Origin of the sequence: Gottfriedia acidiceleris, from assembly GCF_036421055.1 — a bacterium.
Lineage (GTDB): Bacteria > Bacillota > Bacilli > Bacillales > Bacillaceae_G > Gottfriedia > Gottfriedia acidiceleris_C.
Window position 1 is genome coordinate 1 of record NZ_JAZGQS010000010.1, and the last position, 115,343, is coordinate 115,343.

Genomic DNA, 115,343 nt, shown 5'->3' on the forward strand with positions numbered 1-115,343 from the left:
AAAAGGCTGTCATATAGACAGCCTTTTTGGGTGTAAAGAAAATTTATAATAGCTTTTTAGAAAAAACCTGCCTACTTAAGCTGTTTTTTTTCGATCATTTGGCAGCATAAAAGCTACTAAACCTAATAGTGGTAAGAAGCTACATAAGTTCATTACGAAATTAAGGCTAGTTGCATCGGCAATTACTCCTAATAATACTGCTCCTAAAGCACCCATTCCAAATGCTAAACCAACTATTAAACCACTTACTAAACCAACTTTTCCAGGAACGAGTTCTTGAGCGTAAACAACAATTACACTAAATGAACTTGAACTTATGATCCCAATTAAAAATAATATTGGAATAACTGCTAACAATGAGATATGAGGCAGTAAAAGTGCTAATGGAAATGTACCAACTAATGAGAATAAAATCATATTCCGTTTTCCAAAACGATCAGCGAGGGTTCCACCTATGAAAGTACCTATTACACCTGCAATCATAAAGATAAATAAATATAATTGAGTGCTTTTAATGGATAAACCATAACTTTTAATTAAGTAAAACTGATAATAATTACCTATGCCTGCCGAGTACCACGAACGTGCAAATGTAATAAATACAAGCAGTATAATAGCAAATTTTACAGCTGATGTAATTTTGATGTTTTCAGCAGAAGGCTGACCTTTACTTTTTAATTTAAAAGGGTTTTCTTTCAGTTTTTTTCGATACCATGTAGATACGTAAATTAATACACAAATTCCAATAGCAGCTAGGATTGTAAACCATGCGGCACCTTTTTGTCCTAGTGGTACGAAAACTAGCGCTGTAAAGATTGGAGCCAGAGAGTTCCCCGTATTTCCGCCTACCTGATAGATAGCTTGCGAGAGTCCTCTTTTTGAACCAGACGCTAAAAAGGCGACTTTTGAGCCTTCTGGATGGAAGATGGCTGAACCGATACCAATTAATAAAACTGATAATAGTACTATTAACAAATTAGGTGCAAATGCTAAGCAAAGCATTCCGAGTAGACTAGATGCCATTCCAATCGGTAGGAGAAATGGTGAAGGCTTTCGATCGGAAAATATTCCAAAAACGGGTTGCATTACAGAGGAAGTCATATTTAACGCAAAGGCTATGAATCCAATTTCTGTATAAGTTAAATTCATTGTCATTTCTAAAATTGGAAATATGGCTGGTACAACTGCTTGCATAGAATCATTTAATAAATGACCTAAACTGATTGCAAATAAAATTTGATACATTGTTGACTGATTAATAACCTTTGTATTTACTGCTGGCTGCATAATATCCTCCTTTCCTATTGACTTATCTATCATAAACTAATCTTCGGAAAATTTACATAATTTTGCCTTATACACTTTTCATTAAACTTTATGCTCATCTATAATAGAAGAAATGATTTAAATTGTATTTATTGCCTTGCTAAGTAAATTATGAAACATGGTAATTAAAAATCAGTAAGGAGTGTAGAATGGACAACTATTCATCGGAGTTAATGAATTTTTTTAAAGAACATAAAAATAATAAAAATCGGCCCACAATGGAAGCGTATATGAAAAATAGATTTACCTTTTTAGGAATAAAAGCACCAGAACGAAATGCACTCATTAGACAGTTTCGAATGAGTAATGGAGAACCACCAAATTTAGCATCAATCATCGAAATATGGAGTTTAGAGGAAAGGGAATTTCAATATATTGCATTAACCTTTTTAGATCGCCAGTATAAAAAAGCAGAGCTCGAACGGATTAAATTATATGAACAACTAGTAGTCGAAAAGTCTTGGTGGGATACCGTTGATACAATTGCTGGAAGATTAATTAGTTATCATTTTTTAATCTATCCTGAATTGATTGATGAGCACGCTAATAGGTGGATCTCTTCGGATAATATGTGGCTGAATAGAGTAGCGTTATTGTTTCAAATGAAATTTAAGGAAAAAACTGATCAGAAACGTTTATTTCACTATTGTTGGCTACTCAAAGAAAGCGAAGAATTTTTCATTCAAAAAGCAATAGGTTGGGCATTGAGAGAATATTCCTATATCAATCCTAAAGAGGTTGAATTATTTATTCATCAAACGAATTTATCGCCTTTAAGCAAAAGGGAGGGATTAAAATATATCGATAAATTCAAGTACTAGATATGTCGATTTTCCGGGAAATAACCGATCTATTTTATTTTAAGAGAAAAATACTACTAATTTAAGTATGTTGAGACCTTATTATGAAAAGGGTATAATAGGAGCACTATTATTGATTTAAACCATTCCAGGCTCAGTCTGGAAATCCAAGTTTTTATTATTTGTCGATACACTTTATTGTTTCTTTAACACACTCCTCTTTTATTCGTGTAATTTAAATTTGAGTTGTGAAACCTGTACGGAAACAATTAAATGAAAAAGTCCAAAGGAGATTTAGTGTTCATGAAATCTACTTTTAATAATATTTTGAAATTATGTCTAAGTATAAGCTTAATTAGTAGCTTCTTTATTCAAAAAACTGTACACGCAGACGATATGAACCTATTTAGTGATAAGGCAATTTCAATATTGGCCGATAGTGGGGAAGTAATTTATAGTAAGAACGCAAATAAAGTTGATTTCCCAGCTAGCACAACTAAAATAATGACTGCAATGGTTATGATGGATCATTTAAAAGAGAATGATAAGATTCAAATGACAAAAAGAAGCATCCAAGAAGAAAAAAGTAATTCACAAATTCTTTTTTCTGTAGGTGAGGTTTTAGATCGAAATACAGCATTAAAAACTATGATGATTTTAAGTGCCAATGATTTAGCCTATGCTATTGGTGAACGAGTTGGTGGAAATATGGACAACTTTGTTAAAATGATGAATGAAAAAGCTAAAAAGATTGGCGCAAATCATACAAATTTCATGAATCCAAATGGACTTCACAATGTTAATCATTATACAACTGCACATGACTTAGCTTTAATTACAAAGGAAGCTTTAAAATATCCATTAATCATTAAAGCAATGGGTACAAAAGATGCTCGTATTAGTACATCTAAGCATAAGGATGTATATATTTATAATCGTGGAAAAATGTTTAAAAATCCTTATTTTTATGCGGGGAAAACAGGATACACGGATTCTGCTAGGAATACTTTAATTGAAATTGATAAAAAAGACGGCCAAATGATTATTAATATTTTATTGCGATCATCAAAACCACAGTATCTACAAGATATTAAGTTATTAGATTCCTATGCATTTTCAAGAATCCATAAAAAAACTCTTATAAAACAAAGTGATTGGCAGAGAGAATTAAAAATTAGAAATGATCTAATTCATACAAAAATACGAAACGATTTATCATTTTTGACTGCATTAGGCACAAATACAAATTACGATATTAAAATAAAACCTTTAAGTGCAATAGATAAGTCATACAAAGAAAATGGAATTTCTAAAAATCAAAAACTTGGAAGAGTTGAAGTATGGACAAAAAATGAAAAACTTTACAGTACTGAGTTATTAGCTGCTAAATCATATGATCGACCGACCATCCTTTCTATGAATACATTTATCATTGCAGGATCGGTAATTTTACTTTTGGTGTTAATATTTTTTATTACAAAACCGAAAAGGAAAAGAGAATATATGTAAATTAAAAAGGCGAATCGTATTTTTACGTTTCGCCTTTTATAATTAAAGTAAAATAAGTTTTAAAATTTGATAGAAAATTGCAGCCACAGTTGCTGAAATTGGGATTGTAATAATCCATGTTATTACCATACGTTGAGCAGTACCCCAGTTTACATCTTTAACACGTTGAGCAGAACCTACCCCCATAATAGAAGAGGAAATTACGTGAGTTGTACTTACTGGTAAATGTAAAGCAGTAAATGTGAAAATAATTGCTGCTGATGATAAGTCAGCTGCTGCACCATTAATCGGGCGAATTTTCATGATTTTTCCACCAACAGTTTTAATGATTTTCCATCCACCAACTGATGTACCAACAGCCATTGCCAAAGCACAACCGATACGTACCCATAAAGGAACATCGGCACCTGCTGGTTCAATTTTAGCGGCAATTAAAGCAATCATGATAATTCCCATTGCTTTTTGTGCATCATTTGTACCGTGAGTAAATGATTGTAAAGAAGCAGTGAAAATTTGGACTAATCTAAAGCCTTTATTAGTTTTAGATAGGTTAGAACGTCGGAAAATAGCTGCTAAAATTGTCATAACGATAAAGCCAAGCGTAATTGCAATAACAGGAGAAATTAATAAAGCTTCGATAATTTTTACAAAGCCTTCTGCCTCTAAAACGTCAAATCCTTTTGCAGAGACAGCAGCACCAGCTATTGCACCAATGATTGCATGAGAAGAACTACTTGGAATTCCAAAATACCAAGTTATTAAGTTCCAAAATATACCGCCTAATAAAGCTGCAATTACGACAACTAGCCCATTTGAACCTTCAATTGTAATTGGATCAACGATACCAGTTGTAATCGTTTTTGCAACACCTGTAAATGTAATCGCACCAATGAAATTCATTATTGCTGCTAATAAAATAGCTGTACGTGGTTTCAATGCTTTTGTTGAAACTGACGTTGCAATTGCATTTGCAGTATCATGAAATCCATTAATAAAATCAAACAAAAATGCAAAAATCACGATTAAAATCGTAAGTAAAAATAAATGCTCCATTTTATGACTCCTTACGCATTTCGCATGATAATTTGCTCAAGTGTGTTTGCTACATCCTGTGCACTATCAGCTACAGATTCTAAACCTTCATAGATTTCTTTATACTGAATAATTTTAATTGGATCTTTCTCATTCATAAATAATTGCTTAATTGATGTACGTAGTAGCTCATCACATTGAGACTCGTAATCCTTAATTTTAATTGCATGAACTCGGATCTCTAATAATTTTTTATTTGAAAGTAATTTAACTGCAAGTAAAATTTCTTCAACAGCTTTTTGAAGAATATCAACGAATTTAACCATATATTCATCAGCAGATGTGATTGAATACATTTCAAATCGTGCTGAACAATGTTCAAATCCATCTAATACATCATCCATTTTCATTGCAAGTTGTAAAATATCTTCTCGCTCAATTGGAGTAATAAAAGTTTTGTTTAATTCAACGATTAAAGAGTGAATAAACTTATCGCCTTTTGTTTCATATTCTTTCATTTCTTCTTGAAACTTCTTTAAGTCGCTTGCATTTTTTATTTTAAAATCAACGTAATACTTCGATGATACGTGCAAATTCTCAGCAATACTTAAAAGCTTTTCAAAGAATACATCCTTTTTTTGTCCAAAAAACATTATGATTCCTCCAACTAAAACATATAATTTATTATCACCTTCACATTTGTCAATTAATTTTAAAATGTCAGAAACTATGTAAAAATGTCGAAAAAAGTAAAGGTCACGTTAATAATAATAATTGGTTTTTGAAATTAATCAATTAAAAACTAATAATTAATTTACAAATTTACAATATCTTTACATTCCCTTAACAAAGTTAATATTTCGATTCCTACACTTTTTATATTAATAATAGTATTCACAGAAATATTGACTTTATGTGATATTTTAAATTAGCATTAGATTATACGTTTAAACTATTGAACTAAAAAAGGATGTGATGATTTTGGAAAGTACATATAAAGTATCTGAAATAACACAATTAGTAACTAGGCAAAAGGTATATTTTGACACTGGTTCAACTAAAACTTCAAATTTTCGAATTAAACAATTAAAAAAATTATATAAATCAATAGTAGAAAACGAAGAAGAAATAAAAATAGCCTTAAAAAAGGATTTAAATAAGTCAGATTTTGAAGCCTATATGACTGAAATTGGATTTACTTTAAAAGAAATATCGGAAGCAATCAAACAGATTGAAAAATGGATGAAGCCAAAAAAAGTTAAAACTCCGATTACGCATATTGGAACAAAAGGATATATATACAGAGAACCGTATGGAGTAACTTTAATTATATCCCCTTGGAATTATCCTTTTCAATTAACGATGGCACCATTAATTGGTGCAATAATAGGCGGAAATACTGCTATTATTAAACCATCGGAATTAACGCCAAATACATCAATCATTATTAATAAAATAATTAATGAGAATTTTGATAAAGAATATATTGCGGTAGTTGATGGTGGAATTGAAGAAAGTACCATCTTACTACAACAAAAATTTGATTTTATCTTTTTTACTGGCAGTGTTCAAGTAGGAAAAATTGTGATGGAAGCAGCAAGTAAAAATTTAACCCCATTAATACTTGAATTAGGTGGGAAAAGCCCAACAATTGTACATAGTGATTCGAATATCCATTTAGCTGCGAAAAGAATTGTTTGGGGGAAATTTACAAATGCTGGACAGACTTGTATTGCACCTGATTATATTTATGTACACAAATCAGTACAAAAGGATTTTATTGATGCATTAAAGAAAGAAATTGATCAGTTTTATAGTGATAAGCCTTTGTTAAATAATGATTATACAAAGATCATCAGTGATCGCCATTTTAATCGTTTAGTTAGCTTTTTGAATAATGGTGAAATCCTACATGGAGGAAAATTTGATCAATTAACTCATAAAATCGAACCGACTATAATTTCGGATCTAACTTGGGATTCACCAATTATGTCTGAAGAAATATTCGGTCCCATTTTACCAATTCTTACCTATGAAAATATAGATGAAGTAATCAATGAAATTAATCAACACCCTAAGCCATTAGCATTATACGTCTTTACAGAAAGTAAACAGATAGCTAATAAAGTAATTGAGAGAGTTCCATTTGGTGGCGGATGTGTAAACGATACGCTTTACCATATGGCAAATCCTCATTTACCTTTTGGTGGGGTAGGAGAAAGTGGTTCGGGAAATTATCATGGGGAGTACAGTTTTGCAGCTTTTACACATGAAAAAAGTGTGCTTATCCAAACTACTAAAATTGACTTGAAAATTAGATACCATACGACAAAAAACGCTTTACGGTTGATTCGTAAATTGTTAAAATAAAGATTAATTGTAACTTAGTTTCTTAGCTCCTTGATAAAAGGGGCTTTTTATATGTTAAAAATAAATTTATTCAATATTAAATATAGATGGGACGGGAAAATGAAAAATATAATTGAAATTGAAAAAGTCGAGAAAAATTATAGTGAAAATAATGTGATTTCTCCACTTTCATTAGAAATTTATTCTGGAGAATTCCTAACAATCTTAGGACCAAGTGGTTGTGGTAAAACAACACTATTGAGAATGATTGCTGGTTTTGAAGAACCATCGTCAGGTGTGATCAAACTAAATGGAGAAGCAATTAATAGTTTACCTCCATATAAAAGGGATATGAACTTAGTGTTCCAACACTATGCATTATTTCCTCATATGAATGTAGAAAGAAATATCCAATTCGGATTAAAAATGAAAGGTATTTCGTTACAAGAGCAAAAGGTCCGTGCTGAGGAAGCGATGAGATTAACTCAATTAACTGAATTTAGAAATCGTAAACCTAGTCAGTTATCAGGTGGACAACAGCAAAGGGTTGCAATCGCTCGTGCAATAGTGAACAATCCAAAAGTCTTATTATTAGATGAACCATTAGGAGCACTTGATTTTAAGCTTCGTAAAGATTTACAAAGGGAACTGAAAAATCTTCAACGCGAATTAGGAATTACTTTTATTTATGTAACCCATGATCAAGAAGAAGCGATGAGCATGAGTGATCGAATTGTCGTTATGAATAATGGGAAAATTGAACAAATTGGAACACCGAAAGAAATTTATCAAAATCCAGCAAGCAAATTTGTTGCTACATTTATTGGTGAAAATAATTTCTTTGATAAAGGTGTGAAAGAAATTGCAGTTAGACCAGAAAATATTAAAGTTTCTCATGCTACAAATGAGAATAATCCTTATTCAGGAATTATACGAGATGTAGAATTTGTTGGGACTCTAAATAAAATCTTTATTGATTTACATAAACATGAACAAACGATTATTGTCTATCAAATGCCAGATCAAACAAGTTTTAAAAGAAATGATAAAGTTGAGATTAGTTGGAAGTCAGAAGATGAGGTGATTATGTATTGAAAAATGAAAAGTACATAATTGCACCTACGATTATTTGGCTATTAGTTTTTTTTCTAGTACCTTTATTATTAATTTTTGGTTTTGCATTTATGAAAAATGGAATGTACGGAGAAATTGAAAAAACATTTACACTTGAAAATATTGTAAAAGTTTTTGACCCACTGTACTTAAAAGTTTTATGGACAACTTTTTGGATTGCTTTAGTAACTACAATAATAACTCTTTTAATTGGATATCCTTATGCATATACGGCTACAGTTGTAAATGAAAAATGGCAGAGGGTTTTACTATTATTAATCACAATCCCCTTTTGGATAAATTTCTTAGTCAGATCATATGCATTAATTGTTATCCTCCGTTCAAAAGGGATTATTAACACATTATTAATCCAGCTTGGGATTATAAAAGAACCTTTACAACTACTTTATAATACACCATCAGTCATAATGGGAATGGTCTATACATTATTACCATTTATGGTGTTACCAATCTTTGTTGCCATTGAACAATTGGATAACCTAAAATTGGACGCTGCTAATGATTTAGGAGCTACACCATATCAAACATTTATCTATGTAACGCTTCCATTAACGATGAAGGGGATTTTTGCAGGTAGTATTTTAGTTTTTGTTGCTTCATTTGGAATGTTTGTCGTTTCTGATGTAATGGGTGGATCAAAAGTTGCTTTAATCGGAAATGTCATTCAAAATCAATTCTTAGCAGCAAGAAACTGGCCATTTGGTTCCGCACTTTCAATATTCTTAGTCATTACTTCAATCGGTTTAATAGGTCTTTACTATTTAGCTACAAAAAATATTGGTGCTGATAAAAGTAGAGGTGAAAAATAAATGAAAAAACCTATACTTATTGGATTTTCAACAATAATCTTGATTTGTTTATACTTACCAATCTTGATATTAATCTTATTTTCATTTAATAAATCAAAGATTAATGCAAACTGGACTGGATTTACGTTTGATTGGTACATAAATTTATTCCATAACCCTCAAGTAATTGATGCCTTTATGAATAGTTTAATTATTGCAATTGTAACGACAATCTTTTCAACAATTCTTGGTACTATTTGTGCACTTGGCTTACATAAGCATAAATATAAATTTTCAAATCTTATTAGTGGGCTAGTTTACTTACCAATTGTCGTTCCAGATATTTTAATGGGCCTTTCATTACTAATACTATTTACTAATTTTCATATTGAATTAGGTAGTATCACAATTATTATTGCCCATGTCACTTTTTGTATTTCATATGTCATTATACTTTTAGCAGCTCGACTTTCAGGAATGTCATCTGATTTAGAAGATGCTGCAAGTGATCTAGGTGCTACACCATGGCAGACATTTAGATTTGTAACTCTACCAGCACTAATGCCTGGAATTATTGCTTCGGCACTTTTATGTTTTACATTGAGTATTGATGATTTTGTCATAAGCTTTTTTGTTTCAGGACCAGGTTCAACTACATTGCCAATTTATATTTATGGAATGGTTAAAAAAGGTGTAACGCCTGAAATAAATGCAATTTCGACGATTTTAATTGTTACAATTATTTTCTTAATGGTAATTTCTGAAGTTTATCGTACGAAAGGTATTAATAATCAAGAAAAATCAGAAAAAAAATCCTATATCGTTTAAAAGGGTTTCAAGTGACCTTTATTAGTCTAGTTCCAATTAAAAACGAATCTTCTGGATTAGAATTAAAATAAGGCATATTGGATTATGTGCCAATTTAAGGAGGTAGTCAGTAGGCATTATGAGTATTTTTAGAAAAACTGCTACAATAATGGTTTCTTTAGGCTTAGTAAGTTTACTTTTATCTGCTTGTTCAGTCGGAAAAAAACAATTAAATATTTATAGCTGGGCAGATAATTTTGACGAGAAGGTTTTAGAATCATTTGAAAAGAAATATGATGTTAAAATTAATTATCAAGTTTTTGCAAGTAATGAAGAGTTATATGCAAAACTTAAAGCTGGTGGTTCGAATTATGATGTAATTCAGCCTTCAGATTATATGGTTAAACTAATGATTCATCAAAATATGTTAGCTAAATTGAATAAAAGTAAGATGCCAAATTTAAATAATATTTCACCAGAATATACAAATCAGGAGTTTGATCCAAAAGGTGATTATTCAGTTGTTTATACTGGAGGATTAACGGGGATTGCCTATAATCCAAAATATGTAAAAGAAAATATAGATAGCTGGGATGATCTATGGAACCCAAAATACAAAGGTCATGTAACTTTACTCGATGACAATAGAGAAGTATTTGGAATGGGTTTAATTAAAAATGGTTATTCAAATAGCTCAACAAATGAAGATGAATTATTAAAAGCTTATAATAATTTAAAAACATTAACACCTAATTTACTAGCATTCGACACAGATACGGTAAAACAAAAGTTTATTACTGAAGATGCATGGATTGGTCAAGTATGGTCCGGAGATGCTGCTTATATTCAAAAAGAGCTTAAAGATATTAAATGGGTTGTACCAAAAGAAGGATCATCAAGATGGGCAGATACTTTAGCAATACCAAAAGATGCAAAACAAAAAGATCTAGCTGAAAAGTTTATTAACTATCTATATGATCCAAAAGTAAGTGCACAAAATTATGAGGCGATTGGCTATGCTGATCCAAATAGTAAATCAGGATCATATCATTCAGCGGAGTATAAACAAAATCCGTATATTAATGTAACAAAAAAACAAACTGATGCAACGAACTGGATTAAAGACGTCGGGGACCAAACAGAATTATATGATAAGTATTGGACAGAATTAAAAACTGGCAAATAACTTCAGACTACCCGCCAAACGCTTGCAATTAGTCTGAAAATCATTTTTATTTCACAATGAAGGTTATCTCCAAAGAGATAACCTTTTTAGTTTGAAATTAATTTGTTTAATAAAAATCGAAATTGATCTCTTTCACTATGTGTAAGATTTTCGAATAAATTTAGCCACAATTCTTGACGGAAATTAAAGTTATCTTCAATTAAACGCTTTCCTTCATCAGTTAATTCAAGCCATGTAACTCTTCGATCACGGCTATCTCTTTTTCGAGAAATTAAATGATTATTAACCAATTTATTCACAGCCGTTGTAATAGAACCTGAAGATAATCCAATTTGTCGACCAAGTTCAGAAGCAGTAAGTTTTTGATTTTTATAAATTAAATATAAAAGCAAATATTTTGGTGGAGTTAAGGAGTTTTTTAATTCCTCATCAGTTTTTTGCCAGTTTTTGCGAACTCGAATCATTAGACTTGTTAAATCATCTAGAAGAAGTTTGTCGTTTTCGGTTAACAAGGCAGACTCCCCTCCTTAATTATAATTTAATATTGAAAAATAGTAGTTATTGTACGTATAGGTTACCAATTTTCTAAATCATTTTCAAGAAAGTACGATTTTTAAGCAAGTTTTTTAAATTTGTCAAGTTTTGGCTGTATAGTATCTATAGCCTTTTGTAAATAGTATGATAAAAGACATTGGTAGGGGTGAAGTACAATGTTTAAGTATTTTAAGTTTAAAATAAATGATACTGTTCAATTTGTGAAGAACGATGGTCATTTCTATCGAGTGATCGGGTACAGGATCGAAAAAAGTATTTATTTAAATGATGAGTACAGTAGCATTATTTACGAACTCTTACGAGAATTTGATGGTCTTCAAGTTGACGCTGAAGAAGAGGAATTAGTAAGCGTATCTAACTTTGATGAATTCTACGGTTCAATGTTTGAAAAACTAGGTACATTTACAATTAAGTTTGCTAAAAAGCAAGAAGAAGTAAAGAAAACAAACATGGTTGAAGCCTCATCTGTGGACGAGCTATTAGATAAATATAATGATTACCGTAGACTGGCAATACTTTTTAAAGATTGTCTTTACGATTTAGCAGCTGAAAATGTTCTAAATGAGCTCACCGATTTTTCTGAAACAAAAAAAGATTGCATGCATTAAGCATGTAATCTTTTTTCATTCGTTTTAATTGTAACAGATTTTTTTTGAAATTTACTTTCATAGACCAATTCTGTTACTTTCGCACAGATTGCAACGGAAAGAATTGTATATCCTACTTCATTCCATGATAGGTAAGATAGTGAACAAAGAAGAATTACAGCGTCAAAAATAAAATATACTTTTCCGATCGATATTTTTGATTTTTTGCTCATTATGATTGTTATTAAATCATCTCCACCAGTTGCACCACCACTTCTTAAAATTAACCCTAAACCAAGTCCAGCCAAAATTCCACCTAAAATAGCTGGTATCCAAAGATGATTTCCAAAGTTAAATGTAATATTAGAAGATGTTTTTTCTATTATAGAATAAAAAACAGAAAACGAGATGGCTCCGATGGTAGTATTAATTAATAATTTTCTACCTAAATACAAACCTGCGATCAAGATGATTGGTATATCGAGTAGTAAAGTTGTAATTGAAGGTGAAATATTTAATGCGTTCTTTACTAATAAAGCAATACCAATAAATCCACCTTCAGCTAAATTATTTTGATAATGAAAATGATACAGTGTAGTGGCTAAAATAAATGAACCAATTAAAATCATTAAGGTCTCACCCAAACGATTGTTACTCATTGTTATTTCCTCATTTCGTAGTTAGTAGTTAAAAGTTCAGCTTATAAACTAACTACGTACATATAGAGCTCGTAGTTAGTTTTTTTGCTCTCTAACTACATAGCTATATATCATTGAAGAAATAACATAATCGCCTGTCAACCATAGTTTCGCCTACCTTCAGTTTTTTTTAGAGTTCTTTTGGTTCTCTAATTTAAAACTGCTAAGTGTAGGATAAGTCTTTACGTTGCCAAATGCTCCTTCGAGCAATCATGGTTACACGTCCTTTTTACCAGTTTTGTTAGATAAATCTAACAGGTGAAAAACAAGTTCTATGAGAACTTATTCTTAATTTTATCATATGCGAAAATATTTTAAAAAAGAAAAGAATTAACAAAAATCTACAAAAAGTTAGAAGTAATGAATGAATAAGTAGAAGAGGAACATTTAAATGTGAAAAATTTCACAAATTAGACATAGCAATCTCAATAAAAACGATATATATTATATGTGTAAACAATATTGTGAAAAATTTCACAAATATAAATGATAAATGGGACTTATTGATTCTTAAATAGGATGATTTAATCTCAAACATCACGAGGAGGAGAGCCAAATGGCTGTTCAAGAAAAAATTGTAAATGAAATTAGTAACGCTTCTAAAATGGTAAATGACTTAGTCGTAAAAGGACAAAAAGCATTAAAAGAATTTGAAAGCTTTAATCAAGAACAAATCAATGAGATTGTTCATTCGATGGTTCTATCTGGTTTGGATCAACATATGCCACTCGCAAAAATGGCAGTTGAGGAAACAGGGCGTGGGATCTATGAAGATAAAATTATTAAAAATATATTTGCTACAGAATATATATGGAATTCAATAAAAGATAATAAAACAGTTGGGATTATAAGTGAAGATCAACAAAATGGAATAATAGAAATTGCTGAACCTGTTGGGGTAATTGCAGGCGTTACTCCAACTACTAATCCTACATCGACAACTTTATTTAAAGCAATCATTGCGATTAAAACAAGGAATCCAATTATTTTCGCTTTTCATCCCTCCGCACAAAAATGTAGTAGAGAAGCAGCAAGAATCGTTCGTGATGCAGCGATAAAAGCTGGAGCACCTGAAAACTGTGTACAATGGATTGAGGTCCCTTCAATTGAAGCAACTAAGTGTTTAATGAATCATGAAGGAGTAGCACTTGTTTTAGCAACAGGTGGTGCTGGAATGGTTAAATCGGCTTATAGTACAGGAAAACCTGCTTTAGGGGTTGGACCTGGTAATGTACCTTGTTATATTGAGAAATCTGCTGAAATAAAGTGCGCAGTGAATGATCTTATTCTTTCAAAAACATTCGATAATGGAATGATTTGTGCTTCTGAACAAGCAGTTATTGTAGATAAAGAAGTTTATGAAGAAGTGAAAGCAGAGTTAAAAGCAAATAATTGTTATTATGCTACAAAAGAAGATAAAAAGAAATTAGAAAAGCTTGTCATAAATGAAGCTACATGTGCTGTAAATGGTGAGATTGTTGGTAAATCTGCTTATGAAATAGCTGTATTAGCTGGAGTAAATGTACCAGTAGATACGAAAATTCTTATCGTTGAATGTGAAAGTGTTGGTGCAAATGAACCTTTAACAAGAGAAAAACTTAGTCCAGTATTAGCTGCAATTAAAGTAAATGGAAAAGAAGAAGGGTTTAAACGTTGTGAAGAAATGCTAGAGCTAGGAGGATTAGGCCATTCGGCAGTGATTCATAGTAATAATGAAGAAATTCAAAAAGAATTTGGACTAAGAATGAAAGCATGTCGTATTATTTCAAATGCTCCTTCAGCACATGGTGGAATTGGGGATTTATCTAACGCATTTATTCCTTCTCTTACATTAGGTTGTGGATCGCACGGTAAAAACTCTGTATCCACTAATGTGACGACTGTACACTTATTAAATATAAAAAAATTAGGAAGAAGAAATATGAATATGCAATGGGTCAAACTGCCACCAAAAATTTATTTTGAAAAATATTCAACTCAGTATTTAGAAAAAATGCCAAATATTAAAAAAGTATTTATTGTAACAGATGAAGCAATGGTTAAATTAGGTTATGTTAATGTGATTAAATATTATCTAGAAAAAAGACAAGAAAATATTCAAATCGAAATCTTTTCAGATGTAGAACCGGATCCTTCAGATGTTACTGTAATGAAGGGTGCAAATAGAATGATATCATTTGAACCGGATACAATTATCGCTTTTGGTGGTGGATCAGCAATGGACGCAGCCAAGGGTATGTGGATGTTTTTTGAATACCCAGAAACTACTTTAGACGGACCTAAACAAAAATTCTTAGATATTCGAAAAAGAGCTTATAAATACCCTAAATTAGGTCGTAAAGCTCAGTTTGTAGCAATACCAACTACTTCTGGTACTGGTTCAGAGGTTACACCTTTTGCTGTCATTACTGATAAAGCTAACAATATTAAATATCCTTTAGCTGATTATGAATTAACGCCTGATGTTGCAATTATTGACCCTCAGTTCGTATCAACTGTTCCTAAAAGTATTACAGCAGATACAGGAATGGATGTATTAACTCATGCAATTGAGGCTTATGTAAGTGTCCTTGCTAATGATTATACAGACGGATTAGCATTGCAAGCTATAAAATTAGTGTTCAAATATTTACCTAGAGCTTACAAAGATGGAAACGATTTTGAAGCACGTGAAAAAATGCATAATGCTTCAGCAATAGCAGGTATGGCATTTGCAAATGCGTTCTTAGGAATTAACCACAGTTTAGCGCATAAAATTGGAGCGGAATTCCATATCCCTCATGGCAGAGCAAATGCAATCTTAATGCCGCATGTAATAAGATACAATGCAAAAAAACCAACTAAGTTTACTGCATTTCCTAAATATAAGCATTTCATTGCAGATGAACGATATGCTGAAATTGCTCGTTTCCTAGGCCTTCCAGCTTCAACTATAGAAGAAGGAGTTGAAAGTTTAATTGCAGCAGTTATCAAGTTAGGTAAAGTATTAAATATAAATATGAGCATCGAAGCACAAGGAATAACTGAAAAAGAATTTTTAGAAAAAGTTTCATATTTAGCAGATCGTGCTTTCGAAGATCAATGTACTACTGCTAATCCAAAACTACCTCTAGTAAAGGAATTAGAAGAAGTTTATCTGAATGCTTTTAAAGGATGTTAATGGATATTAATTTATTCATTAAGGAGCACCTATATTGGTGCTTCTTTTTTGACTAATTATATTTTGATATAATAGTCATATTGAAAGTGGTGATTAAAAGATGGAGTTAAAGCAACAAAATCCATGGTTTAAGGTAATAATAGGTGTTGAACATGAAAATCAAACAGTGGAGTCATATTTAAAAAATGTGTGGCAGTTTCCAAAGAAGTTGCTACATGAATTAAGGATGGCAAAAGGTTGTAGGATTAACGGAGAAATTAAACCTTGGAATACAATCCTTTTGAGTGGTGACCAAGTTGAAATGCAATTGTACATAGAAGAGGATTATGGTGTAATTCCACAGGAACAATCTATTGAGGTTTGCTACGAAGACGAACATTTACTTATTACTAATAAACCTTTTGGAATCGACACACATCCGAATGAAAAAGGACAATTAAATACATTAGCAAATGGGGTAGCATTTCATTTTAAAGAAAAAGGGTTAAAAACAAAAGTACGCCATATACACCGCCTTGATAAAGACACAACCGGTGGAGTCGTATTTGCTAAACATGCATTAAGTAGTTCAATTCTTGATTCGATGTTAAGTCAACGTAAAATAAAACGTACCTATACTGCTATAGTTGAAGGGAATGTTAAATCACCTAAAGGTACAATAAATGAAGCGATTGGAAGGGATCGACATCATCCTACCAGAAGAAGGGTTTCACCAAAAGGCGATAAAGCCATTACACATTATAAAAAAATAAGATATATATCAAAGTTGAACGTAACAATATTAGAATGTCAGTTAGATACTGGTCGAACACATCAAATCCGAGTTCATTTAAGTTTTTTAGGTCATCCATTAATTGGAGATGTATTGTATGGTGGGAAACAAAAATTATTAAATCGCCAAGGATTACACGCTAGTAATGTACAATTTACGCATCCTTTTACAAAAGAAAAATTATTGATTGATATCCCATACCCAACAGACATAAAACAAATACTTAATGAAAAGTGAGTTGAAAGAAATGTTATTAGAAGTCATTGCTACAAACGTAAAAGATGCATTAGATGCAGAAAGGTTTGGGGCAAATCGCATCGAATTAGTTACGGGAATAAAGGAGGGAGGATTGACACCAAGTTACGCGACAATTAAACAGGTTGTTCAAAGTGTTTCAATTCCAGTGCATGTAATGATTCGACCACATAGTCGTTCATTTGTATATGATCATTATGATCAAGAAGTAATTTTAAGCGATATTGATGTATGTAATGAGCTCGGAGCAGCTGGTATCGTTTTTGGAGCCTTGACAAAAGAAAATACAATTGATGAAGATCTATTAAAAAAAGTAACAGCTCGTGTAAAAGATATGAACTTTACATTTCATAGAGCAATAGATGAATTAAATGATCTACTATCAGCTATTGATACTTTAAAACAATACCCTGAGGTTACGCATGTATTAACATCTGGTGGATTCGCTAGTGCAATTGATGGGAAAGAAACAATAAAAAATATGATTGAACTCACTAATAAATCGAATATAAAAATTTTAGCAGGAAGCGGATTATCTATTGAAAATGTATTAGACTTCATCCAATTTACGAATGTAAAAGAAATACATTTTGGTTCAGGAGTTCGAAAAAATAACTCTGCAATTGAAGAAATTGATTATTCTTTGATGGAAAGTTTGAGAAGTAGGTTAGTACGTGGAACAGTCAAATAATGTTTGAATACATCAAAATTATTTTCACATAATAAAAAGTAGTCCGTAAAAACGGACTACTATTAATACAGCTTTATACAATATTCTTTATTATTTACCGATAAATTGTTGAGTCCAAGCATTTGATCTTGAATCATAACCTACACCAATTTGAGTTAAGTTAGGATTTAAGATATTTGCACGGTGACCAGCACTGTTCATCCAAGCAGTAACTACTTCTTCAGGTGTTTTTTGACCTTTAGCAATGTTTTCTGCTGCATAGTTATATGTGATTCCGAATTGTTTCATCATATCAAATGGTGATCCATAAGTCGGTGAATTGTGATCAAAGTAATTTTTGTCAGTCATATCTTGTGATTTTAAACGTGCTGTTTTAGATAATGTTGCATTAACAGTAAATGGTTTTAAACCAGCTTTTGTACGCTCAGCATTTGTTAATTCAACTACTTTTGATTCATAAGCTGATAATGATGCTGTGTTTGATGTTGTATCTGATGGTGTTGCAGGTTTAGATGGTGTTTCAGTTGACGGAGTTGTTGGTTTAGATGGTGTAGTTGGTTCCGTCGGTTTTGTTGATGGTGTTGCAGGTTTAGCCGGCGTTGATGGAACTGATGGATGTGTAGTTCCTGGGTTAGCTGGCTTTGATGCTTGTCCTAATTGTTGCTTAATAGCATCTTGAAGTTTATTCATATCAATACCATTACTATTTAATAATTTGCTTAAGTCAATTTTAATTGTACCATTTGAAGTTTCTAAGTTTGGTAGATTAAAATAATTGAATAAAGAGTTATTTAAATTATTTAAGTTGATATGTTGTGTATATGATTTAGTTGTATCCTTTGTAATAGTCGCTGCGTTTACGGCACCTACAGGAGCACCCACTAGTAGAGTAGCAGCCACAGTTGATAAAGTTACGATTTTTTTCATGTTCTTTCTCCTCCATTTGTTTGGTTATTGTCTCGCTGTACAAGTAATACTTTAGCATGAAAACGCATGACATAATTATGGGAAATAATGGGGAGGCAAATTTGAGGATTTTTTTGGCAGTGCTGTTTTAGTACAGAAACAAAAAAAATCGTTGTTTGACAACTATTTTACTAGAATAATATTAAACAAGTATCATAAATTTTTGCTTAAAATTTCCATTAAAAAAGTTTGAAGTTAAGAAAACGTCATATTTCCACGTTATAATCCAGGAATAAAAATCCAGTTTTGTTGTTATCCAGTTACGATTGTAATCATTCTGTAATAAACGTATTGAGGGTGAATAAATTGAAATTATTTATTGATGATACTAGGGCAGTTCCTACGGTTTTATGTTGGCAAGACTCTTTGATGAATGCTTAAAAGAATGTAAACATCAACAATTTCGATAAATATCTTTAGAAAATAAGCGAGGATATAGGAAATAAAATGAATTAGAACTTATAAAGAGGTTTTCTGCAAAAAGGACACTATTTAGTTTAGTGTCCTTTTTGAGTGTTGAAATATGAAATAATCAATAGTGAAAACAGACTTTAAGAACGTTTAATTATGATCTATAGTATTTTGAAAAGATATGTTCGATATTAATTGATCTACAATCGGATTACTTTATATTTTATTAGCGTTTATCGCAGACATTTTTTGATGAATAAGTTGATTGGAATGGAAGGGTGCTCGACTCCTATGGGATTAGCGGGAATGCTAAAGACCCCACAGGCTTGCCGAGGAGGAGAAAGACTGAAATGGAAATCAACATCACTCTACTCCTTTTCGGAAATTTTATGAATTAACAAGGTATTTTTTCAACAGTAAAAAAGGACACTATATAGTTAGTGTCCTTTCAACTTTTCCTTCATATAAATAGAAGCTAGATTACATAACCAGTTTACCTAATTAATACATGCTTCTCTGTCGCTGTCTTATGCACTTTATAATAATTTGTAATAACAGGAAGTATATCTTTAAAGTCCGGACATTTAATACTTGTATTTTGTAGATCAGTTAAGGTATTAATGCAATTATACTGTGCTTTACAATGAAAATAAGATAAAACTTCTTTTTCAACTTTAAGTAATCGTCTAATGAACGGAATTGAAAGGAGAGGACTAATAAATTTAATTGGAATATTGCCTACGGTAGTTTTGTTTAAATAATGGGAAAGAAAATCTTTATAAACATCTTGAACAAGGTAAGGAGAGGGATCTGTAATGTGATAAGTTTTGTTAACTCCGATTTCTGCATGACTCAAATAATAAACAGCATTAATTAAATAGTCAATAGGAATGAAATTGCAAAAAGCATTGTCTTTACCAATTTGAGGTATAGGTAAATAGCGAAGTTTTGTGAAGAAATTTAAAATGAAATATGGTCCATCAAATTTACTTGTCTCACCAGTTTCTGAATGACCAACTACAATTCCAGGTCTTATAATGGTGATTGGAAGTTGTGTTTTTAGTTTCTCCACTTCTATTTCAGCATAATACTTCGTTTCTTCATAAAAGTTTTTAAATGTTTGTCCCATTTCTAACTCATGTTCATATATTTTTCCTTCACGAGTTCCTGAGACATAGCTAGTACTAAAATAGGTATAACGCTTCAAAGATTTCAGTTTAAGTGCAAATTCATTTACGTTTATTGTTCCTTTTACATTTACTTCATATGCAATATCTTTAGGAACTGCAAGGTCGTAAATTGCAGCCAAGTGAAATAAGTCTGTAATTTCATTAATAAGTCCATTTAGGTTATTTAGGCTGAGCCCAAAGTTTTTCTTGGTGATATCACCACTTAAAAGTGCTATTTTTAAAAGAGTGTAATCTGGATACTTTTGATCTAATGTAACTAAAAAATCTCGGCATTGTTTTTCAGTATTAGGAAGAATGAGTAAATAAATTTTTTGAAATGACTTTTCATTATCAAGAATTTTGAGGAGTAAATGCTTCGAAATAAAACCAGGAAATCCAGTAATAAAGTATGTTCTTTCCATTCTAGCCACCTACTTTATGTAAATTAAATCCCTTTGTTTATTTTATTAAAGGAATATGCAATTAATGTAAAGTTCACTTCAATATAATAAAGGTATTTTGATTTCTTTAATTGGATGGAAAAACTCAAGTTTTAGTATAGCTAGTTTCTCATGAACCGGTTATAAGTAAGTATATTCATCATTTAGGTGATTTAGTTCCATACCTTCCTGAACCGCTTATGAGGAAGTATAATCCATGATTTAGCTTATCAAGTTCCTTCCCACAAAGACCATACCCAAGAATCATTCATGAGAAAAAAAAAACTTGCCCATATGGACAAGCTTTTAAAATCAATTATTTAACTTGTTTTTTCAAGTCTTCAGCAACGAACTCTACGTTTGTACCTATAACTACTTGTACGTTTTTATCGTCTAATTTAATAACGCCACGAGCACCAGCTTTTTTAAGAAGTGCTTCATTTACTTTAGAAGCATCTTTAACTTGTAAGCGTAAACGAGTTGTACAGTTATCAATATTTGTTAAGTTTTCTTTTCCACCTAGAGCTTGTAGGTATAAAGAATCACCAATTTCAGTTGTAACTTCATCAGTTTCAACATCATCGTCTTCACGACCTGGTGTTTTAATGTTAAATTTCTTAATTGCGAAGTAGAACACGATAAAGTAAATTACACCAAAGATTAAACCGATTAGGATTAACAAAATTGGTTTAGTTGCAATATTGTAGTTCAGAATGTAGTCCATAAAACCAGCTGAGAATGTAAAGCCATCTTTAATTCCTAAAGCATTTACGATACCCATTGATAAACCAGTTAAGATTGCATGGAACGTATAAAGTACTGGAGCAATGAACATGAATGCAAATTCGATTGGTTCAGTAATACCTGTTAAGAAAGATGTTAAAGCAAGACCAATAAACATGCCTGCAACAGTTTTACGTTTTTCTGGTTTTGCAGCAGCGATCATTGCAAATGCAGCAGCTGGAAGACCAAACATCATAATAGGGAAGAAACCAGTCATGAATGCACCAGCAGATTTGTCACCAGCGAAGAATCTGTTTAAGTCACCGTGAACTAATTTACCAGCAGCATCAGTAAAGTCGCCTAAGTTGAACCAGAAAATTGTATTTAATACGTGATGTAATCCAAGTGGGATTAAAATACGGTTTAAGAAACCGAATACTGCAGCTCCAATTGGACCGATATCAATGATCCAGTTACCAACTGAGTTAATTGCATCTTGAATTGTTGGCCATACATAACCAAATATTCCTGCTAATACAAGCATAGTAGCTGACGTTATAATTGGAACAAATCGTCGTCCACTAAAGAATCCTAACCATTCAGGTAATTTAATACCACTGAAACGGTTGTAAAGAAGACCAGCTACAACCCCTGTAATAATACCGCCAAGGGCAGCCATATTAATATCTTTATTTATCGTAGTTGTTCCTGCAGTTAACACAAAATAACCGATGGCACCTGCAAGACCGGCGGCTCCATTTCCATCCTTTGAAATACCGATTGCAACACCGATTGCAAAGATTAATGGAAGATTAGAGAAAATTGCATTACCAGCAGCTGCCATAAACGGAATGTTTAGAAGATCTGGTTGTCCAAAGCGCAGTAAAAGTCCTGCAGCTGGAAGGACAGCGATTGGAAGCATTAATGCTTTACCAATACGTTGTAAGAAACTAAGCATATTATTTTCCCTCCGAAAATTATTATAATGATTACGCTTTCAATATTAACTTAAAAGTTTCAACTTGTCTATACAACTAGTTAAGATAAAAATTGCTATTTTCTTCCAAAAAAATTTAAAAATAAAAAGGGAAGAATCAAATCTCCCCTATATTAAGCCATTTTATATAGTTTGTATTACTTCAATCAAAGACCTCTTAAATGACTTTCTGCTTGAGCAATTAAACGTTTTGTGATTTCGCCACCAACTGATCCGTTTGAACGTGCAGTTGTATCTGATCCTAAAGTTACACCAAATTCGTTAGCGATTTCATATTTAAATTGATCAAGTGCTTGTTCTACACCTGGAACTAATAATTTATTTGTTCTTGTCATGATTATCTCCCTTTCTGTAAGTAATAGCTTACAATTCTATTTTTTACATTTAGGGTTTTATCATGCTTGGTAAATACAGTCATATTAGGTTTATGTTAACTTTTTAACCAACGCTGAGCCTTCAACTACAAGTACATTTTCTTGATTATACACATTCGTTTGAAGCGTTAATAATTTTTTATCATCTCTTTTACGTACAACACTGACGATTACTTTAATTGTATCATTAATTTTTACTGGTGCTTTGAAAAATACTTCTTGAGATAAGTAGATGGTGTTTTTGCCAGGTAGTTTTGTTCCGAGTACTGAGGAAATAAAGCTGCAAATCAACATGCCATGTGCAATTCTTTCTTTAAAGATGCTTTCTTTTGCAAAATCATCTAATAAGTGAATTGGATTTACATCTGTTGAAATTGCAGCAAATTGTTCAATTAACTCTGCAGTAATTTTAACTTCAAGAGTAGCTTCGTCACCAACTGAAATGGAGTCAAAATGAACTTCCTGTACATTTCTTGCACTTTCGAAAACATTCATTTTGTTTCTTCCTCTCCTTGATGAAATGTCTAGCTAATCAAGAAAATTGTTTAACGATATTGATTATAGTTTTGTGAATGAGAACTCTTGTAAGTTTTTAAACCAATCTTCTTGTGTTTTTTGGAACTGTTGGTACATGTTCGTCCAAGCAGTGTAAGGCGAGTTATTTAATGGTTGTTTAAAAAATTGTTGAAAAAATTGTTGTTGTTGATTTGAAAATGTACTCATGGCTTGAAAAAATGGTTGGTATGGGTTTTGATTCATATTTGTCCATAAAGATTGAAATGGAGCAAACTGATCAAATAATTTTTTCCAAGTTTTTTCATAAGTTTCTTGATTAATTGTAGGCTTAATTTCGTTTAATAACTTAATCATTTCTTGGAACTGCTCGTAAGACTCTTGTTGTTGTACTTGAACTTGCTCATTTAAAGTTTTCCATTGTTTTGCTTGCTCTTGAAATAAAGACTCAGTCCATTGTTGAATTTGTAATTGATTGTCTAACAAATATTGAAGCATTTTTTGAAAATTCTCAGCTGCAAGTTCAGTTTGTAATTCGATTGTTTTTTCAGTCATTAGTGTTTCCTCCAAAAAAATTTATTATTGAATGCATTGCTGCAAGTTCAATCATCTTTAAAACTTTGATCAGAGTTGCTAAATGGAAAGAATGAATTTGTGTAAATCGAAAAAAATGTTTGGAGCATCTGATTATATTGAGTAAATGAATTATGACAAGTTTTTAGATATTCTTCTCCAGCATCTGTAATTGAGTAAATTCGCTTTGCCGGCCCTTCCATTCCATATTCCCAACTAGATTTAATATAACTTTCTTTTTCAAGTTGTCTTAGAATACGATAAACATTACTTGAATCAAGCGTAGTAAATCCTAAATCAAATAGTACTTGCATTAATTTATAGCCATGCATATTCCATTGCTTAAGGCTAAGAAGTAGAAAGGGAACCAAGAAGTTTTTAGGCAATGTAATCGATTCAGAGGTTTCGAGTTTATTTTTTTTACTTGTTTCCTTTTCATTTGTTGTCATAAAGTTATGTTCCCCCCTATATCGTAGTAATGGAATCATCATCCCTTAGGTGTAATTTACACTTAGTTAAATTTATTGTCAATGTATTTTAAATATAATGAATATTAAAAAACAAATTTCGACAGAAGATGTAGAAATATCACGAAAACATTGGATTGTTTTGTCGTTAGCTTGTTTTCTATACTTAAAAGTAGTGAGGGGGATTAACATGTCAGAGCAAAATTATTCAGATCCATTAAAAATGTGGAAGCAGATGTATGATGTAAATGAAAAATACTTTGGAAAAATGATGAACGAATATGTTCAGAAAGAAGAATTTTCCGAGTGGATGGGTTCTGTGATCGATTTTAATCTATTCTGTAAAAAGATGTTGAATGATCAATCAAAAACTTTCTTAGAGGCTTCAAATATTGCGTCTAAAGAAGATATTGCAAATGTAGCTAGCTTAGTGATTAATTTAGAATCGAAAGTAGATACATTAGAAGATCAATTATATTTAGATTCCCAACCTGAGTTAGATGTAGCAGCATTAAAAAAAGAGTTAGACATTGTGACAGTTAAACGAGAACTTACAAAATTGAAAGCTGAAACCAAATCAATTCATCAACAAGTTAGTGAATTAAAGACTTCAATGGAAAGCATTGAACAATTAAAGTCTTCAATGGCTAACATTGAACAACTTTTACAACAATTAACTACTAAACAACCAACAAAACAATAATTAGTTAAAAAAGGAGAAATGATAATGGATTTAGTAAATCGTGTAGCGATCGTAACAGGTGGAGCAAAAGGGATTGGAAAAGCGATAGCATTTGCTTTAGCAGAAAAAGGTGCAAAAGTTGTTATTAATTATAATAATAGCGAAGCAGACGCAAAAGCAGTTGTAGATGAACTTTTTGAGAACGGTTATGAAGCGTTAGCAGTTCAAGCTAATGTTGCTGAATTAGATCAGGCGAAAGCATTAATTGATCGTACAGTTGAGCATTTTGGACGATTAGATATTATTGTTAATAATGCTGGTATTACTAGAGATCGTAGTTTCAAAAAACTGAGTGCAGAAGATTGGCATGAAGTTATAGACGTAAACTTGAGCAGTGTTTATAACACATGTAATTCTGCTTTACCATACTTATTGGAATCTGATAATGCTCGTATCATTAATATTTCATCAGTAATAGGGCAAGCAGGCGGTTTCGGTCAAACAAACTATTCAGCTGCAAAAGCAGGAATGATTGGATTTACTAAATCATTAGCTCTTGAATTAGCAAAAACAAATGTTACAGTAAATTCTGTATGTCCTGGATTTATTGAAACTGACATGGTAAGAGAAATTCCGGAAAATGTACAAGAGCAAATTAAATCAAGAATACCAAAAAGAAGATTTGGTACAGTTGAAGAGATTGCTAAAGCTGTTATTTACTTATGTGAAGGTGGAGAGTACATTACTGGTCAACAGATTAATGTAAATGGCGGACTTTACGTTTAAGTCTTACTAAATAGATTACCTTTTTTAAGATCAAAAGGGGGGAAATGTGTGTTTAATTCAAAAATGTTAGAAGAAGCTACGGAATCGCTTCCGAGTGGATTAAAAGAATCATACAAAAGATTGAAGAAAACTGCAGATATTCTTATAAAAGAGGGAGAACCTTTAGTAGGTCAATCTCCTAAAGAAGTGATTTGGACGAAAAATAAAAGTAAATTATATCATTATATTCCAACTACAAAAAAAGTAAAAAAGACGCCAATCCTTCTAATCTACGCTCTAATTAATAAACCGTATATTCTTGATTTAACAAAGGGGAACTCTTTTGTCGAGTATCTTGTTAATGAAGGATTTGATGTTTATTTATTAGATTGGGGAACTTTTGGTCATGAAGATCGTCATTTGAAATTTGACGATATTATTCACGATTATATTGCAAAAGCGGTAAATAAGGTACTTCGTTTTTCAGGTGCAAAAGAATTATCGATGTTAGGATATTGTATGGGTGGTACTTTAACAAGTATTTACGCATCACTTTACGAAAATGCACCAATTAAAAACTTAATTTTTGTAACTAGTCCATTCGATTTTTCGGATACAGGACTATATGGTGCATTTTTAAATGAAAAATACTTTGCACTTGATAAAGCTGTTGATACATTAGGGAATATTCCTCCTGAAATGATCGATTTTGGTAACAAAATGTTAAAACCAGTTACTAATTTTGTTGGACCTTATGTAACATTATTGGATCGCTCTGATAATACAAAATTTATTAAATCGTGGCAATTAATGCAAAAATGGGTTACAGATGGTATTCCATTCCCAGGTGAAGCATATCGCCAATGGATCAGAGAATTTTACCAACAAAATAAATTATTAAACGGTGACTTAGAAATTAGAGGAAAAAAAGTAGATGTATCTAACATTAAAGCTAATGTTTTAAATATTTCTGCTACAAAAGATCATATTGCAATGCCTTGCCAAGTTGAAGCATTAAATGAGCATATTTCTAGTGTAGATAAGCAGTATGTTTCAATTCCATCTGGCCATGTATCAATCATGTTTGGACCTGTTTCATTGAAAACGACTTATCCGACAATCGGTAAGTGGTTAGCTGAAAGGTCTTAATTTTAGTAAATTTCTAGAAATCCATTCACATAAAATAGGATGTTAAAAAATCTCACTTCTAAAAAAGTGGGATTTTTTTTATTTAACTGGCAAAAACTACCTTAAATATGATCTGAAGAAAGGAGAATAGAAGACGTGAAAAGTATTAGCGGTGTATTTTATTGGCCAACGACTTACACTGATCCCAATTCCGATCTAGAAAAGATAAAGCCACTCGATGAAGATTTAGATTGTGATTTTGTAATAGTTGGCGGTGGTGAATCAGGAAGTTTATGTGCATATTTCTTAAGTCAAACGGATGCAAAGGTCATTCTATTGGATAAGCGAAAAAAAGTTGTACAGGGAAGTACGAGTGCAAATACGGGGCTCTTACAGTATACAAATGATAAATCTTTAACTTCATTTATTAATTCATATGGAAAAGAAAAAGCTGTTCGTCATTACCAATTATGTGTAGAGGCAATTAAAGGCATTGAGGATATGTCAAAAACAATTGAAATTAATCCAGATTTTATAAAAAGGAAAAGTTTATACTATGCTAGTAATTTAGATGGTAAAGAAAAGATTGATTTGGAATATAAAACATTAAAAGAGAATGGTTTTAATGTTGAACGATTTACAAAATCGCAAATTGAAGAAAAGTTTAATTTTACAAAGGAAGTTGCACTTTTCACAGGGGACGACGCTGAAGTAAATCCATATAAATGTGCACATGGCTTACTTTTATATGCTCTGAAACGAGGATTGAAGGTGTATTCGGATACAGAGGTAACTCGGATCATCGGTACAGATAAAGGGGTACAACTATTTACTAAAAATAAACAGACGATTCGAGCTAAAAAAGTTATTTTTGCTGGAGGATATGAATCGTTAGAGTTAAAAAGTGAGAAAAATGCTGTTTTAACTTCGACATTTGCGATTGCAACTCAGCCCCTAGTTGAGAAAAACAATGCATGGTATGAAAATTGTTTAATCTGGGAGACGGCAAGACCATATTTATATCTTCGTACTACAGTTGATGGGAGAATAATTGTTGGAGGACTTGACGAACCTACAATAATACCAGAAAAACGTGAATCGATGTTATTTCATAAAAAAGAACAGCTAATAAAAAATTTAATAGGTTTATTTCCACATTATAAAGATGCTAAGCCAGAATATTATTGGACAGGTACATTTGGTGGAACTCATTCAGGCTTACCAATGATTAGACAATACGATGAATACCCTAATTGCCTTTTTTTAATGGCCTATGGCGGCAATGGAACGGTTTATAGTTATATATTAGCTAAAATACTAAAAGATTTAGTTACTGTCGGGTCTCATCCAGACGCATCTATTTATATGAATAATTAAATTTTAATTAGAATGTTGATCAATTACCAATTTTATGTATAAAAAGAGTAAAGTAGTAAGAAAATTTTAATAGGTAATAAAAATATAGGAGTGTATTAAATGAGTTACCATGAAATGTTTACTGAGTTGTTTTTAGGTTATATAGCTCTTTTTATTGTCGTTAAAATTAATGGAAAAACACAAATTACGCAAATAACGCCATTTGATTTGATTTCGTCACTAGTGTTAGGAAATATACTAGGAGATGGAATATATGATAAAGAAGCAAATCTACCAAAAATTCTTTTTAGTATTTTTGTTTGGGGTGCATTAATATTTGTAACTGAAATCTTAACACAAAAGTCAATGTGGGCAAGAAAGTTCCTTGAAGGTGATGCTTCAGTTGTTATTAAACACGGAGCAATTCAATGGAAAGAATTGAAAAGAAATCGGTTGGACACGGACCAATTGATGCAATTACTAAGAGCAAAGGATACTTTTTCAGTCAGTGAAGTTGCGTATGCTATTTTAGAAAATGACGGTACGATTAGTGTCTTGAAGAAATCAAATTTCGACACGCCTACTAAACAGGATTTAAAAATTCAAATGGAAAAGGAATTTTTACCTGTGGTTATAATTAGTGATGGCAAAATAATTAAAAGGGCTCTTAACTCGTTGAAAAAAGATGAAAAGTGGGTTCATAAAAAACTTTCTGAGTCAAATTTATCACTTAAACAAGTATGCTTTGCAGAATGGGATTCAAAACAATTACATTTACATACGTATTAATATAAAAATTTGAGGATGAGATAGATGAAATATTATATTTATTACTGTTTTGGAGGTACACATTCTTCTCCTTTGGCTGCTGCTTATCATTTAAAGCAATTACCACTTGATCGTCAGCCGACAACAGAAGAGGTAAAGAATACCTACCTATTTAATAAACTAAAACCAAAAGATGGTGGAAAACTATTTTATCACGGTGAAGACGAAAATGGGGACCAAGTGTATACAGTAGCAAAAAGATATACCAAAAATGTGCCGACAGTGATCGAAGGTTTAGGTAAAATTTTATTAAATGAAGAAGATAAAATTATTTTATCAAGTACATCGCCAACAGTACCATTAGCTATGACTTTAGGTGGTTTTACTTCAAGATTTTTACATATTGATTTTATTGGGGTTCCATTACTCGTATTAGGGGCTAAGCAAACTTATCTTAATTTGATTAAATTAGTCGAAAATACAAAAAGATATCATCACATAGCAGCTGAAAAAGTCACTGACCTATCTAATAAAAACTTTAACAAAGATTAAAAAATGGACGTTTTTATACGTCCATTTTTTAATACGGCATATTTATGACATCCATAGCTTTCTTCGCATCGTTTTCGATTAACTTATTAATATTAAAAACGGTATATTGACCTTGTTTTGATAAATAGCCAAAAATTTGAGTATGCAAATTGTTCACCGATATTAGGTGCTTAATAAATAAATTATTTAAATCAGGAGTAGCTGTTTCTGTAAGTGCATGCGCATACATTTTTGTTAATACTTTAGTTGCTGATAATAAATCTTCAGCACTCATTTCGCTTGCTAATTTATCACTTGCTACATCCCTTTCTCCAATCGTAATATTACTCATAAATTTTAGTAAATCTCGTAAGTGATTTTCAAACAATGTGATCGAAGTTTTATATAATTCTTTTAATCCTGAATCTGTTATATTTTTACTATTTGTTTTAAGCTTAAATAAGTAGTAAGTAGTTGTAGCAACAATTTCATGTAATTCTAAAGTTTCATGCCATGCTAATGTTCTCATCAGAATCCCTCCTTTTTTGTACAAGCCTATTCAGTAAGGAATGGTTTTATGACAGAAAAAAGGTAGAGGTTAACATAGAAGGGAGGAAAAGGGAGGAGATTGGAAATGATTAAGCATTGATCAAGAAGATAAATCTTTTCGTTTCACTCGAAAAGATTTTGCCATTCTTATCCCAATTTATGTTTATAGAAAATGTAATTCATCAGCTGAATTTATGTGTAAAGAGTGTTTTAGAAATGATTGATTTAATAAATGAAGAAGATTTAAATTTCCAACCGATTGAGGATAAGAAATCGATTGGGGAGTTAGTCCAGCATTTATGTGAGCTTATTGGTGCGGATATGGAAATTATGAGTGGTGCTAGTCAAGAAATGATGGTTCATTACTATACCTTGGTTGAATGCAAATCACTAGTTGAAATGAAAAGTTTATTACAAAAAAACTTTCACGAATTAAAGGAATTCTATCTAAATATGAACGAAAATGATTTAGTTGCAAAAACTACTTCATATTGGGGTCTGCAATATTCTAGATTCGAATGGTTATTAGAGATTTTAGTCCATTTTACACACCACAGAGCGCAATTACATATGCTACTAGTCCAAAAAAAGGGCGATATTAATATTGCACTATTTTAAAGACAAAGAATGGGGATAGAATATATTCCTATCCCCTAAAACTTGCACTTCATCAGTCTTTCGTTTCGTGTTGTGGATGCATAAATTGTTTTGCAGGCTGTTCTCGTTTTTTTGATTCTAATAAGTCACTGTTTTCTGCACTTGCCCAGCCAATATCATTTGTTGGATGAACCCATTCATCGCCTGCCATAACGGATGGATCCACATTGTCAGACCAATTATTTAATGGAGAGTTAGGAGAGCTATATTTACTGTCTCCAATAACTATACCCTTTGAATTTACAAAAGGCTCTTCCATTTTAATGTCTGTCCCTTTAAAAGATGGAAAATTTGAAATATGGGGTAAAGTATCGTTCATTACCGGTGAATCAATTTCAGTTTTCTCATTTTTTCTCTTCATTCTATATCACCTCTACTTACAAATTATTATTTGCTATTTAGTAAATTCAATACAAAGTCTAAATATTAGCAGTAATTTTATACCAAAAAAACGATAAGCTCATTTGTTTAAGGAGATTTCAGAAGTTCATTGAAATAAAAACTGATTAATAATGTTTTTATACGCTAAGTAAAGGATATTAAATGATCTTACTAATGTAGATTTATTTTGATGAAAATAGTTTTTCAAGAGTATGAAAAAGGACAATATCCAAAAAGAATATTGTCCTCTTTTACTTATGCTTCAATTGTAAAAAATGAAGGCGATAATGTTTTAGGTGAGAAATAAACCAGCATCGCAAAATTACCTGATCTATATTCTCCAGTTAGTAAGAAATGTTCGATATCAAATGAAAGTGATTCAATCATTGTATGCTTATAAATTTCTTTTTCATTTAATTGAAGTGAAATAAAATGTGAACCTAAATATTCAGGATTTTCAATAATACGCTTATAAATATCCTTTGCAAACTCATGGTTTGTTACTTCATCCCACCAAGGTTTACGCGGTTTATATTTATGATTTAAGTAATAATCAATTTTCATAATATCCTTAACGATTGTATCGTTTTTAATTTGATATTGAGTTAAAAACTCATTTAGACGCTTAAATAAATCTTCAAGCTGGTGGCCGATTCTTGACCAACCTCTTTCTTCCCAATATGAACCAAATAATTGGAAGAAATCAAACGGACTTTCAAACTCATTTTTAATTAAATATTCAATCGTATTATTTGTTCGATGGTCATTCCAATATTTTTCGAGCACGTCCTCAACCTGTTTAATTTTAACAATGTCATCGAATGATAGTACATTATTACCTAATACTTCGTATGGAGCATAATCCATATAAACATAATCATGTTCATGCGCTCTTAATCGTACTCCAGTGCCTCTTAGCATTTTTAAAAAGCCTAGCTGCAGCTCTTCCGGTCTTAAAGCAAAAACGTCATTGAAAGTTTGTCGAAATGAATTGTAATCCTCTTCAGGTAAACCAGCAATTAGATCTAAATGTTGATCTATTTTTTCGCCATCTCGTACAAGTGTGACAGTTCTGCAAAGCTTTTCAAAGTTTTGTCTTCTCATCACTAATTCGTTTGTAGCATCATTTGTAGATTGAACACCTATTTCAAATCGGAATAAGCCTTTAGGAGCATTTTGATTTAAAAATTCGATGACTTCTGGTCGCATAATATCACCAGTAATTTCAAACTGGAAAACCGTTCCTTCAACATGTTCGTCAATTAAAAATTGGAACATATCCATTGCATAACTACGACTTATGTTAAAAGTTCTGTCTACGAATTTAAAAATTTTGGCTCCGTTTGCCATTAGGTAACGAATATCATCTTTAATAACCTCTCGATTAAAATATCTTACCCCAACTTCAATGGAAGATAAACAAAACTGGCAATTAAATGGGCAACCACGGCTTGTTTCGATATATTGAATTCTTTTACTTAAAAATGGTAAATCTTCTTTAAAGCGATAAGGGGAAGGAATAGTTGTTAAATCTAATTTTTCGGTTTGTGGTTTAATGATATTTTTACCTTCATCACGATAACCAATGCCATTTATGGAAGTGAAATCATTCCCATTTTCAATAGCTTTAATTAATTTCTTAACGGTAATTTCTCCTTCACCAATCGTAATGATGTCAATTTCTTTTACGCGATCTAACCAATAATTCACATCATAGCTTACTTCTGGTCCGCCAACAAAAATAATAACTGAAGGGTCAATTTTTTTGTACATACGGATCACTTCAATTGTTTGTTCGATGTTCCAAATGTAGCAGCTAAAGCCAAGTATTTTTGGCTTGCGTTTATATAAGTCTGTGATGATGTTAAGACTTGGGTCTTTAATTGTATATTCTGCAAGCTCTATATCATATTCAGGCTGAGCATACGCTTTAATGTATCGAATACCCAAATTTGTATGGATATATTTTGCATTTAATGTTGCTAAAACAATGTTCATTTATATACCTCGTTCTAAATTATTATCGATTTATTTTATCATAAAAAAATGAGATTACTAAATTTTCAAAAGCGAAATAGAAAATGAATGATGAAAAGAAGCGATCCAAATTTCAACTTACTTATATTTTGGAGGATTTTTATTTCTACCTTCTCCAAAATACTTCCTCATAAAATGATTTCGTCTAACCGAAAGTAGCCAGATTTTATAGTAGGTTTTCTTCACATTCTTAAAAAAAAGACATATGATTTACTAAATACAAAAAAGTTTCCCTAGGGAAAGAAAGGATAAAAAAATGAGTAAGAAAGTATTATTTTTCACGTATTTGTGTAATAAAATAGGAGTTCTGTCAAATCAGGATGTAAAAAAAGTCTTAAATCATTAATTACTATCAAAAATGGATAAAAGTTGTAGAAAATTGATGATTGTTCATTCACTTAGAACTATTGACAATGAAGACCGACACATGACATAATTTTATTAAATAGTATGAATAGTTTGAATTTTTAACGGTGTCCAAATAGATAGTTTAAATAAGTGGAGGTGTAAATATGAGTTTGTTTTTAGAACAATGGAAAAAGCTTGCGAATATTAAATGTGATTTGGCTAAAAGAGATTGGTTTTATGGTACTAGTGGAAACTTGTCTATGAAAATTTCAGACGATCCATTATTATTTCTTGTAACTGCGGATGAGAAGGATAAGAGAGCACGCTGTGATGAAGAATTTATAGTAGTTAATAATCTTGGTGAACCAGTATTTGATACGGTATTAAAGCCATCACTTGAAACATTAGTTCATGCAAATATTTACGAAAAAACATCTGCTAGTTGTGTGCTCCATGTACATACTGTAGATAATAATGTGATTTCTGAATTATTTGGTGATGAGGGGCAGGTAGAACTTGAAAATAATGAAATGATTCATATATTAACAAGTTCTTATTTTGAAAATAAAATAACAGTTCCAATCATTGAGAATGCACAAGACATGGAAACTTTTAAACGTGCATACACTCCATTTTTAACAAATGATTTTGGGGCTGTTTTAGTAAGAAATCACGGAATCACTGTTTGGGGAAGAAGCCCACTAGAAACGAAGAAGTGGTTAGAAGGCATAGAATTTTTAATTAGTTATAAAGTAAAACTAATGATGATTCAAGGTTATAAAATAAAAGCAGGCAACTAAATAAAAGCGAAAAAAGCTGAATTAGTAGTGGTAAATAAATTCCATTACAATTCAGCTTTTTTAATTTATAATAAAATTATACTATTTTTTAAAGTAATCATTTCTAGTAGGTTTTGCTGAATAAAAATTTTTTAGACTATACAGTATAGCAATACTTTTTGCTATAGCAACAATTTAATAAACTTTAGACAAATGTTTAATTTGACTTATATCAAAATTAACCATACTAAGCAGGATTTAATAAAAAGTCGTCTAATTTATAAGTAAGAACGATAGAAAAATTGCCAATTCATAAAATAAATAAACCTACTAAGTAATTTTGCTTAGTAGGTTTCATATTGTATCTATTTTAAATAATTTAGATAGAATGAATAATAGAAATGAATTCGATTATGAATGAAAAGGTTAGTTAAAATACATCCTGTAGAAGGGAATCAGTCTAATGAATGAATATCAACTCAGCCGTTTATTATTATCTATTTCATTAAAAAGGGAAGAAATGGTATTTTTTGCGGAAACTAAAGGGCTAAACGAACATTTGACCTTAAAGGCCAGCCAAGAATTGGACGAGTTAATTATTTCATACCAAAAAAAATTGCTATCGGAATTAAATAAGTCATTTTCATTGAAATAATCTTAAGATTCATTAATAAGTATAAAATAATAAGATAGAATGAAGTATGTAAAAGAAATTGAAGGGGTAGTATTATTATGGAAGAGACAAATAGAAAAGATATCGAGCTTTCTCTAAAGCTATTTATTGTATTATCGCGAGCTCATAGAAAGATAAATGATTCTGCAAACAAATCAATTGCTAGTTTTAATTTAAATCCAACTGAATTTGCAGTGCTAGAGCTCTTGTATCATAAAGGAAATCAACCACTTCAACATATTGGCGAAAAAATATTAATTGCAAGTGGCAGTATTACTTATGTAGTAGATAAACTTGAGAAAAAAGGTCTAGTTTATCGAAATCCTTGTAGTGCAGATCGTCGAGTAATTTATGCAGAAATAACTGAAAGTGGAAATAAACTAATGGAAGAAATCTTTCCTATCCACGAAGAATTTTTACATGAGCAGATGAGTGATCTATCTAATGAAGAAAAAAATTTCTTAATTCACTTATTGAAGAAAATTGGATACCATGGGTCTAACTAAAAAAGCTCTCATTTGATGGAGCTTTTTTTATTTTGAAATTTAAATTTTTTTATTAAATACAACTATTTATGCTTGAAAAAACTAGTATCTCTGCAACTTTAGTTTAGACTGTAAGTGGATAATTTTTAAATTTTCAGAAATTTATTTAGATTTAGGTTTTTTTACAGGGAGATTTTTTATATAATAGCAATATCACAAAAAATGGAGGGATTAACATGGGTTTTCAAGATTACCAGTATTCTAGACCAAGTATTAAGAACTTTGGGGAACAATTTAAACGTTCACTCCAAAATTTTTATGATGCTTCAACGGTCTACGAACAAGAATTAGCAATGAATGAAATCAATGATTTAAGAAATGAATTTTCAACAATGGAAAATTTATGTGCAGTTCGCCATTCAGTTGATACAAACGATAAGTTTTATGAGGATGAGCAAGCGTTTTTTGATGAGAATACTCCAATTGTTCAATCATATGGGCAACAATATTATAAAGCCTTAATTGGTTCTCCATTTAGAGAGCAACTTGAAGAAAAATATGGCCAACAATTATTTGCTTTAGCCGAATGTGAAGTGAAAATTTTAAGTGAAGAAGTAATTCCAGATTTACAGGAAGAAAATAAATTAACGACTGAATACGCTAAATTAGTAGCGGCTGCTAAACTTCCGTTTTATGGTGAAGTGAAAACGTTAGCACAAATTTCAGCGCATTTCGAGGATAAAGATCGAGAGGTTAGAAAGACAGCTTACGATACATACTTTGGTTACTTCTCGGAAAATCAAGATAAATTTGATGAGATTTATGATAAATTAGTAAAAATAAGAACTCGTATTGCAAAAAAACTTGGTTTCTCTAACTTTATTGAACTAGGATATGCTCGTATGATGAGAACAGATTACGATGCAAATGACGTTAAGAAGTTTAGGGAGCAAGTTCTTGAAACAATTGTTCCAATCGCTACCGAATTAAGGGAACGACAAGCTAATCGAATTGGTGTAGAACAACTTTATTACTATGACGATAAGTTTGAATTTTTAACTGGTAATGCAACACCTAAAGGTAATCCAGAGTGGATTATTGAGAATGGTAAAAAAATGTATGATGAATTATCGAAAGAAACAAGTGAATTTTTCAATTTTATGTTAAAAGAAAATTTACTAGACTTAGTTGCTAAGGAAGGAAAACAAGGTGGGGGATATTGTACTTATATTCCAAACTATAAAGCTCCTTTTATTTTCTCGAATTTCAACGGAACATCTGGTGACATTGATGTACTAACACATGAAGCTGGTCATGCATTCCAAGTTTATGAAAGTCGTAAATTTGAAACACCTGAATATAACTGGCCAACTTTTGAGGCGTGTGAGATTCATTCAATGAGTATGGAATTTTTCACATGGCCTTGGCAAGAAGAATTCTTCAAGGAAGATACACAAAAATACTATTTTACACATTTAAGTAGTGCAATTACTTTTATTAGTTATGGTGTGGCAGTAGATGAATTCCAACATGAAATCTACGCAAATCCTGATTTAACACCTGAGGAACGTCACGGACTTTGGAAGAGAATAGAAGAAAAATATTTACCTCATCGAGCAAATGCTGGAAATAGTTATTTAGAAAAGGGCGGATTATGGCAAAGACAGGGGCATATTTACCAATCACCATTCTATTATATTGACTACACATTAGCTCAAATTTGCGCATTACAATTTTGGAATAAAATGCATAAAGACCGAGATTCAGCATGGGCAGATTATGTTGGCCTTTGCCAATTAGGAGGAAGTAAATCATTTTTAGGCTTAGTTAAAGAGGCTAAACTTGAATCTCCATTTAAGGATGGCTGTATTGAAGAAACACTAGAACCTGTTAGAAAATGGCTTGCAGGAGTTAATGATCAAAATTTATAAGGAATTACTCCGACTTTTAAAAGTCGGAGTTTTTTTATTGGTTAGAAAAGATGAGGAAATAATTCATTGGCGATTGAATTCAAAAATGACACCAAAAGAGAAAGGGATATTACCTTTCTCTTTTTTATTTATCAAATTTAATTATTAACTACTTTAGCGGTTTTCTCAGAATTAGTATGCTTCTTTGTTCTTTTCGTAAAGAACAGTTCATATAAAACTGGAATAAATACTAGCGTTAATAAGGTCGATGATGTTAAACCACCAATTACTGTTATAGCTAATCCCTTCGAAATAAGTGTACCACTAGACTTTGTTAAGGCTAAAGGTAGTAAAGCAGCTATTGTGGCAAATGCGGTCATTAATATAGGTCTTAGACGTGTTTTACCTCCTTCGATAATGGCTTGACGAAGAGGTAATCTTTTTTTGTCTATATTTTGTCCAATTCGATCAACTAGTACGATTGCATTTGTTGTAACGATCCCAATTAACATTAGTAAACCAATCATTACACTAATTGAAAGCGGTTCGCTTGCTAGGAATAGTGCAACGAATGAACCGATTGGTACAAAAACTAATGCAGATAAAATAATAAATGGAATTCGTGCTTTTCCAAAAGTAACTAACATCGTTAAATAAACTAATCCGATTGCAACTCCCATTGCAACACCTAAGTCTTTAAAGGTTTGAGTAGTATCATCACTACCGCCGCCACCTTTTAAAGTTACATCAGATGGTAAGTCTACATCTTTTTTTACACCATTGATTACTTCATTTGTTACTTTTGCAATGTCTTTTCCTTTTATTTGAGCTGAAACCTTCGCAAAAACTTTGCCATCTAATTTTTGAATTGCAGAATATGTTTCAACTGCCTTTACTTCGGCTACATCTGATAATTTAATAGGTCCTAATTTACCAAGCAGTTTAATATTTTTTATATCTTCTACGGATTGAAGTTCTTTATTATAAGTTAATTGCACATTTTGGTCTTTACCATCAATTTTTAATGTTCCCATATTGACTGGATTTGTTTGGTCTGCAACTAAACCTAGGATCATGCCAGCGGAGAGACCATTTTCAGAAACTTTTTTCTCATCAACTGAAACAATAACTTGTTTTTGTTTTTCAGAGAAATTATTCGTTACATATTTTAGGTGATTATTCTTTTTCATATAATCTTCAACTTTTTTTGCACTTTCTTGAAGTGCAACTAAGTTATTAGAATATAAATTAATGTCAACATTATTATTTGATGGTGGACCACCAGAAGAGTTTTCTTGTAATCCAACTTTAGCACCTTGAACTTCTGAAGCTGCTACTTTTTCCATTTTACTTTTTGTATCTTTAATAAATTGATCAACATCTGCACTTTGCTTTAAATTAATAAAATAGCTAACTTTATTCTCAGTTTTTAGGCCAGTCATAAAGTCACGGCTACCAACACCAGTAGAAACTTCTTTCACTTGCTTTAAATTTAAGAACATTTTTTCCATTTTTAATGAAACTTCATTTGTTTTTTCTAATGATGTTGAGGATGGCAGTTCTAATGAAGCAATGATTGATTGTGAAGATTCATTTGGAATAAATGTGAAACCAAGTCTACCCACTAAAGAGAAAGAACCTGCAAGTAATACAATAGCTAAAACAATGATTATCCATTTGCGATTTAATGATTTTTCAATCACATTTCCGTACCAAACTTGAATTTTATCTTCTTTTTCTTCTGGTGGCACTTTTTTAAATGCATAGCGACCTAAAATTGGTACGATTGTAATCGAAACTAATAATGAAGCAAGTAAAGAAAAAACAATTGTTACAGCAAAAGGTAGGAAAATTTTACTAGTAAATCCACCTACAACACCTAATGGTAAGAAAACTACGATTGTAGTAATAGTAGAAGAAGTAACTGCTTTTAATATTTCTTTTGTTGAAGATAAAATTAAATTATTTGAAATGCCTTCTTTTGATTTTCGTATTCTTCGGAAAATATTTTCAATTACAACGATACTATCGTCCACTACACGGCCTACTGCAACGGCCATACCGCCTAGGGTCATAATATTTAACGTTATATCTAATTTAAGTAAGAAAATCGATGTAATTAATAATGATAAAGGGATTGATATAATAGCAATAAATGTAGCTCTGAAATTACGTAAGAAAATTAATACTGCTAATGAGGCGAATAATGCACCTAACAAACCTTCTTTAATTAAAGATTCAACTGATGACTTTACGCCTTCAGCAGAACTATAACCAACTTTATATGAAATTTTATTTTTGTACTTATCTAGTACATTTATTACTTTGTCAGCTACTTCAACTGTATTTGCATCTTGTTTCTTCGTTATTGCCATTGAAATAGCATCGTTTTCGTTATAACGAATTAATTCATCTTTAGAGTCTACTGATTCAATTTTAGCGATATCACCTAATAAAACTTTCGGAGTTTGAGCATTTTGATTTGCTGCAGTAGAAGGATAAGCTGCAGGTTGTAATTCTAAATCTTTTAGTTTTTGAAGTGTATCTAATTTTTCTTCGACTCGAATTGGAATTTTAATATCGCCATCAGTTATTTTTCCTGCCGGGAAGGATAGGAATTTTGCATTAATTTGATCTTTAATACTTGTTAATGAAAGTCCTAAATTTGAAATTTTTTGTTTATCAACTTCGATTGATAAGGAAGTAGATTCTCCTCCACCGATTGAAACGCTGTTTACACCTTCAATTTTATTTAAAGCTGGTACAATTTCGTCATTTAAAGTTGTTTCAATATTTGAACCATCTTTCGAAAACATAGAGATGTAATAAATAGGGAATGATCCGAACGAAAACCGGTCTACTTTTGATGTTACATTTTCAGGTAAGCCAGCATCCTTTAATGTTGTATTTATTTGTTGTTCAACCTTATCCATATCCGTATTAAATGGAAATTCTAAATTAATAACAGAAACGCTTTCGAAAGAAGAACTTGAAAGTGTCTTAATTCCTTCGATTGATTTAAATGAATTTTCAAGTTTTGTTGTAATCTGCTCATTTATATCATCTGGCGCTGTACCAGGATATACAACTTGAACAGAGATTGCTGGAAATTCGATATTTGGAAGCTCTTCAACTTTTAATTTTGAATAAGAATATAATCCTCCAAATATTAATAAAAACGAAATAATAAAGATTGCTACAGAGTTTTTTAAACTAAACTTAGTTAAAAAGTTCATTAATTACCTTCCTTTCTATAGATAGTGATCAAGTGATAAATATGTGTCGTCCGAATTTTCAATTTATTAATGGCGCTTTTTCTCTCAGAAGAAGAAAGCTCATTTCAACTATTGGATGCTCGTTTTTAAAATGTAAGAGAAAGATCTTAAATTTTTATACGATATTCTTGCTCATTCCTTTTAAAAATAATTAACATAGATTTTCATTTTTTGTGAAATGATAAGATGGCAAGAAAATGATTATTTTTAGGAGGTATGAAAATGACAAAATCAAAAAAAGAAAAGGAACGATTTTGGAATGAAAGAAAGTCGAACCAACAGCCACATGATAAAGTAAAATCGTTTAAAGAGTTGGACAAAGAAACAAAATAGACATCTCCTTTACTTAAAAGTGATTGGTACCAGATTATTTCGTAAATATCACTTATCACATTTTCATTTGTAATCATAAAAAAAAGTCCCGTGATATACACGGGACCTGAGACCGATTTGGTATAAAATTCTAATAAAATTTTAATAGAATCGAAATATATGTAGTTGAACCTTTTAAAATATGAATATAAGCAGAATCTATTATTTTTAAACTATTCAGCTGTTCTTACTATTTTATAATTCTTATGGTTTACGACTGTTAGCGGTTCCAGTTCTAAATCTCTAAAGTTATCCATTATGGATATGTCAACAATGACAGAATTTTTATTAACTTTTTGTACTCTACCTTTCAACCCCTGTTTAAACTCGATGATACTTCCTGCTTCTGCAATTTTCATGAGCGTATCTCCTAACAAAGTTTTGACTTGACACCTTCTATAATGCATGAAAACGGTTTAAAGGTAAAGAGAAAATTTAAATTTTTTTACAATTTTGTCTTTTTTCATAAGATATTATGTTTAAAAACCTTTTGAAAGGCAAAAATGGTTGTAGCACTTTCAGGAGGTTAGTTTGTTGAAAGAATGGTTTGATGAGTTAGAAGTAGAAATTTCAAATGAAATTAAAAATTTGATTAGTAGTAATACTCTTATAGGTGATCCGATTTTATTTTTTGAAAACATTATTTTAGTACCATTTTTTGAAATGATTTTAGCACTAGGCGAAGCTCATTCATCATACGAATTTTCGAGTATTGGAACAGGAGTGGAAGTAATTCCTAAAGCATTTTTAGTTTTAAAAGATGGAAAGAGTGAAGTAATTTTAGTAAATAATAAAAATATGAATTTAGTTGTTACAGAAAAAATTCTTGATGTAACGATTTAGTTTCCATTAAGTACATTCTTTGTTATGTTAGGATTGAGTTTATTTCTTGTAGCCATCAAAAAATGATCAATATAATAAAGGGTGATTATATGGAACAAAATGAATTTATCAATTTGATTGATCAGCTAGTTAAAGGCGAGATCTCAGAAATTAGCGTTACAAAAGATAATTTTTTAACATTTAGGCAAATAATCGTTAATCGCGAGGACTTTAAGCACTTTCGAGGAATCGCTCAGCATGGAGGCCATGTAATTTATACTTACTTGGAAGAAGCTAGAAGTTAACGATTATTATTAAAATTTAAAGTCAAAATGATATTATTTTAATCGTGTACTCATTAAAAGTTTGCGAAAAAAAAAAGTTTTTTTAGCTTTTTTTCTTATTTCGCAAGGTGTTAATGAGTACTTTTTTTGTGAAAATGTTATGACCTCATTTGACAAAAAAATCGTTTTACACTTTATTGCACTCTTCTCCATAATTTGTTAAATTTCATATATTGTTTTATTTCGAGACATATTGTCGAAATGTTTATTTTCTGATTTCAGTACCTATATATTGTGTTTGTTCTAAAAAGGTAATACAATATGTAGGTATATAATATAAGTATTTTCAATATTCTTACATATTAACGAGGGTGATAATATGGTGATAGTTTACAGTTCAATGACTGGCAATGTTAAGCGATTTGTCAATAAAGTTAGAATGCCGTCAATCCAAATAAAAGATGGACTAAAAATTGAAGTACCGTATATTCTCGTAACCTATACTACAGGTTTTGGTAACGTACCTGAAAACGTAAGTACTTTTTTGGAGAGTAATTCGAAGTATTTAAAAGCAGTTAGTGCAAGTGGTAATAAAAACTGGGGAGATTCTTTTGCAGCAAGTGCAGATAAAATAGCATCAGACTATCAAGTTCCAGTGTTATCAAAGTTTGAACTGTCAGGGACAAGTCGAGATGTACAATATTTTATTGAGGGAGTGGAAAAGCTTGAGACATATTGAGCTGAATAATGAATTGACGATTAAAAAAGATGGTTTTTTTGATCTCGCAAAAGATAAAGAAGCGCTTCTATGTTTCTTAAAAGAAGTTGAAGATAAAAAGATTCAGTTTTCTTCTTTAAAAGAACGCTTAAACTATATGATTCAAGAAAACTACTATTATAATGTTGAGATGGATTACTCCTTTGATGAAATAGAAAAATTATATGGGTTAGTATACAATGCAGGATTCACTTTTCAATCATATATGGCCGCATCAAAATTCTTTAAAGATTACGCATTAAAAACAAATGATGGAAAGCATTACTTAGAAGGATATGAAGATCGAATTGCGATCGTTTCGCTATATCTGGGAAGAGGCAATATTGAAAAAGCATTGAAATTAGCCAAAATGATGATTCAACAGAACTATCAGCCAGCTACTCCAACATTCTTAAATGCTGGAAGAAGTAGAAGAGGCGAATTGGTGTCATGTTTTTTACTAGAAATGGATGATAGTTTAAATTCAATAGGATTTCAAATTAATACGGCAATGCAACTGTCAAAAATCGGCGGTGGTGTTGCACTAAATCTATCAAAACTTAGAGCACGTGGAGAGCAAATTAAGGAAATTGATAACGCTGCAAGTGGTGTTGTTCCTGTTATGAAGCTATTAGAAGATTCATTTTCATATGCTAACCAGCTTGGACAACGTAAAGGTGCTGGTGCATCCTATTTAAATATTTTCCACTGGGACGTAGTTGAATTTCTTGATACAAAAAAAATCAATGCCGATGAGAAAAGTAGAATTCAATCACTTTCAATTGGATTAATTGTTCCAAATAAATTCTTTGAATTAGCAGAAAAAAATGAACCATTCTATGTATTTGCACCGTATACAGTTTATAAAGAATATGGGATTCATTTAGATGATTTTGATCTAGATGAAAGATATGATGAATTATTAAATAATGAGCGAGTTAAAAAGAAAAAACTAGATTTAAGTGCACGTGATCTTTTAGTAAAAATTGCTGCGATTCAGTTAGAATCTGGTTATCCATATTTAATGTATAAAAGTAATGCGAATCAGCAGCATGCATTAAAGGATATTGGCGAAATTAAAATGTCTAATTTGTGTACAGAAATTTTTCAACTACAAGAAACATCAGTCATCAATAACTATGGTGAAAAAGATCAGATCCAACGTGATGTCAATTGTAATTTAGGATCATTAAATATCGTAAACGTAATGGAAAATAAAGCAATCAGAGAATCTGTACATGTTGGAATTGAGGCATTAACAGCAGTAACAGATATGACGGAAATAGAGAATGCACCTACTGTTAAAAAGGCAAATGAAGAACTTCATTCGGTTGGTCTAGGTGCAATGAATTTGCATGGATTTTTAGCGAAAAATGGAATTTCATATGAAAGTGCTGAGGCTAAAGATTTTGCGAATACGTTCTTTATGATGGTAAATTTTTATTCTATAGAAAAAAGTATGCTAATCGCAAAAGAAACTGGTAAAACGTTTAAGGAATTTGAAAAGAGTGAATATGCTAAAGGTACTTATTTTGAAAAGTATACTTCAAAATCGTTTGAACCTAAAACAGATAAAGTGAAGGAATTATTCAATGGGATCTATATTCCGAATGAATTTGACTGGGTTACATTAAGTAAGCAAGTACAAGCGTATGGATTATATAATAGTTATCGTTTAGCAATCGCGCCTACTCAATCGATTAGCTATATTCAAAATGCTACTTCATCGGTTATGCCAATTGTAAATGTTATTGAATCTAGAACATACGCAAATTCAACAACTTACTATCCGATGCCATATTTATCAAAAAATAGCTTCTGGTATTATAAATCAGCTTATGATATTAACCAATTTAAGTTAATTGACTTAATCGCTGAAATTCAGCAGCATGTCGATCAAGGTATTAGTACTATCTTATATGTAAACAGTGATATCTCAACGCGTGAGCTTGCTAGATACTATATTTATGCTAATAAAAAAGGATTAAAGAGTTTATATTACACACGTACACGTAAATTAAGTGTTGAAGAATGTATTAGTTGCTCAGTATAAAAAGTAGTATTGGATTTTATTATAAAAAGAGTTGCATAATCTATTTGAATCATAATTAAATTACTTATTGATCTAAAATGAAAAGCTCGAATATAGAATGCATTATGCATATTGTTCTATATCATCGAGCTTTCTTTATGATTAGGGGGAAGTATGAATGAAAGCTGTTAACTGGAATAAAAAAGAAGATGATTTTAGTTTAGTATTTTGGAAGCAAAATCTATCGCAGTTTTGGACTGAAGAGGAAATTGTCGTTTCATCTGATAAAAATACTTGGAACACATTATCAAAAGAGGAACAATCAGCATTTAAAAAAGTTTTAGGTGGTCTAACTCTATTAGATACTAAGCAAGGCGGAGAAGGAATGCCTTTAATCTTAGTTCATCTTAAAAATTTACAAGCAAAAAGTGTACTTGCATTTATGGGTGCGATGGAAGAAGTACATGCAAAAAGCTATTCACATATTTTTACAACCCTAGCTACAGAAGATGAAATTGAAGACTTGTTTAAATGGGTAGACGAGCATCCAATTTTAACGAAAAAATCGGAATTAATTTCTTCTTATTATTTAAATCTATTAAAGCGTGATGTTTCGGATGAAGAGTTATATATGGCAATGGTTGCAAGTGTATTTTTAGAAAGTTACTTATTTTATAGTGGATTTTTCTTTCCGTTATATTTAGCTGGTCAAGGTAAAATGACGGCTAGTGGTGAAATTATTAATCTAATTTTACGAGATGAAAGTATTCACGGTGTATTTGTAGGGATTTTAGCGCAACAAATTTATGACCAATTTACTGATGAACAAAAAACTCGACTTTACAATGAAACAATGGAATTATTAGTTCAATTATATGAAATTGAGTTACAATATACAGAAGAAATTTATTCATCAATCGGCTTAGTAGATGAAGTTAATAAGTTTATTCGATATAATGCAAATAAAGCCTTAATGAATTTAGGTTTTGATTATTATTTTGATGAAGAAGATATTAATCCAATTGTTTTAAATGGTTTAAAAACAGATACTAAAAATCATGATTTCTTCTCTGTTAAAGGTAATGGGTATGTAAAAGCAGTTACAGTGGAAAAATTAACAGATGAGGATTTTGTTTTTGAATTTTAAATGTAAGGAAGTATGAAAATGAAAGCACTTGTTTTTAGAGAATTCGGTCAATCAGACGTATTAAAATACGAAGAAATAGCAACACCTAAAATTTCAAAAGATGAAGTATTAGTTGAAATGAAGGCTGTTGGTGTTAATTTTGCAGATATTTATCGTCGTAAAGGAAATTATCATTTAGCAGGGGAACCTCCATATATTTTAGGGTATGAAGGCGCTGGAATTATTACCGAAGTCGGTTCGGATGTAATGGACTACAAAGTAGGAGATCGCGTAGCGTTTGCAGATGTTCCTTTTTCGAATGCGGAGTATGTTGCTGCAAAGGAATCTCATATTGTACCGATTCCAGATGAAATTAATTTTGAAATTGCTGCGTCTATTATGCTACAAGGGTTAACTGCACATTATTTAATTAATGATAGTTATAAAATAAAAGCAGGTGATGTTGCACTTGTTCATGCAGTAGCAGGTGGTGTTGGCCAATTATTGACTCAAATGATTCTTTTAAAAGGTGGAGAGGTAATCGGATTAACTTCATCACAAGAAAAAAGGGAAAAAGCTTTATCAATCGGTGCGAAACAAGTATTTTTATATACTGATAATTGGGTTTCACAAATAAAAGAGTTTACAAAAGAAAAAAATGGTGTAGATGTTGTTTATGAATCAGTAGGATCGACAATAATGGATAGCTTTGAAGCAACAAAAGTTCACGGTACAGTTGTATTTTATGGAATGGCTGGAGGGGATCCAGTTCATATTGATCCAAGAATGTTAATGGATACTTCAAAAACACTAACTGGTGGAGACTTGTGGAATGTACTAATTTCGAAAGAAGAGAGACTACGTAGAAGTAATGAGCTATTTAATTGGATTGTAACTAAAAAATTAATCGTACAACAACCTACTGTGTTTCCTTTAAAAGATGGTAAGCTTGCTCATGATCTATTAGAAAGTAGAAAATCAACTGGAAAAATCATATTATCTGTTTAATAAAAAGACCAAAACTTTGATGTTTTGGTCTTTGTTTATTGACATAATAGATTTTCACAAGCGTTTGTCAAAGGCTTATAACTATTTAATTGGTAGTGTAATTGTAAAAGTAGTACCATTATTATCGCTCATTACGCATATAGTCCCGTTATGATTTTGGATCAGTTTTTTAGTTAAAGATAAACCTAGTCCAGTGCCATCGTCTTTAGTTGAGAAGAACGGATCAAATATATATGGTAAATCTGAAGCTGGAATTCCTGATCCATCATCTTTTAATGTAATATAAATAAAATCTTTATCAATATAAGTTGAAATGATAATTGTAAGCAGACCTTCTTTTTTTGCATCTAATGCATTATGAAATAAATTTAAAATAACTTGTACAAGTTGGTTTTTATCAAAGAAAATATGTGCTCCTGATAATTCCTCAGATAGGGAGTATTCAATATTAACATTATTTAATACAGTCTCGCTATATAATAGTTGTTTTATGTGATTCGATAAAAAATCATTAATATTAATAGGCTCTGGTTTATAGTTCGCATTCTTTGTAATAGATAAAAAGTCAGTAATGATTCCATTTGCTCTATCTAATTCTGGAATCAATAAATCATTAAATAATTGCTTATATTGAGGTGGAGCTTCTTCTTGCAAGAATTGTAAATAACCTCTAACAGTTGTAAGTGGATTGCGGACTTCATGGGCTATACCTGCAGCAATTCTACCTGACATTGCTAACTTTTCAGAATCCCTTGCCTCGTTTAAATTATGAAAAACACCAATTACTCTTGATATTTCTCCATTTATATCCCGGATGATACGGGTATTGATAATGCCATAGTTAATATTTAAAATTTCCTTATTGTAAAATTCTTCACCCGAATAAAGTGTTTGTAGTAAAAAAATGTCTTTATCGTCTATTTTTAATAAATTTCTAATATGTTTTCCGATTAATTCGTATTTAGTAATTTTAAAATCAATCGCAACCTGTTGGTTATATAGCGTAATGATCCCATCTTTATCGATAAATACTATGTGATGAGGTAAAGCATCGTAGATCGATTGTAATGTTCGTCGACTATTAGATAAAAAGTTAAAGAATTTAGTATGTAATGGACGTGTTTCATTATTTGTATTCCATAAACTTGTATTACTAGTTAAATGATTTGAATTGGATAATTCACGAGTTTCATTTGAAAAGATAGATCCGGAAGTTATTGTATTTAAAATTGTTTCATACGATTTTACTTTTTCTTCAAGCTCGGTTATTTTATTTTTTAGTTCTTGTACTGTCTCGTTAATCATTTACACTATACTCCGATTTCTACTAAAATAAGATGATACTGTAGTCATTATATCAAACTAATTCGTTTATTATAATGAAAATTAGAAATAATTAATTAGTATGAAACAACTAATGGGAGAGAAGTATGGAAATAAAAATTGGCGTTACAGGGTGGGGCGATCATGATAGTTTATACCCTGATCGGATTCACTCTTCAAAAAAATTGAGACAATATTGTATGCATTTTCCAATTGTTGAAATTGATTCTTCCTATTATAGTATTATGCCACAATCAAACTATCAAAAATGGGTTAATCAAACAACAGCTGACTTTTCATTTATCGTTAAAGCGTATGGAGGAATTACTGGCCATTCAAGGCAAAATTATTCTAAAGAAGAACAAATCTTACTGTTAACACCATTTTTGGAATCAATCCAGCCCTTAATTGAAGCGAATAAATTAAAAGGAATATTATTTCAGTTTCCACCATGGTTTAATTGCAAAAAAGAAAATGTAGAATTACTAAGAATTTTGAAAAGTAAACTGAAAGGGCTTCCTGCAATTTTAGAATTTCGTAATCAGACATGGTTTTATCCGAGTTATTATGAGCAAACGTTAAAGTTTATGGAGGATGAAGGATGGATTCATTCAATTTGTGATGAGCCACAAGCTGGGAATGGTAGCATACCAATCGTATTACACCCTACAAATCCAAATTTAACTTTAATTCGTTTTCATGGTCGAAATATATATGGATGGAATCATAATGGACAAGATAATTGGCGCGAGGTACGTTATTTATACCGATATAATGAAGAGGAATTATACGAATGGGTAGAAAGAATTGAACAGCTAGCTAAAAACTCAAAAGAAATTTGTATCCTTTTTAATAATAATTCTGGTGGAGATGCAGCGGATAATGCTAAACAATTAATGAAGCTGCTAGGTATTGAATTTGGACCATCTTCTACCGAGCAGCTTGAATTATTTTAATTTGATTTTCGTAAAAGAGTAATGCAGCAAATCGTAATAAGTAGGAATGCAACAAATGCCAGCATAGGAATTGTAATGAATCCAAACCAATTTAAATAGTCTCCAGTACAAGGGACTGGACCACACTGTGTTGCTGTTTCCTTCAGTGCAGGAACTTTTTGAATTAAAATATGATAGATTGAGATACACATACCTATAAATGATAAAGGTAAAACATAAATAATATCTTTTATTTTATTTTTATAAAAAGCGATACCTATTATAAAAACGATTGGGTACATAAAAATTCGCTGATACCAGCATAATGAACAAGGTGTCCAATGATTAATTACTGAAAAGGATAAACTACCTAGTGTTGCAATAATACTTACAATCCAGGTGAAAAATAAAATTGATTGCTGTTTCTTCATTCCTTACCATCCTTAATTTGATTTTCGATATTGCTATTGTACCTTTGATTGAATGTAAAGTGGTATAAAAACGACGTTTGTTCACTAATTTTTCATATTAAAATGGCGGAATTTGAATAATTCTATATTGTTACGTAAGTTGTATGAAGTGGATTTCATTCAATAGGGTTAAATACAACTTACTGCTAGATTAACAAAACTTAACTTTATCAATGAATTTTATCTGTGATTTTAAAATTTCCTGATTATATTTCAACACACCTAAAAAACCTGAGACCATAATCCCAGGTTTTTTAATCTATTTAGCGATTGCTGCGTCTAGAGCGATGACAATCATGTCATTAAAAGTAGTTTGTCTTTCTTGTGCAGATGTTTCTTCACCAGTGAAGATATGGTCACTTACAGTTAAAACAGTAAGCGCGTCTACATTATGTTTTGCTGCGATTGTGTACAATGCAGTAGTTTCCATTTCTACAGCAAGAACTCCGTAATTAGCTAATTTTTGATACATGTCCATACTATCTCGATAGAAAAGATCTGAAGTTAAAATATTTCCTACTTTAACATTTAACCCTTTATTCACTGCACCATCATACGCTTTCTTTAACAAATCAAAGCTAGCACATGGAGAATAATCGAAACCAGGGAATGTTTGACGATTCATATTTGAATCTGTACAAGTCGTCATCGCAATAATGACATCTCGAATTTTTACATCTTTTTGAAGTCCACCACATGTACCAACGCGAATTAAAGTTTTTACCCCATAACTATTAATCAGTTCATTTACATATATACTAATTGAAGGTACTCCCATTCCAGTACCTTGAACGGAAATTCTTTGGCCTTTATATGTACCAGTAAAGCCTAGCATTCCGCGTACATCATTATAACAAACTACATCTTCTAAAAATGTTTCTGCGATATATTTAGCTCTTAATGGGTCACCAGGTAATAAAATTTTATCAGCGATTGCACCTTGTTCCGCACCAATATGTATACTCATTTAATGTTCCTCCTTAAAACTATGTGTAAAAGCCCATCCATTATCAGTATGTTAGTTTCTACATTTAAATAAAAAACATTCTTTTGTATGCTACACAAAGGAAAAAGTAAGATCGACGTAGTACATATTAAATATAGAAACACTTATAGTCAAAATTAACCAATACAGATAATTTATGGCGAATTTTAATTATTGCACAGGTGATAAAATAATGAAAGAGTTTACAATTAGAATTTCAGCTTTCTTGACATAACTAAAAATTTATTAATTTTAACTATTTAAGGGAGAATGATCTATGAAATTTCGTTTTATTGCAGCTCTATGTATAGCTATATTAATCATACTATTAATAAGTAATCGCCTAATTAATCATAGTATATTATCAAGTGGTAGTCAGGTTAGCCAACTAAAGGTTCAAAAGGTAAAATGGAATCTAACAACTAAAAAAAATGTACAAGAAGTAACCGTATCCACTAGAACTTTGAATGTGTTACAACGTGAAAAAATCAGAATATTTATTACGACAAATCAATTAAAATCTTATAAAGTCATTGAACCAGTATATAATGGAAATAATCAATTTACATTTAAGTATTCTTTTAAGAAAGATATACCTTATTATGTTAGTATATTTTTAAATAATCAAACGCTTGATACAAAGATTTTCCAAAAACAAAAGGACAAAAAAGAAGAAGTATTTCCGACAGCAATTTTAACGAAAAAGACTGATGAATATAGAGTTTCTCTACTATATACTTCAATTCTTCCAAAAACGAAGAGTAAAATCACATTTGATTTTGATCAATTTAAAAAACGTTCCAAATTTACAGATCAGCAATTTTATATTATGAATGATGAAGGAACATATTTTAAACTAATTAGTAATCCTAATAATCATTCAAAAGTAAACTTTGAACTTGATTTACCTGAAGCAGGTATGTATAAAATATTTTATGAATTTAAATTAAATGACGATCAAAAATCATTTAATTTTATTTTAGACGTAAAAGATAAAGAAAGCTAAGGAGTAGGAAATGCATAATTTATTAATGAATTCGAAAGTATTAGTTTTTGATTTAGATGGTACTTTGTATGATGGTACTGATCACTACGATTACTATGCTAAATTACTAGCCAATGAAATAAGTCCAGAAAAGCGTGATTCTTTTTTAAAAGATTATAAAAAAATAAAAGAATATGATCATGCATTAACAATCGGAAAAATTTATGACTCAGAAAATGATTTAATTATCTCGTTAGATCCAATTACATTGAAACCAATACAAGTATTTACTTGGGAAGGTCAGCTACTTTCTAAAGATGAACTTCCAGAGAATTATCTTGAAAATATTAATTATGAATTACCATATATCCCAGTAGGTGATGGTTGGTGGATTCCATTAGTAGCAAGTTATCACTACGGTGCAAGAGACGTATATCACTGTTATGATAAAACAAAAGAGTATATGGCAACAAAAGAGTTTAGTATTCCTTATATAAAAGGATTAAAAGAGGCACTAGAAAAAGTTAAGGATTCTAAAAAATTAGTATTGTTAACAAACTCTGATCGAGAAGATGTAACTAGATTACTGAAGTTACTTAATTTGAGTGAATTATTTCATCTAGAAATTACGGACGGTAAAAAGCCCGTAGAAACAGAAAAACATTTTAAAAATATCATGAATAAGTTTAATGTTTTACCACATGAAATTTTGTCAATCGGTGATAATTTCATTAATGAAATTTCTCCTGCATTAAAACTAGGTATGCACGGGGTTTATATTACAAATCAAACAACTATACAAGTTAGTAACTCATTATTAGTCGTAAAAAAACTAGAGGAAGTATTTGAGTAACTTAAAAAAACTGTAAGCAAAAAATGGCTTACAGTTTTTTGTTGTGCAGTGGCATGATGTTTCAACACTGATTTGAATTATAATCCTATTTTCAAGTATACTCTTTTTTCCAACTTATTTTTAAGGGCATCATACATACTTTTGAAATGGCTATGAGAAAATATTGTTAGGAGGAAGTGTGAATGAACAAAAATCATCGAAAACGATACTCTCTCATATTTTCTATCTTTATTTTTTTTACTGCTTTTTTTAGTTATAAAATAAATAGTGAAGCAAGAACTACAAATTACGGCTATATTACTCACCCGTTATTAATTTATTTTTTTGATGTAGGTCAAGGAGATAGCATGGTTATGATTTTACCAAATGGTAAAACTGTCCTTATTGATGGAGGAGACGTTGAACATGGAGGGGTCGTTATAAAAAAACTTAGACGGCTACATATTCATGAGATTGATCTATTAGTCAGTACACATCCAGATATCGATCATATTGGTGGGTTATTAAAAGTAATGAATAGTGTTAAAATAACAAAAATCCTAGATAGTGGGAAAAAATATAATTCACATTCTTATTACTTATATAAGAATGAAGCGTATCAGAAGAATATTCCAATTAGTATTGCAAAGTTAAATGAAAAAGTAATGCTTGACCCTAACGTAGATATTACTGTTTTAAATAGCGGGAAAAAAACGTATACAAATAATAACAGTTCAATTGTATTGAAGGTTAAATATAATGACATTTCAATATTATTAACTGGAGATATTGAAAGAAAAACGGAACAAAGATTAATTAAAAATGAGGATATCAATGCTCAAGTACTAAAAATTCCACATCATGGATCATCAACATCAACTTCAGAAGCGTTTTTATTTGCTGTAAATCCTACAGTCGCAATCCTTTCATATGATAAATTTAATTTATTTGGTCACCCACATCGTTCAGTAATGAAGCGGTTAAATCACCTAGGCATTAAGCAATATACAACAGACCAATTCGGGGATATCGAATTATCAACAAATGGTCATAATTTATATATCGAAAAAGAAGAAGTATTGGTAGATCCATGAAGGTCAAAAACCAATACTTCTACTTTTTTGTGGTAACGAGGTATTTGTGACGTTATTGTTAATTGATAAAGTAGTATAGACAACTAGGAGTATATATCATAAAATAGTTATGAAGAAATCAAGGTACTTATATACATGAATGTGAATGATGAATAAGTAAACACTATTTTCTATATTAGAGTATTGGTAAAGACTTCTTAAGCAAAGGAAAGAGGAGAGTAAATGAAATCAATTATTAATGTGAAAATATACACAGGTACAGAAGTAATTGAAAATGGTTATATTCGTTACGATGAAAAAATTTCTTCAGTTGGTCATATGAATAGTTATGAAAATGATGGTGAGGAAATAATTGATGGAAAAGGAACCGTTATAATTCCTGGTATGATTGATGTCCATATTCACGGAGCATATGATGTCGATGCAATGGATGCTGATCCAAACTCAATGATAACGATGAGTAAAGAAATGATGAAGGAAGGGGTAACAACTTTCTTCCCGACTACAATGACACAATCAAAAGAAAATATTAAAAATGCTTTAAAGTCTTTAAACGAGGCTAAAAAACTAGGTGCTCATTTTGAATTTATTCATTTAGAAGGACCGTTTGTTAATAAAAATAAAGCTGGTGCACAACCATTAGAATACATTATTAACCCTGACGTTGAACTTTTCAAAGAATGGCAAGAAGCTTCTGGTAGATTAATCAAATTAGTTACTTATGCACCTGAGGTTGAAGGTGCAAAAGAGTTAGAAAAAGAGCTTGAACGCACAAATGTAGTTGGCACAGTAGGGCATTCTGATGCGATCCGTTCAGATTTTGAAGGTAGGAACATATTGCACGCTACCCATTTGTACAACCAAATGAGACCAATGCATCATCGTGAAGCAGGAACTGTTGGACATGTATTACTTGATGACCGAGTAATGGTAGAAATAATACCTGATGGAATTCACATTCATCCAGATATGGTAAAACTAGCATATCGTCTAAAAGGTGCTAAAAAAATTAGTGTAATTACTGATGCAATGAGAGCAAAAGGGTTAGAGGATGGCAAATATGAATTAGGTGGACAACCAGTATTTGTAAAAAATAAAAGTGCAAGATTAGAAGACGGAACGCTTGCGGGTAGTATTTTAAAAATGGATGATGCATTCAGAAACATTATGGCGTTTACTGGTTGTAGTCCTGAAGAGGCAGTACAAATGACATCAATAAACCAAGCTGAAGAATTTGGTCTTAAACATAAAGGTGCTTTAGAACCAGGTAAAGACGCTGATTTTGTGCAAATGACTCCTGATTTCTTCGTAATTAATACAACTAGACAAGGTAAAAATATGAATGAGGTGACTTTATGAACGTGATCGTAGTAAAAAACGCAGAAGAAATTTCAAAAGTAGCATATGAAAAAATGGTAAAGGCATTTGAAGGGAAAGCGGAATTCACATTAGGATTAGCTACAGGTGGATCTCCACTAGGAATTTATGAACTTTTCCGTATCCATAAACCAGATGTGTCTAATGTCATTACCGTAAATCTAGATGAATATGTAGGACTTGCTGAAGATGATCAAACAAGCTATCACACTTATATGGCAGAACAACTTTTTAACCATTTAAAATTTAAAGAAAACCATTTACCAAATGGAAATACTAAAAATTTAGAAGAAGCTTGTAAAAATTATGAAGAGTTACTACAAAAACATCCTGTAGATTTACAACTTTTAGGAATTGGTGAGAATGGTCATATTGCATTTAATGAGCCTGGTACACCATTCGATACACCTACTCATATTGTAGAACTTACAGAATCAACTCGTAACGCAAATAAAATTTATTTTGAGAACGAAGAAGATGTTCCAACTCATGCAGTAACAATGGGAATTGGTTCAATTATGAGAGCAAAAGAAATCATTTTAGTAGCTTCAGGCATCAAAAAGGCTGAAGCAGTTAAGGAAATGTTAAAAGGAAAATTAGATATAAACTGTCCTGCTACTGCACTCCAAAATCACAACAATGTAACAATAATTGCTGATGAAGAAGCATACTCACTTTGTAATAAATAATGTTAAAACTTGATAAAAATTCACCGTTACCGATTTATTTTCAAATACAAGAGATTTTAAAGCTTAAAATTAACTCAGGAGAATGGAAACCTGGTGAGCGAATTCCCTCTGAGCAAACATTGAGTGAGATGTTAAATGTAAGCAGGATGACAATAAGACAAGCGTTAAATAATCTTGTAAAGGAATCATTAATAAGTCGGAAACGTGGAATTGGTACGTTTGTATCAGTGAAAGATGGAATTGAAGTTGAGGAATCACTTAAATCATTAAGGAGTTTTTCTGAGGATATTACATCTATCGGATTGACCCCTACTAATAAGCTACTAGGCTTTTCAACAATCGAAGCTGATGAATATTTAGCAGAAGTTTTATCAATTGAAAGTGGTTCTGAAATTTTTAAAATTGAAAGATGTCGTTTAGCAAATGATCATCCCATTGCAATTGAAACAACATACCTACCAAAAAAATTAGTAAATCGAATTGATGAAAAAGTATTAAATCATTCCTTATATGAATACTTTGAAGTTACGTTAGGTTATTCAATTAGAAAAGCCACAAAATGGATTAAAGCATCTCTAATGACAGAAAAAGATTCATTAATTCTTGAGGTAGCGGAGGATTCTCCTGCATTAGAATTACACCAAGTAACGTTTATTGATGAGGGAATACCACTTGAATATGTAAGTTGTATTTACCGAGCTGATCGTTATCGCTTTACAATTGATATTGATCGTTAAAAAGAGTGCTTTTTTAAGCACTCTTTTTTAAATAGATAGGAAAAAGTGCAAATAAAAAGGCCGAAACTGCAATTAAAATGGGAGTATCTGAAAATAAAAAAGTCATATCTACAATTAAATTTTGAAATCTATAATGAATGGGCACTAATCAAGAAGATATAGGGTAACAGAAGGAATAATAGAAGAAATTTCGGTAAATTGATTGATATACAACACATAAACAGTTCATGTTTAAGTTAAAAAGGAGAAACCGAAATATACTAAATCAAAGCAAAAATCTAAAATTATCTAACTAAATAGGACTTGTATACATAAGAAAAAGGGTGCTCCTAGAGCACCCTTTCCTCTTACTTTATTTGTAAAACAATTTTAACTGCTTCGGCTACTGAAGGAACGATATACGAAGCATATTTTTTAACTTCATCGTCAGCATTTTCCATTGCAAAGCTATTAGGAGTTAATTCAAACATTGAAATATCATTGTATGCATCACCAATACAAGCAATTTCATCAGGTTGAATTCCTAATTTTTCGATTAATATCTGAATGGCTGAACCTTTACTTACATTAACTGGAACGATATCTAAACAATTTTTAGCAGAAATAAATGAAGTTACAAATTCAGGTAGTTCTTTTTGTAGTTCCTTTTGTAGCTCTAGTAAGTCTTCATCTTCACCTAAAACTACATATTTTTTTGGTGTAATCGATTTACCTAAATCGGTTTTTAGTGTTTTTAATTCAACTGCATTCATGCTAGAATTTTTTTCAATTTCTCTAACTAAATCAGTTTTCTCTTCAATATAGTATGTTGAATTATCAGCTACATAGATTAAAAATTTATCTTGCGAAATCATTTCGTAAACTTTATCGATTACACTTGGATGGAATGTTGCATCTAACAATGCTTCGCCATCATTTGAATAAATATAAGTTCCATTCATACTAATACGGTGAAAATTACCTTCTAAGCTTTCCATAATTTTTACGATCTCATAATCTAACCGTCCAGAAGCAAAACATAATACAACACCGCGATCTAAAAGCTTTTTTAATGCTTCGACATCATGTTCAAATAGTTTACCTTGGTGAAACATCGTCCCATCCAGGTCACTAACAAATAACTTAATCATTTTTCTTAACTCCTACTCAATTTATATTTATACTTTTATATTCTATCCTACAATAATAGATTATCAAAAAAATATGATTAAATTATGAAACTTAAGCTGTGTTTTAACTTTTTCAGAAAAATTATGTTATGATATAAAAGCGATTTTTTTAATCTTGGGGGTGATAAAAAAAATGTCAGAGATGTCAGCATGCTATACAATCAAAAAAGTTCTTAATAATAATGTTTTAATAGCAAAAAATCCCGATCATACTGAAGTAGTTTTGCTAGGTAAAGGCATCGGTTTTAATAAAACTAGAGGAGATTTAATTTCCGAAGGTGTAGTCGAAAAAATGTTTATCTTAAAAGATGAACAAAAACAAAAACAATATAAATCATTAATCAACTTTATGGATGAAAAATTAATGGGGACGCTGCAGCAGGCCATTTATTTAATTTCTGAAAGAACAGGATGTACTTTAAATGAGCAAATTCATATAGGGTTAACAGACCATTTAATATTTGCAATCAAACGTATTAGAGAAGGCTATAATGTTGATAATCCTTTCTTACAAGAAACGAAAGCAATGTATCCAGAGTATTTTAAAATTGCACAAGAAGTTATTGATTTGATAAATAAAGAAATAGATATAAATTTACCGATTGAAGAAGTGGGGTTTGTAACTCTTCATATCGTTAGTAATTTATCGATGGAAGTTGTTTCAGATGTAAATAAGTTCTCTCAGATCATTAAAGATTTAGTAATCTATATAGAAGAATATTTACAAATTGAAATTGATAAAGATAGTATTCATTATTCAAGATTAGTCCGTCATTTGAGGTTTTTAATTGACCGTATATTTCATGGTAATTCATCTGAGGAGTCACCAGCTTTGGGCATAATCTTAAAAAAAGAATACCCAGTATGCTATGATTTAGCATGGAAAATTTTAAAGTCAATCCAAGCTTCATTAAATAAAAAAGCAAGTGAAGCTGAAGTAATCTACTTAACTTTACACTTAGAAAGACTTGTTCAGAGTAAAATTAATAAATAATTTTAAAAGCCTAAATAGAATTTGGCGCTTTTTTAACATAGTAAATAAATAATTTTAAAAAATAGGTAATTTGTCTTGAAATTTTTAAATTCTATAGATATAATGAAAGCGAAATCATAAAAACATAATTGAATAGTGTACACATTAAACGTGTTACTGATTCGATCAGGCATGAGTTGAAAAAATGTGAATTATTATACTTGGGTAGGGGAAACTATATCCAGGATTAAATAATCTCATTTTTTCTGCTCATGCCTTTTTTGTTTGGATAAAAGGAGGAAGACAATGTTTAAGAAAATCTTTGGAGTTTTACAAAAAGTTGGTAAAGCGCTTATGCTCCCAGTTGCAATTTTACCAGCTGCTGGATTGTTACTTGCATTCGGTAATGCATTTCAAAATCCGCAAACATTAAAATACTTACCGTTTCTTGATGCACACTGGTTCCAACTAGTAGCAAAAGTTATGGAACAATCAGGTGACATCATTTTTAGTAATCTGTCATTATTATTTGCAGTAGGTGTTGCTGTTGGTTTAGCAGGGGGAGAAGGTGTTGCTGGTTTAGCAGCTATCGTTGGATTCCTGATTATGAATAAAACAATGAGTGTGTTCAAAGATGTTGGACAATATGTTGTTTTAGATAAAACATTAAATATTGCTAAATTTGATGATCCATCATTTGCATATGTATTAGGAATTCCTACATTACAAACGGGTGTTTTTGGTGGGATTATCGTAGGTATTTTAGCTGCCTGGGCTTACAATAAATATTATGAAATAGATTTGCCATCATACTTAGGTTTCTTTGCAGGTAAGCGATTTGTACCAATTGCTACAGCAGCGTTTTCAGTATTACTTGGTATTTTAATGTGCTTTATTTGGCCGCCAATTCAGCACGGTTTAAATACATTTTCACATAATATGATTGATGCGAACTTAACATTATCAGCATTCATCTTTGGTGTGATTGAACGTTCATTAATTCCATTTGGTTTACATCATATTTTCTACGCACCTTTCTGGTTTGAGTTTGGTTCATATACTGATAAAACAGGTATGGTTGTACACGGGGATCAAAAAATCTTCTTTGCTCAATTAAAAGACGGAGTAAAATTAACTGCTGGTACATTCATGGTAGGTAAATTCCCATTCATGATGTTTGGTTTACCAGCTGCTGCATTAGCTATGTATCATGAAGCAAAACCTGAAAATAAAAAAATCGCTGGTGGTATTTTAGCATCAGCAGCATTAACTTCATTCTTAACTGGTATTACAGAGCCAATTGAATTCTCATTCTTATTTGTTGCTCCAGTATTATTTGGAATTCATGCAATTTTTGCTGGTTTATCATTTATGATTATGCAATTATTAAATGTTAAAATTGGTATGACTTTCTCAGGGGGTCTAATTGACTTCTTATTATTTGGTGTTTTACCGAATAGAACTGGCTGGTGGTGGGTAATCATCGTCGGTTTAGTATTAGCAGTGATTTACTACTTCGGTTTCCGATTTGCAATTAGAAAATGGGATTTAAAAACTCCAGGACGTGAAGACGCAATCGCTGAAGATACTACAAGTAATACTCCAGCTAATGAATTACCATATGAAATTTTACAAGCATTAGGTGGAAAAAGTAATATTTCTTCATTAGATGCATGTATTACACGATTACGAGTACAAGTTAATTCAAAAGATGAAGTAAACAAAGATCGTTTAAAAGCATTAGGTGCAGCTGGAGTTCTTGAAGTTGGAAATAATATTCAAGCAATTTTTGGACCTAAATCAGACACATTAAAATCACAAATTAAAGACATAATGACTGGAAAAACACCAGTTGCTAGTCAAGAAGCACATAAAGAAACAGCTTCAGCAGTAGATACTACTATTGAAGAAGCGATTATTAATCCAATTGAAGGGGAAATTATCCCAATTACAGAAGTACCTGATCAGGTATTTTCTGGAAAAATGATGGGTGATGGATTTGCGATTATTCCATCAGAAGGTACAGTTGTTTCTCCAGTAGATGGCGAAATCGTAAATGTATTCCCAACAAAACATGCGATTGGTATTTTATCAAATGGTGGAAAAGAAATTTTAATCCATATTGGTATTGATACTGTAAAACTAAATGGTGAAGGCTTTGAAGTACTGGTATCGCAAGGTGAGAAAGTAACAAAAGGTCAACAATTAGTTAAAATTGATTTACACTTTATTCGTGAAAATGCACCTTCTACAATTACACCTGTTGTATTTACAAACTTACCTGAAGGACAACAAATTGTAATTGAAAAACCAGGTAAGCAATCAAAAGGTGAAGTAGGCATCATTAAGATTAAATAAAATCTAATTAAATAGACGAAAAATGTTTAATTTTAAAAGGGGTAGTATAGTTGACACTATGCACCCCTTTTAATAGAATATTTATAGTAGGCCAAACGTCTATACCAAAAATGTAGATTTAATCACAAAGGAGATAAATTATTATGGAAAAAACTTTTAAAGTAACAGCTGATTCTGGAATCCACGCTCGTCCAGCAACATTGTTAGTAAATGTAGCAGGTAAATTTAATTCTGATATCAATCTTGAATATAATGGTAAAACAGTTAACTTAAAATCAATTATGGGTGTAATGTCTTTAGGAATTCAACAAGGAACTGAGATTAAAATTAGCGCTAACGGTGAAGATGCAGAACAAGCAATTGCTGCAATTGATGATACAATGAAAAAAGAAGGTTTAGGCGAATAATGTCTTTACATATTAAAGGTATTGCCGCTTCTAGTGGAATTGCAATTGCAAAAGCATTTCGATTAGAAAACCCTGAATTAAACATTGTTAAAAAACAAATTTCAGATATTGATGCTGAAATTGCAAAACTTGACAATGCAATTCAAGTTTCTAACACTGAATTAGAAAAAATTCGTGATCACGCGAATGCTGAACTCGGTGAAGATAAAGCAGCAATCTTTTCTGCGCACATCTTAGTTTTAAATGATCCAGAGCTAGTTAACCCAGTTAAAGATAAAATTAAGTCTGAAAGTGTGAACGCTGATTTTGCTATGAATGAAGTTGCTTCAATGTTCGTTCAAATGTTTGAAAGCATGGATAATGAATATATGAAGGAACGTGCTGCAGATATCCGCGATGTTACAAAACGTGTAATGGCACATCTTTTAGGCGTTACAATTTCTAACCCTGCTAATATTACAGAAGAAGTAATTATTATTGCAGAAGATTTAACACCATCTGATACAGCACAACTAAACCGTAAATACGCTTTAGGTTTTACAACTGATATTGGAGGCCGTACATCTCACTCAGCTATTATGGCTCGTTCTCTTGAGATACCTGCAGTTGTAGGGACAAAAGAAGTAACTAGTAAAATCGAAAATGGCGTAATGGTCATTGTTGATGGATTAGATGGTCACGTAATCGTTAATCCTTCTAATGAAGAATTAGAAGAGTATAAAGCTAAAAAAGAAAAATTCGAACTTCAAAAAGTTGAATGGGCTAAACTGAAAAATGAGCCAACTGTAACAAAAGATGGACATCATGTTGAATTAGTAGCTAACATTGGTACTCCAAATGATGTAGAGGGTGTTATTAATAATGGTGGTGAAGGTGTTGGCCTTTACCGTACTGAGTTCCTATATATGGGACGTGATAACTTCCCATCAGAAGAAGAGCAGTTTGAATCATACAAATCAGTTCTTGAAAGTATGGGTGAAAAACCGGTAGTAGTAAGAACACTAGATATCGGTGGAGATAAAGAATTATCTTATTTACACTTACCAAAAGAAATGAACCCATTCTTAGGTTACAGAGCGATTCGTTTATGTTTAGATCAAAAGGAAATTTTCCGTACACAATTACGTGCATTACTTCGTGCTAGTGTATATGGTAACTTAAAAATTATGTTCCCGATGATTGCAACTTTAGATGAGTTCAGAGCTGCCAAGGCTGTTTTATTAGAAGAAAAAGAACAGTTATTAAATGAAAATGTTCAAGTATCAGATAATATTGAAATTGGTATGATGGTAGAAATCCCTGCTTCTGCTGTTCTAGCAGATGTATTCGCTAAGGAAGTTGATTTCTTTAGTATCGGGACAAACGATTTAATTCAATATACAATGGCTGCGGATCGAATGAATGAACAGGTTTCATATTTATATCAACCATACAACCCATCTATTTTAAGATTAGTTAAAATGGTAATCGATGCTGCAAACAAAGAAGGTAAATGGGCTGGCATGTGTGGAGAAATGGCTGGAGATGCATTAGCTATTCCTTTACTTGTTGGATTAGGCTTACATGAATTCTCTATGAGTGCTACTTCAATCTTACCTGCTCGTAGTCAAATGGCTAAACTTTCTAAAGCTGAAATGGAGATATTAGCTGAAAAAGCTTTATCTATGTCTACAGCTGAAGAAGTTGTTAACTTAGTTAATAGCATCTAAAATAAAACAACAGGGAAACCTGTTGTTTTATTTTTAAGATTTTTTTAGATTATATAGATCGACGAAAAACTAAATCGATAATTTCCTACTGTTGACAAATTCGCTTCTTTAATTTAGTGTATGTTTAAATTATTAAACGAATAAGATTTATTTCGGATTATAAAAGTAGGTGGCAGATTTGAGTAAAGAAGCAATTGATGTATTTAGAGAATGCATTCCCTTGTTCCAAGCGTTAAGCGATCCTTACAGACAGGATATCATTTTAATGTTATCAGATGGCGAAGCGCTAACTGTTAATGAAATTACGGAAAAAACATCATTATCTAGACCCGCTATATCACATCATTTAAAAATATTGCGTGATAATCAATTAGTACAAATTGAGCAAAAAGGCACTCATAGATATTATTCCTTGGCAATTGATTCTTCTCTAGAATTACTTAAGAAATTAATCATTACTGTTGAAGAACATTGTTAATGAATCGTAATGGCATAAAAGGGACTCCGACTTTTGTCAGAATCCCTTTTACTTTTCATTTATGATTAAATCCAAATAGACATTTCTTTTGTAGAAAAACGAGTTGTATGATGTCCTGGTACTTTTTCTTTACCAATGGCAATCAACATTGTTGGAATATAGCGATCATCAGTTAAAAAAGCTTCTTTAAACGCTTGTTCGTTAAATCCGCCGATTGCACAAGTGTTCCAACCTTTTGCAGAAGCAGCCATTATTAATTGCATACCAGCAAGAGAAGAATTCAAGATACCTTGTTCACGATTACGTTGCTCTGTAGAATAAGCATTTTCAACGTTTGCTTTTAATTTGTCTTTTGCTTCTTGAGTCATAAAACCAGCTTCCACAGCAGGTCCGAAAACTAAGTCAACATTTTTGGCTGATTGTGTATCGGCTAATACAGCAATTACACATGAAGCATCTTTAATCTGACCTTGGTTATATGCAATAGGTAATAATTTACCTTGCGCGTTTTCACCATGGAATACAACGAATTTCCAATGTTGTAAATTCCAAGCAGATGGTGCAGTCATTGCAGCATCAAGAAGTTCAGTAATTTCGCTACTACTGATTTCAGTAGAAGAGTCGAATACTCGAGTAGAGTTACGTTCTTTAATCATTTCAAAAAATTGTTCGTTTTTCATATGAAAATACCTCCAAAAATTAGGTGCATTAGATACATTTTTATGTACTTTTTTAATATAGATAGTTCCATTATTAGAGTCAACAAATTAGTGTTGAAATAACCTAAATTTAATTTGAAATAAGTTTTATTTTTCTTATTTTTTTATAAGAAGAGCTCAGGCTTTTTTATTAATATTTTTTATGTTAGTTTATTTATGGATATTAAAAGAGGAGTGTGTAATATGGAAGCAATTAATTTAAAAGATTTACAAGTTGGATTTATCGGAATTGGCGTTATGGGTAAAAGTATGGCAAAGCATTTAATCAATGCAGGTGCAAAATTACATATTTATAATCGTACAAAAGAAAAAGCAAATGAGTTAATTGATTTAGGAGCAACTTGGTATGATACCCCTAAAGAATTAGCACCAAATTGTCAGGTTATTTGTACGATGGTTGGCTATCCAAGCGACTTAGAGGAAGTATATTTTGGCGATAATGGGATCATCCAATCAGCTTCAAAAGGAACAACCTTTATCGATTTTACAACTTCGACACCAACTTTAGCTAAAAAAATTGATGAGCTAACAAAATCAGTAGGTATGTCATCATTAGATGCACCTGTGTCAGGTGGAGATTTAGGTGCAAGAGAAGCTAGATTAGCAATTATGGTTGGTGGAGAAGAAGAAACTTTTTATAAAATGTCTGCATTATTTGATGTTTTAGGAAAAAATATTGCGTATCATGGAAATGCTGGTAGTGGACAACATGTAAAAATGTGTAATCAGATTGCTATAGCTTCAGGTATGTTAGGAGTTTGTGAGGCCCTAGCATATGCTTCATCAGCAGGATTAGACGGTGAAAAAGTGTTAGGAAGTATTTCTACGGGTGCAGCTGGTAGTTGGTCATTATCTAATTTAGCACCGCGTGTTTTAAAAGGTGATTTCGAGCCAGGGTTCTATATTAAACATTTTATAAAAGATATGGGAATCGCAATTGAAGAAGCCGAAAAGATGGAATTAAATCTACCAGGACTTTTACTTGCAAAAAAATGCTACGATGAACTATCTAAAAATGGTTTAGATGAGAAAGGTACACAAGCACTTTATACTTTATACGATCCGTCTCACCACATTCAATAATAAAATGAATAGAGGTTAACAAGTGCAAAATTTTCAACTTGCAAAGTTTTATCAACGATTAAGTGCGTTTATATTCGATACGTTTATCGTTTCAGTAGCTTATGGCATCATTATCGCTATTATTACGATGAATCCAGAGAAGATATTAAGTCGATTTAATTCTACATCAGGAAATTCAACGCTTGATTTAATCGTTATTTTAATAATCATGATCATATTATTTGTAGTTATACCACAATTTAATAAAGGGATGACTTTTGGTCAAAGAATTTTAGCTATTAAGATGATAAAAGATAACTATGAAGAAACGACAATCATACTTTTTTTCATACGTTTTATCTTTATTGCCGGAATATCAGTTCTATTTTTAGGTGTACCACTAATCGTTAATGTCTATTTAATGTTATTTAGAAAAGACCATAAAACAATTCAGGACTTGTTATTTAAAACAAGAGTAATACAAGCTAGATAAAAAAGGCAGGGGAGGATTAAGAAATCCACCCCTGCTTTTTTATTTTAATTTCTAAGGCTAGTTACAAACTCTTCTAATCGATCGCATGCAATCTCTAGTTCTTTCATTGAATAAGCATAAGATAAACGAATAGATGAATCCCCATATTCAGAAAAAGCTTCTCCAGGAATAACCGCTAGATTATGTTTTTCTACTAGATTTAGTGCGAACTCCATGGAGGGCATATTGAATTCTTTAATTGATGGGAATAAATAAAATGCACCTTCAGGCTTAATACAAGGTAGGCCCATCTTTTCTAATCGATCAATCATATAATTACGTCTTATTTTATATTCCTTTGCCATTTCAATTGGAGAATCAATGCAATCAGTTAATGCTGAAATTGCTGCATATTGTGAAATTGATGTAGCGCATGATACGTTATACTGATGCACTTTTAAAATTTCCTGAGCTAGATAAGCAGGCGCATAGATAAAACCAATTCTCCAACCTGTCATAGAATGTGATTTACTAAGACCGTTTATGACAATTGTCTTTTCTCTCATTCCAGGATAACTTGCAATAGAAGTATGAGCCGTATCATATGTCAGTTCACTATATATTTCATCTGATAAAATGAATATATCTTTCTGAGATAAGTAGTTAGCTAAATTCTCAAGTTCCTCTTCCGTTAATGTGACGCCTGTTGGGTTATTTGGATAAGGTAAAACAATACAACGAGTTTTTTCAGTGATTTGTTCTTCAATTAATTCAGGTGTAATTTTAAACCCACTATTGGATGTATCTACATAAACTGGTTTTGCACCACATGTTTGAATAATTGGTGCATAGCCAGGGTAGATTGGTGCAGGTAGAATAACTTCACAGTCATCGTTAAGGATTGTTCTGAATGTAACATCGAGTGCTTGACTAGCCCCTACTGTAACGATTACTTCGTTTGCTGGATCATATGATAAAGAATATTTTCTCTTTAAAAAATTAGAAGCAGCATTTCTAAGTGCAGGCAGTCCTGCATTAGGAGTATAGACCGTTTGATTTTGATTAATTGCATCAATAGCAGCTTCTTTAATAGGTGCTGGAGTAGGAAAATCAGGTTGACCCAATGTTAATGCAATGACATTGTCATATTTTTCAATTTTTTGGGCAAATTTTCTAATACCGGAGATTTGAATTTCTTTTACACTTTCGTTTATATATCTTTTCATTTTAAATTCCTCTGCTTATTATTTTTATATTAAAATTAAACCTTTTAATCGTACTATTCAATGAAATTTTCTTCATTTTACCATATAATAAAAAAAGTATTTAGTAGTGAAATAATTTGATTGCCTAAAGAAGGTGAGTAAAACTTGTTACAAGTAATAGGAATAACTAAAAATAAAGAAATCGAACGCAATATAACAATTGCAGATGCAAAATCAACTAATTACTTATGGTATTGGGTAGATATTAATGAACCGACTGAAGATGAGATTCAACTTTTATCAACCGAATTTAACTTTCATCCTTTAGCAATTGAAGATTGTCTGGAATATGTACAACGACCTAAACTTGACTACTATGAAGGATATCATTTTTTAATATTGCACGAATTAAATAAAGTAGACCTTGAGGAGACGGAAATAGATATTTTTGTAAGTGATCATTATGTTATCACATTTCATATCCATAAAAGTCCGACTGTACAACTAGTTTTAGATAATATAATGTCAGATCGTCGTGCTTCGAAGAGTCCACTTCATTTAACTCATCGCATTATTGATGAGCTCGTTGATAGTTATTTTCCACTAATATATCGTTTGGAGGATGAGCTATCAGAACTAGAAATTGATCCATTAAAGAAACAAGTAAATAATGCTGTAGAAAGATTATATGATATTAAATCGGATTTATCGAAATTAAGAAGGACGATTTTACCAACTCGTGATTTATTATATCGAATCCTTAATTCCAATCGATTTAAAGATATATCTGAACATCGAATTTATTTTGAAGATATACACGATCATTTAATGAAGCTTTCGGATATGATTGAGACGAATCGAGATTTAGCTTCCGATATTCGAGAAAGTTATTTTTCATTAAGCTCAGAAAAAATGAATAATATAATGAAAACATTAACAATCATATCATCTTTCTTTTTACCACTAACGTTTATCGTTGGTTTATATGGAATGAATTTTCATTATATGCCCGAATTAACATGGAAATATGGATACTTATTTATTTTAATTTTAATGGGATTTGTTACGATTCTAATGTACATATTTTTTAAAAGAAAAGGTTGGTTTTAAGTCGTTAAGCACTTAAGCTTGACGACTTTTCTTATATTTTAGAATACTTTGTAATAATGTGTCTTTCTATGTAGAAATGTTTTTTTCGAATTTTTTGTATTAATAATTAGAAGTTTAAATAACTATGTTATAATTTGTTGAAAGAAGGGGTGGGGGACACTTTAATGCTGCAATTAAAAGATTTATTAATTCAATTTGCAATCATAATCATTCCGGTCTTTTTATACGAAATGTTCTGGCTTAGTCGATACCACAATACAAGCCCAAAACAAAATAGAATATTAGTTGGATTGCTAACTTTTTTTAATATTTTTATTTGCTTGCTTTACCCAATTCACATTAGTGAAAGCATGGCTATTACTTTTAGTATTTTATTAATCTATTCATCTATTTTATATGGTGGAAGATTAATTGGAACGATTATTATTTTAACGAAAGCAGTTTTTGTGTATTTGCTATATGGTTTAGCATCTTTGAAATCCTTTCCATTTGAATTGATTTCGTGTATATTACCATTTATTGTTTCACCACATTGGGTTAGTTTTTCTAAACGAAAGAAATTTGCTTTAAGTATTTTAATGCCAATCTTATTTTCGTTCAGTATGGTCTGTTTGCTTTATTATGAAGCAACGGTAAATGGTATAAAAGAGTACCAATCAGATCAAACAATTATTTCAGCGTGCATATTTTTTACTGTTCTAACCATTACAATGCTGTTTCATGTTTATTTAAGAGAGTTTTTATTTGAAAATGCTGAAATTCGTGTTCAAATGCAGAAATCAGAGAAATTAAATATGGTGAGTGAACTTGCGGCGAGTGTAGCTCATGAAGTTAGAAATCCATTAACAGTTGTAAGGGGTTTCATTCAGTTAATTGAGAATCAAGAAAGTGGAACGAATAGAGAATATATGAAACTTGTATTAGCTGAACTAGACCGCGCAGAAAATATTATTTCGGATTATTTAAACTTAGCTAGACCTCAAATTGAAGAAAAGAAAATAATCAATATGACTGAACAACTAAATGAAGTAACAACATTAATGTCAAGTTACGCCTCTCTGCAGGGTGCTTTCTTACAAGTAAATGTAAATGAGGATATGTATACTGTTGGAGATCGAGCTAAGCTTAAACAAGCAATCATTAATGTTCTAAAAAATGGTGTTGAAGCTATAAAAGACACGAAGGGCTATATTAAAATTGAAGCAAATATAGAGAAAGTAAGAGATAGAGAATACATACGAATTGTAGTGAAAGATAATGGAGTAGGTATGTCAAAAGCACAATTGGATCGGTTAGGACAACCTTTTTATTCATTAAAAGAAAAAGGAACAGGTCTAGGACTTATGGTTACTTTTAGTATTATCGAAGCCCATAAGGGAACAATTGAGTATTTAAGTGAAGAAGGCAAAGGTACTGAAGTTCATATTGTATTACCAGCATATCTTCAAGAACAGAGTGAAGAGGTATAATGTAAGAATAAAGAGAAGGGAAAATTCCCTTCTCTTTTCAAACTAAAAATCTATAAATTTCATGAGATAGTAAGAATGCTAAATAATAAACAAATTATTTTACTGACTTAGGTTTAAAAAAGAGTGACTTAATTGCATTTTTCCAATCTCTTTCTTTTGAAGCGGCTACCATCTTCTTTGTTTCCTGTAATTCTCTAATCATCCTCATTAATTGAGCATCTCGACCAGATTCTTTTGTTTTGATTTCTTCAAACATTTGCTCTAATTTTTCATCTTTTTCTTCAATTACAGTTGCTAACCCTTGAAGCTCTTCACTTTTTTCTTCAACTGAATATAATATTTTTTCTAACTTTTGATCCTTCTCCAAGTTCTGTTTGATTAATGTCTGATTTTGAGTTAGGATTTGTTCATTTTGATAGGCTAGATTCGTAATTTGGGACATAAACTCTTCAAACATAATTTGATTAGAATTTGAAGGTACAAAAGTAGTAACATTCTCTTTCGTAACAATAGGTTCCGTTACTTTGTTTGATTCATTTAACTTTGAAAGAACTACTTCATCAGGTAGTTTTTTATTTTCCTCAAGTACTTGTTCAACAGTCATTTCTTCAAAACGATATTCTTGGACTACTTCATCCTCGTATTTTTGATCTGTCTGCATTGATAATGCACTAGAGACTGTCAGATGCTCTTCTTTTTGTACAGATTGGTCGATGACGACTTCTTTAATTATTTCTAATTGTGATACGGAGTCTACAAATATCTCATTATTTTGTGAATAAGATTGCTCTATTACGCATTCATCAATTGTTTCTAGCCTGGAAAGTGATTCTTCTAAATGCTTTATATCTTGTGAAGTTATTTGACTGATCTCTACTACTTGGATTTGTTCAATTTGGGATACAGACGCTTCTACAGGTGCTTCTTCTTGTAAAAATGAATGATGGATTAATTCCGAATCAATTGTTTCAATATGGGAATTTCCTTCTTCAACAATCTCATTCTTATATACTTCAATTAATTCCATGTCATTCTCAATATTTTTATGTATGTTATTTTCTAGAGGAATATTCGAGGTATTATTTGTAACAATTTCATTATTTTTTTCTATTATTTCATTCTCAATTGCAGTTGTTTCAATTACATGAACGTCAGTTTGATTTTGAAGAGACTGGTAATTTAAAGCGTATTCAACTGATTGTAAAAGATTTTCATTTTTTTGGTACTCTTTCATAATCATTTGAAATAATTCAAAATCGTTTTGATTATAGATCCTAGTATCTTGGTTCTTTGTAAAATGATATTCTTTCTTTTCTAATTCCTTACTAATCTCTCTTACGCGAGATTTACCTATTTTTAATTTCTTTGAAATGTCTTTACTTGTAAAAATTACTGACATTTGGAATCCTCCTGAATAATATGTGTTTTTAGAACATTCAATACAAAGTTAAATTTTTCCTACCTAATCTACTTAAAATAATTCTACAATGTATAACAAAGTCCATATGATTACTAAAATTTAAATCAATATATGAGGAAAAATAGTGAAAAATAGAAAATATTACCTAAAATTTAGCATAAATTCGACTAAAAAAAAGGGAGTGACTTAATGTTTAATCACTCTCAAACCAAATCTTTAAATTTGTAATCTAATCTATCAAAAAGTAGACATAAAGTAATCTATTATTCCGAATTTGTTTGCTTATTTGTTTTTTCTAAGCCTGCTTCTTGAAGTGCAGCCTTTTGAGCTTGTCCTTTTTTACCTAAATAATTATGCTTAGCACCGAAGTATAAAATGTAAAGGAATGAAATTATATTAATTACAGCTTCAATTTGTTCATTATTTAGGAATTTAAACCCAAAAGAATTTAGTAACAATTGAAGTGCAAATAAGAACCCAGCAACATAACGAATAATATCTTGTAAGTTATTATTACCGAACATATCAATCACCCCCTATTCATATAGTATGCTTGTCTCAAGTATTAGGTGAGACAAATCTACTAGAATATGAGAGGGATATAATGAAATTCCGTCTATTTAAATAAAAAAGGGAAGTATTGAAAAACCTTTAATTTAAGGTTTTATAATCTTCCCATTTAATCTATATTAACGTTATTTTAGTAAGAATTGTTTCTACTTATTTCTCTTGCTTACCTTTATTTTTACGAATTGGTTCACTCGGAAAAGTAAATGTAGAGTTATTTAGAAATGAAGAAGCTCTTAAAAATTGCCCTGGGGTATTTCTTCGGTAGTTATTAGATCCGTTTTTGAAATGGTTTTCAGATCTAACGTTTTGAATACCTAAGAAATGATGAAGTATTTTTTTTGCATAGCTTAATGACATGGATACTTTTGGGTTACGATGAGTATTTTCTAATATTCCTAAATGCGGTAGAAGTTTAAAGTCTTCTTTTAAAGGTGGTATATGAAAGAAAAAATCTCCACAAGCAATCAACACATCAGATTGTTGTTTACTTGACTTGGGATTATTTGAAAAATGCAATCCAACTTTCTTAGCAATTCCTTTATCAATAAGCTTTAATATAGCTTGTCTTTTTAGTGAATATAGTTCACTTGGTTCAAGTGCTGTTTTAGCATGTTTATTTACAACAAATATTGCCTGAAAAATTTCTTCATTTGTAAAATTTAGTTTATTCAGGCTAGGTTCTTTCGATTTCATGCTTCTTGGTTACCTCCGAAAAATAATAGATATGAGTATATTATATCTTTAGTTTAAATTTTTTCAAATCAAATCTGGAGAAGTGGTTATAGAATAAAAAGCTAATCGAAATAATATTCATTAATGCGACTAGCTTTTTTATTTAATTAGTATGGATAAGGTCCTATGTTACCTGGCGAATTTAATCCAGCATTACTCGGTAAATAAGCGCCAGGATTTACAGGTGGGTAAGGTTGTTGGTATCCAGGGTACCCACCACCGAAGCCACCACCGTACGGAGGATATGGTGGATAAGGTCCATATGGCGGATAATAAGGTGGTCTAAACGCTAGTGCACCTAATGCGAATCCGCCCGCTAATCCCGCTAATCCTCCAATTATTGGCAAAAATGGAAAAAAAGGAACAAAGCGTTGTTCGTTATGATCAAAATAGTATGATGGAGTATGATCTTCTCTATAGTAGTGATATAAATTAGGGTGATATTGATAATTCATGTATTAACCTCCTCTCTTGTCTTCAATATTAGTGTATGGAGTACTAAAATAATTGAGCAAGTACCCATAAAAATAGGTAACCAACCTAATATGGGTGAGAACTGTGACGGATTATAATTCTTAAACAATTTTACTTTTTAATTTGGCCTGTAATTTCAATTGATACGATTTCAGGTGGAGTAAATAGTCGTACTGGTAGCTTAGTTGTTCCAATTCCATTTGAAACGACTAAATGACTATTAAACTTATTTGATAGGGTGTAAACACCTCGGTTGTATTTCTTTGCATATGGAGGCATTATAAAGGACTTGTATAAAGGTAAATAGATTTGTCCGCCATGGCTATGTCCAGACAGCTGAAGATTTATCGGATAGTTTTTTGTCAAATCAGCAATGTCAGGTTCATGTGCAAGAACAACTGTATAACTATTTTTTTGAATTCGTTCTAAAATGTCTTTATATTGTTTGTTTCCTAACATATAGTCATCAAGACCGATAAATGAAACTTTTTGTTTTTGAACGTAATAAGTTTTTTCTTCGTTTTTTAATAAAATAAAATTGCTTTCGGTTAACAGATCTTCGTATTGTTCAGTAAAATAACCACCATGATCATGATTACCGTATATTGCAAGTTTTCCTATTTTTGGATTCAGTTTTTTTAAGAGCAAAATAACATCATGCTTATAGGAAAACTTTCTTATATCACTAACCAAATCCCCAGTAAATAGAATAAAATCAGGCTTCATTTGGTTTATATTATTTACGACCTTTTTAAATCGTTCGATATCTTTTTTATTATTAAAATGAGTATCAGAGATTTGTATTAATTTAATAGTAGTACTAGAATTTAATTGATTGTCTGAAAAACTTAAATGCTTGGTTCGAATTGATGTTGGCTCAACATAGACTGAATAATAGATTGTACAAATTAATAGTAAAAAAAATGATGTAAGTTTTATTTTCAATTGTCCCCCCGACCTTTTTAAAGAAATAAATACTGCATACTATATTAAATAGTTTAATTGTTAAAAATATTCTCAAAATAACAAAATGTTGTTAAACTATAGAATACAAAGGGAGTGATACGAGTGAAGGATAAGGTTGTGATCGTTACTGGTGGCTCTAGTGGTATGGGGAAAGCAATGGCTATGCGTTTTGCAAAGGATGGTGCAAGGGTGGTCATTGCCGGAAGAGATTTAGAAAAATTAATTAATGCAAAAGAAGAAATTGAACAATTTAATGGTCAAGTGTTACCAATCGCTATGGATGTACGGGATCCTGAATTAATTAAAAATATGGTAAAGGAAGTTGATCAAGCATTTGGAACGATAGACTTCTTAGTAAATAATGCGGCCGGTAATTTTATTTGTGCTGCAGAGGATTTGTCTGTAAACGGTTGGAACACGGTTATAAATATAGTTTTAAATGGAACCTTTTATTGTAGTTCTGAAGTAGGCAGGTATATGATACAACATAAAATTAAAGGTGCGATTACAAATATAATTGCTACATATGCTTGGGATGCGGGTCCCGGAGTTATTCACTCTGCATCAGCCAAAGCTGGCGTTCTTGCTATGACAAGAACATTAGCCGTTGAGTGGGGGAGGAAATATGGAATTAGAGTCAATGCGATTGCTCCTGGACCTATTGAGCGTACAGGTGGAGCAGCTAAACTATGGATTTCTGAGGAATTAGAAAACCGTACAATACAAAGTGTACCACTAGGCAGGTTAGGTACTCCAGAAGAAATAGCGGGACTTTGTGCATATTTATTTTCAAATGAGGCTGGTTATATTAATGGTTCTTGTTTTACAATGGATGGAGGACAGTCCTTACATCAATACCCATTTTAGAAGGAGGTTCAAAATGGATCCTTTAGACGTAATAAGTAACTTAGATAAAGTCGTACCATATTTTCAACCAATATATGGAGCCGATACACAAAATTGTGTAGGAGTAGAGGTTGTTGGTAGACTAAAACTTGAAAATTTACACAGCCTTGAATTCTTCTTTGCAAATGATTTGGTGCCAGATGACTACTTATTAGAGGTTGACAATCATATCTTAATTCAAGCTCTAGATGAAGTTGTACAATCTAAATTTGATGGTGGTATTTTTATTAATCGTCACCCTTCAGCGCTTCTATCAGATGACCCTGAAAATCTTTTATCGATTTTACAATCATATGAAGAAAAGGGCATCCAGCTTAATAAAATTGTCATTATTCTCCAGCATCAACTTTTTTATGGTTTTGAGAAAGAACTAAAAAATTTGATTACATATTATCAAACTTATGGTATTAAATTTGCGATTAATAGCGTAAATGAGAAGTTAATTAACTTAGAAAAACTTCGGTTTTTGTCTCCTGATATCATTAAAATCGATTTTAAAATGGTTCAACAACTTCATACATCATCATTTCAAGATTTATTAAATTCCGTAATTTATGTGGCAAGAAAAGTAGGAGCATCGATGTACTACGATGGAATAATCGACTCAATTCAATTAAGAAATGCATGGAAGAATGGTGGAAGATTCTATCAAGGCGCATACTTGTTTATACCACAGCCATCAATTAGTCAATTAAATCATGAATGTGAGCCACTAAAGAATGATATCCTAAAATATATTCGAGGCGAAAAGAACAAATTAATTGCGCTTAGAGATATGACTAATTTAATACAGCAAAAAGTCGAATCGACAATTAATAAATTTAAATTAGGAGAGGATTTAAATTCATTTTTAATTAATATATCAAGTGAATTAAATTCCTTTTGTTTTAGAATGTATATTTGTGATGAGGATGGCTTTCAACAATCTGCTAACTTGTTTAAAGTTAATGGTGAAAAGTGGGAGCTTCAAGAAAAGTATAAAGGTCGAAACTGGAGCTGGAGACCGTATTTTTTAGAAACCGTTTTGAAAATGCAATCAAATGATCAGGGACAATTATCAGATATGTATAGAGATATTGAAACAGGTGAAAAGATTCGAACGTTTTCTTATCCAATGAATAATGGAAGCTATTTATATATTGACTTAAGTTATGATTTTTTATTTAAACATAATGAGTTACTTTTTTAATGACGCTCTTATAACATTAATTCAAAAAATGACTGTCGCTTTGAAAAAGGCAGTCATTTTTTTTATGATGAAAAAGTTGTCAATTTAATAAGTAATGTACTTAGATTTCCTCTACAGGTTGCTCGCTTTCCTTATGGCATGAGCTGAGCAACTCCGTACTTGAGTGGTCTTATCCTTCATTTGATTAGATGCTAAAAAAGGTGGTAAATAATTTATTTAAAACAAGAAAAGACAAGTACAATTGGTATTCTTTGTCTTCTTAAAAACTCTTCTTCGCTTTTAAAATGTATTTGTTTTGGAGTTCCTTCATGTAATTGATCGATCTGGAATCCGGTTTTTCTTAAAAGATTAAAATATTGTTCGATTGTCCGATGGTATTTGACTACTACTTTATTTATCCACGGTTCTTTTCTTTCGCCAGTTCGAAAATAATCGTCTACAATCCAATTTTCGCGTCGATCTCCAGCGAGTTTGCTTATAAAGAAGGCAGTAGTTAATGGATGTTGTACACTAAATACAAAATGGCCGTTTTCTTTTAAGCTGTTAAATATTTTTTGAAATACTAGCTCGATATTTGAAATATAGTGTAGTGCAAATCTAGAAGTGATAAGTTCAAATGAATTCGTAGGAAATTGATAATCCTCAATTGAAGTATGATAGACGGTACCTATTGTATCTTTTAAATTGGTCAATGCTACTTTAATCATGTGGTCTGATCCCTCAATACCTGTATAGCTTTTAGCTCCAAGTAGTAATAGTTCATTACCGAAGGATGCGTCTCCACAACCTAAATCTAATATGTTTTTTCGATTAACATTCCCAATTAGTTCATGGATGATTGGTCCCTCGATTGCCATGTTAGGGCTATCATCTCTATTCTTTCGTCGAATATATTCTGAAAAAAAATCATCTTGATTGTAAACAGTTGATCCACGATACTCCATACTAACACTCCTTAACCGTTCAAAATTATAAAAAATTGAAAAGTTGACACAAATTATTCAATTTTAACATTAAATTTGATTTAGAAAAAGGGAGAAATTACCCTGAAAAATTCTGATTACGAACATAGAGCGTTAGTTGATCAAAATCAAAAATCGACGAATTCATATATAATAGCCTATTTAAATTAAGAGTAGTGTTTTTCTCTGTCAACTAATGTAAAAAAGATAAGAACGATTCGTATAGTAAATTTCAATATAATAATGATACGATTAGTAAAAGTTCAGCCCAAGGAGGATTTTATTTGAGAGGACTTATTTCGAAAGTTCTTTTTGCATCGTCCGTTATGTTTTTTGTTTTTCATTTTATAGGAGTAGGGTAATGAGAAACTATTTTAGGACAAGTCCTTGAAACAATCTTTAAAAACAAATGTAGTATTGATTGATAAAAAACACCTAAATGAATGTTCATTTAGGTGTTTTTAATTTGAAAAGGGAGTTAATGGATATTCGACTATCGTTTTTGTAATGCGGCTTCAATTTGCTCCATCTGAACGCCTCTAATTACCTCATCATCAATTATTAAAGTAGGGGTTGAGAACGAATCTAACTCAAACATCATTCTTTTTTTAGCACTTTCATCTTGTGATACGTTATATTCAATATAAGAAGCATTCATTTCCTTTAAATAATTTTTCAAAAATTCACAAGGAGGGCATCCATCTTGTGTGAATAATTCAATCTTCATAAAACGACATCCTTTTTATTTTTTCTTAAAGCATTTGAATAAAACTATTATGACATAGAAAAAGATAGGATAGAAAGAAATTTGTTTTTTTGTGAAACGACTATTTTTCTTGAATTTATCTTGAAATACAAGTATTCTTATAAATGGACACTTACATAGCTGAAATCTATCAGAAGTTTTTTGGATAGAAATTGTAAGAAAGTAAAACCTATATTTAGGGAATGACACATGGTAGAAAGGAGTTCTAATATGTCTTTATTATTAGGAATTTTAGAACGCTTAGAAAGTTTAAAACAACAAGCTACGAACGGTGAGGTTGCTCAAAGATATTTTGAAGTTAACGGTGAAAGAAAGTGTAGCGTAAAGTATTCTGAGAAAAATGAAACATTTGAATTAGAAGTATTTCAACAAGGTGAAAAACCACAAACGTTCCCATTCGATAATATCGATATGGTTGCAATTGAAATATACGAAATTATTTCATAAAAAAGGAAAAAACAAGCTTAGCTTGTTTTTTCTTTTTTTTTTTAATATTTTATTACAAAATAGTAAGGTCGTGCTAATCCCAATTCTTAATGAATACATTATTATTATGTATTGTTATGAAAAGGGAGGTCATATACGTGAATAAAGATCAGTATCGATTTTACAATGTAAGTGAAAGAAATATGAGTTTTGATCATGTAGTTGATCGGCTATATCACTTTGTAAAAAGTGATCCTAATAAACAATATCGACTTTCCATTGGAACAGATTCTCAAGTTCACAGTAATGGAACAAAGTTTATTACAGCGCTTCACCTGCATAGGGTAGGTAATGGAGCATGGGGATGTTTACATACTTGTTGGCATCACAAGAAAATCCGAAATTTAAAAGAGAAAATATTTCTAGAAACTATGTATAGTCAGGAAATAGCTTTTTTATTATCACCCTTTCATTTAGAAAAAATTTTTAGCCCTCTTCATGAAAATGCTAATTCGAATAATTTTAGTTTTGAGATTCATCTTGATATTGGTACGATGGGGTTAACGAAAGAGTTTATACAAGAAATGACATCTAAAGTAAGTGCAATGGGCATCATTCCTAAGATAAAACCTGATTCTTATACAGCATTTAGTTATGCAAATAAATTTACAAAATAAGAAGTTTAAACTAAATAAACATTGATTAAAATGAGAATTAGGAGGGATGATGGATGCTAAGTGAACAAAATTTCACAGAAGAAGAATTATCTTTATTGGTCGATACAGTGATGAAACAAAATTATGCAATTGAACTCATTTCATCACAGATAACTGATATAGAAAATGGTTTAATGGATGCAGGCGAGGATCAATACGAAAGATTAATTCATTTATATCAAAAATTAAGGGATTTAGGGTTATGAAGACAAATATAGATGAACGTTTAGATAATAAATTATTTATCTAAACGTTTTTTTGTTTTTTGATTAGTTATAGTTAAATAAGTAAATTTTTAAGAAAAGTTAAATTGGAAAGGGGTTTCAAATCTGATAATATAGGAATGGGGACAAGGTCCTTAATCGAATAAAATAATGGATAGAATTTTTTCTATACAGTTGATAAGCAAAGTTGTATGTGTATCTATTTGATGATTATTTATGATTAGATAATTTCTACCATTTTTAAATACTTTTGCTTTTCTATTGGGGGACGATGTTTTTGATTAGTATTGATGGTTCACAATTTTTTGAACATAAAGTAGAAGAAGTCATTATTTCAAGTGAAAAAGTAGCTCATGTGCAAATTGGTAATAGTTTGGAGCATGCTTTATTAGTACTTACAAAGTCTGGATATTCATCAATTCCAGTGTTAAATCCAAAGTTTCAGTTGCTAGGTTTAATTAGTACATCTATGATATTAGATGGAATACTTGGATTAGAAAGAATTGAATTTGAACGTTTAAGTAATATGAAAGTTGAAGAAGTAATGGGTACTGAAATACCTTTGTTAAAAACGACTGATACACTCGCTAAAGGGCTTGAATCTGTAGTTGATCATCCTTTTGTATGTGTGGTTGATGCGAATAATACTTTTGAAGGTATATTAACTCGTAGAGCGATCTTAAAACAATTGAATAAAAATGTGAGAAGATATAATAAGCATTAACCACTAAAAAAGTAAGTCATCATCAAATTGACTTACTTTTTTAGTGTTGAAGAGTCTGATCATCTAAGGTATAAAGGCAAGGGGGGATTATGTGCAAATTGATGATATACGTTTAATAATTACTTTGTCTGAAGAGAGGAATATGAGGAAGGCAGCAGAGAGGTTGTTTGTTTCTCAACCAGCTTTAAGTCAAAGGCTACAAAATTTAGAAAAGCAGATTGGTAGTGAATTGTTTATTCGTTCTCAAAAAGGATTGATTATTACTGCCTCTGGTGAAATCATATTAAATTACGCGAAAAAGATGGAAGAAACGTATCAAACAATGTTAGAACAGTTACAAATTTTAAAATCCGATATATCTGGTACTTTAAAGATTGCCGTTTCATCTGTTGTTGCGCAATACTGGTTACCACCAGTTTTGAAAAAATATGTATCAAGTTATCCAGAAGTACAAGTTTCACTTTTTACCGGTTGGAGTAGTGAAATTACAAATCGATTATATGAAAATGAAGTTCATCTAGCAATTGTACGAGGAAATCAAAATTGGTTTGGAGAAAAGGAATTACTTTTTTCTGATGAATTATTATTAGTTGATACCAAAAAACATAGTCTTGAGGAATATAAAACGATACAAAGACCATTTATTCAGTTTAAGAGTAATTCAAATTATTATCAACTCATTCAATCATGGTGGTATGAGCATTTTAATTCATTACCAAAACATGAAATTGTAGTCGATCAAATAGAAACATGTAAGCAATTTGTATTGAATGGACTAGGCTTTGCGATTTTACCTTCCTCTGTATTACATGATGTTAGTGATGAAAATATTATAAAAACACCTTTAATGACAAAAGAACAATCAGGATTATATCGCGATACATACTTACTTTATAATCGAGACGCGATGAAATTAAAACAAGTAGAAGGATTTATCGAATCAATTCGAAAAAAAAATAAAGATTAATCGACAAAATGTTGCTAGTTGCTTATTAGATTTGATAGAGTATTCTTATTGATAATAATAAAGGGGGCAATTCATTATGAAATTAATGGACGCAAATGAAATAATTGCATTTATTGCAAATAGCACAAAAAAAACACCTGTAAAGGTTTATGTAAAAGGTCAATTAGAGAAGCTTACTATTTCTGAGTCAGTTCAATCATTTATTTCACAAAATTCTGGCGTTTTATTTGGTGAGTGGGATGATGTTAAAGTAATCCTAGAAGAGCAAAAAGAATACATAGAAGACTATGTAGTAGAATCAGATCGTCGTAATTCAGCGATTCCTCTTTTAGATGCTAAAGGGATTAAAGCTCGTATCGAGCCAGGTGCTTTCATTCGTGATCAAGTTACGATTGGTGACAATGCAGTTATTATGATGGGTGCTGTTATTAACATTGGTGCTGTAATTGGTGAAGGTACAATGATTGATATGAACGCAGTACTTGGTGGGCGTGCTACAACAGGTAAAAACTGTCACGTTGGTGCTGGTGCCGTTTTAGCTGGCGTAATCGAGCCACCATCAGCAAACCCAGTTATTCTTGAAGATAATGTACTAATTGGTGCTAATGCAGTAGTTTTAGAAGGTATTAAAGTAGGTGAAGGGGCAGTAGTAGCTGCAGGTGCAATTGTTACTGAAGACGTTGCTCCATACACTGTGGTTGCAGGTGTTCCTGCTAGAAAAATTAAAGATATCGATGATAAAACAATTTCAAAAACTGAAATCATTCAGGCTTTACGACAACTAAATCAATAATAACAAGAAGAGAGCGTAGAATTTATTTTTCTACGCTTACTTTATAGACATTTACTAAAATATGAGTTCAGACTGATTACAAGCATTTGACTTTCTAAGCGTGAAGTCTGATAAGGAGTGAAGTTACCATTTAGACGGTAATTTAGCACCCCACAGGCTTTGCCAATCAACGAAGAAAGCCGTTTGGTGAGCAGTCTGAAAGCTTAGAATTCATATTTCTACGCTTTTTTTGGAGGAGTTAAAATGGATTCATTTATTAAAATTAGACGGGATTTACATTTAATCCCAGAACTTGGATTTCAAGAATTCAAAACACAAGCTTATTTATTAGAATATTTATCTAGTTTAGATCAAGAAAGAATGGTAATTGATACATGGAGAACAGGTATTTTCGTTCGGGTAAAAGGGTTAAATGCTACTAGAACGATTGGTTACCGTACAGACATTGATGGATTACCAATGAAGGAAAATACAGGTTTAGAGTTTTCTTCAATTCATGAAGGAAATATGCATGCCTGTGGTCATGATGTACATATGAGTATTGCTCTTGGTGTTCTTACTAACCTTGTTAATGAGCCAATAAATGACGATGTCGTATTTATTTTTCAACCTGCAGAAGAAGGTCCTGGAGGAGCGGAACCTTTACTTAAAAGTGAAGAATTTAAACCTTTTAAACCGGATGTAATTTATGGTTTGCATATAGCGCCTGAATATCCTGTTGGTACAATTGCAACGAAACCTGGTATGTTATTTGCTCATACATCAGAGCTCTTTATTGATTTTCATGGCTTAAGCGGACATGCAGCTTTCCCTCATTTAACGAATGATATGATCGTTGCATCAAGTCATTTTATCACTCAAGTACAATCGGTTGTATCAAGAAATGTTAATCCATTAGACAGTGCTGTCATTACGATTGGTAAAATAACTGGTGGAACAGTTCAAAACGTTATTGCAGATCATGTTCGAATAGAAGGTACGATGCGAGCATTAAGTGAAGAAGCGATGCTAAAATTAAAAAATAGAATTGAAAGTCTTGTGAATGGATTTCAAGAGAGTTTTCAGTGTAAAATAGAAGTAGATTTTGGAAGTAATTACTATGGAGTAATAAACGATGAATCGTTGACGAATGAATTCTTTCATTTTGCGAAACAATATGACGGTATTGAAGCCATCCTATGCAATGTTGCAATGACAGGTGAAGATTTTGGTTATATGACAAAAGAAATTCCAGGCCTAATGTTTTGGATTGGCGTAAATTCAGAATTCGGACTCCATAACCAAAAATTAAACCCAGATGAAAATGTAATTCCTTTAATGATTCGATTTATTTCGGATTTTATGAAACAAAATCAATGAAAATGATTTTCAGTTAATAATAATTATAAATTAATATTGACTTTAAATAAGTAGTTTACTATAATATCATTTGTATGATAAATAGTTACATAAATATTGGAGGTAAAAACGATGGCAGAACGTTTAGTAGGAAAACAAGCACCACGCTTTGAAATGGAAGCAGTTTTAGCAAATAAAGAATTTGGTAAAGTAAGCTTAGAAGAAAACATGAAAAACGATAAATGGACGGTATTATACTTCTATCCAATGGACTTCACTTTTGTATGTCCAACTGAAATCGTAGCTATCTCTGATCGTTACGACGAGTTTGAAGATCTTGATGCAGAAGTTATCGGTGTTTCTACAGATACAATTCACACTCACTTAGCATGGATCAACACTGATCGTAAAGATAATGGATTAGGACAATTAAAATATGCATTAGCTGCAGATACAAACCACGCTATTTCTCGTGACTATGGCGTATTAATTGAAGAAGAAGGTATTGCATTACGTGGATTATTCATCATCAGCCCAGAAGGTGAATTAATGTACCAAGTAGTACACCACAACAACATCGGCCGTGAAGTTGATGAAGTTTTACGTGTACTTCAAGCTTTACAAACTGGTGGACTTTGCCCAGCTAACTGGAAACCAGGTCAAGCAACTCTATAATTCACAGTCAATTAAAAATTAATGTCAAAGGTCTAACTTATAGTTAGGCCTTTTTAAACACAATAACGAAAAGTGAAAGGCGGTTGTTCAGACCCGACAAGCATAAGGTAATGACCTCGAGGGTCTAACGCCTGGAACTAGACTAAACGAAAAGTGAAAGACTTTTTGCTTTTAGCCTAAAATTAGAAAAACACTAAAAGTAAAAAAGCACCCTTAGAACTAATGAAACAAGTAGGAGGACTATAAAATGAGACTACGCTCACCAATGCCTGAATTAGATGGTGCAACAACAGTATTAAATGAAGAAATTCAAAGAGAAAACCTAATCGGGGACAAACCAACATTAATTCATTTTTGGTCTGTTAGTTGCCATTTATGTAAAGTAGCAATGCCAAATATTAATGCTTTTAGAGATGAGTATAAAGATCGATTAAATGTGGTAAGTGTTCATATGCCTAGATCTGAAGATGATTTAGATATTGATAAAATTAAAGAAGTTGCAACAGAACACGGAATTACACAAACAATTTTAGTTGATAACCAACATACAATTACAGATGCTTTTGAAAATAAATATGTACCATCATATTACGTATTTGATAAAACGGGTGTATTACGCCACTTCCAAGCTGGAGAAGGCGGAATGCCAATGTTAGAAAAACGTGTTAATCGAGTACTAGATGAAGCGGCAAAAGTAGAATAGTTTTTTGATTCAATCATCACTTAGGGAGACTTTTTTTAAAGTCTCTTTTTTGTGTGTAGACAAAACCCAAAACGTGAGATTGGAGATTGTTAAAATATATTTTAGAATAGTACGGACATTTATTTAAAATTTATCCATAAGGTTCTGACCCTTGTAGAACAATTTATAGTTTTTCCGTTAAGCAGTAGTTCTCTTCGGAATGATGATTGGTGCCAAGATTAGTTTTTCATATTTGAGTAGTTCATTGGAACGAAAGGGTGCTCGATTTCTGTGGGATATGGGAGGAGGCTTAAGAGTCTTTGTCCCGCGAAAAGTGAGCACCGTGTAGTGGAATTCAATATCACAATTCAGATTTAGTTGACAACTTCTTTTTACCACAATCGTAGACTTTTTTTGCGGCCTTTTTTCTATTCATTTAAATCTTACCTTGAAACTAGTAGAAAGCGTATTTTATAGGTATAATTAAAGAAAACTAATCTTTAGTTTCAGGAATTATTCTGTAGGAGGAAAAAAGTTTGGAGATTCAAACAATCGCAATCTTTATCTTATGGTTGTTTTTATATGCCTACATGATTATTGCTTCAATTGATTTTGGTGCAGGATTTTATGCGTTTTATGCGATTACAACTAAAGAAGAACCAAAATTAATTGGCTTAATAAATCGACATCTGTCATCTATTTGGGAACTTGCTACATTATTTTTCATTTTCTTTTTTGTAGGAGTTGTTGGTATTTTTCCTAGGGTAGCATATTATTATGGTGTTCCCCTATTAGTTCCGGGTAGTGTAGCAATGATTTTTTTAGCAATTAGGGGATCGTTTTATACTTTTCAGCAATATGCAGAAAATAGAAGTAAGTTCTTTTTAATTTTGTATGGTGCAACAAGTCTATTAATACCTGTTACATTATCTACAGTTTTAACAATTTCTGAAGGTGGATTTATTATTGAGAATGGAACAGATATTCGATTTTATCCATTTAAATTAATTACGAATTTTTATTCTTTATCTGTTATGCTATTGGCGGTATGTTCAGTCCTATTTATTAGTGCAATGTTTTTAATTTATTCTGCAAAATTAATAAATGATTCGGAATCGGAAACTAAATTAAGGAAATATGTACTAGTCTGGTCATTGCCAACAATTATTTCGAGTATCATCGTATTTTTATCAATGAAGTTACATAATAAAGTTCATTTTGATCGAATGCATAATGTATGGGAATTCTTTTTGATCTCTTTGATTTGCTTTTGTATTGCAATTTATTTTGTTATGAAAAGAAAAAGATATGGTTTAGCTTTTATATTAGTATTATTGCAATATTTCTTCGCATTTTTTGGGTATGGAATCAGTCATCTGCCATTTATTTTATATCCTTATTTAAGAATCGAAACAAGTTTTGCTAAGAGTAGTTTAGCAATTGTACTAATTATTCTGTTTGTTGTATTTTTTATCTTATTTACTGTGTATTTTATATTTTTAGTTCTTAATAAACCTTTTTTTATGAAAGTGTTTTTAAAAAGTAACGAAAAAAATGACTTTCAAGATTAATAAAAAAGGGCTATTTCAAAAGTAGTTTGACTTTTGAAATAGCCCTTTTATCATGTACTAATGATTATACTTCCATAATAATTGGGAGAATCATTGGTTTACGTTTTGTTTTTTCGTATAAGAAAGGTGATAAAGTATCAGTAATTTCATTTTTTATCTCAGACCATTGAGAAGTTTTACGTTCCATAATTTTGTTTAAATGAGTAGAAATCATTGCTTGTGCTTCATTTATTAAATCGCCACTTTCTCTCATATAAACGAAACCGCGTGAAATGATATCTGGTCCTGCCGAGATTTTAAATTCCTTCATATCGATGCTTACGACAACGATTACAAGACCTTCTTCAGATAAAATTCTACGGTCTCTTAAAACGATATTACCAATATCACCGATACCGCTTCCATCAATATAAACATTACCAGAAGGCACTTTACCTGCGACCATTGCCTCATCTGCACGAAGAGCTAAAACCTCACCATTATCCATGATAAAGCAATTTTCTTCAGGAACGCCACAGTCCATAGCAAGCTTAGCATGCATTCGCTGCATTCTATATTCACCGTGAATTGGCATAAAATACTTAGGTTTCATCAGTCTAAGCATTAATTTTTGCTCTTCTTGACCACCATGACCACTAGTATGAATATCATTTAATGATCCATGAATTACTTCAGCACCAGCACGGTATAGTAAATTAATTGTACGATTTACGCTCATTGTATTACCTGGAATTGGTGAAGAAGAAAATACTACAGTATCTCCAGGAATAATTTGAATTTGACGATGTGTACCATTTGCTATACGTGATAATGCAGCCATAGGCTCACCCTGACTACCTGTACATAAAATGACTAATTGATTAGCTGGAATACGATTAATTTGAGATGCATCAATAAATGTATCCTTAGGACATTTAATATAACCTAAATCATGGCCGATCTCGATATTCGCTTCCATACTTCTACCAAAGACAGCAATTTTACGTCCAGTTGCAATAGCTGCTTCAACTACTTGCTGAAGTCGATGAATGTTTGATGCGAAAGTTGCAAAAATAATTCGACCGTCTACTTTACGGAAGATTTCATTGATCGTATCTCCAACTTTTCTCTCAGACATTGTAAAATGAGATACTTCACTATTTGTACTGTCAGAAAGTAGACATAAAACGCCTTCCTTACCAATCTCAGCCATTTTTGTTAAATTAGCTGTTTCTCCAACTGGTGTAAAGTCGAATTTAAAGTCACCTGTATGAACAACTTGTCCTTGAGGAGTTTTCACAACAATTCCGTAACAATCTGGAATACTGTGAGTAGTACGATAAAAAGTTACGCTAGTTTTTCTAAATTTAATGATGTCGTCTTCTTTTATTTCAATTAATTTAGCTTTTCTTAAAAGACCGTGCTCTTCTAGTTTATTTTTAATTAAGCCTAGAGCAAGTTTTCCACCATAAATTGGAATGTTTAGTTCTCTTAATAAATATGGAATACCACCAATGTGGTCTTCATGTCCGTGAGTGATAAATAAACCTTTAATCTTTTCCTCATTTCGAACTAAGTAGGAATAATCAGGTATAACATAGTCGATCCCTAGTAGCTCATCTTCAGGGAATTTGATTCCGGCATCTATTAATATAATTTCATCTTGATATTGTACTGCGTATGTATTTTTACCAATTTCCCCTAAGCCACCTAGTGCGAATACGGCAGCTTGATCATTTTTAAGAAATTTCATAAATTACGCTAGCTCCAAAATTTTAAAGCTTTCACTTTGTTTTTCGAATTCAAGATGAGCACCGGTTAAAGCTTGAACAAGCTCAATATTATAATTGAAAGGTAATAATTTCGCACGAACTTCTCTTTCACTATCTGCTTCTACATAAACTGTTTTAGTTTTTTCTCTTACAGGTACCTCTAATGGTAATTCCTGATAGTATACTTTAAAAATCATTTAAATCTCTCCTTGTCAAATCACTATCTTCTCAATATTATAAGTGATTTTCTATATATTTTCATTCTTTTTATTGAAGATTACCTAAAATACGGTCATTTTAAAAAAAAAATTGAAATTATTGAGATATATTTCTTCTTTTTCAAAAATTGGTTTAGCCGCTTTTTTAATTTTTTTTTAAGTTTACGTAACATTAGTTTTACCTCCTAGACATGAAATTAAACTTATATGTAGAGAACACGGACTTAGTATATTTAAGTGTAGTATTGAACGAAAAAACATTTTCATTCAATATAATCCAAAAAGCAGTTAAAATAGAGGGTATCTTAAAGTTAAGGGGAGAAGTATGTGAAGAAGTTATATGGAGCTTTGTTTTTATTAAGTATTATTTGGAGTACATCTTTTATATTTATTAAGCTCCTTTTAGACGATATAGGACCAGAAGCAATTGTATTTTATCGCTGTTTCTTTGGTGCTATGACATTATTAATTATTATGTTAATAAAAAAGGTAAAGATTGATTATAAAAATTTACCGAAAATGAGTTTAATTATTGTCATCTCATTATTTAATCATGCTATACCGTGGCTTTTTCTTTCTTTTAGTGAGACGCATCTGCAAAGTAATGAAGCGGCAGTATTAAATGCTTTTACGCCAATTGCAACACTCATTATTGGATATTTTTTCTTTTCTCAAAGAATTCATAAGAAACAATGGATTGGACTTATGATTGGGATCATTGGACTTATGATTATGATGAATCTTAATCCATCTACAATTTTCTCCGATAATATAATTTATTCAATACTAATGCTATTTGTTACTTTTTGTTATGGGCTTGGATCGCATTTAACTAAAAAGTATCTACAAAAAATTGATGTAATGATTGTTTCATTTTTAACCTTAGGTATTTCTAGTGTTTTCGGCTTTTTTTATATGCTCGTTTTAGGTAAAGGCACATTAAAACCCTTTGTTAATCTTGAAGTTTTTAGTGGTGTGTTTGGACTAGGCGTTATATGTTCGGGGTTGGCATATTTATTATTTTATTATATGGTTAAAGAGGGAAGTGCAGAATTTGCAACTATGGTTACTTATATAGTACCTGTATTTGCATCTATTTGGGGATTTTTCTTTTTAAATGAGCCTTTATCTTTAAAAATGATTTTAGGACTGTTAATCGTACTTCTAGGAGTTTTTATTACGAATAGTAAACAGAAGTCAAAAATGAATAACTCAAATGCAAATGCAGTGTCTTAGTGAGGGGAGAATAATATGACTAAACCAATCGTTTTTTTTGATATTGATGGAACGATTTTAAATCATGATAAAGTAATTCCGGAGAGTACAAAGAAAGCAATTTCGGAACTTCAAAATAAAGATATTCACGTAGCGATTGCAACTGGTCGTGCGCCATTCATGTTTAAAGATATTCGTGAAGAGTTAAATATAAATAGTTTTATCAGTTTAAATGGACAATATGCTGAATTTGAAGGTGAAGCTATTCACAAACATGCCCTACATCCCGAACAACTTCATCAATTTACTCAAAAAGCAAAGGAACTAGATATTCCGCTAATTTATTTAAATAACGAGACAATGAAAGCGTCAATTGATTCACATCCTCATATAAAAGAAGCGATGTCATCGATTAAAATGCAACACCCTGAAGTTCAGCATGATTTTTATCAAAATCGTGAAATTTACCAAGTATTACTGTTCTGTGAAGAGCATCAGGAGCCGTTTTTAACTGATGGATTTAATGATTTTAATTTTATTCGCTGGCACGAGTATTCGTCAGACGTCTTACCAGTTGGAGGTTCTAAAGCGAATGGAATACTTCAAATGGTAAACCATCTTGGATTTGATATGCAAAATGTAATCGCATTTGGTGACGGATTAAATGATTTGGAAATGATTGAAAAAGTTGGTATGGGTATCGCCATGGGTAATGCTGTAGATCCACTTAAAAAATTAGCTAACCATATTACAACGAATGTTGATGAAGATGGAATTTTAAACGGTTTAAAATGGGCAGGACTACTTTAAGTCTGAAAGAGCGATTGGGTTTCCAATCGCTTTTTTTTATTTTCTCTCTAAAGGTAAAGCACCTTCTGGAGGTGAAAAAGGATTTGTTTTATTAATACGATCATAAAACATTACTCCATTTAGATGGTCAATTTCATGCTGGAAGCAAATTGCTGGTAAACCTTTTAATCGGATTTTTACATCTCCTAATCTCGTGTCAAAACCAGTGACTGTTATTCTCGCATATCGTGGAACATATCCAGGAACATCACGATCAACAGATAAGCAGCCTTCACCTCCGGATAAATATACTATCTCAACAGAATGACTTATAATTTTAGGATTTAATAATGCATAACTATATAAATTACCTTGTAAGTCAGTAACATGAACACCTATGGCTCTTTTAAGAATTCCAATTTGTGGTGCAGCTAATCCAATACCTGATCGTAGACCGTATTCGGCAGCTATTTCTGGAGTCTGACTATTTATAACATACTCTAATAATGAATTAGCTAAATTAATATCCTCTGCTGATGGAGGTAAGCTTACTTCACTCGAGACTTCCCTTAATCTAGGGTCGCCTTCTCGAATTATATCTTTCATTGTAATCAAATGAATTTCACTCCTGTCTAATATTTCTTAATCATAAGTATGTACTATTCACTAGTATTATTAATTTAGTCTAACAAATCTTTTTTAAATTGTCAGTCACAAGCAGGTAGATTGGAAAAAGGAGCGATAAATTATCGCTCCTTAAAGTTTGTGGTTATACATTAATAATAGAGGCTTAACTTGTGTGAATTATAAAACGAAAGCTGCACCAACGATAATTAATAAAATGAATAGAACAACGATTAATGCGAAACCGCCGTAACCGCATCCGCATCCACCGTAACCATAACCAGGGTATCCACCTTTTCCACCGTATCCGTAACCGTACATATAATAACCTCCCTTTAAACTGTTTCCGCATCTAGCGGATACTACAAATTATGAAAAACTACATAAAGTGTGTGGGTATGTGACCAGATTATTTTTTAGGACGTATAAAAAGTGTGAAATGATGCAACATGGAAATAATAATGAAAAAAAATTGGGTGAAATTATGTATAAAAAATTCAATCCTTTATTTCTTGTAATAGTCATTCTCTTTATCATATGTTCGGGTTGCACTTCTCAAGGAAAACAAAAGAATTTAGTCATAAATCAACTAGCGGAAATTGCAAATATGGAACAGAAATTTCAAAAAGCTGGAGAACGTATTCAAAAACTGGAAATAAAAGAATTGGAGTATTATGAAAAAATTTATTTATATAAAATCAGCGAAGTAAATAAAAGACAAGATTCGGCTAAACAAGCAATTAATTTATTAAATGAACGGAAAGAACGAGTTAACGAAGAGTCAAAATTAATTCACGATATAGACATAAAAATTAAAGAACTTCAAACAATAAATATTGAAACGAAGGATGCACAGTTTCGAAATGAAGTTAATAACTTTATAAAAACATGGAGAGAAAGAACTGCGTTATACGATAAATTGAATGCAAAATATAGAGATGCAATGGAAACGGATCTTTCAATTTATAACTTATTATCGCAGAAAAAAGTTGATTTAAAAAATGTAAAGAGTGAGACAAAGGATACAAATCACATTTATAAAGATGTCATTAAATATAATGATCAATTAAATCTTTATACTCAAAAATTAAATAATTTACAAAAAGACATATATGAAAAATATGGTAAATAATAGATTGGGACTAGAATTTTTAAATAAAAATCGTTGTAGTACAGTTTAAAATTTATGATAAAAAAAATCCGTTATTAGCTATTTGGGTATAATTTAAAGGAGTTTCTGTTATTGTATAACAGATTGCTGTTTCAAAGGTAGTACAGGGTGAAAATTCTGTGATAAATTTTCCGAAAAATCATGAATAAAATAATACAACAAAATATTTGACGAGTTTATGAACGTGTTATAAACTGTACTAGTGTTCAATGTTGTACTAGTGTAATACACGAATAATATAAGTACAGATTTTAATTATAAGTTTAAGTTACTTGTAATTACTCTTAAGAAAATACACATGATGGATAAAAAAATAAATCCTCCATAATTAAAGAAGGGTGTGGGTTTTAGTGGCAACTACTACGAAAAAAGTAGCTGGAAAGGAAACAACAGAAATGAAGAATACACAAACTGTTTCTGAATTAATGGATCAAATGCTTCAATTTGGTGATTCAGTTGGAACTCTTCAAATTTTAAATGAAGAGGGCGAAATCGTAAACGAATCAGCGATGCCTGAATTATCAGATGAGCAATTAAAAGAATTAATGAGACGTATGGTATGGACTCGTGTTCTTGATCAACGTTCAATTTCATTAAACAGACAAGGTCGTTTAGGTTTCTATGCTCCTACTGCAGGACAAGAAGCTTCTCAATTAGCAAGTCAATTTGCACTTGAAAAAGAGGACTTTATCTTACCTGGTTACCGTGATGTACCTCAAATGATCTGGCACGGTTTACCATTATATAAAGCATTTTTATGGTCTCGTGGACATTTAGTAGGAAGCCAAATTCCTGAAGATGTTAATGCAATCTTCCCACAAATTATTATTGGTGCTCAAATTATTCAAGCTGCAGGTGTTGCACTTGGTATGAAATTGAAAGGCCAAAAATCTGTTGCCATTACATATACAGGTGACGGTGGAGCTTCTCAAGGTGATTTCTATGAAGGTATGAACTTTGCTGGTGCTTATAATGCTCCTGCGATTTTCGTTGTTCAAAATAACAGATACGCAATCTCAACTCCAGTTTCTAAGCAATCTAAAGCTAGAACAATTGCTCAAAAAGCAATTGCAGTAGGTATTGCTGGTATTCAAGTTGATGGAATGGATCCATTAGCAGTATATGCTGCTACATCAGAAGCTCGTAAACGTGCAGTTAACGGTGAAGGTCCAACATTAATTGAAACATTAACATTCCGTTATGGACCACATACAATGGCTGGTGATGATCCAACTCGTTACCGTACAAAAGATACTGAAAATGAGTGGGAAGCAAAAGATCCAATCGTTCGTTTCCGTAAGTTCTTAGAGAAAAAAGGTCTTTGGACTGAAGAAGAAGAAAATGCAATTATCGAAGAAGCAAAAGAAGCAATTAAAGATGCTATCAAACTTGCTGACCAAGAGCCAAAACAAAAAGTTACTGATTTAATGTCTAATATGTTCGAAACAATGACAAGTAATATAGAAGAGCAATATGCAATTTACAAAGAGAAGGAGTCGAAGTAAGTCATGGCGCAAATGACAATGATTCAAGCTATCACAGATGCATTACGCGTTGAAATGAAAAACGATCCAACTGTAGTAGTGTTCGGGGAAGACGTTGGAGTAAACGGTGGTGTATTCCGTGCAACTGAAGGTTTACAAGCAGAATTCGGTGAAGCGCGTGTATTCGATACACCACTTGCTGAATCAGGAATCGGCGGATTAGCAATCGGTCTTGGAATTGAAGGCTTCCGTCCAGTACCAGAAATCCAATTCTTCGGATTCTTATTCGAAATTATGGACTCAATCGCTGGTCAAGCAGCACGTATGCGTTACCGTACAAGCGGTCGTTTTACTTCACCAATTACTTTCCGTTCACCGTTTGGTGGTGGGGTTCATACTCCAGAAATGCACGCGGATAGTTTAGAAGGATTAATGGCTCAAACTCCTGGTTTAAAAGTAGTTATTCCATCTACACCTAAAGATGCTAAAGGTCTTTTAATTTCATCAATTCGTGATAATGACCCTGTTATCTATTTAGAGCACATGAAATTATACCGTTCATTCCGTGAAGATGTACCTGAAGGTGAGTACACAATCGAATTAGGTAAAGCAGATGTTAAACGTGAAGGTAAAGATGTATCTGTATTTGCTTACGGTGCAATGGTTCACGCTGCATTAAAAGCTGCTGAAGAATTAGAAAAAGATGGCGTATCAGTAGAAGTTGTTGACTTACGTACTGTTCACCCATTAGATATCGAAGCAATCGTTGCGTCTGTTGAGAAAACTGGACGTGCAGTAGTTGTACAAGAAGCACAAAAACAAGCTGGTATTGCTGCGAATGTAGTTGCTGAGATTAATGATCGTTGTATCCTTTCATTAGAAGCACCAGTTGTTCGTATTACAGCAGCTGATACTGTTTATCCATTCTCAGAAGCGGAAACAGTTTGGTTACCAAACCATAAAGATGTAGTTGAAGGTATTCAAAAAGTTTTAAACTTCTAATTTAGTTTATAACAAAAAATAGTGGAAGGTATTTGATGAAATCATCAATACCTTTCTTACATTATTGATAAAATATTTTAAAAAATTAATTTAACTTTGTTCGGAGGTAGAAATCTGTGTCAAACTCAGTGGCAAGTCTATTTGAATTTAGATTACCAGATATCGGTGAAGGTATTCACGAAGGTGAAATTGTAAAATGGTTTATTAAAGCAGGCGACGAAGTGAATGAAGATGATATCATTTGTGAAGTTCAGAACGATAAATCAGTAGTAGAAATTCCATCACCTGTAAAAGGGAAAGTATTAGAAGTATTAGTTGCTGAAGGTACAGTTGCAGTTGTAGGTGACGTATTAGTACGTTTAGATGCACCTGGTTATGAAAACATTAGCTTCAAAGGACAACATGCTGAAGAAGCTCCAACTACTACTCCAGTACCAGAAGCTGCTGAAGCAGTTCAAGCAAAAGTACAAGAATCTTATGAGCAAAGTGAACCAAAAACAGATGCTGCACCACTATCACCTGTTGCTGCAATTGAACCAAAAGCTCATGTAATCGCAATGCCATCTGTACGTAAATATGCTCGCGAGAAAAACGTAGATTTACGTATTGTACCAGGTTCAGGTAAAAATGGCCGTGTAACAAAACAAGACGTAGATGCTTTCTTATTAGGTGGAGTAGCACCAGCTGCTGCAGCACAAACAGAAGTTGCTGTTGAAGTAGTAACAGAAGCGCCAACACAAGAAGCTCCTAAAGCTATGCCAATTCCAGAAGGAGCATATCCTGAAACTCGTGAAAAAATGAGTGGAATTCGTAAAGCAATCGCTAAAGCAATGGTTAACTCTAAACATACTGCTCCTCACGTAACATTAATGGATGAAGTAGATGTAACGAAACTAGTTGCTAGCCGTAAAAAATATAAAGAAGTTGCAGCTGCACAAGGTATCAAATTAACGTTCTTACCTTATGTTGTTAAAGCATTAACTTCTGCATTACGTAAATTCCCAGCTTTAAATACATCAATCGATGATGCTACTAGCGAAATCGTACACAAACATTACTATAACATTGGTATTGCTGCAGATACTGATAAAGGTTTATTAGTACCAGTTGTTAAAGATGCTGATCGTAAAGCAATCTTCTCAATTTCTGCTGAAATTAATGAATTAGCTACTAAAGCTCGTGATGGTAAGTTAGCTCCTGCAGAAATGAAAGGTGCTACATGCACAATTACTAATATCGGTTCAGCTGGTGGACAATGGTTTACTCCAGTAATTAACCACCCTGAAGTAGCAATCTTAGGTATTGGTCGTATTGCTGAAAAACCAGTAGTATTAAATGGAGAAATCGTTGTTGCTCCAGTATTAGCGTTATCATTAAGCTTTGACCACCGTATTATCGATGGTGCAACTGCTCAAAACGCATTAAACCATATTAAACGATTATTAAATGATCCAGAATTATTATTAATGGAGGCGTAAGATAAATGGTAGTAGGAGATTTTGCAATTGAACTAGATACGGTCGTTATCGGTGCCGGTCCTGGTGGTTATGTTGCAGCAATTCGTGCAGCACAACTTGGACAAAAAGTTGCTGTTATTGAAAAAGGTAATCTTGGTGGGGTATGTTTAAACGTAGGTTGTATTCCTTCAAAAGCATTAATTACTGCAGGTCACCGTTATGAAACAGCTAAGCATTCTGACGACATCGGTATTACAGCAGAAAATGTAAAAGTTGATTTTACAAAAGTTCAAGCTTGGAAAAGCAGCGTAGTTGATAAATTAACTGGCGGTGTAGCTGGCTTATTAAAAGGAAACAAAGTTGAAGTTATTAAAGGTGAAGCTTACTTTAATGATGCTAACACTCTTCGTGTAATAACTGAAGAATCAGCTCAAACTTATACTTTTAACAATGCAATCATCGCAACAGGTTCAACTCCAATCGAAATCCCAGGTTTCAAATGGAGCAAACGTGTAATCGATTCAACAGGTGCATTAAACTTACCTGAAATTCCAAAAAAATTAGTTGTTATTGGTGGCGGCTATATTGGTATGGAATTAGGTACTGCTTATGCTAACTTTGGTACACACGTAACAATTCTTGAAGCTGGTGACGAAATCTTAAATGGTTTTGAAAAATCTATGAGTTCAATTGTTAAACGTGGATTAAAGAAAAAAGGTAATGTAGATATCGTAACAAAAGCGTTCGGTAAAGGCGTAGAAGAAACTGCAGATGGCGTGACAGTTAAATTCGAAGCTAATGGCGAAATGAAAGAAATCGAAGCTGATTACGTATTAGTAACAGTTGGACGTTTCCCGAACTCTCGTGACATGGGCTTAGAAAATGTCGGTGTTGAAATTAACGAACGTGGTGTTATTACTACTGATAAACAAGCTCGTACAACAATTAAGAATATTTACGCAATTGGTGATGTAATTGCTGGACCTCCATTAGCACACAAAGCTTCTTATGAAGGTAAAATTGCTGCTGAGGCGATCAGTGGTATGTCAAGCCAAATCGAATACTTAGCAATCCCTGCTGTAGTATTTACTGATCCAGAATTAGCAACTGTTGGTTATACTAAAAAACAAGCAGATGAAGAAGGATTAGCTGTTAATGTAGCAAAATTCCCATTCGGTGGAAATGGTCGTGCATTATCTCTAAATTCAACTGATGGATTCGTACAATTAGTTTCTCGTAAAGAAGATGGAGTACTAGTTGGTGCTCAAGTTGCAGGTGTAAATGCTTCAGATATAATTTCTGAGCTTGGTCTTGCAATTGAAGCTTGCATGAGCGTTGAAGATATTGCTCAAACAATTCACGCTCACCCAACATTAGGTGAAATCTCAATGGAAGCAGCAGAATTAGCGATGGGTCATCCAATCCACGTTCTAAAATAATGCTTTTTAAAAAAATAGAAGACCTTCATTAAATTGAAGGTCTTTTTGTGCGACGGGCAGTCGCATAGGGTGCTGACCTAGTCAGCGCCCTTCAATTATTTTATTTAAGAGTAAGACCCCGCAAGAAAGCGAGGATCATGTAGTGGAACTAAAACAAGATCATACTTATATAATTGACTACATTTTTTAAAATAGATAACTACTGTTGAGATTGATTTAAAACGCTTCATTTAAAGCCTTAAGTAGTTATTTAAACATTGATACATTAATCACTCTAAAATCGCAAAATAACGAATAAAACGACGGTCTAAAACCTCCTATTTGCTAGGAGGTTTTTTTGCATGATTAGGGCATGTCTCGCATAACGTTTAAAAAACAAACTTTCTAGTATTTGATGAGTGATTGGTGGGAGTATTGATGCGAAAACAATTAATAGTATTAATAATACATCAACTATTTTGGGTAGGATTTTCTTTTGTTTTATTCTTATCGAAAAGGGATCAAATCTATTCAAAAGTCATATTGTTTCTTGTATTCTTTTACCAGCTTTATTTAATTGCAAAATACGTTGGAAACACAAGAAAAGCAAGTATTATTATTACTTGCTTTTATGCTTCGATATTTTTCTTTTGTCAGGCGATTGTAAGTTTATTTTGAATTATCGTTTGTAAAAATACATGATTCGATTGTTAAATAATTCAAGTTTTGCTTCAATTTTTTGAGCTAAATATCTACATAGCTCATTTGCTTTTCCTTTATCACCATAAGTTGAGTTTGGTAACAGTGTAATCACGATATTTTTATCATCTTGAATTGAAACAACAAAATGTTTATAACGAGAATCATTGCTCTGTAAATAAAGTGCATCTTGGTCATCTAACTTTTTATTTGAAATAGTGTAAGGAAAGGAAACCCTTTCATAATTCCAGTCTAATTGTTGACCGATCTTAGTCGAAGATTGTATGTAATCATTTATTAAATTATTTATTAATTCTAAATTTGCTTCTTGGTATTTGGATTTATCTACTAATTGAATGGTAGCTTGTTGAACCATTTTTAAATCTTCCCCCTAAGATGTTTTTATGAAAAACATCACTTTTAATCTTTTTTATCATAACATTATTTTAAATTTTTAGACAAGTATTCGGTATGAATTTAATTTTTTCTTCATATGTATTAACTTACAATACTAAACCGGAGGAGTGGGTGAAATAATGTTTGAGAAATTATATGATGATCACGAAAATGTAAGAGTCCGATTTGTTGGCTTCGTTACGAACGATACAAGATATGATATTGGTATTGTATATACGAACATGTTCTTTGGAAAGCCACTCGTTATCTGTATGCAGTCAAGACAATGCATTGTATTAGATCGACAAGATGTTTCGTTTCCAAATCAGTTAAAATTTTTATGTAAACTAAAAAGTGAGGAAGAGGCAATGGAGCTCGCAGAATATTTAGCTGATTGGTTACCGTCACCAAGTATAGAAGAAAGCTATGAATAAAAAATAAATGTGTTATACTAATTAAATTGTGTTCACTTTATAAAACCCCTTGAATAATCTGATATTAGAAAATTTAAGTTATACTTATTTACCACTTGCGTAAATAAGTATAACACATTATAATGAAATTAGTTAATTGATACAACATTATGAAAGGGGTTACAAAGATGGGAACGTTCGTATGTAAATGTTGTGATAAAACAGTAGGTCATTTCGAGGATGAAAAAGTAACAACTCTTTACGTTAAAAACTGTGAAGAATGTGAACCAACTGATAATGAAGTTTGCTAATTATAATTAATTAAAACATAAAGTCTAATAGTATATTAATAGACATCTATAAATAAGAAATTCCACAAGGGATCGTTTTTCCTTGTGGTTTTTTATGTTTTTAAATAACAAAAAAAGGGAGTTTCAATTAAGAATCTCCCAAATTTCTTTTTACGCAATTTGAGTTTGATCTCCAATTCTTGCAGTTATAACGTCTGATGAAGCTTCTGTCGTTGTAACTGGAATTAATTTTGAATTATCTTTTAAATATTGAGCCATTTCGTTCGAGTCAATTCTAGTATTTAAATTTGTTAAAAAGGCAGAAATCATCGCAAAAGGATATCTATGCATATTTAAATGGTAAATAATCTCATGTAATGAACGTATTCCGATACCATGACCGTAATAATAATTACTTCCCATGGAAACAGTGTTTTCTCCTTGCCATTCTGGAGTCATTGGGTCAACTTCAGGATTTTTTATATAAACAACGTCACCAGGAGCTGGACGATCAACTTCAGCCGTTAAAATAGCTAATTTAGGGTCGTAATTCCAAGTGTATAAATATATGCCTTTATCAAATAGTTGATCAAAAATTTCATAGCCGAAAAGATCTAACAGGGCTTTATAAAATATCATAATGATTGCAGTTGCACATTCTGTTGCGTAAAATTGTCCGTTCCGAAAAATATCATAAATTCCCATGGAAGTTCTTATGCCTGGCCTAAGTCTAAATCCGCCCATTGGTGTGCGAATCCAAAACATAGGATTACAATATGCTCGTCTAAAAACCCTAAATTGCATGCCACTTGTTAATAAATCTTTGGAAGCCTGAAGTATATAAGTTCTAATTGTCAAATCAAAAGATAATTCACGGTCAGATTTATAAATATGAGACTTTTTACTGTTTGTTAAACTAGACAATATTTCTTGATAAAGTTTATTATTTGAATCTTCGCTTTTTTTTAATGAAGCATGAACAATTTTATTATTCACGACTATCAATGAGTCCACATCCTAACGTAAAAACAATTTTTTTCGTGCGATACCAATATAATTACCTTACCTATCATATGCCTATATAATTTAGATGTGATTTAGAATACAAAAAAACTAGGATTCATTTCCTAGTTTCTTCGTGAAAGCTATCGTTTTTTTAATACTTTTAAAGTTAATAAATCTTCGTCTTCTGGGCCTTGAACAGGTAATCCTGCTTCAATATTCTTTTTAATATAAACTAGATTTTCAAGTGTAATTTCTTCTCCAGGTAAAAAGATTGGAATTCCAGGTGGATAAACCATTACAAATTCAGCAATAATTCTACCGACAGAATCCTCAAGTGGAACAGATTCTGTTTCAGAGTAAAATGCATCCCTAGGAGAGACAGCTAAATTTGGAATCGTTGGAATCTCAACGTTTAAATTTGTATTGCGCTCTGAGATTTCAAATTCTGTTACTAATACTTCAAGTGCATGAATTAACTGCTGGATGTCTTCTTCACTATCACCTGGTGTTAAAATGCAAAGAACATTATATAAATCAGACATTTCAACTTCAATATTAAATCGCTCTCTTAACCAAACTTCAACATCATGGCCCGTTATACCTAATTTTTTTACGCTGATTAATATTTTAGTAGGATCAAAGTTGAATGTAGCTTCTTTACCAACTAAATCATAACCAGGGCAATATAAACCATTGATTGAATTAATTTTATTTCGTGCATTATTTGCAAGTCTAATCGTGTTTGTAAGTAATTCTTCACCAACAGATGCTAATCTCTTTCTTGCAACATCTAGTGAAGCAAGTAATAAATAAGATGTTGAAGTAGTTGTTAGCATACTTAGTACAGATTGTACTCTGTGGACATTCACAATGCCTTCTCTTACATTTAAAATGGAACTTTGAGTCATAGAGCCACCTAGCTTATGTACGCTCGTAGCAGCCATGTCAGCCCCTGCTTGCATCGCAGAGATCGGTAATTCGTTATGGAAATGAATATGTACACCATGTGCTTCGTCAACTAATACAGCTAAGCCATGTGAATGTGCTAATTCAACAATGCTTTTTAAATCTGCTACAAATCCAAAGTATGTAGGATTAATAACTAATACTGCTTTTGCATCAGGATTAGTTAAAATAGCCTCTTTTACTGCATTTGTCGTAATACCGTGTGATATACCTAATTCACTATCAATTTCAGGATGAACAAAAATTGGTGTAGCGCCTGAGAAAATGATAGCAGATAAAACAGATTTGTGAACATTTCTTGGAACAATAATTTTATCACCAGGTCCACAAACACTCATTACCATTGTCATAATCGCTCCACTTGTGCCTTGAACTGAAAAAAATGTGTGGTCAGCACCAAAAGCTTTTGCTGCAAGATCTTGTGCTTGTTTTATTTTACCTTTTGGATGATGTAGATCATCTAAAGGAGCAATGTTGATTAAATCGATCGATAATGCATTATCACCAATAAACTCTCTAAATGTAGGATCCATTCCATTTCCTTTTTTATGTCCTGGAATATGGAATTGAATAGGGTTCTTCTTTGCATGTTCTAATAAAGAAGAAAATAACGGCGTTTCAATTTGTTTCATTTAACATACACCCCATTTAATGAATAATAGTGTTTTTCGGAAGTGATATGTTTGTAAACAATTCAACTGTTTACTCTCATTAAGTTATAAACTGTCTTACCTTCATTTGAAAAACAAAAAGATTATATCATTCTATGAATTTTCTGTATAGAAAAATATTATTTAAGTATGAAATTTTATTCATCTAAATGTAATTATATCAATTTTTAAAATAAGAATGGAATTTAAAAAATGTGTTAAAATGGAGTTAATTAGAAATAGTAGGAGTGAAGTAAAATGGATTACCAATACCCAATTTCATATGATTGGACAACAGATGAGACGATTGAGGTAATACAGTTCTACACATCAGTAGAAAAAGCGTATGAAAAGGGAATAGATCGTGAAGTGTTAATGGCTACATACAAAAAGTTTAAATCAATTGTACCTAGTATTGCTGAAGAAAAAAAACTTTGTAATGAGTTAGAGGAGATATCTGGCTATTCAGCATACAGAGTCATGCAAAAAGCTAAAAATGGTTCTCCAGGTGATAAAATAAAAATGTAGTAATAAATCTGTTCATTGTTAAAAATTAAATAATAAGAAAAATTCTTAAGTAAAAAAGAAAGCCCTTTAAAGGATGATAAGCTACCTTCAATGGGCTTTTCTTATAGAGATCTTGTATAAATAAATCAATTTCATATTTCGTCCTGTCGAAAAATGTGTAAAGAATGGGCATAGACTTTTGTTTTTGACATATGTATAATTAAACAACACTTATATTAATTCAGTTTATACTAATTTTGTATAAAGGAATTAAAGTATTATATGTTTCTATAATACGTTGGATCAGTTCTTCCTTTGTAAGTGTAATTGCTTCATCTTTTACAATTGTAATTCCACATAGGTATTCTGCTTTTTTTACATCATGGAATCTTTGAATACCTTTATTGAATTCATCTTTACTCATTTTACTTTTTTGTATCACATCAGGCTTCATATGATCGTAAGATAACACAAAATCTTTTGGAATCATTTTGTAAAGTTTATTTTTATTCTTTTCAAAATTTATGGCAATCGATTGCTTGTTTGGACTTTCATAAATAATTCCAAAGTAAACAAACAGATGGGTACCCCACAGTCCAAATTGGAAATGAGGAAGCATCTTGTATCCACGATTATTTGTTGCAAAAGCAATCCAAGTATCTTTTGGAGCATTCACTGTACGACGAGCATGCTTAGCAATATGGCCAAAAAAGATTTGATTAGTTTGTACATTTAAAAAAGGTACTATTTCTTCTTCAATTTCTTTAAATTTTGGTTGAATTTCATTTTGTATAGCACTCATTCTAGTTTCTAATGTTGAGTCAGTTGTAAATATTTCAAAATCACTTTCTTTAAAAAAAGTTTGAGTCATTTTTGAACCCCCTAGTTACATTATCTAATTAGTATACCATGTTTGTCCAAAACAAATGGGTAATATGTTTCTTCATAAAATAGTTACATTATAAGCTTAAATAACATATATTAGTAGCAAGATAAAAATCAGAAAATTTTGTTAATTAACTTTTACAATTTGTTTTGCCAACTTATATTCTATGGAGGGATAATGATGAGACAAGTGATTAATGCGTTAAAAAGAACTGATGCAGAAAAGAGAATTCCTGTACTTAGATTAGAATTAGATTACGAACTAGCTACACTATTTGATGCTATGACAGTCAATGATAATGAAGCAATGATTGAATCAAAGAAGAAATTAGAATTATTAAGATTAGAATTAATTCGTCTAGAAGCTTAGCGAGTTTATTTACCGAACCTTTAAATAGGTTCGTTTTTCTGTGCGCCAAATCTTCCGCCAAACGCCCAATGGTCTATCGTATGCCCACCCTCCAAAAAAGTTCCTCATCTTAAATAAAAATCATTTCATTAGGTTTTTTTAGGTTAAAATTGGTAAACTGATAAACAGGACCATAATAATAAAGTTTTTAGCACGTAGAGTTTGGAGTGTTTAATGATGAATGTAGACTGGAAAGAAATTGAACAATTCGCAAGGAATTTGCTTCAAGAGGCAGCTGAAAATATTAAAAGCTCTTTATACGACTCCATAACAATCAATACTAAATCAAACGAAAATGACTTAGTAACCAATAAAGATGAAGAAATTGAAAAATTCTTTTATGAAAAAATAAAAAGGAAATTTCCAAATCATTACTTACTAGGTGAAGAAGGTAAAGGCGATGATTTGGATCAAGTAAATGGGGTTGTATGGATTCTTGATCCAATCGATGGGACGATGAATTTTGTTCACCAAAAGCGTAATTTTATGATTTCTTTAGGTATTTATGAAAATGGAATCGGTAAAATGGGTTTTATAATGGATGTAATACATAATGAACTATATTTTGCTAAAAAAGGTGGAGGAGCTTATTTAAATGATCTCGAATTAACACCTTTGAAAAATGTAGTATTAGAAGAGGCTATTGTAGCTGTAAATGCTATTTGGTTAACTAAAAATCGATACTTAAACCATGAAAAATTAAGTAATCTTGTTCGAAAAGTTAGAGGAAGTAGATCATACGGTTCAGCAGCGATGGAAATGGTCTATGTGGCAATGGGAAGGCTCGATGCGTATATCACCCCAAGATTATCACCTTGGGACTTTGCCGCGGGTAAAATTATTGTTGAAGAACTAGGCGGAATATGTACAACGCTCAAAAATGAAAGCCTTTCAATTCTAAAAAAAAGCTCAGTGCTAGTAAGTAACGCTTCAATTCATAACGAATTACTCACTGATTATATCGAATTTATACAAAAATAATAAAAAGAAGGTAAGTTTGATTTAAAACTTGCCTTCTTTTTTAGTGTGTAGACAGTGTTCAAAAAAGAAAAAGGTTTATAACTTACCTTCTCTTTTTAATTTTGCACGTAATGAAAAACCATAACCAACTAATGATATTGAAATAATTAGTGAAATGACAGCGCCAATAGTACTTAGTTCTGCTAGCATTATACCAACTAGAATTAAGAAGATTACGGATAAAAGTGCTACACAGAAAAGTCTAAATTTTATGCTAGACATGGTGAATCCTCCTGTTCATAATTCTTATTTTACTCTTTGTCGAATCGGATGTAAATTTGAAAAAAGTAAATCTTTACTAAATATTTATTAATAATTTATATTTTTGATTAAACATTTTCTTGATATATTTCCGTGTGCATGTGCTATAATGTTTTAGTTAATAATGAAAATAGATGTGTACACATTTTAGGAGTGAATATATTTTGAAAAAAAGAGAAGATTTACGCAATATAGCAATTATTGCGCACGTTGACCATGGTAAAACAACGTTAGTTGATGAGTTATTAAAACAATCAGGTACATTCCGTTCAAACGAAAACGTTAATGAACGTGCAATGGACTCTAATGATATAGAACGTGAACGTGGAATTACAATTTTAGCTAAAAATACTGCAATCCAATATGAAGGTAAACGTATTAACATCATGGATACTCCTGGTCACGCCGATTTTGGTGGAGAAGTAGAACGTATCATGAAAATGGTTGATGGTGTTCTTTTAGTTGTAGATGCATATGAAGGTTGTATGCCACAAACTCGTTTCGTATTGAAAAAAGCTTTAGAACAACATTTAACACCAATCGTAGTAGTAAATAAAATCGACCGTGACTTCGCACGTCCTGATGAAGTAGTTGACGAAGTAATCGATTTATTTATCGAATTAGGTGCAGATGAAGATCAATTAGAATTCCCTGTAGTATTCGCATCAGCGATTAATGGTACTTCTAGCTTAGAATCGGATCCTGCTAAACAAGAACCAAATATGAATGCTTTATTCGATACAATTATTGAGCACATTCCATCTCCAATCGATAATAGTGAAGAGCCTTTACAATTCCAAGTAACATTATTAGATTACAATGACTATGTTGGACGTATCGGTATCGGACGTATTTTCCGTGGAACAATGCAAGTTGGTCAATCAGTTGCTTTAATGAAACTTGATGGATCAGTTAAACAATTCCGTATTACTAAAATGTTTGGATTCATTGGATTAAAACGTATTGAAATCCAAGAAGCAAAAGCTGGTGACTTAGTAGCGGTATCTGGTATGGAAGATATCAACGTTGGTGAAACAGTATGTCCTGCTGAACACCAAGAAGCACTTCCAATCTTACGTATTGATGAGCCAACTCTTCAAATGACATTCTTAGTTAATAATTCACCTTTTGCAGGTCGTGAAGGTAAATTTGTAACTTCTCGTAAAATCGAAGAAAGATTATTACAAGAACTTCAAACAGACGTAAGTTTACGTGTAGAAAATACTGATTCTCCTGATGTATGGATCGTTAGTGGACGTGGAGAGCTTCACTTATCAATCCTAATTGAAAACATGCGTCGTGAAGGGTATGAGCTTCAAGTTTCAAAACCAGAAGTTATCATTCGTGTGATTGACGGTGTTAGATGTGAGCCAGTTGAGCATGTACAAATTGACGTTCCTGAAGAATATACTGGTTCAATCATGGAATCAATGGGTGCTCGAAAAGGTGAAATGAGAGATATGGTCAATAATGGTAACGGTCAAGTTCGTTTAACATTTATGGTACCAGCTCGTGGATTAATTGGTTATACTACAGAGTTCTTAACTTTAACTCGTGGGTATGGAATCATTAACCATTCATTTGATAGCTACCAACCAGCAATTCAAGGTCAAGTTGGTGGACGTCGTCAAGGTGTATTAGTATCAATGGAAACTGGTAAAGCTTCAACATACGGAATTATGGGTCTAGAAGACCGTGGCGTAATTTTCGTTGAGCCAGGAACAGATGTATATGATGGTATGATCGTAGGTGAACACAACCGTGATAATGATTTATCAGTAAACGTTGTAAAAGTTAAACACGCTACTAACATCCGTTCAGCGAATAAAGATCAAACTACAACAATGAAAAAACCACGTATTATGACGCTTGAAGAATCTTTAGAATACCTAAATGATGATGAGTACTGTGAAGTTACGCCAACATCAATTCGTTTACGTAAAAAGCTTCTTGATAAAAATGAGCGTGAGCGTGCAGCGAAAAAGAAAAAATTCGCAGAACAAGAATAATTAAATTTTAAAATAATTATGATATAATAAAACCGACTAGAAAATAGTCGGTTTCATTTTTGTAGACAAATTAAAAAAAAATTAATATTATAGTCGAATTTCAAACGAATAGAACTATCTAGTTTTATTATTTAATAGGGGGATATGGATTTGGAAAAAGCTCCAAAGGGATTTGAATTTGTCATAACACAGTTAATAAATCTAACTCATGATGTTCATCTTTCAATGTGGATTTTATACGGTTTAATTGTTGTATTATGTATTGTGGTATATCATTTAGGTTTCGCCAAAAAATTGAGCATCCTTAAAAGTTTAATTATTTATGTTTTGCTTATGATTGGATGTAGTTTCCTTACTTTCTTAGCTTTAAGAATACCAATCGTGGAAGCATTACTTGCAAGTGTTTTCGTGTTAGGTGTATATAAGATTCGTTTACATCAATCAAAAAAGAATAATGCTACTACATAAAGTAACACTTTTTAGAAAGTTGGTATTTAGATGAAATCTGTTCAGGATGCTTTATATAATTGGTTAACGATAAAAGTTATATATGAAGGTAGACCTTCGGATGAAGCTGCTAAAGAAACGTATGAGATGTTTGATTCAATTTTAAAAGAGGATCATCAAGTATCTAACGTAAAAATAGAAAAAATGGAAGATTTTTATTTAATTACATTCACACAATCAGAAAAAGAACGTACTACGCGCTTTCCAATTGAAATGATTGATTGCTTTTTAGAACAAGTAAAAGTTAATCCAGAGAAGTATTAAAAACCTAGAAATTAATCTAGGTTTTTTTATGTTTAAATTTTCGTGGATTTATAAATAAAAGAAGCCCTATTGGCTTCTTTTTTCATAATTACCACTCGTCATTGTCCTTTACCGGTTTTAAGAAACGGAAATTTCCTGTTGCAATTCTTTGTTCTGTTTTTATTTTAATTCGATCGTAACATTCAGAGCACGTATATGTATGGATAGGACGATTTCGTAATTTTTTTGCAATAGGTGATTCATCGCTAATCGATTCGCTTTTATCACAAATCATGCATTTAACTCTCATTTGAAATTTCTCTCCTTGTATATGAAACTTAAGTTAACATAATTATAACAGGTTTTAGAATATATTTTTAGAAAACAGCGGTTTTAGCAGGAAGTTTTCAATAAACTTTGAATTATATTAGTATACTCTTTATTTGAAGGAGATGAAATAGTGATGGCAAACAGTATTGAGAAAACATTATCACCAAGCTTATTTGAAGATTGTAATAAAGAAAAAATTGTTTTTTTAAGTACTTTTAACCCCGAAAAGAAAGCGCCAGTATCGAATGCAATATCTTGGCTTGCTGCTTTAGACGATAAGACGATTCGTTTTGCTGTAGATCAAAGATCAGCAATTATATCAAATATCGAAGAGGTTGATGGGGTATCATTAAGCATATTCTCAAATGAAACAGTTTATAGTATCTCAGGAAATGCAAAAATTTTAACGAAGCAAATGCCTGGGATTCCATTAAAATTAGCGTGTATAGAAGTTGAAGTTAATGAAGTAAAAAATATATTGTTTTATGGGTCGAAAATAACAGTCGAACCAGAGTATGCAAAAACTTATGATGAGAGAGCTGCAAAAAAGTTAGATGTAGCAGTTTTAAGTGGTCTTAGATCCATCTGAGGTTTAAACATTAAAAAATATTCTAAAGTAGAGAGATTTTCATATAATATATTAACGGTTCGTCCATTCTTCGACTAGTAACCAAATGTAAGACCAATCAATTTAGAATTAAAACTAATTATTCTAATCTGAGTTATTTTTAGTCAGGAGGTTAAGGATTGAGTAAAATATATGTTCTCGACACCAATGTACTACTGCAAGACCCACTAGCAATCTTTTCATTTGAAGATAATGAAGTAGTTGTACCAGCTGTTGTATTAGAGGAAGTAGACTCAAAGAAGAGATATATGGATGAAGTTGGTCGTAATGCTAGGTATGTATCCAAACTAATTGATAGCTTTCGAGAACTAGGGAAATTACATGAAAGTATTCCTCTTGAAAATGGTGGTTCATTTAGAATTGAATTAAATCATCGCTCATTTCAACAATTGCAAGAAATCTTTGTTGAAAAAACAAACGATAATCGCATTTTAGCTGTTGCAAAAAACTTATCACTTGAAGAAGAAGCAAAAGAAAGCGGAAAAACAGTGATTTTAGTTAGTAAGGATACATTAGTACGTGTAAAAGCGGATGCATTAAATTTATTAGCTGAAGATTATTTAAGTGATCGAGTAGTGGAAGTTGATCATATTTATACCGGTTATCTAGAGTATTACATAAATACAGATTTGTTAAACAAGTTTTACGAGAAAACTGAACTTCCTGTTTCAGATATAGCAAACCATCCATTTTATCCTAATCAATTCATCGTATTAAAGGATGCTCTAGGTGGTAAGAGCTCAGCTCTTGGAGTTGTTGATAAAACGGGTACAAAAATTAAGAAATTTGTTTTCTCAAATGAACATATTTGGGGCATAAGGCCAAGAAATGCACAACAGTCCATGGCGTTAGAATTACTACTACGAGATGATATACCATTAGTTACATTGATTGGAAAAGCAGGAACAGGAAAAACTTTACTAGCTTTAGCAGCAGGTTTAATGCAAAGTGAAGACTTGCAAAGCTATAAAAAGTTATTAGTTGCTAGACCGATTGTTCCAGTTGGCAAGGATCTTGGTTATTTACCAGGTGAAAAGGATGAAAAACTTCGTCCATGGATGCAACCAATCTATGATAATCTAGAATACTTATTCAATACGAAAAAACCTGGTGAACTTGATGCGATATTAGCCGGAATGGGCTCAATTGAAGTAGAAGCTTTAACTTATATTAGAGGTAGAAGTATCCCAGAGCAATTTATTATTATAGATGAGGCACAAAATCTAACTAGGCATGAAGTAAAAACAATTTTAACTCGTGTTGGAGATAAAAGTAAAATTGTTTTAATGGGGGATCCAGAACAAATTGATCATCCATATTTAGATGAATACAACAATGGATTAACATATGTCGTTGAAAAATTTAAAGATCAAAAAATAAGTGGACATGTAAAACTTATAAAAGGCGAACGTTCATCAATTGCCCAACTTGCAGCGGATATATTGTAATAATTAAATGCTTACAAAAGCAACATCTTACCAAAATCTATCAGTAAGATGTTGCTTTTGTTTTAAATTATAAAATAATTTTCTTAATTGAAGTAATTGGTGCTTCTTTATTTGAGCCATCAACAAAATATAAATGTACTGGCCCATCTTCAAGGATTCTTTTGCCATTATATGAAAATGCTAAATAACTTTCATATACAGTTTCAAAAGGTAATTTTATTAATTCACCTTCTGTTTCAATCGTAACGTCTGAATTACGATTTTTCGGTTTACTATTATCTATGAAATAAGAAAATGGCATTGCATACGATTCCTTAAGCCACTCTTTCTTTTGAGTAGCGTATAAAGGGCTATTATCAACCTTCGCACCTTCAACAATCTCACGATCCCAATGCTTTGAAACACTTTTGGTATATTGCTCTAGCTCATCAATCTTTTTCAAATCACCAGCTAACAAACTCTCTAATTTAACCTTTCTTTCATCAAAAATCCAAACACTTGGATCAATCGTTAACGGAAACTCCACGTTACCTGTTAATTGAAAAACATCACTCATATACTAAAACCCCTTCTATGTACTAAGTCTGACTATAGTGTACGACTATTTTAAGTAAAAAGACAAACAATTGAACAAATAAAGCGCTTATTTTCCATTTAAGTTTTATCTGTTTTTTAAATGAACGGTATTTTTGTAGAAATTAGATTATAATATAGATCTACATCCTAACATAAGAAAAATCTAATAAATAAACTGTTGCAAAAATATAATTTTCTATAATACATATTTGTAAAACTTTTGATTTAAGTTGATTTTTCTTAAAAAGAACTATAATATTAAATAGATAGCTTGTACGGAAGCGGAGGGAGAAAATTGAGGTCTGATGCTGTAACAGATTACAAAGATAAAGCATTTGAATTATTAAAAAAAGATGCTGAAAAAATATTAAAATTAATAAATGTGCAACTTGATCATTTAACGATGCCACAATGCCCTCTATATGAAGAGGTTTTAGATACTCAAATGTTTGGATTATCAAGGGAGATTGATTTTGCTTCTCGTTTAGGTTTAATTGAAGCAGAACAAGGTAGAGAACTTCTTTCTGAACTTGAGCGTCAACTATCTGCTCTACATGAAGCGTTTACAGATCAAAAGAATAAATAAATATTTGCAACAAAAGTTCAAACAATAAATGTTTGAGCTTTTTTTTGTGAATTTTTTTATTTGTTATAAGTAATAAATCTATTAATCTATGTTACAATATTTTTATTTAAAAAGGGAATTTAGCAAAATAGTTGAATACATAAAGTATAATTAATCAAAGCAGGGATGATTAAGTAATGTTAAAAAAATATTTGAAAAATATTGATTATATGATTTTTGTTCCATTATTAGTGTTGTGTTTATTTGGATTAATTATGGTGTATAGTGCAAGTTCGCCATTACCATCCATTCGTTATCAAAGTGAACATTGGCCAAGTGACTATTTCTTTCATAAGCAATTAGTTGCTTTTGAAGTAGGGATGTTTGCATTTGTTTTTTTAATGTTTTTACCTGCAACTTTTTTTCGAAAAAGAATTGCCTTGATCTTAAATGTAGCTGTAAGTGTAGGATTACTAATTGCAGTTCTACTATTTGGTGAAGTAAGAAATAATGCAAAAAGCTGGGTATTCGGAATTCAACCAGCAGAGTTAATCAAATTGGGTTCAATTGTTCTTTTAGCAGGATGGTACTCCAAAAGACAAAAGCGAATTACGAAAAACTGGAAAATGCTATTTGCCCCATGGAGCATAGTAGCTATTTATATTATCCTATTGAGATTACAACCGGATACAGGTACGGCTTTATTAATAATAGGTACTTGTGCTGTCGTTTCGTTTTGTAGTGGTTTTATTGTTAAGAGATTAATCCTCCTATTCGTTGGTGGGATTGTATTACTCTATCCGTTAATTAGTATTTGTATCAGTTTAGGAATCGGGTTAACAGATGTACAAGTTAATCGTTTTTTAGCTTTCCGAAATCCTTTTGACTATGCGCAAGGAATCGGATTCCAAATCGTAAATTCACTAATTGCCTTTGCAAATGGTGGGCTTACAGGAGTTGGATTAGGAAAAAGTATTCAAAAACTAGGTTACTTACCTGAGCCTCATACCGACTTTATTCTAGCTATTATCGGTGAAGAAACAGGTTTAATAGGAGTAATTGTAGTTATTTTATGTATATTCCTAATTGTTTGGCGTGGTTTGTTAATAGCACATCAATCAAAGGATTCTTTTGATTCATTATTAGCTACAGGGATTAGTGCAATCATCGTCATTCAATCATTTGTAAATATTGGAGGAGTTACTTCGTTAATTCCACTTACTGGTGTTCCGTTACCCTTTGTTAGTTACGGAGGAACTTCGTTAATCGTTATGCTTTCTATGGTTGGTATTTTAATGAATATTTCGATACGAAATAAAATTCATAAAGAAACTTTATAAAATCTTCAAAAATGCATTTTGTTAAAAGTTTATTCTTAGTTTATTGATAATTATCTTTCATAAATACAGGAGGCTTACAAAAATGACTTACACGAAACAGATTAAAAAAGTTCTTGTTGCTAACCGAGGTGAAATTGCAATTCGAGTATTTCGAGCATGCACTGAGTTAGGCATTAGAACAGTGGGTATTTATTCTAAAGAAGATGAAGGGTCATATCACCGTTATAAAGCTGACGAAGCATACATAGTTGGAAAAGGTAAAAAGCCAATTGATGCTTATCTAGATATTGAAGGTATTATTGAAATTGCAAAGAAAAACAATGTAGATGCAATCCATCCTGGATATGGATTCTTATCAGAAAATATTAAATTTGCTCAAAGATGTGAAGAAGAGGGCATTATTTTTATCGGACCATATTCAAGACATTTAGATATTTTTGGAGATAAAATTAAAGCAAAGCAGCAAGCGCTTCAAGCTAATTTGCCAATCATTCCAGGGAGCAATGGTCCAGTACACTCATTGGATGATGTGAAGGAATTTGGTGAAACTTATGGATTCCCGATTATTATTAAAGCTGCTCTAGGTGGTGGCGGTCGTGGAATGAGGATTGTCCGTACGAATGCAGGATTGAAAGATGCATACGAGCGTGCTAAATCTGAAGCAAAAGCTGCTTTTGGTAATGATGAAGTTTATGTTGAGAAGTTTATTGAAAATCCAAAGCATATTGAAGTTCAAATACTAGGGGATAACCAAGGGAATATCATTCATTTATTTGAACGCGATTGTTCAATTCAAAGAAGACATCAAAAATTAGTTGAAGTTGCACCATGTACTTCGATTAGTGAAGATTTAAGAAATAGAATTTGTGATGCAGCCGTTCAACTGATGAAAGAAGTAGAATATGTAAATGCTGGTACAGTTGAATTTTTAGTTTCTGGAAATGATTTTTATTTTATTGAGGTAAACCCTCGCGTACAAGTTGAACATACGATTACAGAAATGATTACAGGAATTGATATTGTTCAAACACAGATTTTAATTGCACAAGGTAATAGTTTACATAGTGATAAAGTAGGAATTCCATTACAAGATGAGATTCCAAGAATCGGTTTTGCAATTCAAGCACGTGTTACTACTGAGGACCCACTTAATAACTTTATGCCTGATACAGGAAAAATAATGGCATACCGTTCAGGTGGAGGTTTTGGTGTAAGGTTAGACACAGGAAACAGCTTCCAAGGTGCGGTGATTACACCTTACTATGATTCATTATTAGTTAAAGTAACGACACATGCATTAACATTCGAAGGCGCAATTGCGAAGTTAAATCGGAATTTAAAAGAGTTCCGTATTCGTGGTATTAAAACAAATATTCCTTTTTTAGAAAATGTTACGACACATCCAGATTTCTTGTCTGGTGAGTATAATACTTCTTTTGTAGATTCTTCTCCCGAATTATTTGTTTTTGCAAAAAGAAGAGACCGTGGAACAAAATTATTAAATTATATCGGTAATGTGACAGTGAATGGATTTCCAGGTATTTCAGTTAAAGAAAAACCAGCATATGATGATATTATCATTCCAAATGTTAGTCATATTAAAAATGCTGATAGTGGAACGAAACAATTACTAGATAAATTAGGTGCTGATGAATTTTCCAAATGGATAAAAAATCAACCAAATGTTTTATTTACCGATACAACATTTAGGGATGCTCACCAATCACTGCTTGCAACGAGAATTCGTTCAAAAGACCTAATTACAGTAGCAGAACAAACGTCAAAATTATTACCTAACTTATTCTCTATGGAAATGTGGGGCGGAGCGACTTTCGATGTAGCTTACCGTTTCTTAAATGAAGATCCATGGGAAAGATTATTAAGTTTAAGAGAAAAAGTTCCAAATGTATTATTCCAAATGCTTTTACGTGGATCAAATGCAGTTGGATATAAAAATTATCCTGATAATCTTGTTAAAAAGTTTATTGAAGCATCAGCTCAAGCAGGAATCGATGTATTTAGAATATTTGATAGTCTAAATTGGGTTAAAGGGATGGAAATCGCAATTGATGCTGTAAGAGATAGTGGGAAGCTTGCCGAGGCATCGATTTGTTACACAGGAGATATATTAGACCCAACTAGAACAAAATATAATCTGGCGTATTATAAAGAGCTTGCAAAGGATTTAGAATCGGCTGGTGCACATATATTAGCTATTAAAGATATGGCTGGTTTATTAAAGCCTCAGGCTGCGTATACGTTAATTAGTGAATTGAAGGATACTGTAGATTTACCAATCCATTTACATACTCATGATACGAGTGGAAATGGTTTATACACATATGTAAAAGCAATAGAAGCAGGCGTAGATGTTGTAGACATCGCAATTGGAAGTATGTCTGGATTAACTTCTCAGCCAAGTGCAAATAGTTTATATTATGCCTTAAAAGGTTCAAATAACGAAACAAACTTAAATATTAATGGCTTAGAGCAGTTATCAACATACTGGGAAGGCGTTCGTAAGTATTATAGTAGTTTTGAAAGTGGCATGGTCTCACCACATACTGAGGTTTATCAACATGAGATGCCAGGTGGTCAGTATTCTAACTTAAAACAACAAGCTAATGGTGTTGGTTTAGGAGACCGATTTGAAGAAGTTAAGGATATGTATGGTAGGGTAAATCAACTATTTGGAGATGTCGTTAAAGTAACACCATCTTCTAAAGTTGTTGGAGATATGGCATTGTTTATGGTTCAAAATAATTTGGACGAAGATTCTGTATATGAAAAAGGAGAAAGTATCGATTTCCCTGATTCAGTAATAGAGTTTTTTGAAGGAAAATTAGGACAACCTCATGGCGGATTTCCAAAGAGTTTACAGCGTATCATCTTAAAAGGCAGACAGCCATTAACTGAAAGAGCTGGTGAGTCATTAAAGCTAATCGATTTTAAAGATGTTGAGGAGTATTTATTCAAGACATTAAATCGTCAGGTTACTAATTTTGATATATTAGCTTATTGCTTATATCCAAAAGTGTTTATGGACTATCAAAAAAATGTAGAAAGCTATGGCGACTTATCTGTTCTGGATACACCTACTTTCTTCCATGGAATGAAATTAGATGAAGAGATTAAAGTAGATATTGAACGTGGAAAAACATTAATTGTTAAACTTGTTTCGATTGGTCAAGCTCAGCCAGATGGTACAAGAGTAATCTACTTTGAACTAAATGGTCAGCCTCGAGAAATAGTTGTTAAAGATTACTCGATCAAATCAACTGTCGTTCAAAAAAGAAAAGGGGACACGAGTAATCCAAACCATATTAACGCTACAATGCCAGGTACTGTTTTAAATGTACTTGTTAAAAAGGGTGATGTAGTTGAAAAAGGTCAAACTTTAG

The 115,343-nt window shown here is 31.6% G+C and carries 118 protein-coding genes and 1 pseudogene (1 of these 119 running past the window's edge); 78 read left to right on the forward strand and 41 right to left on the reverse strand.

The window, feature by feature from the left end; genetic code table 11:
- Positions 1-75 precede the first annotated feature (75 nt).
- Positions 76-1,287, reverse strand: a complete 1,212-nt coding sequence (locus RAH41_RS15610; RefSeq protein WP_331223752.1) for an MFS transporter — start codon at positions 1,285-1,287, stop codon at positions 76-78.
- 188 nt (positions 1,288-1,475) lie between these two features.
- On the opposite strand from RAH41_RS15610, the gene RAH41_RS15615 reads away from it, so the two are divergent.
- Positions 1,476-2,147 (forward strand): DNA alkylation repair protein, encoded by a 672-nt coding sequence (locus RAH41_RS15615; RefSeq protein WP_331223754.1) that lies wholly within the window; start codon positions 1,476-1,478, stop codon positions 2,145-2,147.
- Positions 2,148-2,429: 282 nt separating this feature from the next.
- Positions 2,430-3,635, forward strand: coding sequence for a D-alanyl-D-alanine carboxypeptidase family protein (locus tag RAH41_RS15620; protein ID WP_331223756.1), 1,206 nt, complete (start codon positions 2,430-2,432; stop codon positions 3,633-3,635).
- A gap of 42 nt (positions 3,636-3,677) precedes the next feature.
- Here the strand turns inward: RAH41_RS15620 and RAH41_RS15625 are convergent, their stop codons facing one another.
- Together RAH41_RS15625 and RAH41_RS15630 are read right to left on the reverse strand one after the other, a co-directional pair.
- On the reverse strand, positions 3,678-4,688 hold the full coding sequence (locus RAH41_RS15625; RefSeq protein WP_331223757.1) for an inorganic phosphate transporter: 1,011 nt from the start codon (positions 4,686-4,688) through the stop codon (positions 3,678-3,680).
- An 11-nt stretch (positions 4,689-4,699) separates the two neighbouring features.
- Positions 4,700-5,320 (reverse strand): DUF47 domain-containing protein, encoded by a 621-nt coding sequence (locus tag RAH41_RS15630; protein ID WP_056474035.1) that lies wholly within the window; start codon positions 5,318-5,320, stop codon positions 4,700-4,702.
- Between the two features lie 328 nt (positions 5,321-5,648).
- Here RAH41_RS15630 and RAH41_RS15635 point away from each other — a divergent pair, with 328 nt between their 5' ends.
- The 5 genes from RAH41_RS15635 to RAH41_RS15655 all read left to right on the forward strand — a co-directional run bounded on the left by RAH41_RS15635 (position 5,649) and on the right by RAH41_RS15655 (position 10,931).
- On the forward strand, positions 5,649-7,037 hold the full coding sequence (locus RAH41_RS15635) for an aldehyde dehydrogenase (protein WP_331223760.1): 1,389 nt from the start codon (positions 5,649-5,651) through the stop codon (positions 7,035-7,037).
- A gap of 99 nt (positions 7,038-7,136) precedes the next feature.
- Positions 7,137-8,111, forward strand: coding sequence for an ABC transporter ATP-binding protein (locus RAH41_RS15640; protein WP_331224037.1), 975 nt, complete (start codon positions 7,137-7,139; stop codon positions 8,109-8,111).
- Positions 8,108-8,959, forward strand: coding sequence for an ABC transporter permease (locus RAH41_RS15645; RefSeq protein ID WP_331223762.1), 852 nt, complete (start codon positions 8,108-8,110; stop codon positions 8,957-8,959). Before RAH41_RS15640 ends, RAH41_RS15645 begins: the two co-directional genes overlap by 4 nt.
- Complete coding sequence (locus tag RAH41_RS15650) at positions 8,960-9,766, forward strand: ABC transporter permease (protein WP_331223763.1); 807 nt, start codon at positions 8,960-8,962, stop codon at positions 9,764-9,766. It begins immediately after the preceding gene.
- A 118-nt stretch (positions 9,767-9,884) separates the two neighbouring features.
- The gene (locus RAH41_RS15655; RefSeq protein ID WP_331223764.1) at positions 9,885-10,931 is read left to right on the forward strand and encodes a spermidine/putrescine ABC transporter substrate-binding protein; all 1,047 of its coding nucleotides are present in this window, start codon (positions 9,885-9,887) and stop codon (positions 10,929-10,931) included.
- A gap of 86 nt (positions 10,932-11,017) precedes the next feature.
- Here RAH41_RS15655 and RAH41_RS15660 read toward each other — a convergent pair whose 3' ends face one another.
- Complete coding sequence (locus tag RAH41_RS15660; RefSeq protein ID WP_331223765.1) at positions 11,018-11,443, reverse strand: MarR family winged helix-turn-helix transcriptional regulator; 426 nt, start codon at positions 11,441-11,443, stop codon at positions 11,018-11,020.
- Positions 11,444-11,641: 198 nt separating this feature from the next.
- Between RAH41_RS15660 and RAH41_RS22660 the strand changes: the two are divergent.
- Positions 11,642-11,840: pseudogene (locus RAH41_RS22660) on the forward strand (histidinol dehydrogenase); the annotation flags it as partial.
- Positions 11,841-12,090: 250 nt separating this feature from the next.
- On the opposite strand, the gene RAH41_RS15670 reads toward RAH41_RS22660, so the two are convergent.
- Positions 12,091-12,702 carry a YitT family protein gene (locus tag RAH41_RS15670; RefSeq protein ID WP_419471618.1) on the reverse strand — a complete coding sequence of 204 codons (612 nt, stop codon included), beginning with the start codon at positions 12,700-12,702 and terminating at the stop codon, positions 12,091-12,093.
- 625 nt (positions 12,703-13,327) lie between these two features.
- On the opposite strand from RAH41_RS15670, the gene adhE reads away from it, so the two are divergent.
- From adhE to RAH41_RS15685, 3 genes are all read left to right on the forward strand, one after another.
- Positions 13,328-15,931 (forward strand): bifunctional acetaldehyde-CoA/alcohol dehydrogenase, encoded by a 2,604-nt coding sequence (gene adhE, locus RAH41_RS15675; protein WP_331223770.1) that lies wholly within the window; start codon positions 13,328-13,330, stop codon positions 15,929-15,931.
- Positions 15,932-16,031: 100 nt separating this feature from the next.
- Positions 16,032-16,940, forward strand: a complete 909-nt coding sequence (locus tag RAH41_RS15680) for an RluA family pseudouridine synthase (RefSeq protein WP_331223772.1) — start codon at positions 16,032-16,034, stop codon at positions 16,938-16,940.
- Positions 16,941-16,950: 10 nt separating this feature from the next.
- Positions 16,951-17,649, forward strand: a complete 699-nt coding sequence (locus tag RAH41_RS15685) for a copper homeostasis protein CutC (protein WP_331223774.1) — start codon at positions 16,951-16,953, stop codon at positions 17,647-17,649.
- Positions 17,650-17,739: 90 nt separating this feature from the next.
- Here RAH41_RS15685 and RAH41_RS15690 read toward each other — a convergent pair whose 3' ends face one another.
- The 7 genes from RAH41_RS15690 to phaQ all read right to left on the reverse strand — a co-directional run bounded on the left by RAH41_RS15690 (position 17,740) and on the right by phaQ (position 24,264).
- Entirely contained in the window at positions 17,740-18,576 is an 837-nt protein-coding gene (locus RAH41_RS15690; protein ID WP_331223776.1) for a CAP domain-containing protein, read from the reverse strand.
- A gap of 943 nt (positions 18,577-19,519) precedes the next feature.
- The gene (locus RAH41_RS15695; protein ID WP_331223778.1) at positions 19,520-20,617 is read right to left on the reverse strand and encodes an SDR family oxidoreductase; all 1,098 of its coding nucleotides are present in this window, start codon (positions 20,615-20,617) and stop codon (positions 19,520-19,522) included.
- 334 nt (positions 20,618-20,951) lie between these two features.
- The gene (gene nagE, locus RAH41_RS15700) at positions 20,952-22,316 is read right to left on the reverse strand and encodes an N-acetylglucosamine-specific PTS transporter subunit IIBC (RefSeq protein WP_331223780.1); all 1,365 of its coding nucleotides are present in this window, start codon (positions 22,314-22,316) and stop codon (positions 20,952-20,954) included.
- 185 nt (positions 22,317-22,501) lie between these two features.
- A complete protein-coding gene (locus tag RAH41_RS15705; RefSeq protein ID WP_069035487.1) occupies positions 22,502-22,690 on the reverse strand; it encodes an alpha/beta-type small acid-soluble spore protein in 189 nt (62 codons plus the stop codon).
- Positions 22,691-22,780: 90 nt separating this feature from the next.
- Positions 22,781-23,224, reverse strand: coding sequence for a MaoC family dehydratase (locus RAH41_RS15710; RefSeq protein WP_069035488.1), 444 nt, complete (start codon positions 23,222-23,224; stop codon positions 22,781-22,783).
- A gap of 63 nt (positions 23,225-23,287) precedes the next feature.
- On the reverse strand, positions 23,288-23,797 hold the full coding sequence (locus RAH41_RS15715) for a hypothetical protein (RefSeq protein WP_331223785.1): 510 nt from the start codon (positions 23,795-23,797) through the stop codon (positions 23,288-23,290).
- Positions 23,798-23,844: 47 nt separating this feature from the next.
- Complete coding sequence (phaQ, locus tag RAH41_RS15720; RefSeq protein WP_331223786.1) at positions 23,845-24,264, reverse strand: poly-beta-hydroxybutyrate-responsive repressor; 420 nt, start codon at positions 24,262-24,264, stop codon at positions 23,845-23,847.
- 208 nt (positions 24,265-24,472) lie between these two features.
- Here phaQ and RAH41_RS15725 point away from each other — a divergent pair, with 208 nt between their 5' ends.
- The 6 genes from RAH41_RS15725 (at position 24,473) to RAH41_RS15750 (ending at position 29,533) form a co-directional block, all read left to right on the forward strand.
- Positions 24,473-24,985 (forward strand): polyhydroxyalkanoic acid synthase subunit PhaR, encoded by a 513-nt coding sequence (locus RAH41_RS15725; protein ID WP_331223788.1) that lies wholly within the window; start codon positions 24,473-24,475, stop codon positions 24,983-24,985.
- A 21-nt stretch (positions 24,986-25,006) separates the two neighbouring features.
- Positions 25,007-25,750, forward strand: a complete 744-nt coding sequence (locus RAH41_RS15730) for a 3-oxoacyl-ACP reductase (protein WP_331224039.1) — start codon at positions 25,007-25,009, stop codon at positions 25,748-25,750.
- 63 nt (positions 25,751-25,813) lie between these two features.
- Positions 25,814-26,878 carry a class III poly(R)-hydroxyalkanoic acid synthase subunit PhaC gene (phaC, locus tag RAH41_RS15735; RefSeq protein WP_331224040.1) on the forward strand — a complete coding sequence of 355 codons (1,065 nt, stop codon included), beginning with the start codon at positions 25,814-25,816 and terminating at the stop codon, positions 26,876-26,878.
- Between the two features lie 135 nt (positions 26,879-27,013).
- Entirely contained in the window at positions 27,014-28,234 is a 1,221-nt protein-coding gene (locus RAH41_RS15740) for an FAD-dependent oxidoreductase (RefSeq protein ID WP_331223789.1), read from the forward strand.
- Between the two features lie 99 nt (positions 28,235-28,333).
- Positions 28,334-29,002 carry a DUF421 domain-containing protein gene (locus tag RAH41_RS15745; RefSeq protein ID WP_331223790.1) on the forward strand — a complete coding sequence of 223 codons (669 nt, stop codon included), beginning with the start codon at positions 28,334-28,336 and terminating at the stop codon, positions 29,000-29,002.
- A 24-nt stretch (positions 29,003-29,026) separates the two neighbouring features.
- Positions 29,027-29,533: a DUF3189 family protein gene (locus RAH41_RS15750; protein WP_331223792.1), complete on the forward strand. Its 507-nt coding sequence runs from the start codon at positions 29,027-29,029 to the stop codon at positions 29,531-29,533.
- 28 nt (positions 29,534-29,561) lie between these two features.
- On the opposite strand, the gene RAH41_RS15755 is transcribed toward RAH41_RS15750, so the two are convergent.
- Positions 29,562-30,041 carry a spore coat protein gene (locus RAH41_RS15755; protein WP_331223794.1) on the reverse strand — a complete coding sequence of 160 codons (480 nt, stop codon included), beginning with the start codon at positions 30,039-30,041 and terminating at the stop codon, positions 29,562-29,564.
- Between the two features lie 236 nt (positions 30,042-30,277).
- Between RAH41_RS15755 and RAH41_RS15760 the strand changes: the two genes are divergently transcribed.
- The gene (locus tag RAH41_RS15760) at positions 30,278-30,679 is read left to right on the forward strand and encodes a DinB family protein (protein WP_331223796.1); all 402 of its coding nucleotides are present in this window, start codon (positions 30,278-30,280) and stop codon (positions 30,677-30,679) included.
- 52 nt (positions 30,680-30,731) lie between these two features.
- Here RAH41_RS15760 and RAH41_RS15765 read toward each other — a convergent pair whose 3' ends face one another.
- Positions 30,732-31,079, reverse strand: a complete 348-nt coding sequence (locus tag RAH41_RS15765) for a DUF3905 domain-containing protein (protein ID WP_331223798.1) — start codon at positions 31,077-31,079, stop codon at positions 30,732-30,734.
- A gap of 275 nt (positions 31,080-31,354) precedes the next feature.
- Positions 31,355-33,097: a B12-binding domain-containing radical SAM protein gene (locus RAH41_RS15770; protein ID WP_331223799.1), complete on the reverse strand. Its 1,743-nt coding sequence runs from the start codon at positions 33,095-33,097 to the stop codon at positions 31,355-31,357.
- A 551-nt stretch (positions 33,098-33,648) separates the two neighbouring features.
- On the opposite strand from RAH41_RS15770, the gene mtnB reads away from it, so the two are divergent.
- The 4 genes from mtnB to RAH41_RS15790 all read left to right on the forward strand — a co-directional run bounded on the left by mtnB (position 33,649) and on the right by RAH41_RS15790 (position 37,352).
- Entirely contained in the window at positions 33,649-34,284 is a 636-nt protein-coding gene (gene mtnB, locus RAH41_RS15775; RefSeq protein ID WP_331223800.1) for a methylthioribulose 1-phosphate dehydratase, read from the forward strand.
- Between the two features lie 442 nt (positions 34,285-34,726).
- Positions 34,727-34,918 carry an aspartyl-phosphate phosphatase Spo0E family protein gene (locus RAH41_RS15780; protein ID WP_025671755.1) on the forward strand — a complete coding sequence of 64 codons (192 nt, stop codon included), beginning with the start codon at positions 34,727-34,729 and terminating at the stop codon, positions 34,916-34,918.
- Positions 34,919-34,995: 77 nt separating this feature from the next.
- Positions 34,996-35,442 (forward strand): MarR family transcriptional regulator, encoded by a 447-nt coding sequence (locus tag RAH41_RS15785; protein WP_331223803.1) that lies wholly within the window; start codon positions 34,996-34,998, stop codon positions 35,440-35,442.
- 215 nt (positions 35,443-35,657) lie between these two features.
- On the forward strand, positions 35,658-37,352 hold the full coding sequence (locus RAH41_RS15790; RefSeq protein WP_331223805.1) for a M3 family oligoendopeptidase: 1,695 nt from the start codon (positions 35,658-35,660) through the stop codon (positions 37,350-37,352).
- 137 nt (positions 37,353-37,489) lie between these two features.
- Here RAH41_RS15790 and RAH41_RS15795 read toward each other — a convergent pair whose 3' ends face one another.
- A complete protein-coding gene (locus RAH41_RS15795) occupies positions 37,490-40,567 on the reverse strand; it encodes an efflux RND transporter permease subunit (RefSeq protein ID WP_331223806.1) in 3,078 nt (1,025 codons plus the stop codon).
- A gap of 261 nt (positions 40,568-40,828) precedes the next feature.
- On the opposite strand from RAH41_RS15795, the gene RAH41_RS15800 reads away from it, so the two are divergent.
- Positions 40,829-40,939: a DUF6254 family protein gene (locus RAH41_RS15800; RefSeq protein ID WP_220270703.1), complete on the forward strand. Its 111-nt coding sequence runs from the start codon at positions 40,829-40,831 to the stop codon at positions 40,937-40,939.
- Between the two features lie 212 nt (positions 40,940-41,151).
- Here RAH41_RS15800 and RAH41_RS15805 read toward each other — a convergent pair whose 3' ends face one another.
- Positions 41,152-41,337, reverse strand: coding sequence for a YkvS family protein (locus RAH41_RS15805; RefSeq protein ID WP_331223809.1), 186 nt, complete (start codon positions 41,335-41,337; stop codon positions 41,152-41,154).
- Positions 41,338-41,512: 175 nt separating this feature from the next.
- Here RAH41_RS15805 and RAH41_RS15810 point away from each other — a divergent pair, with 175 nt between their 5' ends.
- From RAH41_RS15810 to RAH41_RS15835, 6 genes are all read left to right on the forward strand, one after another.
- Positions 41,513-41,821, forward strand: coding sequence for a spore germination protein GerW family protein (locus RAH41_RS15810; RefSeq protein ID WP_331223811.1), 309 nt, complete (start codon positions 41,513-41,515; stop codon positions 41,819-41,821).
- 89 nt (positions 41,822-41,910) lie between these two features.
- On the forward strand, positions 41,911-42,105 hold the full coding sequence (locus RAH41_RS15815; RefSeq protein WP_331223813.1) for a hypothetical protein: 195 nt from the start codon (positions 41,911-41,913) through the stop codon (positions 42,103-42,105).
- A gap of 358 nt (positions 42,106-42,463) precedes the next feature.
- Positions 42,464-42,823: a class Ib ribonucleoside-diphosphate reductase assembly flavoprotein NrdI gene (nrdI, locus tag RAH41_RS15820; protein ID WP_025671746.1), complete on the forward strand. Its 360-nt coding sequence runs from the start codon at positions 42,464-42,466 to the stop codon at positions 42,821-42,823.
- On the forward strand, positions 42,810-44,894 hold the full coding sequence (nrdE, locus tag RAH41_RS15825) for a class 1b ribonucleoside-diphosphate reductase subunit alpha (protein WP_331223814.1): 2,085 nt from the start codon (positions 42,810-42,812) through the stop codon (positions 44,892-44,894). The genes nrdI and nrdE overlap by 14 nt, the downstream gene beginning before the upstream one ends.
- A 157-nt stretch (positions 44,895-45,051) precedes the next feature.
- On the forward strand, positions 45,052-46,020 hold the full coding sequence (gene nrdF / locus RAH41_RS15830) for a class 1b ribonucleoside-diphosphate reductase subunit beta (RefSeq protein ID WP_331223815.1): 969 nt from the start codon (positions 45,052-45,054) through the stop codon (positions 46,018-46,020).
- An 18-nt stretch (positions 46,021-46,038) separates the two neighbouring features.
- A complete protein-coding gene (locus RAH41_RS15835) occupies positions 46,039-47,007 on the forward strand; it encodes a quinone oxidoreductase (protein ID WP_331223816.1) in 969 nt (322 codons plus the stop codon).
- Positions 47,008-47,088: 81 nt separating this feature from the next.
- On the opposite strand, the gene RAH41_RS15840 is transcribed toward RAH41_RS15835, so the two are convergent.
- Positions 47,089-48,312, reverse strand: a complete 1,224-nt coding sequence (locus tag RAH41_RS15840) for a two-component system sensor histidine kinase NtrB (protein ID WP_331223817.1) — start codon at positions 48,310-48,312, stop codon at positions 47,089-47,091.
- Positions 48,313-48,437: 125 nt separating this feature from the next.
- On the opposite strand from RAH41_RS15840, the gene RAH41_RS15845 reads away from it, so the two are divergent.
- On the forward strand, positions 48,438-49,286 hold the full coding sequence (locus tag RAH41_RS15845; protein WP_331223818.1) for a DUF72 domain-containing protein: 849 nt from the start codon (positions 48,438-48,440) through the stop codon (positions 49,284-49,286).
- On the opposite strand, the gene RAH41_RS15850 is transcribed toward RAH41_RS15845, so the two are convergent.
- Both RAH41_RS15850 and deoD read right to left on the reverse strand, forming a co-directional pair.
- Positions 49,283-49,696, reverse strand: coding sequence for a disulfide oxidoreductase (locus RAH41_RS15850; protein ID WP_331223819.1), 414 nt, complete (start codon positions 49,694-49,696; stop codon positions 49,283-49,285). The two genes, RAH41_RS15845 and RAH41_RS15850, sit on opposite strands and share 4 nt — an antisense overlap.
- A gap of 298 nt (positions 49,697-49,994) precedes the next feature.
- Positions 49,995-50,702, reverse strand: a complete 708-nt coding sequence (gene deoD, locus RAH41_RS15855; RefSeq protein ID WP_331223821.1) for a purine-nucleoside phosphorylase — start codon at positions 50,700-50,702, stop codon at positions 49,995-49,997.
- 295 nt (positions 50,703-50,997) lie between these two features.
- On the opposite strand from deoD, the gene RAH41_RS15860 reads away from it, so the two are divergent.
- The 6 genes from RAH41_RS15860 (at position 50,998) to RAH41_RS15885 (ending at position 56,434) form a co-directional block, all read left to right on the forward strand.
- Entirely contained in the window at positions 50,998-51,726 is a 729-nt protein-coding gene (locus tag RAH41_RS15860; RefSeq protein ID WP_331223823.1) for a hypothetical protein, read from the forward strand.
- A gap of 10 nt (positions 51,727-51,736) precedes the next feature.
- Positions 51,737-52,558, forward strand: a complete 822-nt coding sequence (locus RAH41_RS15865) for an HAD family hydrolase (protein ID WP_331223825.1) — start codon at positions 51,737-51,739, stop codon at positions 52,556-52,558.
- A 182-nt stretch (positions 52,559-52,740) separates the two neighbouring features.
- Entirely contained in the window at positions 52,741-53,631 is an 891-nt protein-coding gene (locus RAH41_RS15870; RefSeq protein ID WP_331223827.1) for a ComEC/Rec2 family competence protein, read from the forward strand.
- Between the two features lie 222 nt (positions 53,632-53,853).
- Positions 53,854-54,990, forward strand: a complete 1,137-nt coding sequence (nagA, locus tag RAH41_RS15875) for an N-acetylglucosamine-6-phosphate deacetylase (RefSeq protein WP_331223829.1) — start codon at positions 53,854-53,856, stop codon at positions 54,988-54,990.
- Positions 54,987-55,697, forward strand: coding sequence for a glucosamine-6-phosphate deaminase (gene nagB / locus RAH41_RS15880; protein ID WP_331223831.1), 711 nt, complete (start codon positions 54,987-54,989; stop codon positions 55,695-55,697). The genes nagA and nagB overlap by 4 nt, the downstream gene beginning before the upstream one ends.
- On the forward strand, positions 55,697-56,434 hold the full coding sequence (locus RAH41_RS15885; RefSeq protein ID WP_331223833.1) for a GntR family transcriptional regulator: 738 nt from the start codon (positions 55,697-55,699) through the stop codon (positions 56,432-56,434). The genes nagB and RAH41_RS15885 overlap by 1 nt, the downstream gene beginning before the upstream one ends.
- 347 nt (positions 56,435-56,781) lie before the next feature.
- Here RAH41_RS15885 and RAH41_RS15890 read toward each other — a convergent pair whose 3' ends face one another.
- Positions 56,782-57,564, reverse strand: a complete 783-nt coding sequence (locus tag RAH41_RS15890) for a Cof-type HAD-IIB family hydrolase (RefSeq protein ID WP_331223836.1) — start codon at positions 57,562-57,564, stop codon at positions 56,782-56,784.
- Between the two features lie 181 nt (positions 57,565-57,745).
- Here RAH41_RS15890 and glcT point away from each other — a divergent pair, with 181 nt between their 5' ends.
- The 5 genes from glcT to RAH41_RS15915 all read left to right on the forward strand — a co-directional run bounded on the left by glcT (position 57,746) and on the right by RAH41_RS15915 (position 63,528).
- Positions 57,746-58,597 (forward strand): glucose PTS transporter transcription antiterminator GlcT, encoded by an 852-nt coding sequence (gene glcT / locus RAH41_RS15895; RefSeq protein WP_419471619.1) that lies wholly within the window; start codon positions 57,746-57,748, stop codon positions 58,595-58,597.
- Positions 58,598-58,882: 285 nt separating this feature from the next.
- Entirely contained in the window at positions 58,883-60,934 is a 2,052-nt protein-coding gene (gene ptsG, locus RAH41_RS15900) for a glucose-specific PTS transporter subunit IIBC (RefSeq protein WP_331223839.1), read from the forward strand.
- Positions 60,935-61,077: 143 nt separating this feature from the next.
- On the forward strand, positions 61,078-61,341 hold the full coding sequence (locus RAH41_RS15905) for a phosphocarrier protein HPr (protein WP_025568635.1): 264 nt from the start codon (positions 61,078-61,080) through the stop codon (positions 61,339-61,341).
- Complete coding sequence (gene ptsP / locus RAH41_RS15910; protein ID WP_331223842.1) at positions 61,341-63,050, forward strand: phosphoenolpyruvate--protein phosphotransferase; 1,710 nt, start codon at positions 61,341-61,343, stop codon at positions 63,048-63,050. The genes RAH41_RS15905 and ptsP overlap by 1 nt, the downstream gene beginning before the upstream one ends.
- Before the next feature lie 178 nt (positions 63,051-63,228).
- Positions 63,229-63,528, forward strand: a complete 300-nt coding sequence (locus tag RAH41_RS15915; RefSeq protein ID WP_331224041.1) for a metalloregulator ArsR/SmtB family transcription factor — start codon at positions 63,229-63,231, stop codon at positions 63,526-63,528.
- A gap of 65 nt (positions 63,529-63,593) precedes the next feature.
- Here RAH41_RS15915 and RAH41_RS15920 read toward each other — a convergent pair whose 3' ends face one another.
- Positions 63,594-64,208, reverse strand: a complete 615-nt coding sequence (locus tag RAH41_RS15920; RefSeq protein ID WP_331223844.1) for a nitroreductase family protein — start codon at positions 64,206-64,208, stop codon at positions 63,594-63,596.
- Positions 64,209-64,439: 231 nt separating this feature from the next.
- Here RAH41_RS15920 and RAH41_RS15925 point away from each other — a divergent pair, with 231 nt between their 5' ends.
- Both RAH41_RS15925 and RAH41_RS15930 read left to right on the forward strand, forming a co-directional pair.
- Entirely contained in the window at positions 64,440-65,330 is an 891-nt protein-coding gene (locus tag RAH41_RS15925) for an NAD(P)-dependent oxidoreductase (protein ID WP_331224043.1), read from the forward strand.
- 22 nt (positions 65,331-65,352) lie between these two features.
- Entirely contained in the window at positions 65,353-65,802 is a 450-nt protein-coding gene (locus RAH41_RS15930; protein WP_331223846.1) for an RDD family protein, read from the forward strand.
- 44 nt (positions 65,803-65,846) lie between these two features.
- Here the strand turns inward: RAH41_RS15930 and RAH41_RS15935 are convergent, their stop codons facing one another.
- Positions 65,847-67,007 carry an aminotransferase A gene (locus tag RAH41_RS15935; protein WP_331223848.1) on the reverse strand — a complete coding sequence of 387 codons (1,161 nt, stop codon included), beginning with the start codon at positions 67,005-67,007 and terminating at the stop codon, positions 65,847-65,849.
- Positions 67,008-67,151: 144 nt separating this feature from the next.
- On the opposite strand from RAH41_RS15935, the gene corA reads away from it, so the two are divergent.
- Together corA and RAH41_RS15945 are read left to right on the forward strand one after the other, a co-directional pair.
- Positions 67,152-68,096: a magnesium/cobalt transporter CorA gene (gene corA, locus RAH41_RS15940; RefSeq protein WP_331223850.1), complete on the forward strand. Its 945-nt coding sequence runs from the start codon at positions 67,152-67,154 to the stop codon at positions 68,094-68,096.
- A 164-nt stretch (positions 68,097-68,260) separates the two neighbouring features.
- Positions 68,261-69,565: a HAMP domain-containing sensor histidine kinase gene (locus RAH41_RS15945; protein WP_331223851.1), complete on the forward strand. Its 1,305-nt coding sequence runs from the start codon at positions 68,261-68,263 to the stop codon at positions 69,563-69,565.
- 94 nt (positions 69,566-69,659) lie between these two features.
- Here RAH41_RS15945 and RAH41_RS15950 read toward each other — a convergent pair whose 3' ends face one another.
- From RAH41_RS15950 to RAH41_RS15970, 5 genes are all read right to left on the reverse strand, one after another.
- Entirely contained in the window at positions 69,660-70,964 is a 1,305-nt protein-coding gene (locus tag RAH41_RS15950; protein ID WP_331223853.1) for a DUF3967 domain-containing protein, read from the reverse strand.
- A gap of 284 nt (positions 70,965-71,248) precedes the next feature.
- A complete protein-coding gene (locus RAH41_RS15955) occupies positions 71,249-71,509 on the reverse strand; it encodes a phage holin (RefSeq protein ID WP_331223855.1) in 261 nt (86 codons plus the stop codon).
- Positions 71,510-71,705: 196 nt separating this feature from the next.
- Positions 71,706-72,248, reverse strand: coding sequence for a YkyB family protein (locus tag RAH41_RS15960; RefSeq protein WP_331223857.1), 543 nt, complete (start codon positions 72,246-72,248; stop codon positions 71,706-71,708).
- Positions 72,249-72,394: 146 nt separating this feature from the next.
- Positions 72,395-72,742 (reverse strand): hypothetical protein, encoded by a 348-nt coding sequence (locus tag RAH41_RS15965; protein WP_331224058.1) that lies wholly within the window; start codon positions 72,740-72,742, stop codon positions 72,395-72,397.
- A 130-nt stretch (positions 72,743-72,872) separates the two neighbouring features.
- Positions 72,873-73,706 carry a metallophosphoesterase gene (locus RAH41_RS15970; RefSeq protein WP_331223858.1) on the reverse strand — a complete coding sequence of 278 codons (834 nt, stop codon included), beginning with the start codon at positions 73,704-73,706 and terminating at the stop codon, positions 72,873-72,875.
- Positions 73,707-73,829: 123 nt separating this feature from the next.
- On the opposite strand from RAH41_RS15970, the gene fadH reads away from it, so the two are divergent.
- Both fadH and RAH41_RS15980 read left to right on the forward strand, forming a co-directional pair.
- Positions 73,830-74,594 (forward strand): 2,4-dienoyl-CoA reductase, encoded by a 765-nt coding sequence (fadH, locus tag RAH41_RS15975; protein WP_331223859.1) that lies wholly within the window; start codon positions 73,830-73,832, stop codon positions 74,592-74,594.
- A gap of 13 nt (positions 74,595-74,607) precedes the next feature.
- Positions 74,608-75,822, forward strand: a complete 1,215-nt coding sequence (locus tag RAH41_RS15980; RefSeq protein WP_331223860.1) for an EAL-associated domain-containing protein — start codon at positions 74,608-74,610, stop codon at positions 75,820-75,822.
- A 212-nt stretch (positions 75,823-76,034) separates the two neighbouring features.
- Here the strand turns inward: RAH41_RS15980 and RAH41_RS15985 are convergent, their stop codons facing one another.
- Positions 76,035-76,766: a methyltransferase domain-containing protein gene (locus RAH41_RS15985; RefSeq protein WP_331223861.1), complete on the reverse strand. Its 732-nt coding sequence runs from the start codon at positions 76,764-76,766 to the stop codon at positions 76,035-76,037.
- Between the two features lie 511 nt (positions 76,767-77,277).
- Complete coding sequence (locus RAH41_RS15990) at positions 77,278-77,511, reverse strand: glutaredoxin domain-containing protein (protein WP_331223863.1); 234 nt, start codon at positions 77,509-77,511, stop codon at positions 77,278-77,280.
- A gap of 249 nt (positions 77,512-77,760) precedes the next feature.
- Here RAH41_RS15990 and RAH41_RS15995 point away from each other — a divergent pair, with 249 nt between their 5' ends.
- From RAH41_RS15995 to RAH41_RS16040, 10 genes are all read left to right on the forward strand, one after another.
- Positions 77,761-77,997 carry a YkuJ family protein gene (locus RAH41_RS15995; protein ID WP_056474223.1) on the forward strand — a complete coding sequence of 79 codons (237 nt, stop codon included), beginning with the start codon at positions 77,761-77,763 and terminating at the stop codon, positions 77,995-77,997.
- 182 nt (positions 77,998-78,179) lie between these two features.
- On the forward strand, positions 78,180-78,653 hold the full coding sequence (locus RAH41_RS16000) for a ribonuclease H-like YkuK family protein (protein ID WP_387324921.1): 474 nt from the start codon (positions 78,180-78,182) through the stop codon (positions 78,651-78,653).
- 53 nt (positions 78,654-78,706) lie between these two features.
- Complete coding sequence (gene abbA / locus RAH41_RS16005) at positions 78,707-78,898, forward strand: antirepressor AbbA (RefSeq protein ID WP_331223866.1); 192 nt, start codon at positions 78,707-78,709, stop codon at positions 78,896-78,898.
- Between the two features lie 295 nt (positions 78,899-79,193).
- Positions 79,194-79,640 (forward strand): cyclic-di-AMP-binding protein CbpB, encoded by a 447-nt coding sequence (cbpB, locus tag RAH41_RS16010; protein WP_069035530.1) that lies wholly within the window; start codon positions 79,194-79,196, stop codon positions 79,638-79,640.
- 91 nt (positions 79,641-79,731) lie between these two features.
- Entirely contained in the window at positions 79,732-80,607 is an 876-nt protein-coding gene (locus RAH41_RS16015) for a LysR family transcriptional regulator (protein WP_331223869.1), read from the forward strand.
- Between the two features lie 76 nt (positions 80,608-80,683).
- A complete protein-coding gene (dapD, locus tag RAH41_RS16020) occupies positions 80,684-81,400 on the forward strand; it encodes a 2,3,4,5-tetrahydropyridine-2,6-dicarboxylate N-acetyltransferase (protein ID WP_331223871.1) in 717 nt (238 codons plus the stop codon).
- A gap of 243 nt (positions 81,401-81,643) precedes the next feature.
- Positions 81,644-82,759 carry an N-acetyldiaminopimelate deacetylase gene (locus tag RAH41_RS16025; RefSeq protein ID WP_331223873.1) on the forward strand — a complete coding sequence of 372 codons (1,116 nt, stop codon included), beginning with the start codon at positions 81,644-81,646 and terminating at the stop codon, positions 82,757-82,759.
- A 111-nt stretch (positions 82,760-82,870) separates the two neighbouring features.
- Positions 82,871-83,413 (forward strand): peroxiredoxin, encoded by a 543-nt coding sequence (locus RAH41_RS16030; protein WP_098846969.1) that lies wholly within the window; start codon positions 82,871-82,873, stop codon positions 83,411-83,413.
- A 247-nt stretch (positions 83,414-83,660) separates the two neighbouring features.
- Positions 83,661-84,116, forward strand: a complete 456-nt coding sequence (locus RAH41_RS16035) for a TlpA disulfide reductase family protein (RefSeq protein ID WP_331223877.1) — start codon at positions 83,661-83,663, stop codon at positions 84,114-84,116.
- 515 nt (positions 84,117-84,631) lie between these two features.
- Entirely contained in the window at positions 84,632-85,666 is a 1,035-nt protein-coding gene (locus RAH41_RS16040) for a cytochrome d ubiquinol oxidase subunit II (RefSeq protein WP_331223879.1), read from the forward strand.
- A 64-nt stretch (positions 85,667-85,730) separates the two neighbouring features.
- Here RAH41_RS16040 and rnjA read toward each other — a convergent pair whose 3' ends face one another.
- Together rnjA and RAH41_RS16050 are read right to left on the reverse strand one after the other, a co-directional pair.
- Positions 85,731-87,398: a ribonuclease J1 gene (gene rnjA / locus RAH41_RS16045; protein WP_331223881.1), complete on the reverse strand. Its 1,668-nt coding sequence runs from the start codon at positions 87,396-87,398 to the stop codon at positions 85,731-85,733.
- Between the two features lie 3 nt (positions 87,399-87,401).
- Positions 87,402-87,614 carry a DNA-dependent RNA polymerase subunit epsilon gene (locus RAH41_RS16050; RefSeq protein ID WP_056468578.1) on the reverse strand — a complete coding sequence of 71 codons (213 nt, stop codon included), beginning with the start codon at positions 87,612-87,614 and terminating at the stop codon, positions 87,402-87,404.
- 348 nt (positions 87,615-87,962) lie between these two features.
- Here RAH41_RS16050 and RAH41_RS16055 point away from each other — a divergent pair, with 348 nt between their 5' ends.
- Both RAH41_RS16055 and RAH41_RS16060 read left to right on the forward strand, forming a co-directional pair.
- Positions 87,963-88,871, forward strand: a complete 909-nt coding sequence (locus tag RAH41_RS16055) for a DMT family transporter (RefSeq protein WP_331223886.1) — start codon at positions 87,963-87,965, stop codon at positions 88,869-88,871.
- A 15-nt stretch (positions 88,872-88,886) separates the two neighbouring features.
- A complete protein-coding gene (locus RAH41_RS16060) occupies positions 88,887-89,660 on the forward strand; it encodes a Cof-type HAD-IIB family hydrolase (RefSeq protein ID WP_331223887.1) in 774 nt (257 codons plus the stop codon).
- Positions 89,661-89,696: 36 nt separating this feature from the next.
- Here RAH41_RS16060 and def read toward each other — a convergent pair whose 3' ends face one another.
- Both def and RAH41_RS16070 read right to left on the reverse strand, forming a co-directional pair.
- Entirely contained in the window at positions 89,697-90,254 is a 558-nt protein-coding gene (gene def, locus RAH41_RS16065; protein WP_331223889.1) for a peptide deformylase, read from the reverse strand.
- A gap of 189 nt (positions 90,255-90,443) precedes the next feature.
- The gene (locus RAH41_RS16070; RefSeq protein WP_248266500.1) at positions 90,444-90,584 is read right to left on the reverse strand and encodes a YjcZ family sporulation protein; all 141 of its coding nucleotides are present in this window, start codon (positions 90,582-90,584) and stop codon (positions 90,444-90,446) included.
- Positions 90,585-90,747: 163 nt separating this feature from the next.
- Here RAH41_RS16070 and RAH41_RS16075 point away from each other — a divergent pair, with 163 nt between their 5' ends.
- The 6 genes from RAH41_RS16075 to RAH41_RS16100 all read left to right on the forward strand — a co-directional run bounded on the left by RAH41_RS16075 (position 90,748) and on the right by RAH41_RS16100 (position 97,473).
- Positions 90,748-91,395: a YkyA family protein gene (locus tag RAH41_RS16075; protein WP_331223894.1), complete on the forward strand. Its 648-nt coding sequence runs from the start codon at positions 90,748-90,750 to the stop codon at positions 91,393-91,395.
- A 464-nt stretch (positions 91,396-91,859) separates the two neighbouring features.
- Entirely contained in the window at positions 91,860-92,939 is a 1,080-nt protein-coding gene (gene pdhA, locus RAH41_RS16080) for a pyruvate dehydrogenase (acetyl-transferring) E1 component subunit alpha (RefSeq protein WP_331224045.1), read from the forward strand.
- 3 nt (positions 92,940-92,942) lie between these two features.
- The gene (locus tag RAH41_RS16085) at positions 92,943-93,920 is read left to right on the forward strand and encodes an alpha-ketoacid dehydrogenase subunit beta (RefSeq protein WP_129689262.1); all 978 of its coding nucleotides are present in this window, start codon (positions 92,943-92,945) and stop codon (positions 93,918-93,920) included.
- Between the two features lie 128 nt (positions 93,921-94,048).
- A complete protein-coding gene (locus RAH41_RS16090) occupies positions 94,049-95,398 on the forward strand; it encodes a dihydrolipoamide acetyltransferase family protein (protein WP_419471620.1) in 1,350 nt (449 codons plus the stop codon).
- A gap of 5 nt (positions 95,399-95,403) precedes the next feature.
- Positions 95,404-96,816: a dihydrolipoyl dehydrogenase gene (gene lpdA / locus RAH41_RS16095; RefSeq protein ID WP_331223899.1), complete on the forward strand. Its 1,413-nt coding sequence runs from the start codon at positions 95,404-95,406 to the stop codon at positions 96,814-96,816.
- 417 nt (positions 96,817-97,233) lie between these two features.
- A complete protein-coding gene (locus RAH41_RS16100) occupies positions 97,234-97,473 on the forward strand; it encodes a hypothetical protein (protein ID WP_331223900.1) in 240 nt (79 codons plus the stop codon).
- A gap of 1 nt (position 97,474) precedes the next feature.
- Here the strand turns inward: RAH41_RS16100 and RAH41_RS16105 are convergent, their stop codons facing one another.
- Complete coding sequence (locus RAH41_RS16105; protein ID WP_331223901.1) at positions 97,475-97,870, reverse strand: DUF1885 family protein; 396 nt, start codon at positions 97,868-97,870, stop codon at positions 97,475-97,477.
- 160 nt (positions 97,871-98,030) lie between these two features.
- On the opposite strand from RAH41_RS16105, the gene RAH41_RS16110 reads away from it, so the two are divergent.
- Both RAH41_RS16110 and RAH41_RS16115 read left to right on the forward strand, forming a co-directional pair.
- The gene (locus RAH41_RS16110; protein WP_097975693.1) at positions 98,031-98,324 is read left to right on the forward strand and encodes a DUF3055 domain-containing protein; all 294 of its coding nucleotides are present in this window, start codon (positions 98,031-98,033) and stop codon (positions 98,322-98,324) included.
- A 167-nt stretch (positions 98,325-98,491) separates the two neighbouring features.
- On the forward strand, positions 98,492-98,614 hold the full coding sequence (locus RAH41_RS16115) for a GapA-binding peptide SR1P (protein ID WP_331223905.1): 123 nt from the start codon (positions 98,492-98,494) through the stop codon (positions 98,612-98,614).
- Between the two features lie 150 nt (positions 98,615-98,764).
- Here RAH41_RS16115 and RAH41_RS16120 read toward each other — a convergent pair whose 3' ends face one another.
- The gene (locus RAH41_RS16120) at positions 98,765-99,589 is read right to left on the reverse strand and encodes a protein-glutamine gamma-glutamyltransferase (RefSeq protein WP_331224046.1); all 825 of its coding nucleotides are present in this window, start codon (positions 99,587-99,589) and stop codon (positions 98,765-98,767) included.
- A 149-nt stretch (positions 99,590-99,738) separates the two neighbouring features.
- Positions 99,739-101,196 carry an aminotransferase class I/II-fold pyridoxal phosphate-dependent enzyme gene (locus RAH41_RS16125; protein ID WP_331223907.1) on the reverse strand — a complete coding sequence of 486 codons (1,458 nt, stop codon included), beginning with the start codon at positions 101,194-101,196 and terminating at the stop codon, positions 99,739-99,741.
- A gap of 276 nt (positions 101,197-101,472) precedes the next feature.
- Between RAH41_RS16125 and RAH41_RS16130 the strand changes: the two genes are divergently transcribed.
- On the forward strand, positions 101,473-101,742 hold the full coding sequence (locus tag RAH41_RS16130) for a UPF0223 family protein (protein ID WP_331223909.1): 270 nt from the start codon (positions 101,473-101,475) through the stop codon (positions 101,740-101,742).
- A gap of 220 nt (positions 101,743-101,962) precedes the next feature.
- On the opposite strand, the gene RAH41_RS16135 is transcribed toward RAH41_RS16130, so the two are convergent.
- A complete protein-coding gene (locus RAH41_RS16135) occupies positions 101,963-102,592 on the reverse strand; it encodes a DUF1054 domain-containing protein (protein WP_331223910.1) in 630 nt (209 codons plus the stop codon).
- 195 nt (positions 102,593-102,787) lie between these two features.
- Here RAH41_RS16135 and RAH41_RS16140 point away from each other — a divergent pair, with 195 nt between their 5' ends.
- Positions 102,788-102,976, forward strand: coding sequence for a hypothetical protein (locus RAH41_RS16140; protein WP_056468536.1), 189 nt, complete (start codon positions 102,788-102,790; stop codon positions 102,974-102,976).
- A 216-nt stretch (positions 102,977-103,192) separates the two neighbouring features.
- Positions 103,193-103,996 (forward strand): inositol monophosphatase family protein, encoded by an 804-nt coding sequence (locus tag RAH41_RS16145; protein WP_331224049.1) that lies wholly within the window; start codon positions 103,193-103,195, stop codon positions 103,994-103,996.
- Between the two features lie 75 nt (positions 103,997-104,071).
- Here RAH41_RS16145 and RAH41_RS16150 read toward each other — a convergent pair whose 3' ends face one another.
- Positions 104,072-104,257, reverse strand: a complete 186-nt coding sequence (locus RAH41_RS16150) for a DUF5325 family protein (RefSeq protein ID WP_331223911.1) — start codon at positions 104,255-104,257, stop codon at positions 104,072-104,074.
- 200 nt (positions 104,258-104,457) lie between these two features.
- On the opposite strand from RAH41_RS16150, the gene typA reads away from it, so the two are divergent.
- From typA to RAH41_RS16165, 3 genes are all read left to right on the forward strand, one after another.
- On the forward strand, positions 104,458-106,305 hold the full coding sequence (typA, locus tag RAH41_RS16155) for a translational GTPase TypA (protein ID WP_331224051.1): 1,848 nt from the start codon (positions 104,458-104,460) through the stop codon (positions 106,303-106,305).
- Between the two features lie 150 nt (positions 106,306-106,455).
- Positions 106,456-106,773 (forward strand): YlaH-like family protein, encoded by a 318-nt coding sequence (locus tag RAH41_RS16160; RefSeq protein ID WP_331223913.1) that lies wholly within the window; start codon positions 106,456-106,458, stop codon positions 106,771-106,773.
- Between the two features lie 30 nt (positions 106,774-106,803).
- The gene (locus tag RAH41_RS16165; protein WP_331223915.1) at positions 106,804-107,076 is read left to right on the forward strand and encodes a hypothetical protein; all 273 of its coding nucleotides are present in this window, start codon (positions 106,804-106,806) and stop codon (positions 107,074-107,076) included.
- A gap of 88 nt (positions 107,077-107,164) precedes the next feature.
- On the opposite strand, the gene RAH41_RS16170 is transcribed toward RAH41_RS16165, so the two are convergent.
- Entirely contained in the window at positions 107,165-107,365 is a 201-nt protein-coding gene (locus RAH41_RS16170; RefSeq protein ID WP_056468526.1) for a YlaI family protein, read from the reverse strand.
- Positions 107,366-107,518: 153 nt separating this feature from the next.
- Here RAH41_RS16170 and RAH41_RS16175 point away from each other — a divergent pair, with 153 nt between their 5' ends.
- Both RAH41_RS16175 and RAH41_RS16180 read left to right on the forward strand, forming a co-directional pair.
- On the forward strand, positions 107,519-107,974 hold the full coding sequence (locus RAH41_RS16175) for a pyridoxamine 5'-phosphate oxidase family protein (protein WP_331223917.1): 456 nt from the start codon (positions 107,519-107,521) through the stop codon (positions 107,972-107,974).
- A gap of 158 nt (positions 107,975-108,132) precedes the next feature.
- Positions 108,133-109,461: a PhoH family protein gene (locus RAH41_RS16180; RefSeq protein WP_056468520.1), complete on the forward strand. Its 1,329-nt coding sequence runs from the start codon at positions 108,133-108,135 to the stop codon at positions 109,459-109,461.
- A 67-nt stretch (positions 109,462-109,528) separates the two neighbouring features.
- On the opposite strand, the gene RAH41_RS16185 is transcribed toward RAH41_RS16180, so the two are convergent.
- Positions 109,529-110,017 (reverse strand): peptidyl-prolyl cis-trans isomerase, encoded by a 489-nt coding sequence (locus RAH41_RS16185; protein ID WP_331223919.1) that lies wholly within the window; start codon positions 110,015-110,017, stop codon positions 109,529-109,531.
- A 315-nt stretch (positions 110,018-110,332) separates the two neighbouring features.
- Here RAH41_RS16185 and RAH41_RS16190 point away from each other — a divergent pair, with 315 nt between their 5' ends.
- From RAH41_RS16190 to pyc, 3 genes are all read left to right on the forward strand, one after another.
- Positions 110,333-110,623 carry a YlaN family protein gene (locus RAH41_RS16190; RefSeq protein WP_069035558.1) on the forward strand — a complete coding sequence of 97 codons (291 nt, stop codon included), beginning with the start codon at positions 110,333-110,335 and terminating at the stop codon, positions 110,621-110,623.
- A 176-nt stretch (positions 110,624-110,799) separates the two neighbouring features.
- Complete coding sequence (locus RAH41_RS16195) at positions 110,800-111,942, forward strand: FtsW/RodA/SpoVE family cell cycle protein (protein ID WP_331223920.1); 1,143 nt, start codon at positions 110,800-110,802, stop codon at positions 111,940-111,942.
- Positions 111,943-112,024: 82 nt separating this feature from the next.
- Positions 112,025-115,343: the 5' portion of a pyruvate carboxylase gene (gene pyc / locus RAH41_RS16200; RefSeq protein WP_331223922.1), read on the forward strand. Its footprint extends 131 nt past the window's final position; only the first 3,319 of its 3,450 coding nucleotides appear in the window; the start codon lies at positions 112,025-112,027; its stop codon lies off the right edge, out of view.

Excerpts from the sequence above, each read along its gene's own strand:
- RAH41_RS15610 (WP_331223752.1), bottom strand. The coding sequence starts at position 1,287 with ATGCAGCCAGCAGTAAATACAAAGGTTATTAATCAGTCAACAATGTAT.
- RAH41_RS15615 (WP_331223754.1), top strand. The coding sequence starts at position 1,476 with ATGGACAACTATTCATCGGAGTTAATGAATTTTTTTAAAGAACATAAA.
- RAH41_RS15620 (WP_331223756.1), top strand. The coding sequence starts at position 2,430 with ATGAAATCTACTTTTAATAATATTTTGAAATTATGTCTAAGTATAAGC.
- RAH41_RS15625 (WP_331223757.1), bottom strand. The coding sequence starts at position 4,688 with ATGGAGCATTTATTTTTACTTACGATTTTAATCGTGATTTTTGCATTT.
- RAH41_RS15630 (WP_056474035.1), bottom strand. The coding sequence starts at position 5,320 with ATGTTTTTTGGACAAAAAAAGGATGTATTCTTTGAAAAGCTTTTAAGT.
- RAH41_RS15640 (WP_331224037.1), top strand. The coding sequence starts at position 7,137 with ATGAAAAATATAATTGAAATTGAAAAAGTCGAGAAAAATTATAGTGAA.
- RAH41_RS15650 (WP_331223763.1), top strand. The coding sequence starts at position 8,960 with ATGAAAAAACCTATACTTATTGGATTTTCAACAATAATCTTGATTTGT.
- RAH41_RS15655 (WP_331223764.1), top strand. The coding sequence starts at position 9,885 with ATGAGTATTTTTAGAAAAACTGCTACAATAATGGTTTCTTTAGGCTTA.
- RAH41_RS15670 (WP_419471618.1), bottom strand. The coding sequence starts at position 12,702 with ATGATTTTAATTGGTTCATTTATTTTAGCCACTACACTGTATCATTTT.
- adhE (WP_331223770.1), top strand. The coding sequence starts at position 13,328 with ATGGCTGTTCAAGAAAAAATTGTAAATGAAATTAGTAACGCTTCTAAA.
- RAH41_RS15680 (WP_331223772.1), top strand. The coding sequence starts at position 16,032 with ATGGAGTTAAAGCAACAAAATCCATGGTTTAAGGTAATAATAGGTGTT.
- RAH41_RS15685 (WP_331223774.1), top strand. The coding sequence starts at position 16,951 with ATGTTATTAGAAGTCATTGCTACAAACGTAAAAGATGCATTAGATGCA.
- RAH41_RS15690 (WP_331223776.1), bottom strand. The coding sequence starts at position 18,576 with ATGAAAAAAATCGTAACTTTATCAACTGTGGCTGCTACTCTACTAGTG.
- RAH41_RS15695 (WP_331223778.1), bottom strand. The coding sequence starts at position 20,617 with ATGGAAAGAACATACTTTATTACTGGATTTCCTGGTTTTATTTCGAAG.
- nagE (WP_331223780.1), bottom strand. The coding sequence starts at position 22,316 with ATGCTTAGTTTCTTACAACGTATTGGTAAAGCATTAATGCTTCCAATC.
- RAH41_RS15705 (WP_069035487.1), bottom strand. The coding sequence starts at position 22,690 with ATGACAAGAACAAATAAATTATTAGTTCCAGGTGTAGAACAAGCACTT.
- RAH41_RS15710 (WP_069035488.1), bottom strand. The coding sequence starts at position 23,224 with ATGAATGTTTTCGAAAGTGCAAGAAATGTACAGGAAGTTCATTTTGAC.
- RAH41_RS15715 (WP_331223785.1), bottom strand. The coding sequence starts at position 23,797 with ATGACTGAAAAAACAATCGAATTACAAACTGAACTTGCAGCTGAGAAT.
- phaQ (WP_331223786.1), bottom strand. The coding sequence starts at position 24,264 with ATGACAACAAATGAAAAGGAAACAAGTAAAAAAAATAAACTCGAAACC.
- RAH41_RS15725 (WP_331223788.1), top strand. The coding sequence starts at position 24,473 with ATGTCAGAGCAAAATTATTCAGATCCATTAAAAATGTGGAAGCAGATG.
- phaC (WP_331224040.1), top strand. The coding sequence starts at position 25,814 with ATGTTAGAAGAAGCTACGGAATCGCTTCCGAGTGGATTAAAAGAATCA.
- RAH41_RS15745 (WP_331223790.1), top strand. The coding sequence starts at position 28,334 with ATGAGTTACCATGAAATGTTTACTGAGTTGTTTTTAGGTTATATAGCT.
- RAH41_RS15750 (WP_331223792.1), top strand. The coding sequence starts at position 29,027 with ATGAAATATTATATTTATTACTGTTTTGGAGGTACACATTCTTCTCCT.
- RAH41_RS15755 (WP_331223794.1), bottom strand. The coding sequence starts at position 30,041 with ATGAGAACATTAGCATGGCATGAAACTTTAGAATTACATGAAATTGTT.
- RAH41_RS15760 (WP_331223796.1), top strand. The coding sequence starts at position 30,278 with ATGATTGATTTAATAAATGAAGAAGATTTAAATTTCCAACCGATTGAG.
- RAH41_RS15765 (WP_331223798.1), bottom strand. The coding sequence starts at position 31,079 with ATGAAGAGAAAAAATGAGAAAACTGAAATTGATTCACCGGTAATGAAC.
- RAH41_RS15770 (WP_331223799.1), bottom strand. The coding sequence starts at position 33,097 with ATGAACATTGTTTTAGCAACATTAAATGCAAAATATATCCATACAAAT.
- mtnB (WP_331223800.1), top strand. The coding sequence starts at position 33,649 with ATGAGTTTGTTTTTAGAACAATGGAAAAAGCTTGCGAATATTAAATGT.
- RAH41_RS15780 (WP_025671755.1), top strand. The coding sequence starts at position 34,727 with ATGAATGAATATCAACTCAGCCGTTTATTATTATCTATTTCATTAAAA.
- RAH41_RS15785 (WP_331223803.1), top strand. The coding sequence starts at position 34,996 with ATGGAAGAGACAAATAGAAAAGATATCGAGCTTTCTCTAAAGCTATTT.
- RAH41_RS15790 (WP_331223805.1), top strand. The coding sequence starts at position 35,658 with ATGGGTTTTCAAGATTACCAGTATTCTAGACCAAGTATTAAGAACTTT.
- RAH41_RS15795 (WP_331223806.1), bottom strand. The coding sequence starts at position 40,567 with ATGAACTTTTTAACTAAGTTTAGTTTAAAAAACTCTGTAGCAATCTTT.
- RAH41_RS15800 (WP_220270703.1), top strand. The coding sequence starts at position 40,829 with ATGACAAAATCAAAAAAAGAAAAGGAACGATTTTGGAATGAAAGAAAG.
- RAH41_RS15805 (WP_331223809.1), bottom strand. The coding sequence starts at position 41,337 with ATGAAAATTGCAGAAGCAGGAAGTATCATCGAGTTTAAACAGGGGTTG.
- RAH41_RS15815 (WP_331223813.1), top strand. The coding sequence starts at position 41,911 with ATGGAACAAAATGAATTTATCAATTTGATTGATCAGCTAGTTAAAGGC.
- nrdI (WP_025671746.1), top strand. The coding sequence starts at position 42,464 with ATGGTGATAGTTTACAGTTCAATGACTGGCAATGTTAAGCGATTTGTC.
- nrdF (WP_331223815.1), top strand. The coding sequence starts at position 45,052 with ATGAAAGCTGTTAACTGGAATAAAAAAGAAGATGATTTTAGTTTAGTA.
- RAH41_RS15835 (WP_331223816.1), top strand. The coding sequence starts at position 46,039 with ATGAAAGCACTTGTTTTTAGAGAATTCGGTCAATCAGACGTATTAAAA.
- RAH41_RS15840 (WP_331223817.1), bottom strand. The coding sequence starts at position 48,312 with ATGATTAACGAGACAGTACAAGAACTAAAAAATAAAATAACCGAGCTT.
- RAH41_RS15845 (WP_331223818.1), top strand. The coding sequence starts at position 48,438 with ATGGAAATAAAAATTGGCGTTACAGGGTGGGGCGATCATGATAGTTTA.
- RAH41_RS15850 (WP_331223819.1), bottom strand. The coding sequence starts at position 49,696 with ATGAAGAAACAGCAATCAATTTTATTTTTCACCTGGATTGTAAGTATT.
- deoD (WP_331223821.1), bottom strand. The coding sequence starts at position 50,702 with ATGAGTATACATATTGGTGCGGAACAAGGTGCAATCGCTGATAAAATT.
- RAH41_RS15860 (WP_331223823.1), top strand. The coding sequence starts at position 50,998 with ATGAAATTTCGTTTTATTGCAGCTCTATGTATAGCTATATTAATCATA.
- RAH41_RS15865 (WP_331223825.1), top strand. The coding sequence starts at position 51,737 with ATGCATAATTTATTAATGAATTCGAAAGTATTAGTTTTTGATTTAGAT.
- RAH41_RS15870 (WP_331223827.1), top strand. The coding sequence starts at position 52,741 with ATGAACAAAAATCATCGAAAACGATACTCTCTCATATTTTCTATCTTT.
- nagA (WP_331223829.1), top strand. The coding sequence starts at position 53,854 with ATGAAATCAATTATTAATGTGAAAATATACACAGGTACAGAAGTAATT.
- nagB (WP_331223831.1), top strand. The coding sequence starts at position 54,987 with ATGAACGTGATCGTAGTAAAAAACGCAGAAGAAATTTCAAAAGTAGCA.
- RAH41_RS15885 (WP_331223833.1), top strand. The coding sequence starts at position 55,697 with ATGTTAAAACTTGATAAAAATTCACCGTTACCGATTTATTTTCAAATA.
- RAH41_RS15890 (WP_331223836.1), bottom strand. The coding sequence starts at position 57,564 with ATGATTAAGTTATTTGTTAGTGACCTGGATGGGACGATGTTTCACCAA.
- glcT (WP_419471619.1), top strand. The coding sequence starts at position 57,746 with ATGTCAGCATGCTATACAATCAAAAAAGTTCTTAATAATAATGTTTTA.
- ptsG (WP_331223839.1), top strand. The coding sequence starts at position 58,883 with ATGTTTAAGAAAATCTTTGGAGTTTTACAAAAAGTTGGTAAAGCGCTT.
- RAH41_RS15905 (WP_025568635.1), top strand. The coding sequence starts at position 61,078 with ATGGAAAAAACTTTTAAAGTAACAGCTGATTCTGGAATCCACGCTCGT.
- ptsP (WP_331223842.1), top strand. The coding sequence starts at position 61,341 with ATGTCTTTACATATTAAAGGTATTGCCGCTTCTAGTGGAATTGCAATT.
- RAH41_RS15920 (WP_331223844.1), bottom strand. The coding sequence starts at position 64,208 with ATGAAAAACGAACAATTTTTTGAAATGATTAAAGAACGTAACTCTACT.
- RAH41_RS15935 (WP_331223848.1), bottom strand. The coding sequence starts at position 67,007 with ATGAAAAGATATATAAACGAAAGTGTAAAAGAAATTCAAATCTCCGGT.
- RAH41_RS15945 (WP_331223851.1), top strand. The coding sequence starts at position 68,261 with ATGCTGCAATTAAAAGATTTATTAATTCAATTTGCAATCATAATCATT.
- RAH41_RS15950 (WP_331223853.1), bottom strand. The coding sequence starts at position 70,964 with ATGTCAGTAATTTTTACAAGTAAAGACATTTCAAAGAAATTAAAAATA.
- RAH41_RS15955 (WP_331223855.1), bottom strand. The coding sequence starts at position 71,509 with ATGTTCGGTAATAATAACTTACAAGATATTATTCGTTATGTTGCTGGG.
- RAH41_RS15960 (WP_331223857.1), bottom strand. The coding sequence starts at position 72,248 with ATGAAATCGAAAGAACCTAGCCTGAATAAACTAAATTTTACAAATGAA.
- RAH41_RS15965 (WP_331224058.1), bottom strand. The coding sequence starts at position 72,742 with ATGAATTATCAATATCACCCTAATTTATATCACTACTATAGAGAAGAT.
- RAH41_RS15980 (WP_331223860.1), top strand. The coding sequence starts at position 74,608 with ATGGATCCTTTAGACGTAATAAGTAACTTAGATAAAGTCGTACCATAT.
- RAH41_RS15985 (WP_331223861.1), bottom strand. The coding sequence starts at position 76,766 with ATGGAGTATCGTGGATCAACTGTTTACAATCAAGATGATTTTTTTTCA.
- RAH41_RS15990 (WP_331223863.1), bottom strand. The coding sequence starts at position 77,511 with ATGAAGATTGAATTATTCACACAAGATGGATGCCCTCCTTGTGAATTT.
- RAH41_RS15995 (WP_056474223.1), top strand. The coding sequence starts at position 77,761 with ATGTCTTTATTATTAGGAATTTTAGAACGCTTAGAAAGTTTAAAACAA.
- RAH41_RS16000 (WP_387324921.1), top strand. The coding sequence starts at position 78,180 with ATGAGTTTTGATCATGTAGTTGATCGGCTATATCACTTTGTAAAAAGT.
- abbA (WP_331223866.1), top strand. The coding sequence starts at position 78,707 with ATGCTAAGTGAACAAAATTTCACAGAAGAAGAATTATCTTTATTGGTC.
- dapD (WP_331223871.1), top strand. The coding sequence starts at position 80,684 with ATGAAATTAATGGACGCAAATGAAATAATTGCATTTATTGCAAATAGC.
- RAH41_RS16025 (WP_331223873.1), top strand. The coding sequence starts at position 81,644 with ATGGATTCATTTATTAAAATTAGACGGGATTTACATTTAATCCCAGAA.
- RAH41_RS16030 (WP_098846969.1), top strand. The coding sequence starts at position 82,871 with ATGGCAGAACGTTTAGTAGGAAAACAAGCACCACGCTTTGAAATGGAA.
- RAH41_RS16035 (WP_331223877.1), top strand. The coding sequence starts at position 83,661 with ATGAGACTACGCTCACCAATGCCTGAATTAGATGGTGCAACAACAGTA.
- rnjA (WP_331223881.1), bottom strand. The coding sequence starts at position 87,398 with ATGAAATTTCTTAAAAATGATCAAGCTGCCGTATTCGCACTAGGTGGC.
- RAH41_RS16050 (WP_056468578.1), bottom strand. The coding sequence starts at position 87,614 with ATGATTTTTAAAGTATACTATCAGGAATTACCATTAGAGGTACCTGTA.
- RAH41_RS16060 (WP_331223887.1), top strand. The coding sequence starts at position 88,887 with ATGACTAAACCAATCGTTTTTTTTGATATTGATGGAACGATTTTAAAT.
- RAH41_RS16070 (WP_248266500.1), bottom strand. The coding sequence starts at position 90,584 with ATGTACGGTTACGGATACGGTGGAAAAGGTGGATACCCTGGTTATGGT.
- RAH41_RS16075 (WP_331223894.1), top strand. The coding sequence starts at position 90,748 with ATGTATAAAAAATTCAATCCTTTATTTCTTGTAATAGTCATTCTCTTT.
- pdhA (WP_331224045.1), top strand. The coding sequence starts at position 91,860 with ATGGATCAAATGCTTCAATTTGGTGATTCAGTTGGAACTCTTCAAATT.
- RAH41_RS16085 (WP_129689262.1), top strand. The coding sequence starts at position 92,943 with ATGGCGCAAATGACAATGATTCAAGCTATCACAGATGCATTACGCGTT.
- lpdA (WP_331223899.1), top strand. The coding sequence starts at position 95,404 with ATGGTAGTAGGAGATTTTGCAATTGAACTAGATACGGTCGTTATCGGT.
- RAH41_RS16100 (WP_331223900.1), top strand. The coding sequence starts at position 97,234 with ATGCGAAAACAATTAATAGTATTAATAATACATCAACTATTTTGGGTA.
- RAH41_RS16105 (WP_331223901.1), bottom strand. The coding sequence starts at position 97,870 with ATGGTTCAACAAGCTACCATTCAATTAGTAGATAAATCCAAATACCAA.
- RAH41_RS16110 (WP_097975693.1), top strand. The coding sequence starts at position 98,031 with ATGTTTGAGAAATTATATGATGATCACGAAAATGTAAGAGTCCGATTT.
- RAH41_RS16115 (WP_331223905.1), top strand. The coding sequence starts at position 98,492 with ATGGGAACGTTCGTATGTAAATGTTGTGATAAAACAGTAGGTCATTTC.
- RAH41_RS16125 (WP_331223907.1), bottom strand. The coding sequence starts at position 101,196 with ATGAAACAAATTGAAACGCCGTTATTTTCTTCTTTATTAGAACATGCA.
- RAH41_RS16130 (WP_331223909.1), top strand. The coding sequence starts at position 101,473 with ATGGATTACCAATACCCAATTTCATATGATTGGACAACAGATGAGACG.
- RAH41_RS16135 (WP_331223910.1), bottom strand. The coding sequence starts at position 102,592 with ATGACTCAAACTTTTTTTAAAGAAAGTGATTTTGAAATATTTACAACT.
- RAH41_RS16140 (WP_056468536.1), top strand. The coding sequence starts at position 102,788 with ATGAGACAAGTGATTAATGCGTTAAAAAGAACTGATGCAGAAAAGAGA.
- RAH41_RS16145 (WP_331224049.1), top strand. The coding sequence starts at position 103,193 with ATGAATGTAGACTGGAAAGAAATTGAACAATTCGCAAGGAATTTGCTT.
- RAH41_RS16150 (WP_331223911.1), bottom strand. The coding sequence starts at position 104,257 with ATGTCTAGCATAAAATTTAGACTTTTCTGTGTAGCACTTTTATCCGTA.
- RAH41_RS16165 (WP_331223915.1), top strand. The coding sequence starts at position 106,804 with ATGAAATCTGTTCAGGATGCTTTATATAATTGGTTAACGATAAAAGTT.
- RAH41_RS16170 (WP_056468526.1), bottom strand. The coding sequence starts at position 107,365 with ATGAGAGTTAAATGCATGATTTGTGATAAAAGCGAATCGATTAGCGAT.
- RAH41_RS16175 (WP_331223917.1), top strand. The coding sequence starts at position 107,519 with ATGGCAAACAGTATTGAGAAAACATTATCACCAAGCTTATTTGAAGAT.
- RAH41_RS16185 (WP_331223919.1), bottom strand. The coding sequence starts at position 110,017 with ATGAGTGATGTTTTTCAATTAACAGGTAACGTGGAGTTTCCGTTAACG.
- RAH41_RS16195 (WP_331223920.1), top strand. The coding sequence starts at position 110,800 with ATGTTAAAAAAATATTTGAAAAATATTGATTATATGATTTTTGTTCCA.